Origin of the sequence: Moraxella cuniculi (assembly GCF_900637105.1) — a bacterium.
In the GTDB taxonomy this organism is placed as follows: Bacteria; Pseudomonadota; Gammaproteobacteria; order Pseudomonadales; family Moraxellaceae; genus Moraxella; species Moraxella cuniculi.
On record NZ_LR134343.1, the window covers coordinates 115344 to 230686 of the forward strand.

114 protein-coding genes and 3 tRNA genes are annotated in these 115343 nt (G+C 44.2%); 32 read left to right on the forward strand and 85 right to left on the reverse strand.

The features are described 5' to 3' along the window. Window positions 1–86: 86 nt before the first annotated feature. The gene (gene ruvC, locus EL162_RS00550) at window positions 87–674 is read left to right on the forward strand and encodes a crossover junction endodeoxyribonuclease RuvC (protein WP_076555523.1); all 588 of its coding nucleotides are present in this window, start codon (window positions 87–89) and stop codon (window positions 672–674) included. 122 nt (window positions 675–796) lie between these two features. Here ruvC and EL162_RS00555 read toward each other — a convergent pair whose 3' ends face one another. From EL162_RS00555 to EL162_RS00595, 9 genes are all read right to left on the reverse strand, one after another. Next, window positions 797–1009 carry a cold-shock protein gene (locus EL162_RS00555; protein WP_076555524.1) on the reverse strand — a complete coding sequence of 71 codons (213 nt, stop codon included), beginning with the start codon at window positions 1007–1009 and terminating at the stop codon, window positions 797–799. Window positions 1010–1312: 303 nt separating this feature from the next. Beyond that, window positions 1313–1732 carry a hypothetical protein gene (locus EL162_RS00560; protein ID WP_227543412.1) on the reverse strand — a complete coding sequence of 140 codons (420 nt, stop codon included), beginning with the start codon at window positions 1730–1732 and terminating at the stop codon, window positions 1313–1315. Between the two features lie 132 nt (window positions 1733–1864). Further along, on the reverse strand, window positions 1865–2134 hold the full coding sequence (locus EL162_RS00565; RefSeq protein ID WP_126329377.1) for a hypothetical protein: 270 nt from the start codon (window positions 2132–2134) through the stop codon (window positions 1865–1867). Between the two features lie 105 nt (window positions 2135–2239). Continuing rightward, window positions 2240–3220: an IS3 family transposase gene (locus tag EL162_RS00570; RefSeq protein ID WP_126329379.1), complete on the reverse strand. Its 981-nt coding sequence runs from the start codon at window positions 3218–3220 to the stop codon at window positions 2240–2242. After that, window positions 3139–3678 carry a helix-turn-helix domain-containing protein gene (locus tag EL162_RS00575; protein ID WP_126329381.1) on the reverse strand — a complete coding sequence of 180 codons (540 nt, stop codon included), beginning with the start codon at window positions 3676–3678 and terminating at the stop codon, window positions 3139–3141. Before EL162_RS00575 ends, EL162_RS00570 begins: the two co-directional genes overlap by 82 nt. 78 nt (window positions 3679–3756) lie before the next feature. Beyond that, window positions 3757–4779 (reverse strand): ketol-acid reductoisomerase, encoded by a 1023-nt coding sequence (ilvC, locus tag EL162_RS00580; protein WP_126329383.1) that lies wholly within the window; start codon window positions 4777–4779, stop codon window positions 3757–3759. 88 nt (window positions 4780–4867) lie between these two features. Then, window positions 4868–5749, reverse strand: coding sequence for a DMT family transporter (locus EL162_RS00585; protein ID WP_197718980.1), 882 nt, complete (start codon window positions 5747–5749; stop codon window positions 4868–4870). 97 nt (window positions 5750–5846) lie between these two features. After that, window positions 5847–6362 carry an acetolactate synthase small subunit gene (gene ilvN / locus EL162_RS00590; RefSeq protein WP_076555667.1) on the reverse strand — a complete coding sequence of 172 codons (516 nt, stop codon included), beginning with the start codon at window positions 6360–6362 and terminating at the stop codon, window positions 5847–5849. Next, entirely contained in the window at window positions 6362–8086 is a 1725-nt protein-coding gene (locus EL162_RS00595; protein ID WP_197719002.1) for an acetolactate synthase 3 large subunit, read from the reverse strand. Before EL162_RS00595 ends, ilvN begins: the two co-directional genes overlap by 1 nt. Before the next feature lie 612 nt (window positions 8087–8698). On the opposite strand from EL162_RS00595, the gene EL162_RS00600 reads away from it, so the two are divergent. Continuing rightward, window positions 8699–9079 (forward strand): hypothetical protein, encoded by a 381-nt coding sequence (locus EL162_RS00600; protein ID WP_126329387.1) that lies wholly within the window; start codon window positions 8699–8701, stop codon window positions 9077–9079. Further along, complete coding sequence (gene queG / locus EL162_RS00605) at window positions 9072–10226, forward strand: tRNA epoxyqueuosine(34) reductase QueG (RefSeq protein WP_076555663.1); 1155 nt, start codon at window positions 9072–9074, stop codon at window positions 10224–10226. Before EL162_RS00600 ends, queG begins: the two co-directional genes overlap by 8 nt. A 160-nt stretch (window positions 10227–10386) precedes the next feature. On the opposite strand, the gene lysM is transcribed toward queG, so the two are convergent. From lysM to EL162_RS00635, 6 genes are all read right to left on the reverse strand, one after another. Continuing rightward, entirely contained in the window at window positions 10387–10869 is a 483-nt protein-coding gene (gene lysM, locus EL162_RS00610) for a peptidoglycan-binding protein LysM (protein WP_126329389.1), read from the reverse strand. A 172-nt stretch (window positions 10870–11041) separates the two neighbouring features. Continuing rightward, entirely contained in the window at window positions 11042–11278 is a 237-nt protein-coding gene (gene acpP / locus EL162_RS00615; protein WP_049236863.1) for an acyl carrier protein, read from the reverse strand. Window positions 11279–11459: 181 nt separating this feature from the next. Continuing rightward, on the reverse strand, window positions 11460–12188 hold the full coding sequence (gene fabG, locus EL162_RS00620; RefSeq protein WP_076555661.1) for a 3-oxoacyl-ACP reductase FabG: 729 nt from the start codon (window positions 12186–12188) through the stop codon (window positions 11460–11462). Beyond that, complete coding sequence (gene fabD / locus EL162_RS00625; protein ID WP_126329391.1) at window positions 12185–13144, reverse strand: ACP S-malonyltransferase; 960 nt, start codon at window positions 13142–13144, stop codon at window positions 12185–12187. Before fabD ends, fabG begins: the two co-directional genes overlap by 4 nt. Before the next feature lie 209 nt (window positions 13145–13353). Continuing rightward, window positions 13354–13536, reverse strand: coding sequence for a 50S ribosomal protein L32 (gene rpmF, locus EL162_RS00630; protein ID WP_003656952.1), 183 nt, complete (start codon window positions 13534–13536; stop codon window positions 13354–13356). 232 nt (window positions 13537–13768) lie between these two features. After that, on the reverse strand, window positions 13769–14293 hold the full coding sequence (locus EL162_RS00635) for a YceD family protein (RefSeq protein WP_126329393.1): 525 nt from the start codon (window positions 14291–14293) through the stop codon (window positions 13769–13771). Between the two features lie 204 nt (window positions 14294–14497). Between EL162_RS00635 and EL162_RS00640 the strand changes: the two genes are divergently transcribed. Further along, entirely contained in the window at window positions 14498–15208 is a 711-nt protein-coding gene (locus EL162_RS00640) for an elongation factor P hydroxylase (protein WP_126329395.1), read from the forward strand. Window positions 15209–15470: 262 nt separating this feature from the next. Here the strand turns inward: EL162_RS00640 and EL162_RS10135 are convergent, their stop codons facing one another. The 20 genes from EL162_RS10135 to EL162_RS00745 form a co-directional block, all read right to left on the reverse strand. Further along, window positions 15471–15707 (reverse strand): hypothetical protein, encoded by a 237-nt coding sequence (locus EL162_RS10135; RefSeq protein ID WP_227543380.1) that lies wholly within the window; start codon window positions 15705–15707, stop codon window positions 15471–15473. A gap of 252 nt (window positions 15708–15959) precedes the next feature. Continuing rightward, complete coding sequence (locus EL162_RS00650; protein WP_126329397.1) at window positions 15960–16616, reverse strand: hypothetical protein; 657 nt, start codon at window positions 16614–16616, stop codon at window positions 15960–15962. A gap of 5 nt (window positions 16617–16621) precedes the next feature. Beyond that, window positions 16622–16918, reverse strand: coding sequence for a CRISPR-associated protein Csx16 (csx16, locus tag EL162_RS00655; protein ID WP_126329399.1), 297 nt, complete (start codon window positions 16916–16918; stop codon window positions 16622–16624). An 8-nt stretch (window positions 16919–16926) separates the two neighbouring features. Next, window positions 16927–17682, reverse strand: a complete 756-nt coding sequence (locus tag EL162_RS00660) for an alpha-ketoglutarate-dependent dioxygenase AlkB family protein (RefSeq protein ID WP_126329401.1) — start codon at window positions 17680–17682, stop codon at window positions 16927–16929. An 11-nt stretch (window positions 17683–17693) separates the two neighbouring features. Further along, entirely contained in the window at window positions 17694–18518 is an 825-nt protein-coding gene (locus tag EL162_RS00665) for a hypothetical protein (RefSeq protein WP_126329403.1), read from the reverse strand. 158 nt (window positions 18519–18676) lie between these two features. Next, window positions 18677–19771, reverse strand: a complete 1095-nt coding sequence (locus EL162_RS00670; RefSeq protein ID WP_126329405.1) for a Card1-like endonuclease domain-containing protein — start codon at window positions 19769–19771, stop codon at window positions 18677–18679. A gap of 9 nt (window positions 19772–19780) precedes the next feature. Continuing rightward, a complete protein-coding gene (gene cmr6, locus EL162_RS00675; protein ID WP_126329407.1) occupies window positions 19781–20923 on the reverse strand; it encodes a type III-B CRISPR module RAMP protein Cmr6 in 1143 nt (380 codons plus the stop codon). A 1-nt stretch (window position 20924) separates the two neighbouring features. Next, entirely contained in the window at window positions 20925–21320 is a 396-nt protein-coding gene (gene cmr5, locus EL162_RS00680; protein WP_126329409.1) for a type III-B CRISPR module-associated protein Cmr5, read from the reverse strand. Window positions 21321–21331: 11 nt separating this feature from the next. After that, a complete protein-coding gene (gene cmr4 / locus EL162_RS00685) occupies window positions 21332–22204 on the reverse strand; it encodes a type III-B CRISPR module RAMP protein Cmr4 (RefSeq protein ID WP_126329411.1) in 873 nt (290 codons plus the stop codon). 25 nt (window positions 22205–22229) lie between these two features. Beyond that, on the reverse strand, window positions 22230–23420 hold the full coding sequence (locus tag EL162_RS00690; RefSeq protein WP_170161386.1) for a type III-B CRISPR module-associated Cmr3 family protein: 1191 nt from the start codon (window positions 23418–23420) through the stop codon (window positions 22230–22232). Window positions 23421–23445: 25 nt separating this feature from the next. Then, window positions 23446–25293, reverse strand: a complete 1848-nt coding sequence (gene cas10 / locus EL162_RS00695) for a type III-B CRISPR-associated protein Cas10/Cmr2 (protein ID WP_197718981.1) — start codon at window positions 25291–25293, stop codon at window positions 23446–23448. Window positions 25294–25300: 7 nt separating this feature from the next. Continuing rightward, on the reverse strand, window positions 25301–26659 hold the full coding sequence (gene cmr1 / locus EL162_RS00700; protein ID WP_170161387.1) for a type III-B CRISPR module RAMP protein Cmr1: 1359 nt from the start codon (window positions 26657–26659) through the stop codon (window positions 25301–25303). An 11-nt stretch (window positions 26660–26670) separates the two neighbouring features. Continuing rightward, window positions 26671–27819 (reverse strand): CRISPR-associated ring nuclease Csm6, encoded by a 1149-nt coding sequence (gene csm6 / locus EL162_RS00705; RefSeq protein WP_126329417.1) that lies wholly within the window; start codon window positions 27817–27819, stop codon window positions 26671–26673. Window positions 27820–28298: 479 nt separating this feature from the next. Beyond that, entirely contained in the window at window positions 28299–28673 is a 375-nt protein-coding gene (locus EL162_RS00710) for a DUF596 domain-containing protein (RefSeq protein WP_126329420.1), read from the reverse strand. Between the two features lie 2 nt (window positions 28674–28675). After that, window positions 28676–30295, reverse strand: coding sequence for a DUF637 domain-containing protein (locus EL162_RS00715; protein WP_126329422.1), 1620 nt, complete (start codon window positions 30293–30295; stop codon window positions 28676–28678). 318 nt (window positions 30296–30613) lie between these two features. Further along, window positions 30614–31297: a hypothetical protein gene (locus EL162_RS00725; protein ID WP_126329424.1), complete on the reverse strand. Its 684-nt coding sequence runs from the start codon at window positions 31295–31297 to the stop codon at window positions 30614–30616. Then, complete coding sequence (locus EL162_RS00730; protein ID WP_197718982.1) at window positions 31297–31581, reverse strand: hypothetical protein; 285 nt, start codon at window positions 31579–31581, stop codon at window positions 31297–31299. The genes EL162_RS00725 and EL162_RS00730 overlap by 1 nt, the downstream gene beginning before the upstream one ends. Window positions 31582–31682: 101 nt before the next feature. Beyond that, window positions 31683–32072 (reverse strand): hypothetical protein, encoded by a 390-nt coding sequence (locus EL162_RS00735; RefSeq protein ID WP_126329426.1) that lies wholly within the window; start codon window positions 32070–32072, stop codon window positions 31683–31685. An 83-nt stretch (window positions 32073–32155) separates the two neighbouring features. Next, complete coding sequence (locus tag EL162_RS00740; protein ID WP_227543413.1) at window positions 32156–32473, reverse strand: hypothetical protein; 318 nt, start codon at window positions 32471–32473, stop codon at window positions 32156–32158. A gap of 186 nt (window positions 32474–32659) precedes the next feature. After that, window positions 32660–32845: a hypothetical protein gene (locus tag EL162_RS00745; protein ID WP_126329428.1), complete on the reverse strand. Its 186-nt coding sequence runs from the start codon at window positions 32843–32845 to the stop codon at window positions 32660–32662. Between the two features lie 82 nt (window positions 32846–32927). Here EL162_RS00745 and EL162_RS00750 point away from each other — a divergent pair, with 82 nt between their 5' ends. Further along, window positions 32928–33383: a hypothetical protein gene (locus EL162_RS00750; RefSeq protein WP_126329430.1), complete on the forward strand. Its 456-nt coding sequence runs from the start codon at window positions 32928–32930 to the stop codon at window positions 33381–33383. 272 nt (window positions 33384–33655) lie between these two features. Here the strand turns inward: EL162_RS00750 and rplQ are convergent, their stop codons facing one another. The 30 genes from rplQ to EL162_RS00900 form a co-directional block, all read right to left on the reverse strand. Next, entirely contained in the window at window positions 33656–34015 is a 360-nt protein-coding gene (gene rplQ, locus EL162_RS00755; RefSeq protein ID WP_076555656.1) for a 50S ribosomal protein L17, read from the reverse strand. Between the two features lie 17 nt (window positions 34016–34032). Beyond that, a complete protein-coding gene (locus EL162_RS00760) occupies window positions 34033–35037 on the reverse strand; it encodes a DNA-directed RNA polymerase subunit alpha (protein WP_076555655.1) in 1005 nt (334 codons plus the stop codon). Between the two features lie 24 nt (window positions 35038–35061). After that, window positions 35062–35703, reverse strand: a complete 642-nt coding sequence (rpsD, locus tag EL162_RS00765; protein ID WP_076555654.1) for a 30S ribosomal protein S4 — start codon at window positions 35701–35703, stop codon at window positions 35062–35064. Between the two features lie 12 nt (window positions 35704–35715). After that, a complete protein-coding gene (gene rpsK / locus EL162_RS00770; RefSeq protein ID WP_076555653.1) occupies window positions 35716–36108 on the reverse strand; it encodes a 30S ribosomal protein S11 in 393 nt (130 codons plus the stop codon). A 20-nt stretch (window positions 36109–36128) separates the two neighbouring features. Further along, on the reverse strand, window positions 36129–36485 hold the full coding sequence (gene rpsM, locus EL162_RS00775; RefSeq protein ID WP_076555652.1) for a 30S ribosomal protein S13: 357 nt from the start codon (window positions 36483–36485) through the stop codon (window positions 36129–36131). Window positions 36486–36615: 130 nt separating this feature from the next. Next, on the reverse strand, window positions 36616–36732 hold the full coding sequence (gene rpmJ / locus EL162_RS00780; protein WP_036364264.1) for a 50S ribosomal protein L36: 117 nt from the start codon (window positions 36730–36732) through the stop codon (window positions 36616–36618). Between the two features lie 15 nt (window positions 36733–36747). After that, window positions 36748–38076, reverse strand: a complete 1329-nt coding sequence (gene secY / locus EL162_RS00785) for a preprotein translocase subunit SecY (RefSeq protein WP_076555651.1) — start codon at window positions 38074–38076, stop codon at window positions 36748–36750. 3 nt (window positions 38077–38079) lie between these two features. After that, window positions 38080–38520, reverse strand: coding sequence for a 50S ribosomal protein L15 (rplO, locus tag EL162_RS00790; protein WP_076555650.1), 441 nt, complete (start codon window positions 38518–38520; stop codon window positions 38080–38082). Continuing rightward, a complete protein-coding gene (gene rpmD, locus EL162_RS00795; protein WP_076555649.1) occupies window positions 38520–38699 on the reverse strand; it encodes a 50S ribosomal protein L30 in 180 nt (59 codons plus the stop codon). Before rpmD ends, rplO begins: the two co-directional genes overlap by 1 nt. Before the next feature lie 17 nt (window positions 38700–38716). Continuing rightward, window positions 38717–39214, reverse strand: a complete 498-nt coding sequence (gene rpsE, locus EL162_RS00800) for a 30S ribosomal protein S5 (RefSeq protein ID WP_076555648.1) — start codon at window positions 39212–39214, stop codon at window positions 38717–38719. A gap of 2 nt (window positions 39215–39216) precedes the next feature. Then, window positions 39217–39567 carry a 50S ribosomal protein L18 gene (gene rplR / locus EL162_RS00805; RefSeq protein ID WP_076555647.1) on the reverse strand — a complete coding sequence of 117 codons (351 nt, stop codon included), beginning with the start codon at window positions 39565–39567 and terminating at the stop codon, window positions 39217–39219. An 11-nt stretch (window positions 39568–39578) separates the two neighbouring features. After that, window positions 39579–40112 carry a 50S ribosomal protein L6 gene (rplF, locus tag EL162_RS00810; protein ID WP_076555671.1) on the reverse strand — a complete coding sequence of 178 codons (534 nt, stop codon included), beginning with the start codon at window positions 40110–40112 and terminating at the stop codon, window positions 39579–39581. A 147-nt stretch (window positions 40113–40259) separates the two neighbouring features. Then, a complete protein-coding gene (gene rpsH, locus EL162_RS00815; RefSeq protein ID WP_126329432.1) occupies window positions 40260–40658 on the reverse strand; it encodes a 30S ribosomal protein S8 in 399 nt (132 codons plus the stop codon). Between the two features lie 11 nt (window positions 40659–40669). Continuing rightward, a complete protein-coding gene (gene rpsN / locus EL162_RS00820) occupies window positions 40670–40975 on the reverse strand; it encodes a 30S ribosomal protein S14 (RefSeq protein WP_076555645.1) in 306 nt (101 codons plus the stop codon). Window positions 40976–40986: 11 nt separating this feature from the next. Beyond that, window positions 40987–41523 carry a 50S ribosomal protein L5 gene (rplE, locus tag EL162_RS00825; protein WP_076555644.1) on the reverse strand — a complete coding sequence of 179 codons (537 nt, stop codon included), beginning with the start codon at window positions 41521–41523 and terminating at the stop codon, window positions 40987–40989. A 20-nt stretch (window positions 41524–41543) separates the two neighbouring features. Beyond that, the gene (gene rplX / locus EL162_RS00830) at window positions 41544–41861 is read right to left on the reverse strand and encodes a 50S ribosomal protein L24 (RefSeq protein WP_076555643.1); all 318 of its coding nucleotides are present in this window, start codon (window positions 41859–41861) and stop codon (window positions 41544–41546) included. Between the two features lie 17 nt (window positions 41862–41878). Further along, window positions 41879–42247 carry a 50S ribosomal protein L14 gene (gene rplN, locus EL162_RS00835; RefSeq protein WP_049236821.1) on the reverse strand — a complete coding sequence of 123 codons (369 nt, stop codon included), beginning with the start codon at window positions 42245–42247 and terminating at the stop codon, window positions 41879–41881. Window positions 42248–42358: 111 nt separating this feature from the next. Then, window positions 42359–42631: a 30S ribosomal protein S17 gene (gene rpsQ / locus EL162_RS00840; RefSeq protein WP_076555642.1), complete on the reverse strand. Its 273-nt coding sequence runs from the start codon at window positions 42629–42631 to the stop codon at window positions 42359–42361. Continuing rightward, window positions 42628–42825 (reverse strand): 50S ribosomal protein L29, encoded by a 198-nt coding sequence (rpmC, locus tag EL162_RS00845; RefSeq protein ID WP_076555641.1) that lies wholly within the window; start codon window positions 42823–42825, stop codon window positions 42628–42630. The genes rpsQ and rpmC overlap by 4 nt, the downstream gene beginning before the upstream one ends. Beyond that, complete coding sequence (gene rplP, locus EL162_RS00850; protein ID WP_064603324.1) at window positions 42825–43238, reverse strand: 50S ribosomal protein L16; 414 nt, start codon at window positions 43236–43238, stop codon at window positions 42825–42827. The genes rpmC and rplP overlap by 1 nt, the downstream gene beginning before the upstream one ends. Window positions 43239–43241: 3 nt before the next feature. Beyond that, window positions 43242–43964: a 30S ribosomal protein S3 gene (rpsC, locus tag EL162_RS00855; protein WP_076555640.1), complete on the reverse strand. Its 723-nt coding sequence runs from the start codon at window positions 43962–43964 to the stop codon at window positions 43242–43244. 2 nt (window positions 43965–43966) lie between these two features. Then, window positions 43967–44296: a 50S ribosomal protein L22 gene (rplV, locus tag EL162_RS00860; protein ID WP_003656983.1), complete on the reverse strand. Its 330-nt coding sequence runs from the start codon at window positions 44294–44296 to the stop codon at window positions 43967–43969. A 9-nt stretch (window positions 44297–44305) separates the two neighbouring features. Further along, window positions 44306–44581: a 30S ribosomal protein S19 gene (gene rpsS / locus EL162_RS00865; protein ID WP_003656984.1), complete on the reverse strand. Its 276-nt coding sequence runs from the start codon at window positions 44579–44581 to the stop codon at window positions 44306–44308. Between the two features lie 12 nt (window positions 44582–44593). Next, window positions 44594–45421, reverse strand: a complete 828-nt coding sequence (rplB, locus tag EL162_RS00870; RefSeq protein WP_076555639.1) for a 50S ribosomal protein L2 — start codon at window positions 45419–45421, stop codon at window positions 44594–44596. Window positions 45422–45432: 11 nt separating this feature from the next. Then, complete coding sequence (rplW, locus tag EL162_RS00875) at window positions 45433–45762, reverse strand: 50S ribosomal protein L23 (protein ID WP_076555638.1); 330 nt, start codon at window positions 45760–45762, stop codon at window positions 45433–45435. Continuing rightward, a complete protein-coding gene (gene rplD, locus EL162_RS00880) occupies window positions 45759–46361 on the reverse strand; it encodes a 50S ribosomal protein L4 (protein WP_076555637.1) in 603 nt (200 codons plus the stop codon). Before rplD ends, rplW begins: the two co-directional genes overlap by 4 nt. 14 nt (window positions 46362–46375) lie before the next feature. Next, window positions 46376–47014: a 50S ribosomal protein L3 gene (rplC, locus tag EL162_RS00885; protein WP_076555636.1), complete on the reverse strand. Its 639-nt coding sequence runs from the start codon at window positions 47012–47014 to the stop codon at window positions 46376–46378. A 53-nt stretch (window positions 47015–47067) separates the two neighbouring features. Then, on the reverse strand, window positions 47068–47379 hold the full coding sequence (gene rpsJ, locus EL162_RS00890) for a 30S ribosomal protein S10 (RefSeq protein WP_003656991.1): 312 nt from the start codon (window positions 47377–47379) through the stop codon (window positions 47068–47070). 417 nt (window positions 47380–47796) lie between these two features. Next, a complete protein-coding gene (locus EL162_RS00895; protein ID WP_126329434.1) occupies window positions 47797–49407 on the reverse strand; it encodes an Rne/Rng family ribonuclease in 1611 nt (536 codons plus the stop codon). A gap of 187 nt (window positions 49408–49594) precedes the next feature. Continuing rightward, the gene (locus EL162_RS00900; RefSeq protein WP_126329436.1) at window positions 49595–50191 is read right to left on the reverse strand and encodes a Maf family protein; all 597 of its coding nucleotides are present in this window, start codon (window positions 50189–50191) and stop codon (window positions 49595–49597) included. 211 nt (window positions 50192–50402) lie between these two features. Here EL162_RS00900 and gatC point away from each other — a divergent pair, with 211 nt between their 5' ends. The 5 genes from gatC to EL162_RS00925 all read left to right on the forward strand — a co-directional run bounded on the left by gatC (window position 50403) and on the right by EL162_RS00925 (window position 54781). After that, window positions 50403–50696: an Asp-tRNA(Asn)/Glu-tRNA(Gln) amidotransferase subunit GatC gene (gatC, locus tag EL162_RS00905; protein WP_126329438.1), complete on the forward strand. Its 294-nt coding sequence runs from the start codon at window positions 50403–50405 to the stop codon at window positions 50694–50696. A 100-nt stretch (window positions 50697–50796) separates the two neighbouring features. Further along, window positions 50797–52275: an Asp-tRNA(Asn)/Glu-tRNA(Gln) amidotransferase subunit GatA gene (gene gatA, locus EL162_RS00910; protein WP_126329440.1), complete on the forward strand. Its 1479-nt coding sequence runs from the start codon at window positions 50797–50799 to the stop codon at window positions 52273–52275. A 21-nt stretch (window positions 52276–52296) separates the two neighbouring features. Beyond that, window positions 52297–52833, forward strand: a complete 537-nt coding sequence (locus EL162_RS00915) for a GNAT family N-acetyltransferase (protein WP_076555631.1) — start codon at window positions 52297–52299, stop codon at window positions 52831–52833. Window positions 52834–52846: 13 nt separating this feature from the next. Beyond that, a complete protein-coding gene (gene gatB, locus EL162_RS00920) occupies window positions 52847–54316 on the forward strand; it encodes an Asp-tRNA(Asn)/Glu-tRNA(Gln) amidotransferase subunit GatB (protein WP_076555630.1) in 1470 nt (489 codons plus the stop codon). A 388-nt stretch (window positions 54317–54704) separates the two neighbouring features. Next, window positions 54705–54781: transfer RNA gene (locus tag EL162_RS00925), tRNA-Pro, on the forward strand. A gap of 218 nt (window positions 54782–54999) precedes the next feature. Here EL162_RS00925 and EL162_RS00930 read toward each other — a convergent pair. Beyond that, entirely contained in the window at window positions 55000–55503 is a 504-nt protein-coding gene (locus tag EL162_RS00930) for a c-type cytochrome (RefSeq protein WP_076555629.1), read from the reverse strand. A gap of 364 nt (window positions 55504–55867) precedes the next feature. On the opposite strand from EL162_RS00930, the gene EL162_RS00935 reads away from it, so the two are divergent. Beyond that, window positions 55868–56164, forward strand: coding sequence for a hypothetical protein (locus EL162_RS00935; protein ID WP_076555628.1), 297 nt, complete (start codon window positions 55868–55870; stop codon window positions 56162–56164). A gap of 66 nt (window positions 56165–56230) precedes the next feature. Here the strand turns inward: EL162_RS00935 and EL162_RS09900 are convergent, their stop codons facing one another. From EL162_RS09900 to EL162_RS00955, 5 genes are all read right to left on the reverse strand, one after another. Then, window positions 56231–56404: a hypothetical protein gene (locus tag EL162_RS09900; RefSeq protein ID WP_170161388.1), complete on the reverse strand. Its 174-nt coding sequence runs from the start codon at window positions 56402–56404 to the stop codon at window positions 56231–56233. A 34-nt stretch (window positions 56405–56438) separates the two neighbouring features. Continuing rightward, window positions 56439–56654 (reverse strand): 30S ribosomal protein S21, encoded by a 216-nt coding sequence (rpsU, locus tag EL162_RS00940; RefSeq protein ID WP_076555627.1) that lies wholly within the window; start codon window positions 56652–56654, stop codon window positions 56439–56441. Between the two features lie 217 nt (window positions 56655–56871). Further along, window positions 56872–57807, reverse strand: a complete 936-nt coding sequence (locus tag EL162_RS00945) for an OmpA family protein (protein WP_126329441.1) — start codon at window positions 57805–57807, stop codon at window positions 56872–56874. Between the two features lie 100 nt (window positions 57808–57907). After that, window positions 57908–70048, reverse strand: a complete 12141-nt coding sequence (locus EL162_RS00950) for a YadA-like family protein (RefSeq protein ID WP_126329442.1) — start codon at window positions 70046–70048, stop codon at window positions 57908–57910. A 1659-nt stretch (window positions 70049–71707) separates the two neighbouring features. Beyond that, the gene (locus tag EL162_RS00955) at window positions 71708–72379 is read right to left on the reverse strand and encodes a YiaD family glycine zipper/OmpA-like lipoprotein (RefSeq protein ID WP_076554948.1); all 672 of its coding nucleotides are present in this window, start codon (window positions 72377–72379) and stop codon (window positions 71708–71710) included. Window positions 72380–72870: 491 nt separating this feature from the next. Between EL162_RS00955 and yihG the strand changes: the two genes are divergently transcribed. The 5 genes from yihG to minE all read left to right on the forward strand — a co-directional run bounded on the left by yihG (window position 72871) and on the right by minE (window position 77393). Further along, entirely contained in the window at window positions 72871–73842 is a 972-nt protein-coding gene (yihG, locus tag EL162_RS00960; protein ID WP_126329444.1) for a 1-acylglycerol-3-phosphate O-acyltransferase, YihG family, read from the forward strand. 33 nt (window positions 73843–73875) lie between these two features. After that, entirely contained in the window at window positions 73876–74979 is a 1104-nt protein-coding gene (locus EL162_RS00965; protein ID WP_126329446.1) for a hypothetical protein, read from the forward strand. A gap of 161 nt (window positions 74980–75140) precedes the next feature. Beyond that, a complete protein-coding gene (minC, locus tag EL162_RS00970) occupies window positions 75141–75905 on the forward strand; it encodes a septum site-determining protein MinC (protein WP_076554950.1) in 765 nt (254 codons plus the stop codon). A gap of 394 nt (window positions 75906–76299) precedes the next feature. Then, window positions 76300–77115, forward strand: coding sequence for a septum site-determining protein MinD (gene minD / locus EL162_RS00975; protein WP_076554952.1), 816 nt, complete (start codon window positions 76300–76302; stop codon window positions 77113–77115). After that, on the forward strand, window positions 77112–77393 hold the full coding sequence (gene minE / locus EL162_RS00980; protein ID WP_197719003.1) for a cell division topological specificity factor MinE: 282 nt from the start codon (window positions 77112–77114) through the stop codon (window positions 77391–77393). Before minD ends, minE begins: the two co-directional genes overlap by 4 nt. A 219-nt stretch (window positions 77394–77612) precedes the next feature. On the opposite strand, the gene putP is transcribed toward minE, so the two are convergent. Then, window positions 77613–79106 carry a sodium/proline symporter PutP gene (gene putP, locus EL162_RS00985; protein ID WP_076554954.1) on the reverse strand — a complete coding sequence of 498 codons (1494 nt, stop codon included), beginning with the start codon at window positions 79104–79106 and terminating at the stop codon, window positions 77613–77615. Between the two features lie 150 nt (window positions 79107–79256). Here putP and EL162_RS09905 point away from each other — a divergent pair, with 150 nt between their 5' ends. The 5 genes from EL162_RS09905 (at window position 79257) to hemN (ending at window position 83854) form a co-directional block, all read left to right on the forward strand. After that, complete coding sequence (locus tag EL162_RS09905; protein ID WP_227543414.1) at window positions 79257–79553, forward strand: hypothetical protein; 297 nt, start codon at window positions 79257–79259, stop codon at window positions 79551–79553. 91 nt (window positions 79554–79644) lie between these two features. After that, window positions 79645–80283, forward strand: coding sequence for a 50S ribosomal protein L25/general stress protein Ctc (locus tag EL162_RS00995; protein WP_076554955.1), 639 nt, complete (start codon window positions 79645–79647; stop codon window positions 80281–80283). Between the two features lie 74 nt (window positions 80284–80357). Further along, window positions 80358–80939 (forward strand): aminoacyl-tRNA hydrolase, encoded by a 582-nt coding sequence (gene pth, locus EL162_RS01000; RefSeq protein WP_126329450.1) that lies wholly within the window; start codon window positions 80358–80360, stop codon window positions 80937–80939. Window positions 80940–80962: 23 nt separating this feature from the next. Continuing rightward, the gene (locus tag EL162_RS01005; RefSeq protein ID WP_126329452.1) at window positions 80963–81970 is read left to right on the forward strand and encodes a calcium/sodium antiporter; all 1008 of its coding nucleotides are present in this window, start codon (window positions 80963–80965) and stop codon (window positions 81968–81970) included. Window positions 81971–82444: 474 nt separating this feature from the next. Next, complete coding sequence (gene hemN, locus EL162_RS01010) at window positions 82445–83854, forward strand: oxygen-independent coproporphyrinogen III oxidase (RefSeq protein ID WP_197719004.1); 1410 nt, start codon at window positions 82445–82447, stop codon at window positions 83852–83854. A gap of 5 nt (window positions 83855–83859) precedes the next feature. Here the strand turns inward: hemN and EL162_RS01015 are convergent, their stop codons facing one another. The 3 genes from EL162_RS01015 to EL162_RS01025 form a co-directional block, all read right to left on the reverse strand. Next, the gene (locus tag EL162_RS01015; RefSeq protein ID WP_197718983.1) at window positions 83860–84471 is read right to left on the reverse strand and encodes an RDD family protein; all 612 of its coding nucleotides are present in this window, start codon (window positions 84469–84471) and stop codon (window positions 83860–83862) included. 117 nt (window positions 84472–84588) lie between these two features. Next, window positions 84589–84665 (reverse strand) — tRNA-Arg (locus EL162_RS01020). 118 nt (window positions 84666–84783) lie between these two features. Beyond that, window positions 84784–84875: transfer RNA gene (locus tag EL162_RS01025), tRNA-Ser, on the reverse strand. A 224-nt stretch (window positions 84876–85099) separates the two neighbouring features. On the opposite strand from EL162_RS01025, the gene EL162_RS01030 reads away from it, so the two are divergent. Continuing rightward, entirely contained in the window at window positions 85100–85921 is an 822-nt protein-coding gene (locus EL162_RS01030; RefSeq protein WP_126329456.1) for a hydroxymethylpyrimidine/phosphomethylpyrimidine kinase, read from the forward strand. Between the two features lie 367 nt (window positions 85922–86288). On the opposite strand, the gene EL162_RS01035 is transcribed toward EL162_RS01030, so the two are convergent. The 5 genes from EL162_RS01035 to ppx form a co-directional block, all read right to left on the reverse strand. Continuing rightward, complete coding sequence (locus EL162_RS01035; RefSeq protein WP_076554961.1) at window positions 86289–86852, reverse strand: YggT family protein; 564 nt, start codon at window positions 86850–86852, stop codon at window positions 86289–86291. Window positions 86853–86960: 108 nt separating this feature from the next. Beyond that, window positions 86961–87803, reverse strand: a complete 843-nt coding sequence (gene proC / locus EL162_RS01040) for a pyrroline-5-carboxylate reductase (RefSeq protein WP_126329458.1) — start codon at window positions 87801–87803, stop codon at window positions 86961–86963. Window positions 87804–87899: 96 nt separating this feature from the next. Further along, complete coding sequence (gene tilS / locus EL162_RS01045; RefSeq protein WP_126329460.1) at window positions 87900–89276, reverse strand: tRNA lysidine(34) synthetase TilS; 1377 nt, start codon at window positions 89274–89276, stop codon at window positions 87900–87902. Between the two features lie 58 nt (window positions 89277–89334). Then, a complete protein-coding gene (locus EL162_RS01050; protein ID WP_076554964.1) occupies window positions 89335–90132 on the reverse strand; it encodes an acetyl-CoA carboxylase carboxyltransferase subunit alpha in 798 nt (265 codons plus the stop codon). 122 nt (window positions 90133–90254) lie between these two features. Beyond that, complete coding sequence (ppx, locus tag EL162_RS01055) at window positions 90255–91814, reverse strand: exopolyphosphatase (protein ID WP_126329462.1); 1560 nt, start codon at window positions 91812–91814, stop codon at window positions 90255–90257. Window positions 91815–92089: 275 nt separating this feature from the next. Between ppx and EL162_RS01060 the strand changes: the two genes are divergently transcribed. Both EL162_RS01060 and EL162_RS01065 read left to right on the forward strand, forming a co-directional pair. Next, on the forward strand, window positions 92090–92308 hold the full coding sequence (locus EL162_RS01060; protein ID WP_126329464.1) for a hypothetical protein: 219 nt from the start codon (window positions 92090–92092) through the stop codon (window positions 92306–92308). Continuing rightward, window positions 92305–92790, forward strand: coding sequence for a hypothetical protein (locus EL162_RS01065; protein WP_126329466.1), 486 nt, complete (start codon window positions 92305–92307; stop codon window positions 92788–92790). The genes EL162_RS01060 and EL162_RS01065 overlap by 4 nt, the downstream gene beginning before the upstream one ends. 47 nt (window positions 92791–92837) lie before the next feature. Here the strand turns inward: EL162_RS01065 and EL162_RS01070 are convergent, their stop codons facing one another. Then, window positions 92838–93971 carry an RluA family pseudouridine synthase gene (locus EL162_RS01070; RefSeq protein WP_126329468.1) on the reverse strand — a complete coding sequence of 378 codons (1134 nt, stop codon included), beginning with the start codon at window positions 93969–93971 and terminating at the stop codon, window positions 92838–92840. Window positions 93972–94520: 549 nt separating this feature from the next. Here EL162_RS01070 and EL162_RS01075 point away from each other — a divergent pair. Further along, window positions 94521–98129 (forward strand): Rne/Rng family ribonuclease, encoded by a 3609-nt coding sequence (locus tag EL162_RS01075; RefSeq protein WP_126329470.1) that lies wholly within the window; start codon window positions 94521–94523, stop codon window positions 98127–98129. Window positions 98130–98333: 204 nt separating this feature from the next. Here EL162_RS01075 and EL162_RS01080 read toward each other — a convergent pair whose 3' ends face one another. The 3 genes from EL162_RS01080 to EL162_RS01090 form a co-directional block, all read right to left on the reverse strand. Next, entirely contained in the window at window positions 98334–99779 is a 1446-nt protein-coding gene (locus EL162_RS01080; protein ID WP_126329472.1) for an NAD-dependent succinate-semialdehyde dehydrogenase, read from the reverse strand. Between the two features lie 295 nt (window positions 99780–100074). Beyond that, on the reverse strand, window positions 100075–102240 hold the full coding sequence (locus EL162_RS01085) for a malate synthase G (protein ID WP_126329474.1): 2166 nt from the start codon (window positions 102238–102240) through the stop codon (window positions 100075–100077). A 201-nt stretch (window positions 102241–102441) separates the two neighbouring features. Continuing rightward, window positions 102442–104040, reverse strand: a complete 1599-nt coding sequence (locus EL162_RS01090) for an isocitrate lyase (protein ID WP_126329476.1) — start codon at window positions 104038–104040, stop codon at window positions 102442–102444. A gap of 328 nt (window positions 104041–104368) precedes the next feature. Here EL162_RS01090 and EL162_RS01095 point away from each other — a divergent pair, with 328 nt between their 5' ends. From EL162_RS01095 to aat, 3 genes are all read left to right on the forward strand, one after another. Further along, entirely contained in the window at window positions 104369–104923 is a 555-nt protein-coding gene (locus tag EL162_RS01095; protein ID WP_126329478.1) for a chorismate--pyruvate lyase family protein, read from the forward strand. Window positions 104924–105060: 137 nt separating this feature from the next. Then, the gene (glyA, locus tag EL162_RS01100) at window positions 105061–106320 is read left to right on the forward strand and encodes a serine hydroxymethyltransferase (protein WP_126329480.1); all 1260 of its coding nucleotides are present in this window, start codon (window positions 105061–105063) and stop codon (window positions 106318–106320) included. A 63-nt stretch (window positions 106321–106383) separates the two neighbouring features. Beyond that, complete coding sequence (aat, locus tag EL162_RS01105; protein ID WP_126331627.1) at window positions 106384–107124, forward strand: leucyl/phenylalanyl-tRNA--protein transferase; 741 nt, start codon at window positions 106384–106386, stop codon at window positions 107122–107124. A gap of 236 nt (window positions 107125–107360) precedes the next feature. Here the strand turns inward: aat and EL162_RS01110 are convergent, their stop codons facing one another. Further along, window positions 107361–107720 carry a helix-turn-helix domain-containing protein gene (locus EL162_RS01110; protein ID WP_076555670.1) on the reverse strand — a complete coding sequence of 120 codons (360 nt, stop codon included), beginning with the start codon at window positions 107718–107720 and terminating at the stop codon, window positions 107361–107363. Between the two features lie 266 nt (window positions 107721–107986). Between EL162_RS01110 and EL162_RS01115 the strand changes: the two genes are divergently transcribed. From EL162_RS01115 to EL162_RS01130, 4 genes are read left to right on the forward strand one after another with little or no spacing between them, the layout of a single operon-like run. Beyond that, a complete protein-coding gene (locus EL162_RS01115; RefSeq protein ID WP_126329482.1) occupies window positions 107987–108697 on the forward strand; it encodes a hypothetical protein in 711 nt (236 codons plus the stop codon). 13 nt (window positions 108698–108710) lie between these two features. Continuing rightward, entirely contained in the window at window positions 108711–110408 is a 1698-nt protein-coding gene (locus EL162_RS01120; protein ID WP_126329484.1) for a dynamin family protein, read from the forward strand. After that, window positions 110405–113146 (forward strand): dynamin family protein, encoded by a 2742-nt coding sequence (locus EL162_RS01125; protein ID WP_126329486.1) that lies wholly within the window; start codon window positions 110405–110407, stop codon window positions 113144–113146. The genes EL162_RS01120 and EL162_RS01125 overlap by 4 nt, the downstream gene beginning before the upstream one ends. A gap of 22 nt (window positions 113147–113168) precedes the next feature. After that, window positions 113169–115283, forward strand: coding sequence for a dynamin family protein (locus EL162_RS01130; protein ID WP_126329488.1), 2115 nt, complete (start codon window positions 113169–113171; stop codon window positions 115281–115283). Window positions 115284–115343 lie beyond the last annotated feature (60 nt).

Sequence of the window (115343 nt, forward strand, 5' to 3'; positions counted from 1 at the left end):
AGAAAATCAGGGCGATTGGCAAATTTTCAAGCCAATAATCGTCATTTTGTCCAAAAAACATTCACCCTAACGCACAATAGGCAGTTATGACCCTTATCATCGGCATTGACCCCGGCTCACGACTGACAGGCTATGGCATTGTCAGCAGCGAAAATGACAAATTAACCTTCCTAGATGCAGGTACAATCCGCACAAACAGCAGCGACATCACCGAACGCATTGCCCAAATTTTTGCAGGCGTTTCACGCATTGTGAAGCATTATCAAAAATACAGCAATCAGCCCATGCAAGCTGCCATTGAACAGGTGTTTATGGCATCAAACCCAGATTCTGCCCTAAAACTTGGTCAGGCACGAGGGGCCGCCATCGCTGCCCTAACAGCACTAGAGTTGCCTGTGAGCGAATACACCGCCAGACAAATCAAGCAAGCAGTCTGTGGCTATGGTGCAGCGGACAAAGATCAGGTCTCCGCGATGGTTTGTCGTATTCTATCCCTGCAGGTTATTCCACAAGTCGATGCTGCCGATGGGTTGGCTTGTGCCATCTGCCATGCTCACTCATCGCATTCGGTCAATAAACTGCTTGGCATCAGTGCCACAAGCAACAAAGGCAGTAAGAAAAAGGGACGCTGGCGACTAAGCGAGCAAGATTTGCTACAACTAAGACAACATTAGCCCAAAATGCCAACACAAATCAAATCTCATACAAGACCCACTTGCAGCAAACAACCACTTTAACAAAAAACACCCCAAGTGAAATACTGTGGGGTGTGTTTATCATTCTGGCAAGTTGTCGGTTATAGCTTTTCGATTTGCTCAGCTTGCGGGCCTTTTTGACCTTCTGTTAAGATAAACGATACTTTTTGACCTTCGTTTAGGGTTTTAAATCCTGAACCTGTGATGGCACTGTAGTGTGCAAACACATCTTGACCACCATTGTCTTGGGCAATAAAGCCAAAGCCCTTTGATTCATTGAACCATTTTACCGTACCAAAAACTTTCTCTGACATAGTCATTTTCCTTATTTGAATGAATAAAAAGCGTAATTTGAATGAATAAAAAGCGTAAAACGCCACTATGCTATTTATGTAAAAACATACAACAACAATCGGGATAACAGGCAGGTTTCCCCATCTTTATGAACCATTCAAAGAAAATTACTGGTTTAGTAAAGAATGCTTGATACCAACGAATTTTTGTGGTTGCAACCGCTGATAATCAGCCTACTGCTCGGCACACAAATACCATGATTGGCATTATAGCAAATATTTGTCCAAAAAAGTGATTTTTTTATTTTTAATTGAACAAATATTTTACCACAATTGTAGCATACCCATACGCTCTGCCAAGGCACACAGACATAGCAACATATACACCAAGCCAAACGATCTACAAAAATGCAAATATTTCACAGGCAATACCAAATCCTCTGGTCGCAATACCTTGGCATCACGAATCAGCACTGTCGAATAAATAAATCCCAATAGCGAATACAGCGGATAAACAATCACAACCACCAAACCAAGCCCTGTGAACGAAAGCAACCACCAAGCCAGCAAACTGGCAACCGACCAAGCAGAACTCATTAGGCTGGCAATCATAAAAGGCTGATTATCAAGCGGTAATTTGCCGCCATTTTTTTCGAGCAAAAAAGACTCAAGCATCACCAACCAAGAAATAAAAAAACTTAAAATAACAAAAATATTTTCTAAAGTAAAATCCATCATTGTCATACATCGCCAATCATCATAATCACAAAAAGATTCGTATTAATTTTCCAAAGCTTCATTGTAGCAGGTTGATTGGTGATTGTACACATTAGGGCTTGGTATAAAGAACATTTCTAAAGGTCAGATTGACACGGCTCATCGTGCAGTTTGCCTGTTTTGGGATACTGTGCTGCCAATAATACTGCAACTGCCCTCACACGCCAGCAGATGATGCAAATAATCATCACTGACAACCTGATCAAAATACTGCGGTGCATAGTACAGCTTCCCTTGTGGCAGGACAATCACCACGCCCAGCCCATCGTCATGATAATAGGCATCAAAATCAGTGTTGATAAATTTACCCCCAACAACCAAACTGGGCAACAGCTCACCTGCTTTGGTCAATAAATCAGGCGTTTGCATTACTTGTCCTTAATATAATCTCACCGCCTATCAGTCAATAAATAACCGCCCAAATGAACCGACCCCCAAATCTTAGACACAAGATTAAAGGTTAGGTTGATAAAGCTAAGTGGTTTGACCAAGGACTAAGCTTCTGTATCTGACAGGACTTAGTCCTTTTAGTTTGGTCTTTATTCTATCATAATTGTAATAATGAACGTACTCATCAATCGTTGTTTTAAGCTCATTGATGGATGTGAAAGTGGTTTGTTCATAAAAGATTTCCTGTTTGAGTGTCCCAAAGAAACTTTCAATGACTGCATTATCAAGACAATTACCCTTTCTTGACATACTTTGGATTAAGCCTTGTTCCTTTAAAGTTTGTTGATAATGATACTGTTGGTAGTGTATGCCTCTGTCTGAATGAATGATGGGTGTTTCATTAGGTCTTAGTTTAGATAAAGCATTACTTAACATCTCATTAACCAAGTCATAAGTAGGTCGTTCATTGAGAGCATAACTGACAATCTCGCCATTAAACAAGTCTATGATGGGCGATAGATACAGTTTTTTCTCTGTGATTATGCCATTTTGTGCCTCATCTTGCACCTTAAACTCTGTTACATCAGTTGACCATTTTTGATTGGGTCTTGTGGCTTTAAAGTCTCTTTGTAGGACATTGTCTTTAATCTTGTCTTGGTGTTCCCCTTGATAAGAGGAGTAGGCTTTGTATTTTCGTTGTCTGATTTTGGATTTCAAGCCCATTGCTTGCATTAAGCGTTGCACTCTTTTGTGGTTGATGACAAGACCTTGATTGTTAAGCTGATGGTTGAGTTCTAAGGTAATTCTACGATACCCATATCTGCCTTTGTGCTTATGGTAGATGTGGTTAATGCGTTCTTTTAGGAATTGGTCTTTGTCAGGCTTTGTACTTTGACGAATGTGGTAATAAAACACACTTCTTGGCAGGTTTGAGATTACCAACAAATCTTTTAGAGGGTGTTTATGCCTTAATTCTTGAACAATCAGGACTTGTTCTTTGATTGTTCCTTTTGACGAATTAAGGCATCGAGCTTTTTTAGGTAGTCGTTTTCTGCTTCTAAGTATGCTAGGCGTTTTAGAAGTTTGGCATAGTCATCATCTTGTGGCTTGGTTTTGCTTGTTGATTTGTTTTTGGTTGTTTTGTCTTTATTGGTGTTGTGTTTGTTTGACATTGCTTTTCTGCCTTTGGGTTTGGGAGTAAGTCCCATTATACCAAAGCTTTGATAGGACTTTAACCAGTTTGACAGTAAAGCAGGTTGTGGTAGATTAAGCTCTATGGCAAGCTGTGTCAAAGATTTGCCAAGAAGAACTTGTTGTACAGCGTTAAGTTTAAAGGTGGTGTCATAGATGGCTTTGGTTCTTCGTCTTTTAATACCATCAATACCGTGTGTTTGGTAGAGTTTGACCCAAAGCTCTACTGTTTTGTGGTCTAAACCAAAATGTTTTGCTGTACGTTTGTAGCTGTGATTGTTTTGATAATAGGCCATCACAGACAGCTTGAAATCAAGTGTGTATTTTGCCATAGAAAGCACCCCAAGAGTTAGTAGTGGAATGTCTAACTTTTGGGGTGCGGTTCAAATGGGCGGTTATTATAAGAGCGATTAGTTTTTCTCTTTGTCAATAATCTTATTGCCACCAATCCAAGGCATCATCGCACGCAGCTTGACACCTGTGGTTTCAATTGGGTGAGCAGCATTATTGCGGCGGCGAGCGGTCATTGATGGGTAGTTAAGCTGACCTTCAGCAATAAACATCTTGGCATATTCGCCAGACTGGATACGCTTCAACGCGTTACGCATCGCTTCACGAGATTGGTCGTTGATAACCTCAACACCTGTTACATATTCGCCAAATTCTGCATTGTTAGAAATTGAGTAGTTCATGTCAGCGATACCGCCTTCGTACATCAAATCAACAATCAATTTCAACTCATGCAAGCACTCAAAATACGCCATCTCTGGAGCATAACCTGCCTCAACCAAAGTCTCAAAGCCCATCTTGACAAGCTCAACCGCACCACCACACAATACGGCTTGCTCACCAAATAGGTCGGTTTCGGTTTCGTCCTTGAAGGTGGTTTCGATGATGCCCGAGCGGCCACCGCCCACGCCTGAGGCATAAGATAGAGCAACTTGCTTGGCTGTGCCTGACACATCACGCCATACAGCGATAAGATCAGGGATACCGCCACCTTTGACAAATTCAGAACGCACGGTATGACCCGGGGCTTTTGGGGCAACCATAATCACATCAAGGTCGGCTCGTGGCTCAACTTGGTTATAATGAATGGCAAAACCGTGAGCAAAGGCAAGCGTTGCACCCTGCTTGATATTTGGCTCGATGGTTTCTTTATAAAGCTGACGCTGAAACTCATCAGGGGTTAAAATCATCACCACATCAGCACCAGCGACCGCCTCGGCAGTTTCGGCAACTTTTAGCCCAGCATTTTCAGCCTTTTTCCAAGACGCTGAACCTTGACGCAAGCCCACAGTTACATCAACGCCTGAATCTTTTAGGTTCAAAGCGTGAGCATGGCCTTGCGAACCATAGCCGATGATGGCAACTTTTTTGCCTTGAATGATAGACAAATCACAATCTTTGTCATAATAGATATTTAAGCTCATACGAGTTTCCTTAATGGTTTGCCCTGTTGGGCGGGTTTAATAAAAGCAGTCTCATTAACCAATGAGCATTGCCATGCTTAATAATATGTCATTTTTTAACGGATAGTAACAAACCAAACAAAATAAAACCAGTTCCAAGATACCCAAACCACCCTAATGTATCACCAAAAACAACGAATGCAAATAAGGTTGCAAACATCGGGTCTGATGTCTCAATGATTTGTACTTTGCTAGCCTGTCCGTATTGCACCGCCTTGGTTGTAAAATAAAACCCACCAATAGTTGGTAACAGTACAAGGCAAGCGATCATCAGCCAAGCCATGCCGCTTGGCAGTTGCATTCCTTGAGCATACCAAGGCAAAAACAAATAAACACTACCAAAGGCAAATAACCAAAAAAGCTGTGCCAAACCACTGCCAATGCTTAAGACCTTTGATAAAAAAATAAATAGCGAGTAGCCAAGGCCACCCAACAAAGCCAATACCATACCCCAAATAGAACCACTAACGCCTTGCTCAAATAAAAAAAGAAGGCACACACCAGAAATAATACTGGCAAACGCAATCATTTTATGGCTGGTTATTTTTTCATTTAAAAATAGCATCGCCAATAATAAAGTTACCACACCTGATGCATAGGTCAAAAACGAAACCAAGGGAATGGACGCTTTGCTAAAAGCCCAAGTTTCAAAAAAATACAAACAAAAAATACCCAAAAAGCTCAGCAAGGCAAATTTATACCACTGTTTTGCCAGCAAAGCTACTTTGTTAATACGCTTTGGCTGAATAACACAGACTACAGCGACCAACAAAAAGGCAAAAAAACATTTAAAAAAAGCCAAGGCACTTGGTGATAATTCATTATCAAACTCAAACGCTAGCCTAGTGAATACCCCAATTAGCCCATTTAAGATGGCGGCAATCAAAGCATACATTTCGGCTTTTTTAATAAAGCTTGTATCAAACATCATGGGTTAATCCGATATCAAAACTTTTTATGCCATTTGAAGAATTGGCTTTTGCTCTTTGGTTAAATTTGGTTTTAAGAATTTTGTCATTACTATACGCTCACAAACTCAAAGTTCGCTCGCCTCGTGCAATGCCAATCACCCCAGAGCGTACCACTTCTAGGATTTTATCGCGACCAATCACATCAATAAAGCCGTCCAACTTGTCTGCATCACCTGTGATTAAGATGGTGTACAAATTGGGGCTGACATCAACAATTTGGGCACGGAAAATATCAGCACTGCGTTTGACCTCTTCTCGGTGCGACCCCATCGCACGCACTTTAATCAGCATTAGCTCACGCTCAATGTGATTGCCACCGCTTAAATCGGATAGGTTTTGTACTTTTACCACCTCAATCAATTTGTGCAACTGCTTGGTGATTTGCTCAATCTTGTCATGCGTAGTGATTGTTGTTAGCGTCAAGCGAGAAATGGTTGGATCATCGGTTGCGGCAACATTGAGCGTATCAATGTTATAGCCACGCTGACTGAACAGCCCCACCACACGAGACAGCGACCCTGCTTCGTTTTCCATCAATACAGAAATAAGATGCTTTTGTAATTGACCTGACATTAGGTACGCTCCCCTTTTGATAACCACATATCACGCATAGACTGACCAGCAACCTGCATTGGATACACATGCTCGCCTCTGTCCACATAAACATCAATAAATACCAATCCGTCCATCTCAAGAGCGGCTTTTAGCTCGCTTTCCATTGTTGCAGGATTGGTGATTTTGACGCCCTTATGCCCATAACTTTCGGCAAGTTTGACAAAATCTGGCAGAGATTTCATGTAACTTTGGGCATGGCGACCCTCGTACAGCATATCTTGCCACTGCTTAACCATGCCCAATTGGGCATTGTTAAGATTCAAAATCTTCACAGGCAAGTTATACTGCAGGCAAGTGGATAGCTCTTGGATATTCATCTGAATTGAGCCTTCGCCTGTGATACAGACCACTGTCTTTTCAGGACAAGCCAATTTTGCCGCCATTGCATAAGGCAGGCCTACGCCCATCGTACCAAGACCACCTGAATTTAGCCATTGGCGAGGTTCATCATATTTATAATATAAAGCGGCAAACATCTGGTGCTGACCGACATCACTGGTGATAATCGCCTTGCCATCGGTGAGCTTGTACAAAGTCTCAACCACATGCTGCGGTTTGATGCCATGTAGCTCAGCTGCAGCGTCATCATCGCCATAACGCAGACCGTGCCGCTTACGCCATTCATGAATTTGCTGCCACCAGTCGTTTAGTGCGTGTTCATCAAGTCGCTGATCGCTTTGTTGCAGCAAAGCAAGCATCTCAGTCAGCACTGGTTTCACATCACCAACAATCGGAATATGTGCTGTGATGGTCTTTGAGATGCTGGCAGGATCAACATCAATATGAATGATGGTTGCATTTGGGCAGAATTTTTTGACATTATTTGTTACACGGTCATCAAATCTTGCCCCCACTGCCAAAATCACATCGGCATGGTGCATAGTCATATTCGCCTCATAAGTGCCATGCATACCAAGCATACCAAGAAACTGCTCGCCAGAACCAGGATATGCCCCCAGCCCCATCAATGTATTTGTTACTGGCAGTCGCAATAAATCAGCAAGCTGGCGTAATTCTTCACTGGCATTGCCAAGCACCACACCGCCTCCTGAGTACAATACAGGACGCTTGGCAGCAAGCAAAGTATCAATGGCTTTTTTGATTTGACCACCATGCCCTTTGTGCGTTGGTTGGTATGAGCGAATATTGACCGCATCTGGCATATGATAGACGAACTTATCGCTTGGATTGGTCATGTCTTTTGGAATATCAACCACCACAGGACCGGGTCGTCCAGAAGCTGCGATGAAGAAGGCTTTTTTGATAACTGCTGGAATCTCTTCGGCATGGCGAATTTGGAAGCTATGCTTAACAATTGGGCGAGAGATACCAACCATATCACACTCTTGGAACGCATCATCACCAATCAAGCTGCTTGGCACCTGCCCTGACAACACCACCATCGGAATAGAGTCCATAAAAGCTGTGGCAATTGCTGTTACTGTGTTGGTTGCACCCGGCCCTGATGTGGCAAGCACCACGCCTGTTTTGCCCGTTGTGCGGCTATAAGCATCTGCCATGTGTCCAGCTGCCTGCTCATGGCGTACCAAAATATGCTCAATCTTATCCTGCTTAAATAAGGCATCATAAATATGCAAAACCGCCCCACCAGGGTAGCCAAAAATATATTCAACCCCTTCATCAATCAATGCCTGAACCAACATTTCGGCACCAGACATCATCACTGTCTTGCCATCTGCCAGTGCTTGTTGCAATGCACGAAAATGTGCAGCAGCGTCTTTGGTTTGGGTATGCCCTGTCATATTTGGGGCTTGGGTGGTTTGACTCATAAGTTATTATCCTTTTGCTAACAAGCTGTAACAAAATGAATGCAGCATCAATGCCGCTCTACTGGTGCAATAACTTATGGCAAGGCAAGAGAATTGGAGCTAATCCAAACAAGAAAGCATGGAGAAATTTCTTGTGTCTTGCAGACCGATAAGTCTTATTGCAATGTATGATTTTGCGTCATCAAACGGTAATTTGATAGCACCAATCACACAAACGCAGCCTTTGATAAATGCTACGCCGACCAACGATGTTGTTATACATCCAAAATATGTCCCTATCTTACCTGAAAAGCAATCGATTGCCAAGCCATTTTTTCTTGCTTTTTTGTTTGGCTATAGCAAAATATTTGTTATGGTTTATAAAATTATCATAACTAATATTTATATCTTGGCATTGATTCATCATCGCACACTGCCCATCTGGCGATAAAGTATCAAACAACGATGATTTTCGCCCAAGACGATGGTACAATATTGACAGATTGACTCGGTAGGTATGTTGGCATGGTTATTTGGCAGGCAAGCACCAAAAACAATAGGCACACTCAAGCATCAATTATCATGCTTGCCGTGCTTTTTTTGGCTGGTGTTTGTCATGCAGGCAACGCCTACAAAAGCACAGGGCAGTTCGGCGAGGTGCGTTATAGCCAGTTGCCACCAATTAATGCGGCGTTTGAGCAAGTTCGCGTGCATCATCTTAATCCTGCCCAGCCAGATCGCCGCAGCGTTTGCCAATATTTGACAAGCAATTTACAAACGCTACAAACAGGTGGCGAAGTCTACGAAGTGAGTGCCACAGGCGATAGGGTTCTCCTGAGCAGCGAGCAAATTCATAATAAAATCATACAGATACGCCAAGCCATCACCGAGCATTGTTATGACTGATTTGATTGCCATGCAACCAAGTGATGACATCGCCGAAGTAAGAGCATGGATTCGCCAAAAAGCACAAGAGCTTGGTTTTGCTGATTGTGGATTTTTGAGTGTGCATCACCCACTGTTTGCCCAACAAACCCAAGCTCTCAAACAATGGCTAAATCAAGGGCTAAACGGCACTTTGGATTTTTTGCACGAAAATCATGAACTGCGTGCCAATCCACACAAACTGGTTGAGCACGCCAAAACCATCATCAGCGTCCGCATGGACTATCTGCACACAACGCCCACACCTCGCTGCGTTGAGGATAATCACCGTCCCAACCATGCCATCATCGCTCGTTATGCCAGAGGGCGTGATTATCACAAAACCGTGCGTCAGCAGCTAAAAAAACTTGCCATCGCCATAGAGAATGAACTGCCCAACTGGCAACATTTACACATTGGGGCTGACAAGCCTTTTGTTTTTCGCCCGTTTAGTGATTCGGCACCGATTTTTGAACGCCCCATTGCTGATGCCGCTGGCCTTGGCTGGACAGGCAAGCATACTTTGCTCATCAATCGCCAAGCAGGCTCATTTTTTAATCTCGGCGAGTTGTTTATTAGCTTGGATTTGGCAGAAAAAAATCAACCGCACGCAACCAAATCGCACTGTGGCAGTTGCAGTGCCTGTATTGACATCTGCCCAACAGGGGCGATTATTGCACCGCATACGCTTGATGCTGCCGCGTGCATTTCATACCTGACCATCGAGCACAAAGGCAGTATTGATCATAAATATCGCAAAGCCATTGGCAATCGTATTTTTGGCTGTGATGATTGCCAGCTGATTTGCCCATGGAATCGCTACGCCAAAATCAGCACAGTGGCTGATTATGCTCCACGGCATGGGCTTGATGATATTTGGCTGCTTGATGTTTGGCAATGGAGCGAGGCGGAATTTTTGACAAAAACTGAAGGGTCGCCACTAAGACGCACGGGATATTTGCACTTGTTGCGTAACACCGCCATCGCTTTGGGCAATTGTCAGCCAACCGATCGGCACGCATTAAACACGGTGCTAAATGCCCTCACCCAGCGACTTGGCGACAATGAGATGCTTGATGAGCATATTCTATGGGCAATTGAGCAGCTACACGCCCTATCGGTTGTATAAAGCCTGTTTATCTGACAATCTTTTGGCTTTGTGTGCTGATAAGCCTTATTTGACAACGCATACCTTGGCATTGGGTAGCTTGGTGATGATAAATTTCTTGTCAAGTAAACAAAAATCCCAAGCCATCGCCTAGGATTTTTATCATGAGCAAGCCAATCAATCACTCAGGAATACGCAATACCTGTCCGACATAGATTTTGTCAGGGTGAGATAGCATAGGCTTGTTGGCATCAAAGATTTTCATATAATCATTGGCATTGCCGTACATTTCTTTGGCGATTTTTGACAAAGTATCGCCAGATTTTACGGTATAAAAACGAGATTCTACTGCTGGTTCTTTGACCTCAATTTCATCAACCACCGTTGCCACATGTTGTACATTGCCCACGGCCAGACGCGCACGCTCACGATCTGCCTGCGTTTCGGCAACGCCAGACAGTGTTGCTGTGTCTGTATCGCTGTTATAATTGACAACCAAGCCGCTGATATTTACATTTTGTGCCTGAATGCGTGCCAAAAGCAAATTGGCAATCTCCTGTGCGGTTGGCTCAGCCGCAGGTGCTGCCTGCTCGGTTTGTGCCGCTGGCTTGTTGCGATTGAACAATTTATCGCCAATTTCTTTTGCAAAACTAAATACGCTCATAATAACTCCCAATAGTTTTTACTTAATAGATACTCAATGGATTTAGTATAAGCCAATTTTGCGTAACTTGTATGTGAGTTTGATGATAAATGCGTTACAAGATGTATCCTAACTGTGCTAAGCGTACAACAAAAAACCACTCTCAAGGAGTGGCTTTGTGCAAAATTGATTATTATGCAACTTTTGCAGAAACATAATCAATGGCTTTTTGTACAGTGGTCAGCTCGGCTGAATCTTCATCAGGAATGGTGATGCCAAAGCTGCTTTCAAAAGCCATAACCAGCTCAACCAAATCCAATGAATCAGCACCCAAATCGTCCATGAAAGAGGCTTCGTTTTTGATCTCTTCAACGCTCAGACCAAGTTGCTCAGCTACTGCGTCTTTTACTTTAGCTTCGATATCGCTCATAATAGTTTCCTTCATAAATATAAGCCGACAGCACCGTGCTGCATTTGGCTTGTTTAAAACTTGTGGCTATCATAAAGCATTTGCACAAAAAGTGCAAGCATTTATGGCTACATTTGTTCACTTTTTATAATAACGACAATCTGAAAATTTGTCAATCATTTTTCGCCGTGTCGGCTGATGGTTACATATACATGCCGCCATTGACCGCCAAGACGGCTCCTGTGATATAGCTGGCATCATCACTGGCAAGAAATGATACCGCTGCTGCAATCTCTTCTGGTTGAGCCATGCGTCCAAGTGGAACAGCGTCAAGCATGGAGCTGATGAGTCGCTCGTCCAACTCTTCGGTCATGTCTGTTTCTACAAAGCCCGGTGCGACACAGTTTACCGTTACCCCACGAGAACCAATCTCGCGTGCCAAAGCACGGCTAAAGCCTTCGGCACCTGCCTTGGTTGCTGCATAATTACTCTGACCTGCATTGCCCATCTGTCCAACCACAGAGGTAATGTTGATAATGCGACCTTGTCTGGCCTTCATCATGCCACGCACGGCACGGCGGCTCATGCGATAAATTGAGCTAAGATTGGTATCAATCACACTTGCCCAATCCTCGTCTTTCATACGCATCAGCAGTCCATCTTTGGTAATGCCTGCATTATTCACCAACACATTAATGCCGCCATAGACACTGTCAATCTCTTCAAATAATTTATCAATCGCCTCATCGCTGCATACATCAAGCACACGCCCAATGCCGCCCGACTCACTCAGATATTCGGCAATGGCTTCTGCACCCTTTTCACTGGTTGCGGTGCCGATGACAAAATGCCCTTCGGCAGCAAAACGCTGAGCAATCGCCTTGCCAATACCACGGCTTGCACCCGTTACCAATACAATCTTTCTACTCATGCCAAATTCTCCAGCTTTTCTAATCGTGCCAATTTATCCGTCGGCAAGGCGGTAATGGGGGTTTGCTGACGCTTTGCCAAATTTGACAAAACATTGCCCGGCCCACATTCAATAATCAATTCAACCTGCCCATCGGCAAGTTTTTGCATGGTTTTTGCCCATTGTACAGGCATCGATAGCTGCTCGGTCAATGCCAGTTTAATGTCCGCAATTTCGGTATGCACTTTGGCATGGCGGTTTTGAATCACGGGAATGTTTGCAGGATAAAACTTGGTGCCATCAAGCAATTTTGCCAATGCTTCATTTGCAGGGTTCATCAAAGCACAATGCGATGGCACGGATACTTTTAGCGGCACTGCCTTTTTGCCCAGCCCTTCAACTGCTGACAACACTGCCTCAACGCCAATTTGTGTGCCTGCAATCACCACCTGACCTACGCTATTAAAATTGGCAGCATTTACCACGCCTACACTGCTGCTAATCTCTTCGCACAAACTTAGCACCTGCTCATCATCTAGCCCCAGCACCGCCGCCATTTGAGTATCTATCCCTGATACCGCTGCCGTCATCAGCTTACCTCGCTCATGCACAAGTCTGACCGCATCTGCCAAGCTAAGTACGCCAGAGGCAACCAATGCACTGTATTCACCCAATGAATGCCCCGCCAAATACACAGGCTTCAACGACTGCTTGGCAAGCATCGGTTCAATAATCCGCCAGATGGCAATGCTGGCAGTAAGCAGAGCAGGCTGGGTGAATTCTGTTTGATTGAGGCGAGTTTCGTCTTGGGTAATTTCCCACAAATCGAAACCCAAAGCTACACTTGCTTCAGCAAAGGTTGTCCGCACCACCTCATGTACTTCGCCCAGTTCATTCATCATGCCAACGGTTTGCGAGCCTTGACCCGGAAAAACCACCGCCAAGCGTTTTGTCAAACTGGTGTTATCTTGTGTCATGTTATATCCTTTGGCTTGGCTATTTACACCAAGCAACCGATTATCTTATTTGTTCAAATTTTCACCAAATTTGACGCAGTAGTTCCTGTGCCTTTTGGTCATTTGCCAATTTTACCACAAAAATAAACGATTGTTTACCCAAATTAGCAAACAACTGGTAATAAAAAAACCAAGCCTTCTTGTGGCTTGGTTTTATCAGCAAAGCAAAATTAGCTGTCTTGGCTAACTTTGAACAATTGGCGACCACGATAAAAACCATCTTTGGTTGCGTGGTGGCGAAGATGTTTTTCGCCAGTTGTAGAATCAATGCTTAGCTCAGCAATGGCGATATGGTCGTGAGAACGACGCATATCACGGCGTGAGCGGCTCTTGCGGTTTTGTTGAACTGCCATGATAGCTCCTAATCTAAATTCATCAGTCAGGCAAAATGCCTAAACAAACAAGGTTCGTGCGTCTTTGTCAATTTGTACCAATGCGATTTGGCATCAATTAATCGCCGTGCATCATAGACCATTGCACAATAAACGCTGTATTATACGCAAAAATCTTGCAAATTTCAAAGCCTAATCGCAAAAAATTACAAATCTTTTCATAAAAAAGCCGTCTGTGCCAAATTTGCTTGATTTAGGATAGTTTTTCTTTTAAGCCAGCAAGTATCGCAAAGGGGTTATCCTCAGGCTCTTGCTCTTGAGTATCATCATCATTGATTAGCATCTGACAATCGTCATGTCGTGGCGACAGCGGCAAGCCGAGCAACAATTCATCTTCCATTAACTGCTTGATGGGCAATTTGTGTACATTGCCAGCACCCAGCTCATCAAGCAACAAATAATCAGCATCATCAATCAAGGCAGTTTGTGCCTCATCTGCCAGCACAGCCAAGCGATATTGCTCCTGTGTCTGTAATGACAGCGGCTCAAGGCAACGCTGGCACTGTAATAACAAATTACCACTTAATTGATAATTTAGCCAAATTATACCATCAGTTTTTGCTAATGCCACCGATGCAGCAAGCACGCCATCAATCTCTGCCTGCTCTGCCAGTCGTGGCAACTCGGCAATGGTCAATGCCCCTTGCCAAAAAAAACCAATGTCCGCCCATTTCTCCAGCATGATATTGGCAGGTAATTGCTTGTCTGTTGTTGTCATAAGTTCATCAATCTTGTTGGTGATGATGCTATTATTTCACAAAATCAGTAAGAATTCACGCAAAATTTCGTAATTATGGAATTTGTCATCGGCTGACAATCAGTCTGCTTGACTTGGCAACGCTTGGCTTATAATATATTGTTTTTATGCTTTGCAAATCCACCTTAGCAATCTCCAACCACCTTCTGTAACCAATAGCAACCGATGTACATTGATTTTAACCACCTATCGCCAAATCTGCTACGCAACAATGCTGACAATCGTGATGAAATTGTCGCTTTGTGGCACAATTTTTATCACGATGATGGCATTATCTCAGACATACGGTCTGCAACTTGTCATTTTCAGCAAAAAAACTGGGCATGGCTAAACAACTGGCAAACACTTGATAAGACAGATGACAAGGCATTGACCGACTGGTTGATTGAGCTATTTAATAGCATTTATGCCCACAGCCCCATGCCGACACAGCTTGTGCGTGGCGTGAATGAACCTGAATATTTTGCACCCAAGCACGGTAGCCCTGCCCGCATTGAGTTTGCTCATGGGTTTTTTCAAAGTGCCTTGCACGAAATCAGTCATTGGTGCATTGCAGGTGCCAAGCGGCGGCAGCTTGATGATTTTGGCTATTGGTATTGTCCTGATGGGCGAGATGAGGGCAGCCAGCGACTCTTTGAGCAAGTTGAAATCAAGCCACAAGCCATTGAATGCCTGCTAAGCCTTGCCATCAATCGCACATTTTTTGTTTCTCAAGACAATCTGAATGCTGATTTTGATGCCAGTGGCAGCACTTTTGCCAGTGATGTCTTTGCCCAAGCCTATCAATATCTACAAACCCCAAACCGTCTACCCGCCGATGCCAGACGGCTAATTTGGCTGTTTTTATTTGCAAGTTCAAGGCATATGCAATCATAACAACAACCTCAAGCCTACTGACTATTCTTCAGACCCAACCGCCCATGGACTAAAGTCAAATTTACTGCACTCTTCACCCACTTGAGAAAAGATATGCAGAAAATATTCATCAAGCATGGCTTTGGGGTTGGTGATTTCATAAAGACCATTAATAAAATCTCCTCCTTTTGCCCAAAATACTCGATGATCATAATAAAGGCAGGAGTATTTAATTTATCTTTTATAGTTTTGTCAAAATACCATACCAGCATTAATTGATATCTTAATTCTTTGCTTGATAAATAAGCATAAGTTTTTGGAAAGTAGTTTTTAATGATCGTATGGTTTCATTAAAACACAAGTCTAATTTTCCCATATGAAAATCATTGATATTTGTAAATTCTTTACTAGATATAAAGTCACGCTCTTTTGCCTTGATGTCCAAATAAGTATCTGCAATATATGCAATTTTTTCATTATCAAGATCAGAATTTAATTTTCCTACTGTGTAAATAGCCATATATCAACCAATCCCTTTTATTTAATCTTATATTGCATATAAAGCTTTTTAGCCTTTCATCAATATCACTCTGAGTTTTTCTCAAATAACCTTATAACCAGCATCCACCTTTTTACCCTCCAAGTCTCCCAACCTGTACTGTTTAATTCAATTTTTGAGCCTTTGGAAGAGTTGGCAGATTGTAGCATGAGCTGTAGGTTTTCGGGACTGTTTATGATGATATTTTACCTTTCTTAGTTAAGAGTGAATTGGCTAAAAATCCACCATATATGGTTTGAAATCAAATTCACCATCTTGACCTGAAAAAATATGTGCTGCATAACTGTCAATGGCATCTTGTGGATTGTCCAATCTTTTTATGCTAAATACATCAGCATCTTGGATAATATAAATATTTTCTCCATGATTAATTGACGAGCAAAACAATTGAAAACCTGTATTGCTATAGTCGTCTGTATTACGAGTGTCCAATAGATTTCTTAGCTCAAAGTAATTGGCGGCATGCTCACCAAAATATCCATCATCTTCATAATCACAAACGATTTGATGATTAAACTTGGCATCCAAAAAATCACAAAATGCATTTGTGTTTTTCTTGCTCTTAAAATTAGCCACAAGGGAATGAATGGGGCTTTGTAAAGTTGATGGCAAACGGCTTTTGAAGGGATCGGTAACGGCAGACTCTGCAATGTGCCAAGCATCCGTATGTAACAACCAAGTATTTAGGATGAATTGCGACATATCTTTATATGTAATAAATTCTTTAATGCCTTTATTGGCTGCTGGTTCGCAAAATCTATACAATTTACCATCGGCAGAGTCCATTCTATGCTCAACGAGTAAAATCTTCAATACTGATAAAAATACTAAAAATAAAGAATGCTGCAAATCAAAAATGGTAGTTTTCAACCAGTTCACTTGATTTTACTGACTTCAAATTCCTCCAGAGTTGCTTTGTATGCATTAAGCTCATCAGCATCAAGCTCAACCCCTCTTAGCGATGGTGGAATCTGCAAAGCCAAATGCACATAACGCACGCCCAGTTGATTAATTTGATAAACAATATTAATCGGCAATGTGCCAATCACCACATCGCCCTGCTGCAAAAAGCTTAAGTCATCCAAATGCGAAAGATGTGCATCAAATGCCACCTGATTGGCATTCGCCCATTGCAACGAACCTGCATGTCTGGTAACAAAATAAGTTGCCATAATTGACCTCAATTAAAAATTGTGCGAAAAGTTAGATTGATACGACTCTTGTCCACTTTTTTTTGTTTGGGTACGCTGTGTTGCCAGTGGTGTTGCAATGCACCAGCCATGATTAGCACGCTCCCATGATGCAGCGGTATTTCAAGTTTGGTGGCGTGATTGTCCTTGAGTCGCAACAAAAACCTGCGTGATTCGCCAAAATTTACCGATGCAATCATTGGGTTAATACCCAATTCTGGCTCATCATCGGCATGCCAGCTGATATAATCACCACCTGTACGATACCAGTTAAGCAGGACACTATTAAACCGTCGCTTACAAACAAGCTCCAGCTCATCACGCAACAGATTTAACCTATCGGTCCAAGCTGATGGCTGCAAAGTGATGCCTGAATAAGTATAAGGCTTATCATCATCACCATACCAAGCGGAAATTCGGGGCAGTTTATGCATTTTACCAAACATCCAAATGGTGTCTTGATGCCATTTAATATGATGAAATTTTAGTTGATTAATATCACTTTCATTTTGCCAATCATGATTGTTATGGTCAATGCCATCACACGCCAAAAAATAATCAAACAATTCATCACTATTTGCCTTATCAAAAAACTTTGGGGCATAATACAATTTACCATAAGGTACAACAATGACAACGCCCCTACCATCTGTATGGCGATAACATTCAAAATCCGTACCTTTGAACCTATTCTCCTCAATCAAATAGCTCAATTCATCTTGGGTGTCAAAATCAAACAAATCCATAGGCACCTCTTTTAAGCCGCACGGCTTGTTGCATTAGTATTATCCAAAGAAATCACCATACCGATTGCTTTTGATACGGCATTGTCATAATGACCTTGAATAACACGATAAGAATAATGATTGATGTAATAATAGTCAAATTTTTCTTTGCGACCCAGCAATAGATGCGACAGCTCATCAAAGCCTTGATAGCCATTAGGGTGAGAGATGCTGCTGGCAATCACATGATGGACGCCTGATGATTGCTTAATTTGGCGAGTGATATTTGGCAATTGCTCTTGCACCGTCTCTATATCCAAGATATAAGACATTAAATGCAGCGTGTCTGCTTGATTGTTAAAATCAGGCACTACCGCTTCTTTTAATGGACGGTTTTGGGTGGTGATATTGGCACCAAATCCCAATGCCTGCACAAAAGATAAAACTTTGTAACTGGCATTACCCAAAGATACGGCAGATGGCTCAATCAAATGAATATTGACATGGATATTTTTTGGGTTTTGCTGGCTAGCGATATACATAAGCATAGCCAAAGTCGCAATGCCCTGTCCACAGCCATAATCAATAATATTAATCACCGTACCTGCATCATCAATCATTAGATTGTTGTGCAAAACTTGCAAAAAAGTATTGTAATGACTCAATCCATAAGCCACACTATAAAACAACGCCTCATCTTGACTTTGCAAAGGCAAAGTTGCACGCTGAGTACGATTGGCAAATTGCGTATAGCTCATTGGTACATTATGAATAAATCGCTCAACCAAGCAATGATACAAGCCCTCAAAACCATGCGTGTTTATCATTTGGCAAGCGGTTTCGATGGCGGTATTCATAATAAACTCTCCAAGTAATTTTGTTGAGTTTATTATGAGTGATTTTTGGTTAAAGGCGGTGAATTGTAAGCTTACATCACCTACCTATGATTGGTTTAGCCAAGCCATAAAATCCGAATTGCAAATACTGTAAAACAATATTAACAAAAGATTTATGCCTATGGTCTTAGCTTGTGTGCCAAAGCTTTAAAATCCGCCTGACCGGAGATAATCCTAATACCCTGTTCGGCGGCACGAGTTTTTGCACCTGATGGTAATTCTCGTAATGATACAAATACAGGCAAGGTATTCAATCCACCAATATCACTAAGTGCTTTTAATTTATAAATCGCCTCTGAAGCCTGCGCTGTCGTTTCCCATTTTTTAGCTTTACACTCTACAATAAGCAGTTTATCTTGATACATTGCCATGACATCAAGTTCCTGCTTAGTGCTACTGTTTTTGCGTTGCGTGCTTTTTTCAAAAAATACACCTAAGTGAATATCACGATACTGATCTCCACGCAAGGCATCAGCAATAATTATTTCAAGCCAGCCACCGCTCATCATCTTTTTAGTATCATCATCGCAGATTATTTTACCCCCTTTAAACTCAAATAGCTCAGTTGTTTTTTCTAAATGTTGTAAAAATACATCTTCTTCAGAGGTAAAATTAATATTGTTTAATGGGTTTTGCTGAGTTAATGCGTGAATTTTACCAATAAATGTACAGGTGTTGTCATACCTGCCTGGTTTGCATAATTCTTCATAAAGAACCTTGGCGTATTCTTTATGCTTTTTTGAGGTTTGAGCCAGTGTTGTTTTTTGAGTGATATGATATTGATAGGTGCGTAAATAACGCTCCAAACCCACCTTTGAACCAATGCCAGAAACTGTACTTTCATCATCTAACCAGATCAGCTGACTTGAATCTTTATCGCAATAAAAACAACGAAAACCCCATTCACTAAAGACTTGATAAGCTACCAAGCTCATAGGCTTCGTTCCGCCAGTAATATTGACAATAATTTCATCATCGATATGATGTTCTAGCCAAGTTGAAAATTGTTTCTGCAGTGCTTTTAAGCTGTTTTCGTGGCCAATAGACAGACTTTCTACAGACTTGCCTAAATTTTTTAATTCATCAACGAGCGTCTGTCCATTTTTTTGCATACCTTCTGTAATGGCAACAACCACTTTATCAGGGTTGATTTCTGATAAAGGATTGATATTCACCGCATTTTGCCCTGTGGCCATACAAAATAAGATTTTCATTCCATCTCCTTAACGATATTTTTCTATAAATTTATATGCTTTTTGAGCATTTTTACCTGTTTCATTTGATAATTTATCAATAAAATCAGATCGTTCTTCCACCAATACCTGAACAACTTTACGACAATCGGACTCATCTTCTTTATTGAATTGCAAATCATTAAAGAATTTGTTAATACCTTTGCTTAGTTTTTCTACCAATTGCTCATCATCTAAAATACTTATTTCTTTTTTGATTAATGCTAATGGGTTGGTTGGGTCAATAGGTTTGCTATTTTGATAACGCTTTTCAATATCACCATCTAATTTTTTATCAGATATAAAATACCCATACCCATTACTGCCCTTTGCACCAAGCCCCTGCTCTTTAAGCATTCTATCAAGCAAGTCTTTGGCAAATTCAGCCCAATCATTATCACCTTCAATACAAAAATAAAAATCTCCCTGAACAGCAATTTGCTGATTTGGCACAGGGCTTTCTATATCCCATGCCTCCACCCATTCACCTTGATAATCTTTTTGATGATGAACTGTAACCACCTCGCCAACAAAAGGTTGATTATCAGCAGATAGTTCCATCTTTGAGCTTACTTTGGGTATCCACCACGCATCATGCCAAATTAAATAACCCGCACTGGCATTGTCATCATCACTATCTGCACCAAATAAAATATCCAAAATCGGCTTTTTATCATCTTGAACAATGACCTGTCCATCTTTGTCATATTTGATTTGATTATTTTCATTACGCTTGGCAAATAAATGCTCGACATAACTTCTCACCGCCCCTTTGACACTAGAGCCTGCAATCATCGGCATACCATAAGCATGATGGGTCATCACACCCGTTTCTAATGTACCGCCCAAAGCCAAACCTGTAAACAGACGCCCATCAATGCTCGCCGAAGCAGTTGCAAATGTTGGCTTATTAAAAGTTGCACCAAGCCAACGATTAAACGCCAACAAATAAAGCTCATTCGGCTTAACACTGGCAATGGTATCAATCAAGGCTTTTTTGGTTGGTTTCTCGCCTTCTTCCCATTTACGCAACCCACGCTGCATTAAAAGCCCTGCATGAGCAGAATCTATTTTTTGTATTATTTCGCATAAATTATCTCGCATTAATACAGTGTCTTTCTCCCCTGCAGTCATGTCATTTCTCCTTATCGTCTTTTAACAAGGCTTGTGCATAACGCTTTAACCAACCACTTGCCTCAATCGCTTTGCGAGTGAGCAATTGATACTCGGCAATGTCCGATTTGTAAATCTTTTTATAAAGATCCTTTGGCGTTATTTGATGGTCCAGCAATTTGGTCAAGTGATCAAGTATTTTTTTATGATGATCTTCATTTTTCGCCATCAAAAAGCCAATTGCCTGAACCAATCCTGATTGCATAATCATGGTAGGAAAAGCCAAAGCCAATGTGCGATATTTCGCTTCCATTTTTGCATCATTCTTAACATCCTCTACCAAAGGATAAGCGATTTCGGCATATTTTTGCGTACGGATTTGTGCGGTTGGTTTTTTTACAACGGTTGCTTGCGTCATATCTGCCTTCCTTATTGATTGTTGTTTTTATTGATTAATAAACGACAAAAACCACGCCCAACGGTATGCTTACCTCCTATTTGAATGTTAATTTCATCTTTTGGCAACAGATTGGCTAATTCTTCTTCGCTACGCTCGCTTTTGTCTCGTGCCTTGCTGATACCCAGCACGCCCCAAAGCACGGCATCTGCTGGCAGATTCTCTTCTGTCCACAATGCACCTTGTTGTGCCATGCGAGTTTCTCGGACGATACGAATACGGGTACGAATCTCTGTTGCCGTGTCCGCCAAAAATGAAAAAATATCATCTGGCAAAATCACAAATCGCTGAGCAAATTCTTTACGCCATTCATTGGCATTGGGCGTGCTATCTGGATAAAGTGCTTGGGCAATTTTATCGGCAATGTCTTTGGCTTCTTGGGTGGATTTGGCATTAATATCCAAATCTTCTAGGGCAATTTTATTACCCAGCAATAAAACACTATCTTCAACAACATAAGCACAAGCCTCATTCTTTGTGGTTGAAAGTGTTAAATTTTCGTTAATATCACGCCCATATTGACGCAAAATATATGAACAAGTTGCATAGGCTACCGTTCCTGCAAATGAACGAATGGGTAAAATTAAAAGATTGGCATCGCCAAAAGCAATTGCACCTGCATGGTCGGCATCTTTATCTTTGCCAAATAATACATTAACATCATCTGTGGTAATGCCTTGCGATTTTAATTCATCACGCAACACACCCTTAATCGCCGAGCCTGGCACAATGGGTAAATTGGTCGCTTTTGAGCGAGCAATTGGCAAATCCACCACGCCCACACCTTGACCTGTGCCGACATGTAATGCTGTTAAATTTTGTAGATGAAAAATACGAGTTTGCATAAAAGTTCCTTATTATCAAATCAAGTTAAATTGCAGTCCAAGGTGATAAAATTGCCGAACCAAAACCATCGTTTTTATCTTGCTGATGGTCTGACCAAATATGATTGCTTAATTGCTGTAAGGTTTGCACATCAAATTGCCCTTCAACCATTTCAAACCAATATACTGAGCCTGCCGCAATTGCACGGCGAGTGGCTTTGGGCTTCCAAAGCAAACTATCCCACCCTGAAACCGCCTGCCAGCGATCAATTGCCATCGCTTTTAGGGCAACTGTGATTTTGGTGTTGGGTAATTTGCCCATTAAAGTGGTTTTGTCAAGCCAATCAGGCAATGCCCCTTTGGCAAAAATGCACGGTGTAATAAAGCTTAAACTAAAACCTTTGTCGCTGTTAATCTTATCAGCATCGTCTTGCGTCAGCTCAACGGGCAAACTGCTGTTTTTTTCAAGATTTATGGGTTTAAAGTAAGATAAACGCCTTTCGCCACCCAAAGTTGCCAAATCCTGTTTTAGGCTCTCTTGAGTTTGTACCAAAAAACCCAAACGCTTGTTATCCCAACCGTTTTGTGTTTTTTGATGAGCCAAATCATAACTTGCCGTCTGAAAAAGCATGCCATCTACCGATGATCGGCTGTCAGTCTCAATGGCTACATGGGTACGCAGTTCAATCGGGATAGAGGTCAGTCCATTATTATTGACACTATCAAAGCTCAACCCTTCGCCCTTTTGCCAAGCCACAAAATCTTGCAATGCCCAAAAAGACACTCCTTTTGCAGGTTTGCCTTTTAAATCTTCGGTCATTTGTACATGTAACAATCTTTGCGGCAAATCGCTGCCACACAGCTCGCCTTCTTGCTCAAAAGTTCTAGGCTCTAGACGCACCACTGATTTTTCGCCCGTTTGTTTGTTTTCAAAATACAACGCATTGGCAGGTTTTGGCACCAAGATTTCGATATCAGTTTCATCACTATAACGCACCAAAAAAGGTCCGCGACTTTGCATATTTAAAATTGCTTGGTAGGCAGAATGTTCAAAGTCCTCTTTGGGCAAATTGAGCACTTGCTCATTATTGCTTTGGCTTAAGCTTAAATAACGTACCAAACCCGCTCCAGCACTCGGCAAAGGAAAACTGACATCTTGAGCAGAGGCCTGTGAAGTAAATGGCTTACCTGAGCGAAAGACCAGCGGTGCCAATGATTCAATTAAATAGCTTTTCATCTGTTTTTTACCATCAATCATATTATTACTTCCCCAGATCTTTTTGGGTTTTTGCAGCCAACCAACGAGCCACAATCAATTCATCTGCCAATTGATTTAAGTCTACTTGCTCACTACGCTCAACCAATTTTTCAACAATATCTAAGCAAATTTTATGCCCTTTGGGCGTACGAGCCTGCTTCAACATTCTTCTTAGTTCAGCACTGCGGATTTTTTTCCGCAATTCTTTATCATCTGGTGCAAAATGTACTGTTCGTAAATAAATTTCCCGAATGTCATAGGCAACACGACTTGGAATGTCGTTGTTGAGATAAAAATTAATAAACATTCCAAAGGTATCCAGCCCAATCTGATCACTCCAATTGAATCGCAGATAAATATCCGAACCGCCACGCACCGACAGCAAAATCCCCAAAGCATTTCGGCGTTTATTGGTCAAATTTTTCTCATCACCTTTGGAAATATGGTCGCCCTTGGCATATTTTTCAGCTCGCCCCGCCAATTCACGAATAATCCCCAGCGGTGTCATCAAATGACAAATTGCAATGCCCACAGACAGTGTAGGCTGGCTGTCTTGCATGCCCAAGTCTTCAGAAATATCACGCAAACGGTCTGCAAACGAACTTCGCAACTCATCGGCACATTGATAGGCTGTGTTTAACGGCACAAAGCCCAGCACATCATCGCCACCAGCATAAATACAATGCCCTTGATGGTTTCTCATGGTCTCGGCAACCGATTCAGCAAAACCAGACAATGCAGCTGTGATCGCTTGGTGCTGTTCTTGATTTTTTGCCTTATCCAGCAACTCTCCCATGCGATCGCCATCGGCTAATAATAATGCACCATAAGCACAAGGTTCGCCATATTGCTTCCACAGTGGTACAAGTTGTTTTTTAAGTAACTTAAGCCAATCCACGACTGCATCATCATGCCCCTGCCATTGCCCAATCTCTGCATCTATTCTTGATGGATACAAAAGCTGTGCATCATAAGCAAAATCTTTATAAATATTCTCATTGCCCGTTACGCGGGTGATAACGCCCAATTGCACCAACTGCTCACAAGTATCTTTAACCCCTGTCAAATCCACCTGCTCTGCAATCAGATTCTCAATCCAAGCATTTGCCATCAATCGACTAATGGGGGTAAATTGCCTGACTTTTTCACCAAATCCCAAGCGTTTAATTACGCCCACGGCATCCAGTTGCTCTGATTTTGCCAGCGATAATTGTCTGCGAGTTTGTTTTGAGATTTTTTGGCCATTTTTTACCTCATCTTCTTTTAGCACTGTTTCACGCAGCCCATCAAGCGATGATTTAGGGATCATCAGTTCTGTTTGATACGGATCGGTGGCTAAGGGGTTAAATTCTCGGGTTGCTTTACGAGCAGCCAATACTTTACTTGCCAATGCGATAGCGTTTGTATATTCACCATCTACGATTTTCGCCCAAGCACTTTGAACCTCCACAAAGTCTTCAATCTGTGAATACCAAATGTCTTTGCGAATATCATTCTGATTTTTTAGGCGATTAAAAACACTTTGTGCCTCTTGTCTAAAACGGTTTAATACAGCATTTTTGACTTTTTGGATAATCTCTTCCACTTCAGATTTGTTATTTGCCTCAATGACTGCTTGTAATTTATTGCCCACTGAAAAATCAGAATTCACCTTCAAATCATCTTGGCTTTCATCTTTAATGTACGGAAAAATTAATTCAACTCCCGAAGTCTCATATAATTCTTTAGCCCCTGCCTTTGCCAATTCCGAGAGCAACCAAGACCCGCTCCACAAATCGCGATTGCGGCGAGCTGATGCAATCATACTTTGCACAGGGCCGATTGATAAAATCACAACATATTGATTCATCATATATCCTTTATTTTGCAAAATAAGTTAAAAATGCTTGTAGTGGTTTTAGAATTTCCTCACCCTCGCCTTGCTTTAATGGTTTAATATCAGTTGCTTGTGCATCATTCCAAAATACCACATCTCGATAGTTATTTTTACCCACTTCCAAAACTGGCTGAAACAACTCAGATTGATACAAAGGCTCATTTAAAACTAATACTAGTGAATGCCATTGATTTTGTTCATCAAGATAGGGGCGTAAAATTAAAGGGCTAGATAATCTTTCATAAACCTCCCAATCAGCATTAGCATCTTTTCTATATTTTAGCTTTAAAGTAGTTGTTATTGGATCTACATATTTGCTCGTGTCATCACCTTTGGGATTATTATCTTTAAATTTAGTAATAATAGGCAGACCAAACCCTGCTCGTGGAAAAATATCACCTTTTGTTTTTCTTTGTGAATGTTTAGCAATAGACTGTCCAGTGATAGCACGAATTGCATCAGGTTCCGACCAATGACTACGAGAGCTGTGGTCATTTCGTCCGACACCAATTTGACGAAATTTTTCAAGGGCTTTGACGGCATATTCCCACGACTGATATACACTATTGCTACTTACAACTTTCATTTGCACACAAAAACCAAGTCTTTCCACTTCATCTTTTGAAATTATTTTAGTAAAAAACTGGTTTTGTTGTATTTGTACTGCACCCAATCCTCTACGAGTTCTTGCACCAACACCTCCAAAATTAGACCACCAACGAATACTTTCCCATACTTGTGTCTCAAAGCTTGGTTGTTCGCTTTTTAAGAGTTCATTTTTTACTTGCTCAATGCTTGGCAAAAAAGCAACTTGCAATTCCCATGTAAAGCCCTCTCGTAATAATTCATGTGGATTTTCTTCAATTTCTGTGCCTTTATTTCTGAGTTTGCCTTGAGCAGGAAATAAAGCATAAGGTACATTTGCCCATTTTTCTGGTGTAAGTATGAGTTTTTGTTTATGATTTGGTAAATATCTCGCCCATGCTTCAATGTTCGGCTTTGAGCAATTCTTTACTCTTAATAACACTTGTCCTGCCTGCCCATCAGCATCGCCAATACCCATACCGCCCCAAAGTTTTTGTTCAGCTTTAGCAATATCTTCCAAATTCCATTGATGCTTGGCAAGCAGACGCCACCAAAAACGCAGCTGTCCACGAATAGCACTGGCTCTGATGGGCATTTTTTCATCAACCTTTGTTGAGATAACGCCACCACCATACATAGGCGTGATAAGCTCACAGTGTAGCGTGTGCCACTGCAAGACAGATGATTGTGCCTGAAGAGTCTCTTTTGCTTCACTCAACAAGGCATCATGCTCTGCTTTTGGTATTCTTACTGTCATTTTCATGTCCTTTAAAATTTATTAGCAAAATTATCTACGATAGCAATACAGTCAGGGCTTAGATTCAAATAAAACGGCTGCCCACGCTTATTTTGCGTAATTGCGATTTTTGCAGATAATTCAAGCCCTAACTGATGGTCGAGCATTTCTTTGAGTCGTGCTTTTACCGTTTCAAAAAAGGCCTTATCCACACGCAAATCATCGCTGATATTTTTTACATCTGCATAATACCGACCAAATTCATCTGTTAATTGATCAATTTTATTTCTTAAATCAACATCAGCATCAGCCCATTTTTTGGTGGGGGCAATCACGCCTTCTTTGCCCTGTTTGCACATGTCTGCAAACCAGTGAAACATGGCAAACTCTCGTGGTGGCAAATCCAAGGTGATTTTGTCATTAACTGTAATGTATTGAGCTGCTAAATTGATTTCAATACTGACATCTTGATAAGATTGATTGATTTTTTCCACTACCTGACTAAAGTTGTCTTGGCTTCTTAGCTGATGTCTTTGAACAATTGCGTCTTTCATACGCACAAAAGGAATGTCCGCCAGCCAAATCTGTGCATCTTTTGCCTTAAGCTCAATGCCATCACGATTGGTAACAAATACAGTTTCGTCCATACTGGGGTAGAAAAAATCTCGTGCCGATTCATAACGCTCTTCAACCAACACATGCGACATGCGATCTTGGGCACGGCCATACAAAGACAAGGCATAGCCCGCATAAAAACCCATGGTTTTGCGACCACCTGCAATAGATACATGAAGTGCAACATCATCTTGCTGGGTAAACTTACGAATCTGCCTACAAATCTCATCTGCTGCAATTTCGTTATCTTCGGGTGTTTTTAAGTCTTGTAAATTAATCCCATCATTTTGTATGCTGTGCAAATACTTGTCTGTGTTGTCAAATGCAACATGATTTAGTTGTGGATATTCTTGTTTAAATTTTGCGAATTTATAACCTTCTTTTTCACCAAACAAACGCGAACGAATCTGATTTAACCCATCCTCGGTGCTTAGCACATGAATCTCATCAGGCACCCATGGGCTGTCATTGTTTGGGTCGCATGCCAATGCCCACACGGTTTCTGTGATAATTTGTGGCGTCATGCCCGTTACCAAAAATAAAATGTTTTTGGTCTTTTTTGTCATTACAATCCATCATCACACCCTCTTACTCCCTACAAACCTAAGCAAAATCACTAAAAAATGGCACACTAAAAAGCCAAGATCACAAACACCAAGTCCGTGATAAATGCACCACATCAACAATCATCGACTTTATCGTAGGCAACTGGTTATTTAATGACCAATACATACATTGTATCAAAACATCATCACAAATTTTAAGACTGCAAGCTTACAAAACAGCATAAATTAAATATCAAAGACAAACAGCTGCGGTGAACCCGCCCTTATCTTAAAAAATAATTGTCATCCAATCGCCAACCATCTCACCCATCATAGTACCCAAAGCACCTGCCTTACAAGCCTCGCCTTTGGCTTTGGCTGCCACACAGCCTGTTAAACCAGCAGAGATTTTATGTATGCTGTTATTGATGATACCAGTATCATTGACAGTTACCGCGATTCATTGTAGAGCCTCTGTCAAAGTCTTCTTGGGTGGGTTTTCAGCTTCCATAATAGCTACCATCATCATGGAGCCATAATATGGCTGGGGCATTAATAAGGAAGTATAAATTTACATTGGCATCAAGCTCATCAGTAGCTTCTTTCGGAAAACTATCCTTAAGATACTGTATGATTTCTTCTGTTGGTGCTTCCCAAACCCTTCTCTCAAATGGAACACCCTCAATATAAGGTACATCAAACTTAATTAAGCCGTTGTTTAGCCATTCTTCCGACAGTGCAAAAAATACCTCTTTATGTTCTTCAAAACTGATGTTTGGAAGATAACCAGAAATGGCACTAAAAAAACCTGATATCCATGATCCTTTGGAGATTTCAAAGATTTCTTGTTTGAGCTCTTCGGATATATCAACCATCATTATCTCCTTAAGAATTTAATTTCTGGATTTTTTCTGCTTTTAGTTAGCTTTTTAGGAATATCAATCGTCCAAACAGGGCCCGATCTATCAGAGCTTGAAGCAAAAACTCTGAGATTAAAATTACCATACGGTGTTTTAGCAACATAAACAATTCCTTTATTTGGGATGTTTCTTGGTGGAGGTAATGGCTGACCAGTAAGATCCATAAAATATCGTTTTACTTCTTCGTCGCTCGCTCCTTTGAATATGCGAGTTAACCCTGAACTATTTGCTTCTTGATGTAGTGTTTTATTGCCAATTTTGATACTTTTGCTTGCGTTGTTTTCATCAAATAGTTTACGAAGCTCATTTACTTTCTCTGTCTGAATGCCTTTAGCAGTAATCTTTTCATGCCGATCACGGCGATAATTTGCATTATTTTTGCCAATATTGTTTGCAGGTTTGTTTACAACCGCTTCAGAAACCACTCTACCACTTTTTTTAACAACCGCTTTTGCAGATGTACCGCCAGGGATTGGGATAATATCAAGTATGAAGTTTCTATAACCTTCACTGATTTCATTTTGTGTTGCGTATCTTTGACCTTGTTTTGGTAGGCAAGATTGTGTTGTAGTCCGTATACAAATAATAAAATCATTATTGCTGTTTTTTAAATAGGTGATGTTTTCTGATAATTCAGCAAGATTGTCTGGAATATCTTTAATCGCCTGTAGCTGCTCCTTAGCATAAGTACCATCTATATCACTGGTAATTTGATTCCACTCATGCCCCAGTGCAATTTCAGCGGTAGAATTCCACCTAACCGCCTCAGAAGCCATATTTGCTGCGGTGTTGATGTCTTTATCAAAGATAAAGGCAGCAAAGCTTGCAGCTAGGCGAGATTCGTTGATGATTTGTTGTCTTTGTTTGTCGGTTAATGTGTTTGGATTATCTATTTTTCTATCCGCCCACATCTCACCTATCATAGCACCTAGGGCAGCTGATTCACAGTCATTTTTGGCAATTTCAGCAGAAATACAGCCTGTAAGAGCAGCAGCAAGTTTGTGTTTGGTGTTATTAATAAATCCTATGTCGTTTTCGTCTAAGGGTTTTACAAGTCTACCAAAGATCTCTTGGTTAAAAATACCTGCTAAGCCTGATCTTAGATTTTTTGTTAGGTTTTTATCAAGGTCAGTGTTATAAATGGCAGTTTCTAATAAACTGTTACTTGTGCTTTGGACAAGCATTTTTAGCATTTGATCGCTAAATTTTAGCTTGTCTTGACCTGCTTGTACAGCAAAGTTTTTCTCAATCTTTTGGGTGATGCCAGCACTGATGACATCAAAGGCAAACCGTTTGACATTGTCTTTACTGCCTAAATCTTTAAAGGTTTTGGCAATATCGCCTTTGTTGTTGATTAGGCTGATATGAGAGATTTGAACCAATGAAGTAAAAGCAGCCCCTGCCATTGCACCGATGGTCTGACTGCCAGCTTGGGCAGCTACCGCCATAGAGATATTTGTGGCAGTGCCGCTGGTGGCGATAGTAAATTGCCAAGTGGACAAAAGGCTATGAAGCATTGGCAACTTGGATTGCAGACGATTTATTAAAACCTGAACGAGCAGAATTTTATCAGCCATTGCTTAAGAAAGTGGGGTGGGGTGGGTGAAAGAGAAATTATTAGCCATCAACCCAAATAAAAAACGCCCATAAAGGCGTTTTTAGCTCGTATTTGGGTGCTTAACTACTTCGGTGACCCTGGCCTATTCGACACTAAACGCTCTTATATCGCACACAGAAGCCCCAAACCAAGGTAATGATTTTAATTCATTGATGGCGTTGAACAAATTAGCCATGTTTTAAATATATATTTTTGACAGCGTAAGCCTATCCTGCACTTAACACTTAAGGAATTGAATATAAATCATCTTTTTGCCATATTAAACCATTTTTGCAAGTTAATTATCATAAAGTTGACAAAAAAAGATAAAATCAAATAATTCCGGATTGTTCTCTTTAAATATCTTATAGCTTTGGGTGCGATCTTTACTGTATTTTAGATAACAGATTGCAATTATTTTTTTTTGCGTTAAAGAGGTTGTTTGAATATTAAGATTTTTTATTTTGTTTTTTAAAGTATTAAAATCATCATGAAAATAAGACAGATCAATGCTGTTAGACAAAGAGGTTAGTTGCTGAATTTGGTGTGTCGATAAGAAAATTAACTGCTCTATGGACTTATTCTGTACATCTGCATCATTAGATTTGATAAATAAGTCTAAGTAATTTTGATAGTCTATATTTCTCTCAAGAACTGTTTGAAATACTTCACTAAAATAAAAATTTGCCCTTTGGTAGTTTTTTGATGCTGCTTTTGTGATAATATCGGCAATTTGGTTTTTGTTGGATTGTACAAAGTCCAAATTTGCATGTTCAAGAACAAAAGACAACGCAAAAATAATGGAGTAATCGTTCGAATCTGCCATTTTATTTAATATGATTAAAGCATCATCTAATAAATCGACAAAAATTGCTTCATTGATTAATTTAGCATATTCATCACTATTAAATTCATATTTGGACGACAATATGTCAGCAAATTTGCTTTTTAATAAAGTCTGCTGATTGGTTTTATTTATCATTAGGGTATTTCTCTTAGCATATTATTGATTCTATTAAGTATCCGTTGTTCCATTTGAACTCTTTCCTGATGACCTTTATCTAGCCTTTTATTAGGTTGTTTAGATTTTTCTGCTTTTCTGATTTTTATACTATGTTCAACAATAGCTTTAGCTTGTTGTAATGCGTCTTTATTGTAGCCAATATCAATAACTAATTTTCTTAAACCAGCTTCATCAATATTATGTAATTTGCCCCTACCTCTTAAACCTTTTTCAACATGAGATTGGAGAGTTAATAATGCCAACCCGCAATCATTATGCACCCACACCCCAAATGACTGATATTTGCCATTTGGTATGCCTGAAACAAAGTAGGTATTATCTTGATTGACGGTAAGATTTACACCTACTCTATGAGACTAAAACAATATCTCTGTTTGTCTATTTTATCTTCATCCAATCTAACCGTTTGAACTTTGGTTGGTGATATTTTATAGAATTTATCGAAATTATCACATGGGATAAAAAAAGAAATATTAAACTCAGTAGATAGATAAGAGAGTCTTTTTAATAACAATGATTGATTTATCGATTCAATTCTATATAATTGTAGCATCATTTGTGCATCACCGCTAGTATCAAAAACAAGACACCAGCATTGGATATCATCTGGAAAATCAACTTCGTCATTCTCCCTAGATATTGCAATATATTCCTTGTCTATATTAAAAAGTTGAGATAATAAGTGTTGTAAAATTGAAAAATCAATTCTTTTATCTACCAATACATCCATCATTTTTTAATCTCTTTATATAACTTTAATATTTTTACTCTTGTTGCCTGATCGACTTTCATGTTATCCAAGATTTGTTTTGATTTTTAAGTATTACCAAACTGGCTAAATACGCCAAAAGTTTTAAATTCGATTCTACTTAGTGTATAAAAACCATTGCCAGAAATTGGATATAAAACCCCATCATGATGACCATAAATCCTGCCATTAATGTGATATTGATTATTGATAAATACAGCCTTACCGTTTCTAATGGCATCTACATCGGATTGAACATCAACTTTAGATCTGTCAATGATGGTATTCTGTTCTTTTGCTAAACTTTTTTGGGTAATTTTGTCCGCATAATGTCTATTATTAGGCATTTTTAGACTGGCAGTTAATTGGGCTGGTTTTTCTGCCAAGTTCTGTTTCGGTGCATTGGGGTTTTTCTTATATCCCTTAACCCGCTCAACAACCCTACCGCCAACACCTTTAACAATCTTATAGCCATATTTGCCTATGTTGCCAGCAATAGCTTGGGCGATGTAATCTTCGCCTTTTTTGGTCGCTGACTAAATTTTTAGCTGTTGCGAAGCGATTTTAAAAATTTACCTCAATATAACCATCTGCTTTTCACCATCTGACATGAATAAAAGTGCCTTCTCCAGATTTTTTACCGGCAGATGCATGGCCAAAAATTCACTCTCAAAAATAAGCTCAAATTGGTTATAATAACAAAAATCTCCATAACCGCCTCTGCTTTTTACGATTTTAAAAAACATCGCTTCGGTCATGATTGTAAATTTCGCTCAAATTGACTTTTTGACTGTTATTTAAATTTGGGGTAATTATAGCTTTTGGCAATTACACTGGTTTTTGATACATTTCTTTTGCAAAGCTTGGGAACTTGATAAATTACAAGCATTAAAGTGGCATAAGCCATATTATCCAAGCCAGAAAATCAACAAACCGAGCGGCTGTTCAGCAGTCAATGTGCCAATATTCATGCGCGGGTTATCAGCTTATCTTACAACCCCTCCTTTTTCAAAACTCATCACATATCAAAGGCTTTGCTTTGATGATATTGCTAAATTTAAATTATTCATTTCATGCTCCCTCATTTCTTTATCAGCATTATCTGGTTTGCAATTTTTGATTATCCGCCATATTAGCCTTCTGGGTTGCTGGGTATTTTACCTTACAAGAATTGATTACTTATCACTTCCCAAAAGCACTTCAGACTTGCCAGCATCACAATTTTCCGATAATTTACAATCACTTATTTTGATACAGAATCAAGGCGACCTCTCAAGCAAGCCCTCTAATTTTTAATTATCATGAATTTGTTGATAAAAATTTCTTTCGTCACTTCACCGCCACAATCCATTTTTTCTTGTAATTTATTCAGTAAAACATGACAAGCCAGGCACAAATGCTTTTTAGCAATTTTTATTATAATTAAATTATATACTTATGTAAAGTTATCAATATCTATTGCCCAATCACTAACTAAGCAACCAAACCTTAAATCACATTGTATTCAAAAATAGCCTAAAATAATAAAACCCCAGCATATGCCAGGGTTTTAATCTTTGGTTAGTTGATTATGGACGATCCACAAGCTCAACATAAGCCATTGGTGCATTGTCACCATCGCGGAAGCCGCACTTGATGATACGCAAATAACCACCTGGACGAGTTTGATAGCGTGGTCCAAGTTCGCCAAACAGCTTACCAACCATAGCTTTATTACGCATACGGCTGAATGCCAAACGGCGATTAGCTACGCTGTCTTCTTTCGCCAAAGTAATCAGAGGCTCTGCCACACGGCGAAGCTCTTTTGCTTTTGGCAATGTGGTTTTGATTAGCTCATGTTCAAACAATGAATTAGTCATGTTTTGGAACATGGCCTTACGATGACTGCTGGTGCGACCCAGCTTGACTCCGCTTTTACGATGTCGCATGGTCAATATCCTTTAAATTAGCGGCTGCGGTAAGAAAAACGATCATCAACTCGCAAATCGCTTGGTGGCCAATTGTCTAGACGCATACCAAGCTCAAGATTTTTTGATGCAAGTACATCTTTAATCTCGGTCAATGATTTTTTACCCAAATTTGGTGTTTTTAGCAATTCAGTTTCTGAACGCTGCACCAAGTCGCCGATGTAATAAATGTTTTCAGCTTTTAAGCAGTTTGCCGAACGAACCGTTAGCTCAAGATCATCCACTGGGCGTAATAGCACAGGGTCAATCTCTTCTTTTTCTTTGATAGGTTCAGGGGTTTCTTCTGCTTCCAAATCCACAAAAATAGCAATCTGCTGCTGCAAAATGGTTGCAGCCTTACGAATTGCCTCTTCAGGATCGATCGTACCGTTGGTTTCTAGCTCGATAATCAGTTTATCAAGGTCGGTACGCTGTTCAACACGAGCATTTTCAACATCGTATGCCACACGAATAATTGGGCTAAAACTTGCATCAAGTTTTAGGCGACCAATGATTTTTGAATTGGCATCTTCACGACGCTGATTGGCAGGATCATAACCACGACCAGTTACCACACGCAGACGCATTTTTAGATGACCGCGTTCGCTTAATGTACCCAATACCAATTCTGGATTAGCAATTTCAACATTATGTGGTAATTGTAGATCAGCTGCAGTTACAACACCTGCACCCTGTTTATCCAAAGTTAAATATGCTTCGTTTTGATCGTGCAAAATGATGGCAAGTGATTTTAGATTTAATAATAAATCCAACACATCTTCTTGCAAGCCTTCAAGCGTTGAATACTCATGATCAACGCCTTCAATTTCGGCTTCTACAACAGCAGCACCTGATAACGAAGACAATAGAATGCGACGCAGAGCATTACCCAATGTATGCCCAAAACCGCGTTCTAACGGCTCGAGCGTGACCTTTGCAGTCGTTTCATTAACCGTATCCACATTAATTGTACTCGGTGTTAGAAACTCAGTTGCATTTGTCATAGTGTCACCTCGATTTAGTTCGGATTATTTAGAATATAGCTCAACAATCAAGTTTTCATTGATTTCAGCTGGCAATTCGCTGCGATCTGGTGCAGTTTTGAATGTGCCTTGTAATTTGCTGTGATCAACTTCTAACCATGCTGGAATGCCACGTTGTGTCGCAAGCTCAACTGCGTTTTTAATACGCAATTGCTCTTTTGACTTTTCATGCACAGCAATCACATCGCCATCTTGTACTTGGATAGATGGAATATTGACACGCACAAATTCATCACGACCAGCTTTTTTAAGCAAGATTGCACGATGGCTTACCAACTGGCGCGCTTCTGCACGAGTTGCACCAAAGCCCATGCGGTATACAACATTGTCAAGACGACGCTCAAGCATGCTTAGCAAGTTTTCGCCTGTTGCACCACGCTGACGAGCAGCTTCTTTATAGTAGTTAGAGAATTGACGCTCCAACACACCGTACATGCGTTTTACTTTTTGCTTTTCACGAAGCTGTGATGCGTATTCAGAAGTTTTGCTTTGGCTATTGCCATGCTGACCAGGTACGCGACCTGCTTTTTTTGTTTTCACATCAAAAGGCTTAACACCTGACTTCAATTGCAAGTCAGTGCCTTCACGACGCGATAGTTTTAATTTTGGACCAATATAACGGGCCATGTGTCTCTCTCCTTAAACGCGGCGCTTCTTAGGTGGGCGGCAGCCGTTGTGTGGAATTGGTGTTACATCACTGATGCTGTTAATTTTATAACCCAATGCACCTAATGCACGAACCGCAGACTCACGACCAGGTCCTGGACCTTTTACCAAGACATCGATATTCTTGACACCATAAGTTTCCTGTGCAGTTTTGCCTGCAACTTCAGCTGCTACCTGAGCAGCAAATGGTGTAGATTTGCGTGAACCACGGAAGCCTTGTCCACCAGAGGTGGCCCAAGCCAATGCATTACCTTGACGATCAGTGATCGTTACAATGGTGTTATTAAAAGACGCATGAATGTGGGCGATACCTTCAGATACCGAACGACGAGCCACTTTTTTGCGGCTACGAGTGTCTTTTGCCATCTTTTAGCTTCCTAAGTTAGTTACTTTTTAATTGCTTTGCGTGGACCTTTGCGGGTACGCGCGTTAGTTTTTGTGCGTTGTCCATTTACTGGCAAACCACGACGGTGGCGAAGACCACGGTAGCAGCCAAGATCAACCAAACGCTTAATATTCATTGAAACTTCACGACGAAGATCGCCTTCTACTGTGTAGTTTGCAACTTCTGCACGGACAGCATCCAGTTGTGAATCGTCTAACGAACCAATTTTGGTAGTTTCGTTGATACCAACCTTAGCAAGAATTTGCTTGGCAGTGGTACGACCGATACCAAAAATGTAAGTTAGTGAAATCACAGCATGTTTGTTATCCGGAATGTTTACACCGGCAATACGAGCCATTGATTCTCTCCATTAGCACAAATACAATGTATTTGCTAAGTTTAACCACTATCAAATAAACAAATGATAGCATGGCAAGAAGCGGATAATACATTATCCGCTGCAAAATATCAAGTATTAATTTGTAAAATTAACCTTGACGCTGTTTATGGCGTGGTTCTGAACTGCAAATCACAAGAACTTTGCCCTTGCGACGAACAATTTTGCAGCTGCCACAGATTTTTTTTACAGATGCTTGAACTTTCATTTCATGCTCCTAACTTCACCGATTTGGTGATTTAACTAATGTTTGATTATGATATTGATGCGTCATCAAATGTGCTTGTATCTGTGCAATAAAGTCCATCAACACAACCACCATAATCAATAAAGATGCACCGCCTAAAGGAATTGGCACATTAAACACTGACTGAATAATCATTGGCATCAAGCAAATGATCGTCATATACATCGCACCAATAAATGTTAAGCGATTTAAAACAAAATCCAAATATCGCTTGGTTTGTTGTCCCGGTCTAATGCCTGGAATATACGCACCGCTGCGTTTTAAATTTTCAGCAACTTCTTTTGGGTTAAACATCAACGCTGTATAAAAATAGCAGAAGAAGATAATCATCACGCCAAAGAGTAGCAAATACAGCGGCTGCCCCGGTTGCAAAACCAAAGAAATATTTTGTAAGATTTCTTGGCTAAGTGTCGGATTTTCACTGACCGTTACCCATTGCCCAAGGCTTGCTGGAAGCAACAACAATGAGCTGGCAAAAATCGCTGGAATCACCCCTGCCATATTAATCTTCAGAGGCAAATGCGACTGTTGCTGTGCATAGACCTTGCGACCTTGTTGCTGCTTTTGGGCATAATTAACAGGCACTCGTCGCTGAGCTCGTTCAATATAAACAATACCAGCTGTAACGGCCACGCCCAATACAACAAATAACATCATCACAATCAGATTCATGTCTTGACTAAATGCTTGGGAAATCATACCCGGTGCACTTGCAATAATACTTGCAAGGATTAGCATGGAAATACCATTACCAACGCCACGCTCAGTAATCTGTTCACCAAGCCACATCAAAAACATCGAACCTGCAACCAATGATGTTACTGCAGGAATGTAAAAACTAAGCCCTGTTGTCAGAGTCAGTCCACCAGCAATCAAGCCTGTAGACATACCCACAGCTTGCACAAATGCCAAAGCCAGTGTACCCTGTCTGGTGTACTTGTTTAATGTTCTACGACCAGACTCACCTTCTTTTTTTAAGGCCTCAAGCGAAGGGATAATCGCCGACATCATCTGCACCACAATCGATGCAGAGATATACGGCATAATTCCCAATGCCATAATTGACATACGCTCCAAAGCACCCCCAGAGAACATATTAAACATACCCAAAAAGGTATTATCATTTCTCTGGAAAAAATCAGCAAGGCTGACAGGATTCATACCGGGAACTGGAATATGCGAACCAAGTCGATAAACAATCAACGCCCCCAACAAAAACAACATACGAGTCCATAGCTCATCATACTTACGAATGAAAGCCAGTGGATTCAAGGGTATGCCTGAACGAGACGCAGACTGTTTCATAGATTACTCCTCGATGCTGCCGCCAGCAGCTTCGATTGCTTGTTTTGCACCTTTGGTAACTTTTACGCCTTTAAAGGTTAATGCACGAGTTACTTCACCAGATAAGATGATGCGGGCACGCTTCATATCACCACGGATAATATTGGCTGCTTTTAGCGTTTCTACGCTTACCACATCGCCTTCAATTTTATTCAACTCTGACAGGCGTACTTCTGCGGTTGTCATCGCCAATTTTGAAGTAAAGCCAAATTTTGGCAAACGACGATAAATCGGCATTTGACCGCCTTCAAAGCCCGCTGGAATGCTTGAGCCAGAGCGAGAAGTTTGACCTTTAATACCACGACCACCAGTTTTGCCCAAGCCTGAGCCGATACCACGACCGCGACGAAGTGCTTTTTTCTTGGCACCTAATGCTGGTGATAGTTCATTGAGCTTAAGACCCATTACACTTCCTCCACTTTAACCATGTAAATCACACGGTTTACCATACCACGAGTTGATGGAGTGTCTTCAACTTCAACAGTATGACCGATGCGACGCAGTCCCAAACCTTTTAGGCAAGCCTTATGGCTCGCTAGGCGATGGGCACTCGATTTTACTTGAGTAACTTTCATTTTTTTCATCGTAACTCACCTATTTCTTAGCCCAAAATTTCTTCAACAGTTTTGCCACGCTTGGCTGCAACTTGCTCTGGAGATACCATATCACGCAAGCCTTTGAAAGTAGCTTGTACAACATTGGCTGCATTGGTTGAGCCGTAGCATTTTGCCAATACATTCTGAACGCCAGCAACTTCAAGCACAGCACGCATCGCACCACCAGCAATAACGCCAGTACCTTCTGAGGCAGGCTGCATATATACTTTAGAAGCACCATGACGAGCGTTAATTGGGTGTTGCAAAGTATGACCTGCCAAATCCACAGTAATCATATTGCGTTTGGCTGCCTCTAGTGCTTTTTGGATAGCGGCTGGTACTTCGCGTGCTTTACCACGACCAAAGCCAACACGACCATTGCCATCACCAACAACCGTTAGGGCGGTGAAAGAGAAAATACGACCACCTTTGACCACTTTTGCAACGCGATCAACGGCAACCAAGCGTTCTACCAAACCGTCTGTTTGTTCTACTTTTGCCATGATTAAAACTCCAATCCGTTTTCGCGAGCTGCGTCAGCCAAAGCTTTAACGCGGCCATGATATTTAAAACCACTACGGTCAAATGCAACTTTTGTAACGCCAGCGGCTTTTGCACGCTCTGCAATCAAAGCACCAACGGCTTTAGCTGCTTCAACATTACCAGTAGTGCCAGAACGCAAACTTGCATCAAGTGTTGATGCTTGAGCCACAACCACGCCACCAGTTGGTGAGATGATTTGGGCATAAATATGACGCGGAGTGCGAGTAACGGTCAAACGATTAACACCCAAATGACGGATGTGTGCACGAGTTTTTTTCGCTCGACGAAGACGAGCTGCTTTTTTATCGAACATTATGGCTCACCTTATTTTTTCTTAGCTTCTTTACGAAGAACAACTTCATCGCTATAACGAACACCCTTGCCTTTGTATGGCTCTGGTGGACGGAAGCTGCGAATTTTGGCAGCCGCTTGACCAAGTTTTTGTTTGTCGCTAGATTTTAGGACAATTTCAGTTTGGCTAGGGCTTTCTGCTGATACGCCTTCTGGCAGCGTATATTCAATTGGGTGTGAAAAACCTAGGCTTAGGTTTACTTTGTTACCTGCAACTTGTGCACGATAACCAACACCAATCAACTGCAAGCGACGCTCAAAGCCTTCGCTTACGCCCTTGACCATATTATTTAACAATGCACGCACTGTACCTGTGTGCATCCACGCTTCTTTGGTATCTGCAACAGGAGATAAAGTGATAACACCATCTTCTTGTTTTAGCTCGACCAATTCATGCAGGCTCAAAGACAAAGTACCATTTTTGCCTTTGACTTCAACCTGCCGATCGTTCAAAGTAACACTAGTGCCAGCAGGCAGTGTTACTGGGGCTTTAGCCACACGAGACATAGGATTTTCCTTTAAATAAATCAAACTACCAAAGTTGGTAGCAACAAAAAAACTAACAGGCATATAAGCCTGCTAGTCTATCATAATCAAATCTATATGTAAAGATAAAAGATTTGAATTTTTCAGTAAATTGCAAATAGCCGCTAACTATGCAACCAAAGCAATAACTTCACCGCCAATACCTGCTTCACGAGCAGCACGATCGCTCATGATACCCTTGCTGGTAGAGATGATAGCAACACCAAGACCTTTTTTAACACTTGGCAATTCATCTTTACCACGGTATTGACGCAGACCAGGACGACTATAGCGTTTTAGTTGCTCAATAACGCCTTTGCCTTGATAGTATTTTAGCTCAATGGTCAATAGTTTTTTGCCATTTTCAGCATCACTAACTTCGGCAGAAGCCAAATAACCTTCAGCAACCAACAAATCAGCGATTGATTTGCGTAGTTTTGAAGCTGGCATCTGTACAGATGGCTTATTTCTTGATTGTGCGTTGCGAATGCGAGTTAGCATGTCAGCAACTGGATCTTGCATACTCATAGCTTAACTCCTTACCAGCTAGCTTTACGAACGCCAGGCACATCGCCTTGCATTACATGGACACGCAACATATTGCGTGATAGGCCAAATTTACGGAAATAACCGTGTGGACGACCAGTCAAGCCACAGCGATTACGCAAACGCACTGGAGAGGCGTTGCGTGGCAAAGCCTGCAATGCAAGCATTGCGTCCAAACGCTCTTCTTCGCTTGCATTAATGTCGCTAATGATAGCTTTTAGGTTGGCACGCTTTTGTGCATATTTGGCAACTGTTTTTTCGCGTTTTAGTTCGCGATTAATCATGCTTTTTTTAGCCATAACATTTTACCTTATCTAAATGGGAAACCAAATGCTTTTAGCAATGCACGACCCTGATCATCGTTTGCTGCGGTTGTAGTGATGGTAACATCCAAACCACGGATACGATCGATTTTATCAAAATCAACTTCAGGGAAAACGATCTGCTCTTTGATACCCAGTGAGTAATTGCCACGACCATCAAATGCTTTTGAAGAAAAACCACGGAAATCACGGATACGAGGAATTGCGATGGCAATCAAACGATCCAAGAATTCGTACATTTGCTCACCACGCAGAGTAACTTTACAACCAATTGGCCACTCTTCACGGATTTTAAAGCCTGCGACTGATTTGCGTGCCTTAGTTACAACAGGTTTTTGACCAGCGATGGCGGTCATGTCTGCCAAAGCACCTTCTAGTAATTTTTTGTCTTGTGCTGCACCACCAACACCCATATTTAGAGTGATTTTGGTAATTTTTGGCACTTGCATGACATTTTCTAAGCCCAGCTCTTCTTTGATTTGCTGTTTTAGCTTGTCATTATATAATGATTTTAATCTTGCCATTACTATATACCCTTAGTTTCTTATGCAGTCGCCACTACTTCACCAGTTGAACGGTAGATGCGTTCTTTTTTGCCCTCTGCGTTCACTTGGTAAGCAATACGATCTGCTTTTTGGGTTTTTGCGTTATAAATCGCAACATTTGAAATATGTAAAAATGCTTCTTGCTTAACAATACCACCTTCTTTGCCCAACATTTGGTTAGGTTTTTGGTGCTTGGTAACAATGTTAATGCCTTCAACTTTTACACGATCTGCTTTCACCGCCAAAATTGTGCCTTGCTTGCCTTTGTCTTTGCCAGCAATCACAACCACGGTGTCGCCTTTACGTAACTTTGCCATAATAAGCCTCTAAACAATTACAGTACTTCTGGTGCAAGTGAAACAATTTTCATGAATTGCTCACCGCGTAGTTCACGAGTAACAGGTCCAAAAATACGCGTAGCAATCGGTGCTTTGTTATTGTTCAACAATACAGCCGCATTGTCGTCAAAACGCAACACAGAACCATCAGGACGGCGAACGCCTTTTTTGGTACGCACAACAACTGCATTCATCACGTCGCCCTTTTTAACACGGCCGCGAGGAATTGCTTCTTTTACTGTTACTTTGATGATGTCGCCAACAGATGCATAACGACGATGTGAACCGCCCAGTACTTTGATGCACTGAACGCGTCTTGCACCACTGTTGTCTGCAACTTCCAGCATTGTTTCAGTCTGAATCATCGCATTACTCCAATAATAAATAAAAGCATAAAAGCCATTTACCACTAAATTTGGCAAATGTAGCTCAAAAGAACTACATTATACTAGCAAATGGCTTTTAATGCAAATAGCTTAAATTTTTACAGCGGTCTCAACCACATCCACCAAAGCCCAAGTTTTGGTCTTTGAGAATGGACGGGTTTCTTTGATACGCACGATATCACCTTCTTGGCAAACATTGTGTTCATCATGAGCTTTTAGCTTAGTAGAACGGCGAACTTGCTTGCCATACATTGGGTGACGAATTTGGCGTTCGACCAGCACAACAATAGATTTATCCATTTTGTTGCTGATGACTTTACCAGTTACAACGCCAACTTCTTGAGTTTGAGTATTCTCGCTCATGCGTCACCTCTTTGTTTTTCGTTGATCAAAGTCAAAATCTTAGCAATTGTGCGACGATTGGCTTTGATTTCGTGAGTGTTGCTTAGCTGACCCGTTGCTTTTGCCATACGCAGACGAAATGCGTCAAGTTGCTTTTCGTCAAGCAATTGAGCCAACTCCTCTACTGATTTTTCGCGTAATTCGTTGGTTTTCATTACATAATCGTCCGTTTAACAATGGTGGTCTTGAATGGAAGTTTTGCTGCAGCAAGGGTCAAAGCCTCGCGTGCAAGCTCTTCGCTAACACCTTGGATTTCATAAAGCATTTTGCCCGGCTTGATTTCTGCTACCCAGTATTCAACAGGACCTTTACCTTTACCCATACGAACTTCTAATGGTTTTTCGGTAATTGGCTTGTCTGGGAATACACGGATCCAGATTTTACCGCCACGCTTAATGCGGCGAGTGATGGTACGACGAGCTGCTTCAATTTGACGAGCAGTCATGCGACCACGACCGATAGATTTTAGACCAATTTCACCAAAAGCAACGGTGTTACCACGCTGGGCAAGTCCAGTGTTACGCCCTTTGTGCATTTTGCGAAACTTGGTACGTTTTGGTTGTAACATAGCTTAACCTCTGTCTGTGTTGCGGCGGTTAGTACGGCCACGGCGTTTTGGTGCACGTGCTTTGTCTTCAACAACTGGGTTGTAAGCACTGTTCATACCATCTAGGATTTCACCACGGAAAATCCAAACTTTAACACCGATAGTACCGTAAGTAGTTTCGGCACGAACTGATGCATAGTCAATATCAGCACGCAATGTATGCAAAGGCACACGACCTTCACGATACCATTCGGTACGAGCAATCTCTGCACCGCCTAGACGGCCTGACAACTCAACCTTAATACCTTGAGCACCAGCACGCATACTGTTTTGAACAGCACGCTTCATGGCACGGCGGAACATCACACGACGCTCCAATTGACTCGAAATACCTTCAGCAACCAAACGAGCATCCAAATCAGGAGAGGTAATCTCTTGGATATTCACTTGAGCAGGAACGCCCATCAATTTGGTCAGTTCTTTTTGTAGGCTTTCGATATCTTCGCCTTTTTTGCCAATGATCGTACCTGGGCGTGCACTATGAATGGTGATTTTTGCAGCACCTGTAGGACGCTCGATATTGATATGGCTAACCATTGCACCTTCTAGTTTTTTGCGTAAAAAAGCACGCACTTGAAAGTCATTTAGCAAATATTCTGAATATTGCTTTGGACTTGCATACCAATTTGCATTGTGCTTTTTGATAACGCCTAGACGGATACCAATTGGATGTACTTTTTGACCCATGATTATTCCCCTACTTTAACAGTGATATGACAAGTGCGTTTGCTGATACGGTCAGCACGACCCTTGGCACGGGGCATAATACGCTTCAAGGTAATGCCTTCATCAACATAAATGGTGGTAACACGCAATTTGTCGATGTCAAGACCATTGTTGTGTTCAGCGTTTGCAATTGCTGAATCTAGGCATTTCTTAACCAATTTAGCACCTTTTTTGTTGCTAAAAGTCAAGATATCCAAAGCGCGTTCAATTGGCTTACCACGAACTTCGTCCGCAACCAATCTTACTTTTTGTGCCGAAATGGCGGCACCACGTAATTTTGCAGTTACTTCCATGGTAGCACCTTATCTCTTAGACTTCTTATCAACGCCATGACCACGATATGAACGGGTCGGAGCGAATTCACCTAGTTTATGACCAACCATTTGCTCGCTAACGATAACAGGCACATGAGTGCGACCATTATGTACAGAAATGGTTAGACCTACCATTTGTGGTAGAATCATCGAGCGGCGTGACCAAGTTTTGATCGGTTTGCGGCTGTTGCTTTCTAGGGCATTTTCAACCTTGGCAAACAAATGCGCATCGATAAATGGACCTTTTTTCAATGAACGAGGCATGAAACTTTTCCTTTACTTCTTGGCACGACGGCGACGGATAATCATACTGTCAGTACGCTTATTAGAACGAGTCTTAAGACCCTTAGCTTTCTGACCCCATGGGCTTGTTGGGTGCTTACCGAAGTTACGGCCTTCACCACCACCGTGTGGGTGGTCAATCGGGTTCATCGCAGTACCACGAACGGTAGGACGAACACCACGCCAGCGTGCTGCACCTGCTTTACCCAATGATTTTAGGTTGTTTTCAGTGTTTGATACTTCACCGATAACTGCACGGCAGTTTGCATGAATGCGGCGAGTCTCGCCAGAACGCAAACGCACGATAACATAAGCACCATCACGACCCAACAACTGAACAGCAGCACCAGCAGAACGAGCAATTTGAGCACCTTTGCCGATTTTTAGTTCAATGTTGTGAATGGTAGTACCAACAGGGATATTTTTTAGTGGCAAGCAGTTACCAGGACGGATTGGCGCTGCCTCACCTGATAGCACTTGATCGCCAACGCTTAATTTCTTAGGAGCGATAATATAACGACGCTCACCATCAGCATACTTAAGTAGTGCAATGTGTGCAGTGCGGTTTGGATCGTATTCGATACGCTCTACCACAGCTGGGATACCATCTTTGGTACGCTTAAAGTCGATCAAACGATAATGTTGCTTATGACCACCACCGATATGACGAGTGGTAATGCGGCCATTATTGTTACGACCACCAGTTTTGGCTTTTGATTCGACAAGCGGTGCATATGGACGACCCTTATAAAGGTGTGGATGCACTACTTTCTCAACAAAGCGGCGACCTGGTGATGTAGGTTTTGCTTTTACGATAGGCATTTTTTGAATCCTTATTCGTTAGTCGCTGTTTCGCCAGTGGCTTCTTCACCAGCACCGATTTGTACGTCTGAACCAGCTTTTAAGGTTACATACGCTTTTTTTACGTCAGAACGCTTGCCAACAACACGGCCAAAACGCTTGGTTTTACCTTTGGTGTTTAGCGTGTTTACTTTTACAACTTCAACACCTTCAAACATCAGCTCAACAGCTTGTTTGATTTCACGCTTGGTAGCCTTGCTATCAACTTTAAAAACCTGCACGCCCAAAGAATCACCCAGACGCTGAGATTTTTCTGAAAATACAGGTGCTTTTAGTACCTGATATAGTCTTGCGTTGCTCATGCCAGTGTCTCCTCAAATTGCTTCGCTGCTTCTACCGACATGATTACTTTGTCATAAGAAACCAAACTTACTGGATCAACTTCACGAGTACCCAATACATTAACATACGGGATATTGCGTGCAGCCAAGTACAAGTTTTCATCAACTTCGTGAGTTACAATCAAGGCACGAGGAGCGTTAAGTTCAGCCAATTTGGCAATAAGCTCTTTTGTTTTTGGTGCTGAAACTGAAATTTCATCAACCAAAATCAGACGCTCTTGACGCACCAATTCGGCCAAGATGCACTGCATTGCACCACGATACATTTTGCGGTTCACTTTTTGTGACCAGTCTTGTGGTTTGGCAGCAAATGCACGGCCACCACCAACCCAAATTGGGCTACGGATTGAGCCTGCACGAGCACGGCCAGTACCTTTTTGACGCCATGGCTTTTTGCCACCGCCAGAAACTTCACCACGCGTTTTTTGTGCACGAGTACCTTGACGAGCACCAGCTAGGTAAGCAGTTACTACTTGGTGTACCAAGGCTTCATTAAACTCACGGCCAAAAGTTGTTTCCGAAAGTTCAACCGCTGCACCTGTAACAGTTTTTAAATTCACGTTAATCCCCTTTACTAGGCTTTGACTGACGGACGTACGATAACATCGCCACCATTAGCACCTGGAACAGCACCTTTGATGACTAGTACACCTTTTTCGGCATCAACAGAAACAATTTCTAGGCCTTGAACGGTAACGCGTTTATTACCCATTTGACCTGGCATTTTTTTGCCTTTGAATACACGACCCGGGGTTTGGTTTTGACCTGTAGAACCCAATACACGGTGAGAAACAGAGTTACCGTGTGTTGCGTCTTGGGTGCGGAAGTTATGACGCTTCACACCACCTTGGAAACCTTTACCTTTACTTTGACCAGTAACATCAACCAATTGACCTACTTCAAAGATATCAGCTAGGATATTACCGCCAACTTCACGACCTTCAAGATCGCTTTCTTCTGCACGGAATTCCCAAACACCACGACCAGCAGCTACGCCAGCTTTTGCGAAGTGTCCTTTTTGAGCAGCAGTTACGCGGCTGTCACGACGCTCACCTGTTGTGATTTGGATTGCGTTATAGCCATCGGTGTCTACTGTTTTGATTTGCGAGATGCGGTTGGCATCAACCTCGACTACTGTTACAGGGATAGAAACACCTGCTTCAGTAAAGACTCGGGTCATGCCGCATTTTTTACCGACTAAACCAATCGCCATTTTAGACCTCTTTATATTAAATAGTTTAATAGTTTAAACCAGACTTATGTTCATCAGCCCAAAGCGATCTGAACATCTACACCAGCTGCTAGATCTAGCTTCATCAGTGCATCAACAGTTTTGTCTGTTGGTTGTACGATGTCGATCATGCGTTTGTGGGTGCGAATTTCGTACTGGTCACGAGCGTCTTTGTTGACGTGTGGTGATGTCAATACATTAAACCGCTCAATACGAGTCGGCAATGGTACAGGACCGCAAACTTGTGCACCTGTACGCTTTGCAGTATCGACAATCTCTTGTGCCGACTGATCAATCAGACGATGGTCGAACGATTTTAGTCGGATACGGATTCTCTGGTTAGCCATGCCAACAAGCTCCTAATTTAAGTGCTTACAAACTGCCATCTAAAAGATTTCAGTTAAACCGTTAAAATTCGCTTTCAAAAAGTCAGTGAAAGCAAAATAATCCTATCCCTGCCAACCATATACAACTGTGCAAGGTAGCAGGGTGTTTGTTCAATAGTGCCAAAAACGATGCTTCGGCTGTGGCGTTGCTTAGTACTTCCTAATATTTTGAACAAGGTTCATTGTTGAAGTAAACTTTTTGTCAGTTAATTTAATCACAAAAAGCACAACGCAAAATAATGATGGTGCATATTATACACGAAAAATTAGCCAGTGCAAGGGTTTTGTTGGGTTTTTTGTTAAATTTTTGGTAGGTTTGCAACACACTCGAGAGCCAACAAGACAACCAATGGCAAATTGGCAGCTTTGGTTAAATATTTATTCAAAGGTGATGCTGTACTCTTCTTGCTGATAACAACCTTCCACCAAAAAACGAATCGGCTTGGCAATCAGCTGCTCCAAATCTGCCACTGTGGACGCTTCGGTAGACAGCATCAAATCAATCACCGATTCATGTCCAATGACGGTAAACTGGCGAGCGGTGTGATAAGTGCGAGCATAACGCATGATTTCACGAAATATCTCAAAACAAACGGTTTCGGCAGTCTTGATATAACCCTTACCTTGGCACACAGGACATGGCTCACACAGCTGCTGTGGCAGTGATTCACGCACTCGCTTGCGTGTCATCTCAACCAAGCCAAGCTCACTGACTTGGGTAATGTTGGTCTTGGCAGGGTCTGTCGCCAGCTGCTGCTGTAGCGTGGTCAGTACATCGCTACGATGCAGTGGCTCTGCCATGTCAATAAAATCCAAAATAATAATACCGCCAAGATTTCTTAAGCGAATTTGACGGGCGATGACATGAGCTGCCTCCAAGTTGGTCTTATAAACCGTCTCCTCCAGCGAACGCGTACCAACATAGGAGCCTGTATTCACATCAATGGTGGTCATCGCTTCGGTCTGATCAATCATCAAATAACCGCCAGATTTCAGATCCACACGCCGCTTTAGGGCATTTTGCAAATCCTCTTCGACACGATACAAATCAAACAGTGGTACTTCGCCTGTATAATGAGCAACCAGCGGTGCAATGGACGGCACAAATTCTTGGGCAAAATAAGCAACTTCATGATAAATTTGGCGATGATCCACCAATACCTTACTGGTTTTTTCATTTACCAAATCACGAATGCAACGCAAAGGCAATGGCAACTCTTGATAAATCAACTCGGCACGCTTGGCAGGCTGCATTTTGGCAGCGGCGGTGCGTGCGATGATGGTCTGCCACAACTGCACAAGGTAATGAATATCCTCTTTGAGCTTGGCATCGCTTATCTTTTCGGCGGCAGTGCGTGCAATCAGACCACCTTGCAAATTGGCCTCTGCCATCAGCCTAGTTAAGCTGTCTTTGAGTCGCACACGCTCTTCACGCTCTTCGATGCGTGTAGAGACTCCCACATAAGGCTCATTGTCTGGCAAATACACCAAATAGCGTGAAGGCAATGAAATATTGGTTGTCAGCCTCGCCCCTTTTGTGCCAAGTTCATCTTTAATGACTCGCACCAATACCCTATCACCCTCTCGCAATCGATGCTCAATCAAGGGCTGGGCGGGCATTTCGGCCAATTTAACTGCGACATTTGCCACATCGACACTGGCACTATGCCCTTGCTTGTCATTTGTCTTGGCAGGGGTCGCCATCGGCAGATGCGTAATCACAGGGCGAGGCGGCTCATCAAGACCATCACTGCTGCGTTTTGGCTTTTGCATATCATTGGCGTGCAAAAAAGCAGTACGCATCTGCCCAATATCAACAAATGCCGCCTGCATTCCCGGCAAAACACGCACCACAGTACCCAAATAAATATTGCCAACCAGCCCTAATTTTTGATGGCGTTCGATGACAATCTCACTGGTTGCACCGTCAGTTAAGACTGCCACGCGAGATTCCATTGGCGTATAATTAATTAACAATTCTTCTGACATTGTTGCTCTTTTTATAATTGTAATTCAACCAATTATGGTAAGCGATATTTGCCAAATGTGCAAGCACCGACAACGCAAAGCAAATAACAACAATTGCCAGTCTGTCTGACAAAAACGGTCATTGATTGGACTTTAACAAAGCTAAGCACTTGGCTTATCAAGTTGAGGGCTGGTAGCTCAATGATTTTTATGAATAAATCCCAAACTCATCAAGCAAGGCCAGCGTCTGAGACAACGGCAGTCCCACCACGTTGCTATAACTGCCACGGATACTACGCACCCAAGCAGCTGCACCTGCCTGAATGGCATAAGCACCTGCCTTGTCCATAGGCTCGCCACTGTCCCAATAACGCTGCTTCATCGCCTCGGTCAATGGTACAAAATCCACTTCGGTATGCTCACAAATCTGTCGCTGTCTGACAATCTGCTGTTTGTTAATTTGGCTAACACAAACCGCCGTATAGATACTATGCGTGGTATCTGACAACATTGCCCACATACGATACGCATCTGCCTTATCAACAGGCTTGGTCAGTACCATGCCATCTTTTACCCCAATGGTGTCTGCTGTGATGACAAGACAAGACGATGGCAAATCAGCCAGTGATGCCGCCTGTGCTGCCTTTTGTTGCACCATGCGGTTGATATAATCATCAGCAGTCTCACCAGCCTGCCAAGATTCGTCAATCTGCACCGCAACTGTATCAAATTGCACGCCTGCCATTGTCAGCAACTCATGACGGCGAGGCGAGGTTGATGCCAGAATCAATGGTAAGGTATTCATAATAATCCCTTGATTGTCTCAAAGCAAATTGGCAATATTGCCCTTTTTTAAAGCATAAGTCAATGGCATTGATAACAACCATAATAGCACGACAAACATCACCGCTTGGTTTTTTGATTGCAGTGCTTTTTATATAAACTTGGTTTTAGACCGTGCCAAGCTATGCTATAATGAAAAGTTTATATGATTCATTGTCCATTAAGGAAATTATATGAGCGAACAACTAAGCACCGAAGATATTTTGGCAGCTGCCAAATTATCGCGACTTGCCATCGATGATGCCACCGCTGCCGCCTATGCTGGCAGTCTACAAAAAATCCTGGCAATGATGAATGTGCTTGACTCGGTCAATACCGACAACATCAAGCCACTTGCCAACATTCACGAAAACCAACAATCTCTACGCACCGACACCGCCACAACTGACATTGATCGCGATGCCAACCAATCGGTCGCACCCAGTGTTGCTGATGGCTTGTATCTGGTGCCACAAGTGATTGAATAAGCAGCATAAGTGGTTGATTTGATGACAACAACAAGATAAATCAGCCCAGCATTCACCCCAATCACAAACAAATATAATATTTTTAGTTGAAAGGCAAACCATGACACAATTTCACCATTTATCCGTTCATGAGCTGGTAACGGGTTTACAAAATAAACAATTTAGCAGCAGCGATTTGGTGGCACACTTTGCCAGTCGCATTGAGAGCTTGGATACACAGACCAACAGCTTTATCACACAAACGCTCGATATCGCCAAACAACACGCCAAAACCGCTGATGCTCTGCGTGCTGATGGCGATACTCGCCCACTGCTTGGTGTACCGATGGCACACAAGGACAATCTTTGCACCCAAGGCGTGCTTAGCACCTGCGGCTCAAAAATGCTGCATAATTTTGTCTCGCCTTATGATGCCACTGTGGTAAAAAATGTTGCTGATGCTGGCTTTATCAGCCTTGGCAAGCTAAACATGGACGAATTTGCCATGGGGTCGGACAACGAAAAATCCCACTATGGTGCGGTGCATAACCCATGGGATTTATCACGCGTGCCTGGTGGTTCATCAGGCGGTAGTGCGGCGGCTGTGGCAGCAGGATTTGTGCCTGTGGCGACAGGTTCGGACACGGGTGGCTCGATTCGTCAGCCAGCAAGTTTTTGTGGCGTAACAGGCATCAAGCCTACCTATGGTCGTGTTTCTCGCTATGGTATGATTGCCTATGCCTCAAGCCTCGATCAGGCAGGTGCATTTGGCAAATCCGCTCTAGACTGTGCTTATTTGTTGCAGCCCATGTCAGGTCATGACAATAAGGACTCTACCAGTATTGCCAAAGATGTGCCAAACTGGGTAGATGAAATCTTGACCGCTCGCACCAATGACAAACCACTGCAAGGCTTAAGAATCGGCGTGCCAAGCGAATATTTTGGTGCAGGGCTAAATGATGAAGTTGCCACGGCTGTCAAGTCTGCCTTAAAGCACTATGAAGAACTTGGTGCAACTTTGGTTGATATCCACCTAACCCACCCCGAAATCACCCTTGCCACCTACTATCTGCTCGCCCCTGCCGAAGCCAGCTCCAACCTGTCTCGCTTTGATGGTGTGCGGTTTGGCTATCGCTGCGAAAATCCAAAAGATCTGCACGATTTATACACACGCAGCCGCTCTGAAGGCTTCGGAGCAGAAGTACAACGCCGTATCATCATGGGAACTTATGCCCTTTCGGCAGGCTATTTTGATGCGTATTATGTCAAGGCTCAAAAAGTACGCCGCTTGATTGCCCAAGACTTCGCCAAAGCCTTTGAAAGCTGTGATGTCATCGCCACACCGACCGCACCAACCACCGCCTACAAAATCGGTGCCAGCCTGACCCCTGCCGAGATTTATATGGGCGATGTTTATACCATTGGGGTAAACTTGGCAGGACTACCAGCCATCAGCCACCCAATTGGCTTTGATGGGCAGGGTTTGCCTGTGGGCTTGCAGCTGATTGGCAACCATTGGCAAGAGGGTAAACTGCTAAGCGTCACCGATGCATATCAGCAAGTGACTGACTTTCATAAAGCAGCACCAAGCATCGGCTAATCGATAAGCAAGGATAAGGACATGGGCAAAGCAATCAGCACAAACATCGTGGTTCGACCAACCGAACCCTACGACCATCAAGGACTGTATGACTTATACAGACAACCTGAAGTCTATCGTCAGACGCTTGCTTTGCCTAGTCAGTCCTTACATAGTTGGGAGAAGCGGCTATCTGACATCCCAAGCCATGTGCATTCATTCGTGGCACTGTTTGATAATGATGACGAATATCGCATCATGGGTAATGCTGCCTTGACCATCGAGACCGCCGTGCGTCGCCGTCATGCAGGCTCCATCGTCATCGCCGTAAGCACAGACAGTCACGGACAAGGCATCGGCACGATGCTGATGCAGACCATCGTTGATTTGGCGGATAATTGGCTTGGCTTATCCCGACTGGAATTACAAGTTTATACCGATAACACGCCTGCGATTACTTTGTATGAAAAATTTGGCTTTATCAACGAAGGCACACTACGAAACTACGCCTATCGTGATGGCAAGCTGTGCGATTTATATATGATGGCAAGAACCAAAAATCCATCAGACACCAATTGAAAAGAGAATCACTATGACCAATCAAGCTCCACTTATCGACGGCTATGAAGTCGTCATCGGTATTGAAATTCACTGCCAATTAAACACCGAAAGTAAAATTTTCTCAAACGCACCGACAGCTTTTGGTAGCGATGCCAATACCCAAGCAACCATCGTTGATTTGGGTTTTCCGGGTGCATTGCCTGTGCTAAACGAAGGCGTGATTGAGCGAGCCTTAAAATTTGGCTTGGGTGTTAATGCCGAGCTTGGACTTTATAACACCTTTGATCGCAAGAACTATTTTTATCCTGATTTGCCAAAAGGCTACCAAACCACACAGATGGCAAATCCAATCGTTGGTAAAGGATATATTGACATTCTTGTTAATGCTGGTGAAAAAAACGAATACAGCAAACGCATCGGCATCACCCGTGCCCACCTAGAAGAAGATGCAGGCAAATCAGTGCATGACGCTGTGCCACAGATGACAGGGGTGGATCTGAACCGTGCTGGCACACCATTGATTGAAATCGTCTCCGAGCCTGATATGCGTTCGGTTGCTGAAGCGGTCGCCTATGTCAAAACCATTCACGAATTGGTAACTTGGCTTGGTATCAGTGATGCCATCATGGCAGAGGGCTCATTCCGTGCCGATATCAATGTCTCGGTGCATAAGCCAAACACGCCATTTGGCACACGCTGTGAACTAAAAAATCTCAACTCATTCCGCTTTATTGAGCGTGCAATCAAGGCAGAAATCGAACGCCAAATTGACATCATCGAAGATGGCGGTAAGGTTGAACAAGCCACACGCCTGTATGACCCTGAGCGTGATGAAACTCGTGCCATGCGAACCAAAGAAGAAGCGAACGATTACCGCTATTTCCCCTGCCCTGACTTGCTGCCTGTTATCATCAGCGATGAAACTTTGGCAAAAATCAAAGCCGAAATGCCAGAGCTGCCTAGTGTACGCAAAGAGCGTTTTGTCAATGAGTTTGGTCTGACCAGTTATGATGCCGCCGTGCTAAATGGCAGCCGTGCATTGTCGGATTATTTTGAAAAACTGGTGGCCATTGTTGGCAAAACGCATGCCAAAATCTGTGCCAACTGGGTGATGGGTGAGCTGCTTGGTTCATTAAACAAAAACGAGCTAAGCATTGACAAATCACCCATCAACGCCGAACGCCTTGCAGGGCTAATCGCACGCATTTTGGACAATACCATCAGCGGTAAAATTGCCAAAGAAGTGTTTGGCTACCTATGGGAATCTGACAAAACCGCCGATGAAATCATCAACGAAAAAGGGCTAAAACAAGAAACCGACACAGGTGCCATCGAAGCAATCATCAAACAGGTGCTTGCCGATAACGAAAAAATGGTCGAAGAGTACAAGTCTGGCAAAGAAAAAGCCTTTAACGGCTTGGTCGGTCAAGTCATGAAAGCCAGTCGTGGCAAGGCAAATCCTGCCCAAGTCAATGAACTGCTAAAACAGCTGATTGGTTGATGATGACAAACAAGCCCTGAATGAAAATTTGGGGCTTGTTGCTAAATATCAGAATAATAAATGCACAAAACCAAACCGTTTATTTTTAAATTCATTTGGTTGATTTTCATCAATGTATTGATTATCATTCAAAATAGCTTTGCTTGTTAAATCATAAAATCCCCATGTGCCTTTTATGATTTTAGCAAATTCAACAAACTGCTATTTTTGGGTAAATTTACCATCTCCAACAAATCCACCCAAAAATCAGCCCATTTGTTATGACAAATACATTGCCTGACCAATCACGCTAATCTATCAATGGATTAAACCCATACACCCACAGCTGCAACAAATTTTCTACAAAACACTTGTAAAATCCCAAAAATCCGCTACAATATAAGCCTATCGGAATGTAGCGCAGCTTGGTAGCGCACTTGCATGGGGTGCAAGGGGTCGTAGGTTCAAATCCTATCATTCCGACCAGTTCATTTAATCAAGGGTGTTGTATAAACAACGCCCTTTTTGTTGGTTTGTGCTTTATTGTGTAGTCTGCCAGCTGTGTACAAAGCCAATTAACGATACACAATCTGCCCGCCTCTACCCATCTTGGCAATGGGTTTTTTCGCCAGTCGTTCAGATTTTGTTTGATATGAGTATTTGTCAGCTTGTCAATCGTGCAGATGGCGACCGACATCGGCTGGCTATTTATTCTGCTCAAGAATATAATTAACCGCCGCATAGACCTGTGCTTCGCTGACATCGCCTGTGGCTTGTGCAGGCATTTTATTAAATCCCTGTGCCGAATGCTGCTGCAAAGTCTCTAGGCCTTTTTCTGACAGGCGTTTTTGCCAGTCGGCTTTGGCAGATAACTTGGGTGCATCAAGCAGTCCTGCATCATGACAGACTTTGCAGGTTTTGTCATACAACGCTCGCCCCTCTTCCAGCGATGCCGCCACTACCGCTGCTTTTGGCTCTGACGGCTCGGGTGCCTGCACCGCTTCTTGTTGTGTATCTTTATCGGTGGCTTCCTGCTGTGCCGACTGTGTATCGCTACTTTGTTCATTGTTGTTTTGTTCGCCAGCCGCCTCGCGGCTTACAGGCTGGCTGCTTTGATTGTTGCTGGCAGTTTTGGCTGGTGGCTCATCACCACAAGCAACAACCATCATTGGTAGACATAATAACAAAACCCATCGCATGATTGACATTGCATTTCTCCAAAATCGTGTGGCGACAGCTACACGCTCCATGATTGGCTAATTTTCACCCACTTAATCTGACATTCCAAGTGGCTATATGGTTATTGTAGCACACTGTATGTCAAAGTACAGTATTTTATTCATTTTAAATGAATGTTTTATAACTTGGCAATAAATAGGAGTTTACCTCCACCAATCTTATGAATATGGCACAAATTACCACATCAGCAGCCCGATGGTCTTGGTAGCATGATTATTTTGCTCAAATTACAAAAAACCAATAAAAAAGCCATGATTATGAAGTAAAATATGAACATCTTAATAACCATATCGGTTATTGCAATTTATCTTATCATTGAATTTAGGAGTTATTATGAAAGCCATCGCATTTGCCATTGTTGCCGCTGTTGCTCTAACTGGCTGTAACGCCATGACCGCTACCGCTGACAAAATCATGGACAAAAAAAGCAATTTTTCATTGGTTGAAAGCACCAGCTATCCTATCGGCGAAGGCCCAAACTACAACGCCGACACCAAACGCGAGGCTGCATTGGTTGATATGAAAGCCACCCAAGCTGTCAATGGTCAGTACCCAACTGCCGCCAGCACCGCCCCTGTACTTGATGAACAAACTCAGCAAGTTATCCAAAAATACACAAATGGCAACTGATTATTAATGTTTACCAGCAGGCAATTTTGCCTGCTTTTTATTGAGCAAATCTCTGATTATGCACATTTAACCGCCCTTGATGGGTTTGGCATCATGCCCTTTTGCTGTTAAAGACAGCGGCTCTTTTTCTCCGTAAGCCGCCCTACCCAGTCCCAAATAAAGCTTATAACAATCGATGAATTTATAATGCCAGCTTCGCTTACTGTGATTGGCAGTGCCTATTGAATGCCAAACCGCCAAAAAAATCCCCTACCGATGGCAGAGGATTTTCAAATTAGTATTTGCGAGTATGACGCACTTGCTCACGATATACTTTTTTCTTGTAGCGTTTTACAGCGGCGGCTTTTTTGCGTTTACGCTCTTGGGTTGGCTTTTCAAAAAATTCTTTTTTGCGAACATCAGCCAATACGCCTGCTTTTTCGCACGCACGCTTAAAACGGCGGATTGCGATATCAACTGGTTCGTTTTCTTTAACCTTAACTAAAGGCATAGGAGACTCCATAATAAGACAGGTTGCATCGATCTGACTGTATTATCTCTTATAAGCTCTGCTGTCTTGGGGCAGGCATCAGCTCAGATCGGAAATACGCCAATGGCAAGCCATCAGCAACGAATTCCAAACGGAAAAATAAAGCCAAATTATATATCAAAAATCCAAAAAAAACAAGACCTGATACGCAATCAGGCCTTGTTTTTTGGCAATGGGATTATTTGCCTTCATTGAAGTTCTGATAATCCTTGCCTTGCTGAATCTCTTGCAGACCTTCGGCGGTGCGTGCATACACCTGAACCAAAACCTCCACACGGCGGTTCGGTTGTAGACACTTGATTTGTGTATCGCGAGGTGCGTTAATATCACAAACCACATCTGGCAGAGGTTGCAATTCGCCTGCACCAGCAGCGGTGATGGTTGCGGCATTAATACCCTTACTTACCAAGTAACCACGCACCGTTTGGGCACGGCGTTCTGACAATAGCTGGTTGTACTCTTCGGTGCCATAACGGTCAGTATGACCAACCAACTGGATACGGCTATCGCCACGATTTTGCCATTCGAGCAATTTCACCGCCAATTCATCAAGTTTGGCACGCCCTGCTGGCAACATATCTTCTAGCTTGTATTTGTCAAACTTGAACAAAGCGTCAGCCTCTAGCGTGATGCGTTCATTAACCAGCATAACAGGGGCTGGGGCTGGAGCTGGTGGCTGATTAATAATGACTGTGCTGCCTGCTTGTGGTGGACGGGCATATTCTGCACAATCAGCTGGCAACCAATAAAACTCTTGGCCACGGAATTTTTCGTCAAAAATAACCTTATATTGGCATACTTTGACGCTGTCATCTGCTTGGTAGAACTTTAGGATATAGTCCCATTCACGAGCACGATTTGACTCGTTAAAATGTGGGCGACCAATCAGCTGGTACAGCTCATCTTTGGCAACACCTGGACGAATTTTTGATAAATTTTCACGATTTGGGAATTGACCATCTTTTTGCCATGCTTTGTTTAGCTCTGGAAAATAAATGTCCTCAGCGGCAATCGTACCTTGATTTGAGATATTTTGGCTGACTTGCTTGGTTCCCATACAACCTGTGATGGCAAGCACTGACAGTGCCAAAACACCCATGCTAAATTTTTTCATAATATTTACCTATTGGTTTATGCCAAGTTTGGCAATAATTTCATCAATAATTTGGGAAATTCCGCACCCTTTGGCACGGAATTTCGTTTTGGACATTGGCTTAGAAGTGGAAGCCTGCACCAACTGCACCACCAGCATTGCCTTGTGTATCGGCAGAGCCTTGTACTTTCAGTACCCAGCGACCGTTATCAGACAGTTTCGAGAAACCGACTGCAACTGCACCTTGACCGTTGTAGCTGGCGATACCACCTGTCAGCATTGACTTGCCCGGTAGGTATGCTTGTGGCAGAGCTGCCATCGCCATCGCTGACGACACACCTGCGTTAGCATCATTTGCCACATCGCCGATGCGGTTGTTGATGGCTTGAGCAGCACCTTGCAACTGGCTCATATTCACCGCATCAGTTGCATTCACACCTGAAGCAACATTGGTGATACGAGTCGGCGTCTGGACTGTGCCAACGCTTAGCTCAGTAGTGCCATCTTGGGCAACACTGCTTGTTAATGCCACTTGGTTTGCACCAGTACCGACATTAACTGTGTTTGCAGTTACGCTATCAACCTTCACATCTTTGTTCAACTGAACAGTCAGCTTGTTTGAACCATCAGCAACCACATTGATGTTACCCGCAGCCGATTCAAAGGTCTTAGCCGCTTCTTTATCTACGCCTTCACCTTCGATGGTAACTAGGCTGTTTAGCTTATGACGGTTTAGGGTGTCAGAGTTGTTGCCTGTGAAGATTAAGCCATCGTTTAGGTTGGCTACTTCTTGAGTAACTGTCTTCGTTGGGTCTTGTGGATCTTTGGTCTCATAGACTAGGCGGGTTGTACCGTCTTTGCCTGGTAGACCATTTGCACCATTGGTACCATCAACACCTTGAGCACCGTCAGCACCTTTTAGGGTTAGACCGTTTTCACCGTCTTTACCGTTTAGACCGATAGAGCCGTCTTTGCCGTTGATAACAACTGCAGAACCGTCTTTACCATTAACACCGATGGTGCCGTCTTTACCGTCTTTGCCTGGCTCGCCTTTTTCACCAACTTGGATGTTGTCGGCAGTTAGCTCATCTTTGGTTGCAAAGGTAATCTTACCGTTAGCTTCTTGAGTAACAGTTAGGTTCTTACCTGCAATCATTTCAACGGTATCACCTGGGTTAATGACTTCGTCATCGCCAGATACTTTGGTACCACCATTGACTGATGATTTTAAGGTAAAGCCAGAGTTGTTGATGGCATTTACCACATCGCCAGCGGTGGCTAGGTTGTCCGCACCGTTAGTTTTGGCTTTGTTGCCTTCGGTGCTAATAGGTGCAGTCACCGCTGCAATGTTGCCGTTGCCATCAACTTTCACGGTTGTGCCATCAGTTTTGGCAGCAACAGTGTAAGTGGTTGAGCCATCTTTGTTAGTTTCTGGGGTAACAGTAACACCTTTATCACCTTCAACTTTGGTGGTTGCAGCAGCTTGAGCAGCTTTTAGCTGTGATACATTAACCGCATCGTTGTCTGCTTCACCAGCTTTTAGGTTGGTGATTTTCACAGGTTCGCCAGTTGGGCTACCAACTTTGATATTACCATTGCCATCGTTGCTGATGGTTGGGTTGTTGGTTGCGTCTTTTGGACCAAAGCTTACTGTATCAAAGTTCACATCGCGTTTGGTTTCAACCTTATAAGTGGTTGAGCCATCAGCGTTGTTGGTTGGAGTAACAGTAATGTTATCACCTTCAACAACTTTGGTGGTTGCAGCAGCGGCAGCTTGTTTTAGCTGATCTTCGGTGGCTGCTTGACCTGTGGTGATATTGGCAGGATCCCACGAAGTGTTGGTTAAACCGCCCACCGTGCCTTTGTTGCCATCGATGGTAACAGGGTTATTACCGCCAACTTTTAGGCTGTTGCCATCTAGCTTGGTATCGCCGATGGTTAGTGAGCCTTCTTTGGTCAAATCAACATCTTTGTTTAGACCGTAAGTGATGTTTGCACCATCACGGCTAACATTGAGGTTGTCTACCGCTTTAAAGGTTACGGTGTCGCTTGGGTTGATGAGCTCAGTACCTGCTGTGCCGTCAGCTGCTAGTTTCCAACCAGAGTTGTTGATCGCTTTTGCTACATCACCAGCCGTTACTAGGCTAGATGGTGTGGTTGCTGTTGAGCTACCATCAGTATTTGTGGTGATATCGCTGGTAACCGCTGCAATGTTGCCCTTGTCATCAACTTTCACGGTTGTGCCATCAGTTTTGGCAGCAACAGTGTAAGTGGTTGAGCCATCTTTGTTAGTTTCTGGGGTAACGGTAACACCTTTATCACCTTCAACTTTGGTGGTTGCAGCAGCTTGAGCGGCTTTTAGCTGTGATACATTGACTGCATCGTTGTCTGCTTCACCAGCTTTTAGGTTGGTGATTTTCACAGGTTCGCCAGTGTTGATGTCGCCCAGCTTGAAGTTACCTTGGTTGTCGTGTGTGATGGCAGGACCACCGTTAATCACGATACCATCTGGGGTCATCGCTGTGTTGCCAGTAGAGATACCGTTAGTATTTACAACTGTATCACCGATAGTCAATGAACCAGTATCAGTTAGGTTGATATCTTTGGTCAATTGAACTTTCAACTTGCCATTGTCGTAATTTACGCCAATATTGTTGTCAGTTAGGCTGGCTTTGTCAGCACCACCGATAATGTCAAGTTGTTCGTTCAGTTTTTTCTTGATTACTTGACCGTCATCGCCAACGAAGTTCAAGCCATCGTTCAAAGTAGCAACTTCTTCTTTTTCACCATTTGGTTTTTCGTAAACGATACGAGTTTGACCGTCTTCACCATCTTGACCGTCTTTACCGTCAAGGGCTGGGCTGGCTTTTTCAACAGTCAATGAAACTTGACCGTCTTTGCCATCTTTGCCATCAACGCCGTTAAATACGATTGCATCTGGTGTTAGGGTCAGACCATCTTTGCCGTCTTTGCCTTTGACACCGATTTGACCGTCTTTGCCATCTTTACCGCCAACGCTGATTTGGTCGCTTAGACCGAAACGGATTTCGTTGTCAGCAACGGTGGTAACAATGTTCTTGTCTGGGTCAGTGAATTTCACTGTTTGACCAAGATTAACATTGTCTGTAGTCGCATTGTTGTCCAGTGCAGAATTATCCGCAGTGATGTTAAAGCCTTTTTCGGTTAGGTCTTTGTTTAGGTTATCAGAAGCTGATTTCAGATCACCTACATTCACCACATTGTTAAGCACATCACCTGTTGCTTTGGCAAGTTCAACTTTATCACCTGTTACTGGGTCTTTTAGACCACTGTCCACATTTTGAATTTGGATAGGTGATACCGTGTCGCCATCCACAGAGCCAACTTTTAAGTTGTTGCCATTGCTAACCAGCATCGGACCGTTGTTGATGATCAAACCGTCTTTGGTTAGAGCGGTATCGCCAATTCTCAATGAACCATCTTTGGTTAGGTCAATGTCTTTGTTTAGCTTCACGGTCAGTTTATCTGTACCGTTTGCTTCAACATTGATATTACCCGCAGCTGACTTAAAGGTCTTAGCCGCTTCTTTATCTACGCCTTCACCTTCGATGGTAACTAGGCTGTTTAGCTTATGACGGTTTAGGGTGTCAGAGTTGTTGCCTGTGAAGATTAGACCATCGTTCAAAGTAGCAACTTCTTCTTTTTCACCATTTGGTTTTTCGTAAACGATACGAGTTTGACCGTCTTCACCATCTTGACCGTCTTTACCGTCAAGGGCTGGGCTGGCTTTTTCAACAGTCAATGAAACTTGACCGTCTTTGCCATCTTTGCCATCAACGCCGTTAAATACGATTGCATCTGGTGTTAGGGTCAGACCATCTTTGCCGTCTTTGCCTTTGACACCGATTTGACCGTCTTTGCCATCTTTACCGCCAACGCTGATTTGGTCGCTTAGACCGAAACGGATTTCGTTGTCAGCAACGGTGGTAACAATGTTCTTGTCTGGGTCAGTGAATTTCACTGTTTGACCAAGATTAACATTGTCTGTAGTCGCATTGTTGTCCAGTGCAGAATTATCCGCAGTGATGTTAAAGCCTTTTTCGGTTAGGTCTTTGTTTAGGTTATCAGAAGCTGATTTCAGATCACCTACATTCACCACATTGTTAAGCACATCACCTGTTGCTTTGGCAAGTTCAACTTTATCACCTGTTACTGGGTCTTTTAGACCACTGTCCACATTTTGAATTTGGATAGGTGATACCGTGTCGCCATCCACAGAGCCAACTTTTAAGTTGTTGCCATTGCTAACCAGCATCGGACCGTTGTTGATGATCAAACCGTCTTTGGTTAGAGCGGTATCGCCAATTCTCAATGAACCATCTTTGGTTAGGTCAACATCTTTGTTTAGACCGTAAGTGATGTTTGCACCATCACGGCTAACATTTAGGTTGTCTTTAGCTTTAAAGGTAACAGTGTCGGCAGGGTTGATAAGCTCTTTGCCGTCAGTACCTTCAGCTGCCAAGTTCCAACCAGAGTTGTTGATCGCTTTTGCTACATCACCAGCCGTTACTAGGCTAGATGGTGTGGTTGCTGTTGAGCTACCATCAGTATTTGTGGTGATATCGCTGGTAACCGCTGCAATGTTGCCCTTGTCATCAACTTTCACGGTTGTGCCATCAGTTTTGGCAGCAACAGTGTAAGTGGTTGAGCCATCTTTGTTAGTTTCTGGGGTAACGGTAACACCTTTATCACCTTCAACTTTGGTGGTTGCAGCAGCTTGAGCGGCTTTTAGCTGTGATACATTGACTGCATCGTTGTCTGCTTCACCAGCTTTTAGGTTGGTGATTTTCACAGGTTCGCCAGTGTTGATGTCGCCCAGCTTGAAGTTACCTTGGTTGTCGTGTGTGATGGCAGGACCACCGTTAATCACGATACCATCTGGGGTCATTGCTGTGTTACCAGTAGAGATACCGTTGGTATTTACAACTGTATCGCCAATGGTTAATGAACCAGTATCAGTTAGGTTGATATCTTTGGTCAATTGAACTTTCAACTTGCCATTGTCGTAATTTACGCCAATGTTGTTGTCAGTTAGGCTGGCTTTGTCAGCACCACCGATGATGTCAAGCTGTTCGTTCAGTTTTTTCTTGATTACTTGACCGTCATCGCCAACGAAGTTCAAGCCATCGTTCAAAGTAGCAACTTCTTCTTTTTCACCGTTTGGTTTTTCGTAGACGATACGAGTTTGACCGTCTTCACCATCTTGACCGTCTTTACCGTCAAGGGCTGGGCTGGCTTTTTCAACAGTCAATGAAACTTGACCGTCTTTGCCGTCTTTGCCATCTTTACCGCCAACGCTGATTTGGTCGCTTAGACCGAAACGGATTTCGTTGTCAGCAACGGTGGTAACAATGTTCTTGTCTGGGTCAGTGAATTTCACTGTTTGACCAAGATTAACATTGTCTGTAGTCGCATTGTTGTCCAGTGCAGAATTATCCGCAGTGATGTTAAAGCCTTTTTCGGTTAGGTCTTTGTTTAGGTTATCAGAAGCTGATTTCAGATCACCTACATTCACTACATTGTTAAGCACATCACCTGTAGCATCCGCCAATGTAACAACATTGCCCTTGTCGTCTTTTAGACCACTATCCACATTTTGGATTTGGATAGGTGCAGCGGTGTTGCCATCCACAGAGCCAACTTTTAAGTTGTTGCCATTGCTAACCAGCATTGGACCGTTGTTGATGATCAGACCGTCTTTGGTTAGAGCGGTTTCACCAATGGTTAGTGAGCCGTCTTTAGTCAAATCAACATCTTTGTTTAGACCGTAAGTGATGTTTGCACCATCACGGCTAACATTTAGGTTGTCTTTAGCTTTAAAGGTAACAGTGTCGGCAGGGTTGATTAGCTCAGTGCCTGCTGTGCCGTCAGCTGCTAGTTTCCAACCAGAGTTGTTGATCGCTTTTGCTACATCACCAGCCGTTACTAGGCTAGATGGTGTGGTTGCGGTTGAGCTACCCTCTTCACTTGTCGTGATATCGCTGGTAACCGCTGCAATGTTGCCCTTGTCATCAACTTTCACGGTTGTGCCATCAGTTTTGGCAGCAACAGTGTAAGTGGTTGAACCATCTTTGTTAGTTTCTGGGGTAACAGTAACACCTTTATCACCCACAACTTTGGTGGTTGCAGCAGCTTGAGCAGCTTTTAGCTGTGATACATTGACTGCATCGTTGTCTGCTTCACCCGCTTTTAGGTTGGTGATTTTCACAGGTTCGCCACTGTTGATGTCGCCTAGCTTGAAGTTACCTTGGTTGTCGTGTGTGATGGCAGGACCACCGTTAATCACGATACCATCTGGGGTCATCGCTGTGTTGCCAGTAGAGATACCGTTAGTATTTACAACTGTATCACCGATAGTCAATGAACCAGTATCAGTTAGGTTGATATCTTTATTCAAGCTAACATTAAAGTTTTTACCCTTAGTGCTATTTAGCTTGTCTTGGGTAACTGTAATGTTGCTATCGCCATCAACGCTTTCTTCTTTGGCAAGTTGTGCTTTGGTTTCGTCAGACAAATCAATGGTGTATTCACGAGTTTTGGCATCTTCGTTGTCGTTTGGTGTAACGCTCAAGGCAGAGCCAGCCGCCACTTTGGTATCCCACGCATCTACTTGATAGATGGTTTGATCTTTATCACCTGTCGTGCTACGAACGGTAGTATTTTTACCGTCTTTCACTTCGGTCTTGGCAGCAGCAGCGGCTTTGTTTAGCTGTGATACATTGACTGCATCGGTGTCTGCTGTACCTGCTTTTAGGTTGGTGATTTTTACAGGGCTACCATCTGGTTTACCTACTACCAAATCGCCAGCGTCATTACTGCTAATTGATGGAGCATTCTTATCACCAACTGGACCAAAGTTTACTTTAGGCGTAGTCAGACCATCAGTGGTTAGCTCGCTGTTGCCGATAGACAATGAACCATCATCACCCAAATCAACATCTTTGGCTAAACTATAAGTAATCTTACCGCTTGCAGCTTGCTCAACGGTCAAGTTCTTACCTGCTGCCATATCAACAACATCGCCTGGGTTGATGACTTCGTCATCGCCAGATACTTTCTCACCACCATTGGCTGATGATTTCAAGGTAAAGCCAGAGTTGTTGATGGCTTTTGCTACATCACCAGCGGTTACAAGAGCATTGGTATTAGCAGGCGTAGTTACCTTACCATCTGTGCCGACAGTTACAGGCGTGGTGTTAGCCGCAATCTTATTGCCATCCACCTTGATGGTTGTGCCATCGGTGTTGATATCAAAGGTGATATCGCTACCACTTGCACGAGCACTGGTCGCATTGCCATTGACAAAGTTCACATCGTTGTTGGTTTGGTTGATGGTTTCAACTTGCGAACCATTTACCGAGGTGGTGAATGATTGCAACGCTGTGTCTGCTTTGGCTAGGCTGTCTTTGGCACCTTGAGACAAATCAACTTGATAATCAGTAACCTCTACTGTGCCTTCTTTGGCAGTGGCACCTTTGGTTACAACGACTTTATCCGAGCCTGTTACTTTGGCTGAAGTGTCTTTGGCATTGACGGTGTAAATGGTTTGCTTGTCATCACCTTCTACCGAAGTAACGGTTACATTTTCACCTGCTTTCACTTCAGTCTTCGCCGCAGCTGCAGCGGTTTTTAGCTGATCTTCGGTGGCTGCTTGACCTGTGGTGATATTGGCAGGATCCCACGAAGTGTTGGTTAAACCGCCCACCGTGCCTTTGTTGCCATCGATGGTAACAGGGTTATTACCGCCAACTGTTAGGTTATTGCCATCTAGCTTGGTATCGCCAATGGTTAGTGAACCATCATTACCCAAGTTTACATCTTTGTTTAGGGTAACTTTGTACTCTTTACCGCCTGTTGAGTTGGTGCCGTTTTCGGCAACGGTGATATTGCCTTCACCAATTACGCTTTCTTCTTTGGCAAGCTGATCTTTGGTTGCTTGAGAAAGATCGATCACATAATCACGCGTTTTGTTAGTGTCATTGCTTGCATCAGCGGTTGAGGTAACCGTAAGAGCAGTTGAACCAGCGGTTGCTTTGGTATCCCACGCATTCACGGTGTAGACATCTTCTTGGTTTGCACCTGTGGTTTTGTCTACCGTGGTGTTTTTACCTGCTTCAACCTTAGTGCGAGCAGCAGCAGCGGCTTTGTTTAGCTGTGATACATTCACTGCGTCTTTGTCATCAGTACCTTCAGCAAGGTTGGTGATTTTGACAGGGCTACCATCTGGGCTGCCGACTTTGATATTATCGCCATCATTGCTAAGCACTGGACCAGTTTTAGCATCGCCCAACTGCACAGAATTAACATTAATATCATCAGAGAGCTTGTAAAGGATCGTTGAACCACTACGCTCAACTTCTAAGTTGTTACCAGCTGAGAAAGTAACAGTATCGCTTGGGTTGATTAGCTCTGTACCTTGTGTGCCAGTTGCTGCCAAGTTCCAACCAGAGTTGTTGATGGCATTTGCCACATCACCAGCGGTTACAAGAGCATTAGTATTAGCAGGGGTATTTACCTTGCCGTCTGCACGAACAGTTACAGGCGTGGTGTTAGCCACAATCTTATTGCCTTCAACTTTGATGGTTGTGCCATCGGTCTTAACATCAAAAGTGATATTTTGACCGTCTGCACGAGCGGTGGTCGCATTGCCATTGACAAAGTTCACATCGTTGTTGGCTTGGTCGATGGTTTCAACTTGCGTGCCATTTACCGAAGTGGTGAATGATTGCAACGCCGTGTCTGCTTTGGCTAGGCTTTCTTTGCTGCCTTGAGACAAATCAACTTTATAATCAGTAACTTCAACACCGTTCACGGTGCTGGCTGTGCCTTTTTCTACCGTTACCGCTGTAGAACCAGCCGTTACAGATGCAGAAGTGTCTTTGCTGGTGGCGGTTAATTTACCGTCTTTGATTTGTACGGTGGTGCCGTCCACTGCCACATCAAATTTCACCTTTGAAGTGGTGCCGTCAGTGGTGATTTCTACGGTGGTGCCGTTGCCTTTGGTGAAGTTTACAATATCTGCTGGGACAACTTGGTCTTTGTGTTCACCATCTTGTTGCAATCCCCAACCTGCACTGACTTTTTCTGCCACGGCAAATAGCTGTGAGCCGTTGATGGCATCGGTCGAGGTTCTAGAGATTTCACCTGCCGCGACATTTTGCAGACGGCGTTCGTAGCCAGAGGCACCGATGGTAACGATACCCACAGGGGCAGAACCTGCAAAGCCTTCACCGCCATAGGTCAGTGTACCGACTTTATTACCTGCCGCATTGTAGTAATCAACGGTGGCGTTTTTATAGTCATAACTGCCTGCGGTGGTGGTCTCACCTGTATCAAATGAGTTTGGCACAATTTGGAATTCGGTACCACTGCCATCAGCGTTTAGGAGTGGGGCTGCTTGACCCTTACCCTCTTTACTAAACACACCATAAGACTCCGCTCCCAGATAGACAGAGTTGGCAATGGTGCCATTTTGATAGCTAGTCGGTCTGCCATTAATATCACCCATCGTGTTGATACCGCTACCTAGGATAAAGGTATTTTCGCTGGTAACACGGTTATTATTACCAATCACAAAACTGCCCACAGTAGAGTCATCTGGTTGCGAGGTCGCTGATGATAGCCTCATATCATTCGTGCTTGCGTTATAGCTTTTTTGACCGCCAAGCTGGTTATGGTTACCGATGATGGCTGAACTGGCTGAAGTGCTGTTGATAAAGTTGTTATTACCATAGGCAGAGGCATTGGCACCTGCGACAAGGTTGTTTGCACCAACCGTGTTTGCTCTCTTGGCAGTGGATTGGTTGGCTGAACCAATCGCAACCGCTTCTGTTTCGCTTGCAGTCGCTCCTGAACCGATGGCGATGGTGTTGTTGGCACTTACGGCAGCGGCTTGACCGATAGCAATGGCTTGTTCTACGGCTTTTTCACCATTAAAGGTTGGGGTGTATTTGTCGTATTGAACAACGGTGCCGTTTGGTGCGGTAACATTTTCTTGTTCAACTTTTACGGTGGCAGAAGTTGCACCGACTTTGATATTGTTACCAAAGACGAAGTTATTTTTTGAGCTAGAGCCGACCAAGTTGGCATTACCAATGGCGGTGTTGTTGGTACCACCGATAATGCTAAAGGTGGTATCGGTCATCTTGCCATCTTTTAGGGCGTCTTCCATACGGTTTTCGCTACCACCCCCTGTGGCACCGATGGCGGTAGAGTTTTTACCAAAGCTCATTACGCCCGAGCCGACGGCAGTGGCAGATTTTGCCCCTGTAATCGCTCCTGAACCAACCGCTACTTGGTTACTGTAGTTCGTGCCATCGCCATTGGTGGCACTGCGAGAACCAAACGCCATCGCATCATAACCACCACGCACTTGGGTCGCCGAACCATAGGCAGAAGTGGTATCGCCGTGCGTCTTCGCACCACCACCCACTGCCGAGTTGCGGTTACCGCCTGTAACGACCGCTTGTGAGCCGACAGCCATCGAACGGCTACCACCACCAAGCACTTTGGCTTGCTCACCGATTGCCATGTTGTTTTCACGGGCAGTGTTGGCGATTAAGGCATTAGTACCCATCGCAATGTTACCGCCTAAGCCGTTTGCCTGATCTGCAACACTGCTTGCCTCAACTTTGGCACCTTTACCGATGGCGACAGATTGTAAACGGCTAGCAGTCGCCTCATTACCCACGGCGATTGCTTCTTGGCCTTGAGCTTTTGCAGCTGCACCCACTGCCATTGCACGGTCGGCATTGGTGTATTGCGAGCCAACTTTAAGACTGCTTACCGTCGCTCCATCACCGATGGCAATCGAATGATCCGCCCACGTTCTAGCATCACGACCCACCGCCACCGCATAGCGACCACGCACCAATTTATCCGTGCCAATCACCGTGCCGTCTGCTGCGGTTTGGTTTGAATAGTTGTTGGCGTTGGTACCGATAGAGACAGAATCATCACCAAAATATTGATCGCCTGCATTATTACCGATGATGACTTGGTTTCTGCCTGTGGCGTTGGTACCAGCGTTATCACCGATAACCACATTGGTGTTGGTGGCGATGGTGCTTGAAGCGGCTTGAATTTGACCATTAACAATATGCTGACGAGTGCCTTGCGGATCGACAAAGCCCACCCCTGCATCTTTACCGATGGCGATGGTGTTGTTTGATAGGGCTTGTGCATTTACCCCAGCCGCCAAGCTATATGCCGCCTTGGCACCACCGATACCGTCCACCGCAGCTAGGTTGGTGGCGTTAGCGGTTGGGTCAGATGATTTGTCTTGATTAGTGGCATTTACATGGAAGTAGTTTTGTTTTGCTGCTCCGCCTGCATTATTCGCCACATCTTCGATGGCTTTAAATGCTTGATAAAGCTGTGAGCCGTTCACGCCGTCCGTAGAATCCTCCGCCACACGACCTGCTGCGACATATTGGATTTGACGGTATTTAAATTCGTCCGTGCTGGCGGTTTTGTCGTTAAACATACCATTGTTAGTCGCCACTCTGATGCCATCTGTACCATCTGGCACGGCTTGTACTTCCTTGCCTGAACCGATGGCAAGCACGCTGGTTTTGTCTGTTGGCTGACCTGCGTAATTATAAGTTTTGTCACCAATCTTGATAGATTTGGTTTCTGCACCTGTGTTGGTATCACCTGCCGCCGAGAATGCACCCAATGCGACATTACCTCTGTTTGAGCCACTTGAATTTGCTACTGTATAAGATGGTGGATTTGTTACAGTACCCCAAGTTTGGGTGATTGTGGTTTGGGTGGATTTTGAGCTGGCAACCGTTGCACCATAACCCAAAGCCGAACCATACCAAGTATTGCTGGCGTCACTATTACCACCGATTGCAAGCGAGTTGTGCGAGCTGGTCGTAAACTGCTTATTGCCTTCCGAAACGGTGTCGTCATAAGCATATGCAGGAGCGTTTGCATCCGCCTGACCGCCAATCACGACAGTAGAATAACTGCCTTTGTCATACTGACTACCGACAAGTCCAGCCGCGTGAGCATTAGACGCAAAACCAAAACCCAACGCCGCCAACACAGCCGCTGCAAGCGGTGTGATTTTGCCAAATTTCACCACACCTGCCGACACGCTGGTATCCGCAGATGAATTATTCACAGTGCTGTTCTTGCCCTGCGATCTTGCAAACTCCGCAACCGCCGTAAAAGCACCCGTTGCTTTGTTAAAAACCACTTTATAAATGTGATTCATAGGATCTCCGATTTAGTTATAGACGACCATCAGCAATCTATACAATGTGGACTGTGGCGGTGATTGCCATACAACCAACAACTCACCAACAACAATACCCCCAATCTCACCCCCCCCCGCAAATCTGGGTGGTAGGTTGTTTGTAAGACTGTCCGATAGCGGTATTTGGACACAAAAATACACTGTGTATTATAATAAAAAACATATGCCCAAAACCAGTTTATCCGCCCAAAAAATTGTATTTTTTGTGTAAATCGTGATAACAAAAAACCGCCGTCATCATCGGTGAGAGCTAACTTGTGGCGTGGTGCTTATGGCGTGGTGATGGGCTTGATTGTTGGCGTGAGAGCTTGGCTTGGGTGGGTGGATTATTAATAATAATTATTAATAACAGATAAAATGATTCATGTATAATGGCACACCAAAATTGGGGGATTTTTGGCAAGCAAAAACTTGCCAAGCGGTGGCATTGTTTGACACCTACAAAAAGATTTTTTATTATAAATAAATCAAGGCAAGTGGGGGAACACTTGCCTTGTAGGTTACCGCCACCGACCTGTGTGAGTGGTGGCAACTGTAAGGAGAGGTACAATGAGATTACTCACACTAATCTTGTTTATCATTCTGCTGTTATTAAGCAATAACGCTTATTAATGCAGACAGCCTGAGAAGTGATGCGAACACTTCGGAGGCTTGAGTTAGGGGCTAACCCTAACCGCTCCTTATTTATCTTTATTATGCCATCAAATCAAGATTTTGCAAGTGTTGTTTGAGAAAAATATTATAATTAATTATAAAATCCGCCAAGTTAAGTGATGTTGGCGGATTTTTGTTTTGTGCGGTTTTAATTTGTGTGATGGTGGTTTTGCAATATTTGACACCATCATTTGACACCGTCAAAAAGATTTTTTATTATAAATAAATCAAGGCAAGTGCTGGAACACTTGCCTTGTAGGTTACCGCCACCGACCTATGGAAGTGGTGGCAACTGTAAGGAGGTGGATATGATTAAGCTACTTTTAATCATCATCTTGCTTTTGATTAGCTTACCAGCTTATTAAAAGCAAAGCCTGAGAAGCAGTAAGGCTACTTCGGAGGCTTGAGTTAGGGGCTAACCCTAACCGCTCCTTATTTATCTTTATTATGCCATCAAATCAAGATTTTGCAAGTGTTGTTTGAGAAAAATATTATAATTTAGGTTAAAAAATAAAATCCGCCAAGTTAAGTGATGTTGGCGGATTTTTGTTTTGTAAAATTTGCAATATTTGAATCATTTGACACCGTCAAAAAGATTTTTTATTATAAATAAATCAAGGCAACAGTTGCAGCTGCTGCCTTGTAGGTTACCGCCACCGACCTGTGTGAGTGGTGGCAACTGTAAGGAGGTGGATATGATTAAGCTCATTTTAATCATCATCTTGCTTTTGATTAGCTTACCAGCTTATTAAAAGCAAAGCCTGAGAAGTGGCAGAAACACTTCGGAGGCTTGAGTTAGGGGCTAACCCTAACCGCTCCTTATTTATCTTTATTATGCCATCAAATCAAGATTTTGCAAGTGTTGTTTGAGAAAAATATTATAATTTTGGTTAAGAAAATAAAATCCGCCAAGCTAAGTGATGCTGGCGGATTTTTGATATTACAATAACAAAGAGTTTGGCATTAGCCATTTAGGCTTTGGGGTGCCAAAATGGTAATTTCTACACGGCGGTTTTTGGCTCTGCCTGCCTCGGTTGTATTATCCGCCACTGGCTGACGCATACCATAACCAACGGTTTGGATACGGCTTGTCGCCACACCTTGACCAGCCAAATAGTTGCGTACAGCAGCTGCTCGCTGCTCAGACAGGCGTTGATTGTAGTCAGCTCGACCTGTAGAATCGGTATGACCTGCAACCACGATACTTGTTTGGCCGTATTCTTTCATGGTGGCAGCCAGCTGATTTAGACTGCTCAAAAATGCTGGGTTAAGCGATGCATCATCATGGGCAAAAGTAATATTGCTTGGCATAACTAGGTTGATATTGCCTGTTTTTGTGTCATGCTCAACGGTTACGCCTGTGCCTTTCATTTGTTCTTGAATTTGCTTGGCTTGGCGTTCCATATACCAGCCCACCCCTGCACCAACGGCAGCACCAATCGCTGCATCACGGCCTGTCTTTTCACCACCTGTTGCCTTAGAAATAGCAGCACCGCCCAACGCACCAGCAACCGCACCAATAACACGCTTATCGATATTGCCAATGCCAGTACCAGTGCCAGTACCTGTATTGGCACAGCCTGCCAAAGTTACGCTGGCAGCCAACATGGTTACGCCAAATGCTTTTAGTTTCATAACAAACTCCTTTGGTTTGTAAATTTTACTGATGATATCTATCGGCTGTCAAACTGATCACTTGGCTCAATCTGCCACACCTTGCACGCCTGCACTCTTAGGCGATGGCAACATTATGCACCAAATATTTGGCTACTTTGTACAATAACTGTAGCATTTGGTATGAGTTTATGCACGCTGTGTAATTTATCTGTGCGATTGTGCATATTCTAGCAACTTTGGTAACAATTATCACACCAGCGAATACACCAAACCGCCCCACTGCCACGCCTATGCTATCCACACTTGGTCAGTTTAAGTCTAAGCTGGCTTAATCTTACAAACCTTATGGCAAATATGTCAAGCACTGACAGCAGTCATCATAAGTCAAGGCTTGGCTTATATTTAGACAACTGAATAAATTTTGTAAATCTTAGCCAATGAGAGAAATTTTTGGTAAACTATGTACAATCGTAAACATTAGCACTTGAGCTGAATTGATGAGGTTAATCATGTCAAATGGACGCAAAACTTTGCCATTTTTTGCAAAACTGCACCAAAAACAACCCAAACTTGCCCAAAAACTGTCGCTGATAACCAGCACCAGCACCATCGCCGCCAACAGTCTTTTGGTTGGTGTGCCTGTTATCGGTGCAGGCGTTACCAAGATGCTCACAGGCTCAAAGCGTGCTGACGACACCGTTATCGGCATTACCAACCACTGGCTGCAGACCAACAACCTGCTGATTGATAAAGTACTGCCCAGCAAAGACTGGCGTATCAACCTGCCTGACAACCTAGACCCAAACGGTCGTTATTTGCTCATCTGCAACCATCAATCTTGGGTGGATACCAGCATTATTCAGTACATCAGTGAAGGCGTGCTGCCGATTACTCGCTTTTTTACCAAGCATGAACTGATTTATATTCCCATTGTCGGTCAGACCTTTTATTTCTTGGATTTTCCAATGATGAAACGCCACAGCAAAGAGCAAATTGCCAAAAATCCTGCCCTTGCCAATCGAGATCTGCAAGAAGCTCGCCGAGCGTGCAATCTATTAAGCGGCAAGCCCTTTGTGCTGCTCAACTACCTTGAAGGCACTCGCTTTACCGCCGAAAAACACGCCAAACAAAACTCCCCCTATCGCCACCTGCTCAAGCCAAAAGCAGGCGGATTGGCGTTGGCGTTGGCAAGCCTTGGGCAACAGATTGACGGCATCTTGGACATGACCTTGGTCTATCCTGATGGCGTGCCAACCTATGCCGATCTGTGGTCTGGCAAACTTCGCAGATTGGCGGTTGATATTGAATTTATCCGCCCAAATGATGCACTGCTTGAAGCACTAAAAAATGGCAAATATGAGAGCGATGATACCGTCAAGGCACAAATGTATGCGTGGCTTGATGAGCTTTGGCAAGCCAAAGATGCCAAAATAGATGCCCTGCTTAATGATTTTGACCCAGAGAATAATCCATCAAAATAACTTGACACCGCAACACAACTGTAGCCATAGAAAATGAACACCGAACAACGCAGCACGCCCACACTTGACACCCTTACCATGCCACAGCAGACAGATCTGCCTGATGGCGTCATACCATTTTATGGCACAGCCAAGGCACCAGAGCGTCGCCCCAGTCGCACCAAGCTGGGTTATGACATTCTCATGCTGTTGCTATTGCTTGTTGATTTGGCACTCATACTGACCGATACGATATTAACCAGTGGTATCGCTCACAGTCTGGCACAGTGGCTGAACCTGTCGGCAGTGCTGGTCAATTATCAGCAGAATTATCATGACAGCATTGCTACCATTGGTGGGTTTTTTACCCTATTTTGGCTTGGTGAATTGCTGGTGCGTTGGGGGCTGGCGATTTATGCTCGTACTTATTATCGCTGGTTTTTCTTTCCTTTTGTGCATTGGTATGAAGTGCTTGGGGTGATTCCTGCCTTGCGTATTTTGCGACTGCTGCGAGTGGTGGTGATTGTACGCCGACTGCACCGACTGGGCATACAGATTGTGCCACAACGCTGGATACAATCGGCACAATTTTATTATCATGTGCTGCTAGAAGAGCTGTCTGACCGTGTTATCTTGACAGCGATTGATAATTTTCGCACACAGCTTCATCAGCCCACGGGCAAGCATGGGCAATTATTACAACAGACCATCGCCGCCAACCGCAGCCAAATTGAGACAGCGATTCTTGAACTGCTTCGCCGTGAACTAACACCGCGACTACAGGCGGCATTGCTGGCAGAGCAAGGCGAGCGACTGTCTGCCAGTGTCGGTGCGGCAGTTGAGCAAGCACTTGATGACACGCCAGAATTACGCAAATACCTAAAGCTCATTCCCATCGCAGGTGGCATGATAGAATCACAGATTCACAGCGTTGGACGCAGTATCGGCAAGCAAGTTACCACAGCAATCAATCAGCACCTGTTTGCTGATGAGACACTTGATGGGCTAATGCGTGCCATCGCTCACGGCATCTCCCAAATTGACACCACGCATCCGCAGGTGCAGACGCTGGTTGCTGAAGTGGTTGAGCTGTCCTTATCCGCCTTTGAAGAACAGATTAAGATTCAACAATGGAAACACCGTCAGCAATTGCCATAATAAACAGCCATGATGGCTTATCACAGCCATCAGACAGTCTGGCGACTGGGGTGGTAGTGGATTGCTTGGCGGTGGGTGCTTTTTTCATACGGCAAAAAATGCTACAATCAGCACAATATTTGGATAATTTGTTAATAACCATTTAAAAAAGGCAAAAACGCATGACTCAAGCCGTTACCCTCTTTGGCAAAATGCTCACCTTTAGCCGCCTAAAAATTCATACCGATGATTTGCAAGCAATCCGTAGCGAACTGGAGGTTTTGCTCGCCAGCAATCCCATCGCCAGCAGTCTGCCCATCATCATTGACAGCGATATTGCTCTAGAGCTTGATGCCTTGCTGGATTTGTTATGGCTTATGGATATACAGCCCATTGGTGTGGTGAGCGGTCTGCTTGATATACAGGCAAAAGATTTGCGATTGGCAATTTTCCCTGCCGATGGCAAACGCATTGAGCGACTGCCCAGCACCCACGACAAGCCTGTCGCCACGCAACACGACACCACAAACACAGACACTACCGCTACAGTTGGCGTGCCAGCTGCCGCAACCCAACAAGCAGCAACACTTAGCACCGCCCAAGACAGCCAGCAGCGTGTCAGCAGTATCCACACACAGATGTTGCGTTCGGGTCAGAGCTTGCAGCACTTGGGTGGTGATTTGACCATCATTGGCGATGTGAACAAGGGTGCAGAAGCAATCACCGACAACAGCCTACATATCTATGGGCGAGGGCTGGGACGATTGGTTGCAGGGGCAACAGGCGACAAAAATGCACGAATTTTTTGCCAAAAATTTGACCCATCGCTGGTGTCTGTCGCTGGCACTTACTGCTTGCGTGATGCCATTCCCAGCGAGATGATTGGGCAGGCGGTGCAGGTTACTTATGACGAAAATCAAGGGCTGATTTTTACTTTATTAGCCTAAGATTGTCTTAACACGCTGTCATCATGATTGATAACAAAACAGGTTGGAAAAACTGACAAGCCCAGCCTGTCGCACTGATGACAGCCATCTGGTCTGCTGTATGTAGCAAGCACAGCTTAATATCTCAAAGCATAATCTCTAGACAAACAGCATCACGCCATTGTCCGCCACCGCTGTGCTTGACCGAACTGTTAGATTGCTGCCAAAGCATTATCATGGACAATTTTACCATTTGTCTATTTTGACAATTGTCATTTTTTATAATAAATAAAGAATCAGCCAGCAAAAATCAACCAAGCAATTGATGAAATTGTACAAATATGCTATTCTAGCAAGGTATTAGCTTTGGCAACTGGTGGTTATGCCGTGTTGCTGTTTTATAAGGAGTGCCGTTGTGGCAAAAATCGTAGTAGTTACCTCAGGTAAAGGCGGTGTGGGCAAAACCACCACCAGTGCATCATTTGGTGCAGGCTTGGCAAAACGCGGCTTTAAGACCGTGATTATTGATTTTGATGTGGGTTTGCGTAACCTTGATTTGATCATGGGCTGCGAAAATCGCATTGTGTATGATTTTGTTGATGTTATCAGTGGTAATGCCAAGTTGGCACAAGCACTGGTAAAAGATAAGCACTATGACAATTTGTACATTTTGCCAGCCTCACAAACTCGCGACAAAGACGCATTGACCGATGATGGCGTGGCACAAGTGATGAAAGAGCTGTCAGAGGACATGGGCTTTGATTACATCGTCTGCGACAGCCCTGCAGGGATTGAGCGAGGAGCTCAGCTTGCCATGTATCATGCTGACGAAGCCCTAATCGTTACCAATCCAGAAGTATCATCGGTGCGTGATTCGGATCGCATCATCGGCATCTTACAAAGCCGCACCAAAAAAGTCGAGGAAGGCGGCAGCGTCCGTGAGCATCTGGTCATCACTCGCTACAACCCAACTCGTGCATCAGAAGGCGAAATGATGGACTACAAGACCATCGCTGATGAGATTTTGCGTGTGCCATTGATCGGTATCATTCCAGAGAGCAATGCTGTGCTTGAGGCCTCCAACCAAGGTCAGCCTGTGATTCATTTCACCGACTCGGCAGCTGGACAATGCTATGATGATATCGTTGATCGTTTCTTGGGCAAAGAAGTGCCGCTGCGTCATCTGGAAGTGAAGAAAAAAGGCTTCTTTGAACGGTTGTTTGGGGGCTGATGATGAAAAAAGGATTTTGGAACACGCTTTTTGGTGGCGGTAATAGCTCAAACAGTGCCGATATCGCCAAAGATCGACTAAAAGTCATCGTTGCCAGCCACGATCGCCTTAATACTCGCCTAACCACTGATCGCATTGAGCAGATGAAGCGTGAAATCTTGGCAGTGGTCAATAAATATGTCAATGGTGTCAGCCTTGACAACCTTAACATCAATCACCGTCATGAAGACAATCTTGATGTGCTGGAGATGAATATCAGCCTGCCTGATCGCAAATGACCCCTTACCAACGCAGATAAGCCATTTATCTGCGTTATTTTTTTGGCTTAAATCTATAATGAGTGCAGATATTAATTTGATAAACCTATCAACCAAGCCTGCAATCACAGCTCCATTCCCAATCAGTCAGCATTAAAGCTGTGCTTATCAGTCATCAACAGCACAATCATACACAAAAAAAACCACCGCACAAATGTACGGTGGTCGCTCTGGATACGGTTATTTTAGTCCGCGTTCCATTTCGTTGAATTTTTCTACAATATAAGCAGGTGGCGGTGCAGTTAGCAGACTGACCACAATGGTGGTAATAAAGCTCAACGCAAAGCCCGGTAGGATTGAGTAAATCGCATCATTTGCTGGCTGACCGCCAATCTCAAAACCTCCATACACCCACACAATCACCGTCAATGCACCGACAATCATACCTGCCAATGCACCATTTCTGTTCATACGCTTCCATGTCAGGCTCAAGATAACCAGTGGGCCAAATGCCGCCCCAAAGCCTGCCCATGCGTGCGAAACGAGCTTTAATACCGAACTGTTGCTATCACCCGCCAAAACAATGGCAACCAGTGCAACCGCTATCACTGAGATACGACCCACCAGCACTTGACGAGACTCACTTGCCTCACGGTCAAGAAATAGCTTATAAACATCACGAGTCAGCGAGCTTGATACCACCAGCAGCTGACTTGAGATGGTACTCATGATTGCCGCCAAAATCGCCGCAAGCAAAAAGCCTGCAATCAATGGGTGGAACAGCACTTGCGAGAAAAACAAGAAAATCGTCTCAGGATCGCTCAAGCTCTGCCCTGTTTTGGCGATATAAGCAATACCTGCAAGCCCCACCATTAAAGCACCAATTAGGCTCAAAATCATCCAGCCCATACCAATGGCAGTTGCCACAGGCACATCTTTGACCGAGCGAATCGCCATAAAGCGGACGATGATATGCGGCTGACCAAAATAACCAAAACCCCACGCCATCAGCGAGATGATACCCATCGTGGTTACGCCATTTTTTAGGTTAAACACTTCAGGATTGGCTTGCTGGGCGATTGCCATACCCTCTGAGATACTGCCAATTTCGCCAAATGCCACAATCGGTACCAGCAACATGGCAATCAGCATAATAACCCCTTGGACAAAGTCGGTCAATGACACTGCCAAAAACCCACCAAACAGCGTATAAGTAACCACCACGCCAGCAGTTACCCACAGCCCCAAGCTATACGATAGCCCCAGTGAGCTTTCGAACAATTTGCCACCTGCTACAAGGCTGGCTGCCGTATAAACGGTAAAAAAGACAATCACCACCACAGCCGACATAATACGCAGCAGGTGCGACTTGTCATGAAAACGGTTGGCAAAATAATCAGGCAGCGTGATGGCATTGTCTGCCACCTCGGTATACACACGCAATCGTGGTGCCACCAGTAGATAGTTGGCAAATGCCCCAATGGTCAGCCCCAGAGCAATCCAGATACTCACCACGCCAGAGGCATACATATAACCCGGCAAACCAAGCAGTAGCCAGCCTGACATATCTGATGCACCAGCTGACAATGCCGTTACCGCAGGGCCCAAATCTCGACCACCAAGCATATAGCCTTCAACATTATTTTGTTGTTTAAAATAAGCATAGAAACCGATGGCAATCATCAACAAAAAATAAATCGCCAACGAAATCCAAACGCCCGCCGCAACTTGCATAAGGCACACTCCTTTATCCAAACAGCAAAGCTGTTAATAATACAATCTAAATAATCACTATTGTTTGTCTTAATAAATAAAACAAAATGCTATTCATTATAACATAAAAAGCACAATTCTGTTATTATTGAGAATTATTTTCAAAAAAAATTGGAAAAATTGGAAAAATTGGAAAAATTGGAAAAATTGGAAAAATTGGAAAAATTGGAAAAATTGGAAAAATTGGAAAAATTGGAAAAATTGGAAAAATTGGAAAAATTGGAAAAATTGGAAAAATTGGAAAAATTGGGGAAATTGGGGAAATTGGGGAAATTGGGGAAATTGGGGAAATTGGGGAAATTGGGGAAATTGGGGAAATTGACACAAAACCATTGCCACAAACACAGTCCATTAAAGTTGGTAAAAAATTTGGCAAATGCACAAAAATACGCTATAATAGCCAGCTAATTTGTCATTGGTGGATAACCACCAAAACGCCCTTGGGGCATCATTGGCAAACTGGTCGCAAGTTTGCCTTCAATCACCAAAAGGATCTATTATGAGCCAATTTACTCTAAACGGTGTTGCTCGTTCGCAAGACCAGCAGGGCAAAGGTGCGAGCCGCCGCCTGCGTAAAGAAAACCTAATTCCAGCCATCATCTATGGCGGCAACGAAGAGCCAGTAAGCATCGGCGTTAAAACCAATGAGCTGGTAAAAGCGTTGAGCAACGATGCCTTTTTTTCAAGCGTCATCGCCATCTCAATTGACGGTACCGAGCAAGAAGTTATCATCAAGGCACTACAACGCCACCCAGCCAAAGGCTTCCCTTTGCATGTAGATTTTCAGCGTATCGTTCGTGGTCAAACCATGAATTTTAATGTACCTGTGCAAATCATCAACGAAGAAACTTCTGTTGGCAAAAAAGCAGGTGGCGTATTGACCACTTTGGTAACTGACATTGAAATCAACTGCCTACCACGCAATCTGCCTGAGAGCATCGAAGTTGATGTGGCAAATCTTGCCATCGGCGACTCTATCAACCTTGGCGACATCAAACTGCCAAAAGAAGTTACTCTAGTAACTGCTGATAGCGAAGACCTAAACCGCACCATCGCCACCATGCAAGCACCTACTGTTGAAACCGAAACAGAAGCAAGCGAAGAGGCGAGCGAAACCGCTGAAGCAAGCGAAGAGTAATTTTTACTCATCACAAAAACCAGTAAGTTGCTTACTGGTTTTTTATTAAGCAAAAAATATTTGGACATCAAGTTATGACCATCAAATTGATTGTAGGCTTGGGCAATCCAGGCAGTCAATATCAGCACACACGCCACAATGCAGGCTTTTGGTTTGTCGAGTCGCTGTGTGATAAATTCGGCATTTTACTCAGTTTTGACAAAAAATTCCGTGCAAAAGTCGGCTATGGTATGATACATAATGCACCTGTGCGTCTGCTACTGCCCGAGACTTTTATGAATTTATCAGGTCAGGCGGTCGCCCCTTTTGCCAAGTTTTATAATTTTGGCAGTGATGAAATCTTGGTGGCTCATGATGAGCTGGACATTGCTGCTGGCAACATTAAGCTCAAAACAGGTGGTGGTCATGGCGGTCATAATGGGCTAAAGGATATTGTGCCACATCTTGGTGCAAACTTTCATCGTCTGCGTATCGGTATTGGTCGCCCTGCACACAGCTCACAGGTCAGCAATTTTGTGTTAAATAAGCCCATGACCGATGAACGCATCAGTATTGATGCCGCCATTGATTGTGCCATTGATGCCATGCCTATGCTGATGACAGGCGACATGGATAAGGCACGCAATCAAATCAATGGTTTTAAACTACCTCAATAACTCTCGACAAATTGGTAACTTTTATGCTAATTGCAATCATTGCCATGCTGATAGGCTTAGCCCTGCTGATTTTTAGTGCAGATGGTTTCATTGACCACGCTGTTGCCCTTGCTAATAAATATCATATGCCAAAAATGCTCATCGGAGCGTTGATTATCGGCGTTGGCACTTCGATGCCAGAGATTGTCGTCTCATCACTGTCAGCACTGGCAGGCAGTCCTGGTTTGGCACTGGGCAATGCCTTTGGTTCAAACATTGTTAATATCACCTTAGTACTGGGTGTAACTGCACTAATTGCTCCGATTGCAATCCAAAAACAAGTGCTAAAAACCGATTTTTCATGGCTAATAGTTGCAACCATCGTTGCCGTTGGGCTAATGCTTGATGGCAATATCAGCCGTATTGATGCAATTATCTTGCTTGTGCTATTAATTGCCAATATCTGCGTGCAAATCATTCATGCCAAACGTCATGCCCAAGCCACCAAAACCGCTATACTTGCCAGTACCGAGGCGGCACATGAGCTGGCAGCAGACGAGCTTCCTGCTCCTGATGATGTCAATACGGCCAAGTCGGTCATTTTGTTGCTCGTAGCATTATTCGTGCTGGTGAGCAGCTCGCGATTGATAGTCTGGGGAGCTGTTGAGCTTGCAACATTACTGGGATTGTCAGATTTGATTATCGGCTTGACGATTGTTGCCATTGGTACAAGTTTGCCCGAGCTGGTTTCGTCAGTTATTGCTGCACGGCGAGGTGAGTTTGAGATGGCATTGGGCAATGTGCTTGGCTCAAACTTATTTAACACCTTGGGCGTGGTTGGTGTAGCAGCCCTGATTATGCCAATGTCAGTTGATTCAGAGATTTTAAACCGCGATACCTTAGTGATGTGTGCCATCACCGCTTTGTTGTTTGTGCTATGTGCCATCGCCATCAAACGAGATGGGCAATTGGGTCGCCTTGTTGGTGTACTGCTCATTAGTTGCTTTGTCGCCTATAGTGCATGGCTGATTGTTTCGGTTTTGCCGATATAAGCCCTTGCTGCTTTGGCCAAGCACCAGCCACCGCCAAAGCAGCTTTGATTTGTTAAACTACCCAATCCATCATGCCATTGCCAATTACCCAATGCTTGCATGGCTGTCTTGACGGCATTGCAGCATAATTTGATTTATCAATAACGGCTTGGTATGTACGCCGCTTGTCTGCTTTTGGGCAAATCTTAGCCTCAAGGGCTTAGCAGATTAACTCCCCAATCAAATCAAACGATATTTATTCATAAAATCCAAAGACCCAAATGCCAAGCGTGAGTTTAAAGATTTGACAGTTTTAATAAGATTGCCACCTTTCTTAACCAGCAATAAATCTTAAAAACCCCACAAAAACCTTGATATTGCTTGGGATTGTTAATCTACCAGATGAAAGCTAGCATTTGACCAGCAAGACGACAAAATTTGTCAATTTTTTCACAAAGTACGCTATAATAACTCAAGCATTTAACAAGCCAAGCCATCATGACAAACAATCCTTATGCCAACCGTCAGCCCACGCATTTTCAGGGCGTCTACTTTAACGAAACTCTTATCAATAAATACAACCAGCAAGGGCCTCGCTACACCTCCTACCCAACTGCTTTAGAATTTAGCCCCATTGATGATGGTCGCGAAGCTGACATTCTCACGCACCAAGACCCAAGCACACCACTGTCGCTGTATCTGCACATTCCGTTTTGTCGTCATTTGTGCTATTACTGCGGCTGCAATAAAATCATCACCAAGAAAAACAGCGATGCAGGCGACTATTTGGATTATTTATTCGCCGAAATTCGCCACAAAAAATCACTGCTAACAGGCTCGCCCATCGTCAAGCAGTTGCACCTTGGTGGTGGCACGCCGACCTTTTTAAGTGATGACGAACTGGCAAGGTTGTGGGATTTTTTGCACGCAGAGTTTCATTTTGCTCAAGAGGGTGATTTTTCTATCGAAATTGACCCCAGAGAGCTGCGACCAACCACCCTGCGGGTGCTAAGAAATCTTGGCTTTAATCGCCTAAGTTTTGGTGTGCAGGATTTAAATCATCAAGTGCAGATTGCTGTCAATAGAGTGCAGTCGCTTGATTTGATTACACAAGTCATGCAAACAGCACAGGAGCTTGGCTTTGCCTCAACCAATATTGACTTGATTTATGGTCTGCCGCATCAAAGCGTTGAGAGCATGACAGCCACCCTGCAAGCAATCATCAAGCTATCACCTGCTCGCTTATCGGTATTTAATTATGCCCATCTGCCTGCTCGCTTTGCTGCACAAAAACGGATTTGTGAATCCACCCTGCCCACCGCCGCCGAAAAATTGGCAATGTTTAATACCATCATCACACTGCTAAGCCAAGCAGGTTATCAGTACATTGGCATTGATCATTTTGCCAAACCTGATGATACGCTTGCCATCGCCCAAAGAGACGGCAAACTGCACCGTAATTTTCAGGGCTATACCATCTTGGGTGAGTGCGATTTGCTTGGCTTTGGTGTCAGTGCCATCAGCCAAATTGGCAATCATATGCTACAAAACCCCACCTCGCTTGATGAGTATTGCAGCATGATTAATCAGGGTAAATTGCCAGCCGTCAAGCACATTGCAAGCAGCCCAACTGACGATATGCACAGATATGTGATTATGAATCTATTGTGTCATGATTATGTGGATTTTGCACAGCTGCGTGTGCGATTTGGTATTGAGCCAATGGTCTATTTTGCCAAGCAGCTTGAAACTTTGCACGACATGGCGGCTGATGGTTTATTAACCATTGATGAACAAGGCATTCACATCTTGCCAGCGGGTCGTATCTTGGGGCGTAATATCGCCATGGTTTTTGATGCCTATCTTGACAAAAAGCACGCAGGGCGATTCTCAAAAGTTATCTAAATGCGTTATTTTTTGCGGCGTTTTAGACTCTGCCATAGCGTTTGATGGGCAATTTTTGGCACTTTAAGCGTCAGGGTATCTGACAGCATATCATGCACAGCCAGCCCACGACGGTTGAATAAGCAAAACAAAAAGTTAAACAAAAACCCCAAAAACGCCGCCACCAGTACCGCCAATTTTGAGCCGTGAATCAACAAGCCAACCACGCTGCATAAGGCAGGCAACAAACAAGCAGCAAGAATACGCACGCAGGATTGTCGCCAGCTAAGCAGCTCACCATGTGCATTCACTGTCTTTAGTCGCCAAGTTTGCATACCCAGCGTCTGCCCAGATTTTCGCCAAAAAATACCATAAAAACCAATCAAAGTCAGCACAAATGATGGTGTCATGATCATGTTTTGGTACCACAATGGCAGTTTTTGGGCTTGTTGCGAGGTTGTGCCGACATCCAAAAACAACAGCGTGCCAATCACTGCCAACACCGCTCCCACCAAAAACAACATCGCCAAAATCAACATACCATCATAGACGATGGCAAGCAGTCTAACCAAAGGCTTGGCGACAGTGGCGGTTTGGGTGGGTGAAGCTGTATTTGTTGTGTGATGAGATGAGGACATTGTCTGTTTTGCTATTAAAAATATGCCATATTGTACCACAATCAAGGCATAGGGTGCCAAAAGTGATGAAATAATAAAAAAATCACCAAAATAACATCTTGGTGATTTTTGATAATATGGCGCACCCGGAGAGATTCGAACTCCCGACCCCTTAGTTCGTAGCCAAGTGCTCTATCCAACTGAGCTACGGGTGCGGACAACTTACTCTGTAAACATCGTTCGTTGTGGCGGCTATTATACAGGATAAATTCTGTAAGTCAAGCACTTTTTTATTTATTTTCTTGATTTGGAGCAAATACATAAGAAAACAAATGGCGGTGAAGGAGGGATTCGAACCCTCGATACCCGTAATTAGGTATGGTTCCTTAGCAGGGAACTGGTTTCAGCCACTCACCCACTTCACCGAACTTAGGCTGGGCAAACTGCTACGCTTGCTTATGCATCAACTGATGATTTCGCCTGTCGTTGTGGACGGTAATTATAGCAAAAATATTGGCAATTGCAAGTATTTTTTTCAAAAAATATGAATTTTTTTACTCTTGGTGGATTTTTGCCCTTTTTTTTGATATTTTTGTATAATAATCTCTGGCAACAAAATCACTGAAATGCCATCACAAAGGAATGACGAATGCGACCCACAGTATTGTGTTTTTCGGGGCTTGACCCTTCAGGTGGTGCTGGGCTACAAGCTGACATCGAGTCTGTCGGAGCTGCCAAGGCTCACGCCGCCATCGCCTGCACCGCCCTGACGGTGCAAAACTCGCAAACGGTGTTTGACTTCACGCCTGTCAGTGATGATTTGCTGATAAGACAGGCGATGACTGTTATCAATGATCTGCCTGTGCGTGCTATCAAATCAGGCATGCTTGGCACGGTTGGCAACATTTATGCCATTGCAGCGTTATTTGCCGACAAAATCATCACAGCTGACACGCCTTATGTGCTTGACCCTGTATTGGTTGCCAACTCTGGCGGCAGTCTGGGCGACCCAGCGACTTTGGTGCAGGCATTTGGCAAACTGCTGCCCCATGCCACACTCATCACACCCAACACTCACGAAATCCGTGCATTGAGCGGTCGGCAAAATCTACACGATGCCGCCAAGTCTCTGAATGCTCAAGGCGTGCAAGCGGTTCTGTTAAAAACCTCGCACGAATATCACACAGGGGATATTGAGCAATTTTTGTACATTAATGAGCAAATTGCCCATACCAGCGTTGTGCCTCGTCTGGCAGGAGAGTTTCATGGGTCAGGCTGCTCACTTGCCAGCTATATCGCAGGTCGGCTGGCAATGGGTGATGAGCTCATTACCGCCATCAATGCTGCGGACACATGGATACATCGTACCCTATGCCATGCCGACAAACCACATCAATCGCCCACCGCCCAGCAGATACCCAATCGATTTTTTCAGTCGCCAACTGACTGTGAGAAATGCGGTAAGCTCTAGCGGTTATTGATTGTTTTATTTAACCGCCTGCCATATACGCCCATCAAAAGGCAGCTTGCAATCGCATGGCTTGAGCATGGGGTATTTACAAAGCTGTCATGATACTTTTGGCAATCTACCCACACTCCAAGTGCTTTTTATTGGTAAAGATAAATATGTTAAAAGCGTGATTTATCCACATCACAGAGCCAAAATGGGGCAAAACAGCTTTGGTACATTATGCAATCATCTTTATCACCACAACCATGCCAATAATCCATGCCGACAATAGCCTGTCCAATTAGCAATCAGCACCGTCGCTTATATTTATGATTTGGGTGAAAGCCCAACCAAACCAGCAATATCATTGTTAAATGACCTAAGCTGGTTATAAATTCCAAATATATCGCCCAATAATGCCGACAACATTTTCAAGCAAAAGCAAGCTAAATAATGCCACCAAAAATGACAAATCAATCATGCCGATATTTGGCACAAAACGGCGAAATGGTGCAACGATCGGCTCAGCCAGTTGCATCAGCACGCCCATCAAGCTGTTATTGACATTCATAAACATCATCAACAAACTGCTAATCGCCGATACAATCATGGTATAACGCAACAACTGCAAAAATTTCATGATACCGCCCAGCGAGCCAACAAAAAACAGCTCAGCGGCGGTGATGGATTTGCCCAATGACGCATTCTCTACCGCCACACCAATCAAGCAAAGCAACAACATCAGCACCACCGCCGCCATGCTGATACGCCCCGAACCAACATTGGGAAAAATACGAGCAAACAAATCAACCACAGAAGTCAAGCGATAAGTTGCCCGTGCCACAGGCTCACGCCTGTCAATCTCTGCCAGCTGAATCATAAAACGCACAAAAAGCAGCATTAGGGCAAAATTGATAAACATCATAATCAAAACAAAAGCAGTGGCATTCATAAATTTCTCTTTGTGATCGTTGGGCGATCAAGCACCCAGTAGGATAATCCGAATATTTGTCCAACCGACAGCGGTTCAATGCAGATTCTTATCAATAATCTACACAAGCTAGCTTTGGCTTAACATATGACCAAGCTCAACACTGCGGTCGCTACACGCCTGCATCGCCTCAGCAAACGCCTCGCCCACTTTATGCTCATAAAGACTTGCCAATGCCGCTGCCGTGGTGCCGCCCTTGGAAGTTACCTGCTCACGCAATACGGCAGGGTCATTATCTTGTGCCAGCACGGCCGCCCCTTGCATACTCTGCACCACCAAAGCCTGTGCGTCTGCACGCTCAAGCCCCATCTGTACTGCCTTGTCTATCATATGCTCAAGCACATAGAAAAAATATGCAGGTGCAGAGCCTGCCACAGCAGTAACAGCGTGCAACAATGCCTCATCTGCCACCCAGCTCACCATGCCAGAGGCTTGCATCACAGCCTGTGCCATCGCACGGTCTTTTTCACTAGCATTATCTGCAAACAACCCTGATGCCCCAAAGCCCTTGCTGGCTGGTAAATTTGGCATACAGCGTACAATCTGCTGATAATCGCCCAGCATCTGCGATAAGGTTGCCACCGACAACCCAGCTGCTACCGATAACACCAGCTGATTTGTCAAATAAGGAGCGACAGTCGTTGCCACTTGCCGCATCACCTGTGGCTTGACCGCCAGCACCACAACATCTGCCTTGCTAATAATACTGGGTGATTTGTCTGGAGTAACCGCCTCCACGCCCTTGCTGGCAAAAGCGTGGCGTTTGTCCTCATTATTATCTGAGACGCACAAGCACAAATCCAGCTTGTTGTCTTGCTTGGCTTTTAACAAGCCATCAATAATTGCTCGTGCCATATTACCACCGCCAATAAAGCTGATGGTCTTGCCATTTAACACTTCAAAATTCGCCATAATTTATCCCCATTTTTTGCCATTTATCAACCGATAGAAAATTAGCAATTTTTACAATCTTATTTGCACCCAACACAGCAATGTACCAAAAAAAAATCACAGGGTGCGATTTGGTTTGTCATTGTACACCATTCGCCCAATTGGTGCAAAATTATCAAGCCCATCACCGCTGGGCAGTCGCCACGCCATCATAGGGGCAATCAGATACTGATTATCATCAATGGACAGTTGCCACAAATGCCTGCGTAACCAAGTCGGTATGCGAAGTTTTTGTGCCAGTTTTTTGCCACGATACTGGTACTGTCCAATGGTTATTTTTTGTTGTTGGACGGTTGTTATTTGACTTGGCGGACAGTGAAGCTGTAATTGACAATTACCATCATCGAGCAGCACCCAGCCATCTTGATTGCGTTGGGGCTGTATCATCGAATGCTGCAATAGTTGCCACGCATCTTGCCGATAGCGATACAGGCAATTATCATAACGACAAACCACATACGCCGCCTGCCTGCCCTGCCACCATATTTGGCTGTTGTGGTCGTTGTCATGGCGATATGCCAAACGATGCGCCTGCACACTGATTGCCTGCGGTGGTGCCACAGGCTCATCTGCTTGCAGCCAGTGATGAATGAGCAGCTGCTGTGCCGCCTCATCAAACTGGCGCAATTTGGGCAAAAACAGCACCTGCTGATACGGCAGATTATCCACATCAGCACAAAGGGGTATTTTTTCTGCCAGCCAATCATCAATCACTGCCAAGTATCCACCAAGCAAAGCTGCCGAACGGCTGATGTTGGTGATGGCTTTGGGATTCATGATGGCAAGCTGTGGTAAGATATGCTGACGCAAATGACCCCGCATATAGCGATCGTCTAGGTTGGTTGCGTCATCAACATAAGGCAGTTCGTGTTGGTGGGCAAAACGGCTAATACACTCGCGAGTTGCCGTCAGCCAAGGTCGCCAAAGCATGATGGTCTTGGCTGAATTTTCAATCATCAGGCTTTTTTTTTGCCAAGTTTTTATGCCAGATAAGCCCTGCAAGCCTGCACCATCAGCCAGTCGCATCAGCACAGTCTCCGCCTGATCATTGGCATGATGAGCAAGCATCAGCACATCATCACACGCCATCATTGACATCATCGCCTGATAACGAGCATCGCGTGCGTGCGTTTCGCTATTTTTTGATAATTTGACAGGCAGGATATGGCACTCAAAGCCATATTGCACCGCCCAGCTGCTAAGCATTTTTGCCCAGTCATCATTTGCCGTCTGCCAACCATGATGCACATGCAGCAGTATGGGCAGCTTATCAATCCTGCCTTGTTGATACAGCAACCAGCAAGCATATGCCAATGACAAAGAATCCCTGCCACCACTGCACGCCAAATACAGCCGACCATTACCGCCCTGCTTGCGAGCATAATAATCCTGATAAGCCTCAAGCAGTGTCGTACTTAGCACATCTGTATTCACACCTTGCCCCAAAATATAAGGGGCGAAAATTGATTTCGCCCACAGGATTGTTGTTTGATTATAACGACACAGTCGAATCAAATTTCATCAATCTGTCATAACGCTGCTGCAATAATACATCGGTTGGCAGCCCTGATAATTCTCCAAGCTGACTGGCAAGCAGCTGCTTTAATGCTGTCATGACCATCTCTGGTGCTTCGTGGGCAGGGCTAGGCTCTGGCACAACTTCATCTATCAAGCCAAGCTGGTGCAAATTGGTGGCGTTGAGCTTTAGTGCCTCTGAGGCATCGGCGGCTTTTTCGGCGGTTTTCCACAAAATAGACGCACAGCCTTCAGGTGAAATCACCGAATAAATGCTGTTTTGTAGCATATTTACCTTATCTGCCACACCGATTGCCAATGCTCCACCTGAACCGCCCTCGCCGATGACTGTGGCGATGATGGGGGTTTTTAGGCTACTAAATACCGCAATACTTTTGGCAATCGCTTCTGCCTGACCTCTTTCTTCTGCACCAACGCCAGGATATGCTCCCTGCGTATCAATAAAGGTCAATACAGGCAAACCAAAACGCTCCGCCATCTGCACCAAGCGAATCACCTTGCGATAGCCTTCAGGGTTTGCCATGCCAAAATTGTGAGCAATGCGTTCTCTGGTACTGCGTCCACGATGCTGACCGATGACCATCACCGCTTCGCCATCAAAGCGTGCCAAACCGCCGATAATCGCACGATCGTCAGCAAAAGCACGATCGCCGTGCAGCTCATCAAACTCTGTAAACAATGCCTCAACATAATCCAAAAACAACGGACGCTTTGCATGGCGTGCCAGTTGCACACTTTCCCAAACTTGACTCATATCACACTCTTAGTATTGTACAAATGTAAACTGACATTTAGTTTAGCACTTTTTTTAAATTCCGTCATCATTTTTACAAAAATTTTGGCACTTTCTTTATCGGTCGGTAGATGATGGCCATCTCATTTGGTACAAACCACGCTCAACGCCACACCCCATTTGGCAAACTGTGGTATGTCAAGTTCCAGCTGATTGGCAATCAGTTCCTCATGTAAACCTGCCCCAACCACAACCTGCCAAGCATCTGGGCTGCTGACGGTTAAATCAATCGCCGCCGCCTTGGTGGTGCGACTGTGGCTTGACTGTGCCGCCAAACGCAAAATCAAGCACAAATATGCCAATTTGCGACCGCCCAATGCCTCCACCGCTTGCAATGTGTCAGGTTTTAATTTGCGGCGATGGTGCAAAACCAGTTGTGCCATCATCGCCTGCCCCATTTGTGAAAAACCTGCAATGTCTGAATGCTCAAGCAGATAAGCACTGTGGCGTTGATAATTACTATGTCCAACCGCCAGTCCTATCTCATACAGATTGGCAGCACGGCGTAACAAATCAGCATCTTCGTCATCAAAGCCCAAATTGTCTTTTGCGGCATCAAACAACCGTGCCGCTCTGGTCATCACACGAGCTGCTTGCTTGGCATCAACCGAATAGCGTTCAGCCAACGCCGCCACACTGCGATCTCGCACATCTTCGCAGTTTAGCCGACCAAGCATATCGTACATCACCCCTTCACGCAATGCACCATCAGAATAACCCAACTCATCAATGCCCAATGTCTGCATGATGGCAATAAGCTCTGCCACGCCAGCAGGAAATACCGCCTGACGATGTGCTTTTACCCCTTCAAAATCAATTTTTTCAATTGAGCCGAGCTTGATTAGGTGTTTTTTGAGTTTTTGTAATCCAGCAAGCGTAACGGTCTCAGTGGACAAACCAAGCTCGGCAAGCACAGACCGTGCCGCCTTGATTGTGCCTGACGAGCCGATGGCATTATCCCAGCCGACTTTTTTGTAGCGTTTGGTGATGCCAAGCAGCTCGGTTTGTGTGTATTTTGCCGCTGCCTCAAACGCCGCCTCGGTGATTTTGCCATCATCAAAAAATTTTTTGGTATAAGTAACACAGCCCATTTGTAGGCTTTCCATCTCGATCGGCTCAAAACCCTGACCGATAATAAACTCTGTCGAGCCACCGCCAATATCAATCACCAGCCGTCTATCTGTACTGGCATTAGAATGCGACACGCCCAAATAAATCAACCGTGCCTCTTCACGCCCTGCGATGATTTCAATAGGCTTGGGCAAAATTTCGTTGGCTCGCTGGAGAAATTCTTGGGCATTGACCGCCTTACGCAACGCATTGGTCGCCACAATACGCAAACGGCTTGGGTGAACTTCGGTAATATGCTGAGAGAAGCGATTTAAGCACTCAAGTCCACGCACGATTGCCTCTTCGGACAAGACATTCTGCTCGTCCAAACCTGCCGCCAATTGCACCTTTTCAGAAATTGAGGCAACTTTTCGCACCTCGCCATGATCCAAGCGTGCAATCGCCAAATGAAAACTGTTCGAGCCCAAATCAATCGCTCCGAGTAGCTCATCACGACCGATGGCAGCGGCATTGGTGATGGCATTGGCGATTTTTTCGTGGCGATCGGTAGTGTCTATTGTTACGGTTTTCATGGCGGTTTCCAAAAATAAAATTATCAATACTGTAAAATAAAATCACCAAATTGTCTAGGAAAAATTGCCAAGCAGCACCGCCAATCCCGCTTTTTGGCATGGATTGAGTGCATTGATTTTGCCTTTTGTTGATGATAAATCGCAATCTGTATTTTGTACAAAAAACACCCAAACTCAACCAAACAATACACGCCAGCAATTATCTTGCATTGCTTTGCTTTTATAGTATCTGAAGCGTATAAGCATCATGTGTACATGTGGCAAAAGGAGATTGAATGAAATTCACCAATGGATGCAAATTGGCACTGTCTGCCCTTGTCTTAGCAACAAGCCATGCTTATGCCGAGCAATCATATCTTGAAAGCACCTATGGCATCAGTGCCGAAGAGGTACAGCTTCGCCTAGATTTGCAAGAGCAAGTCATTACCTTGTCAGAAAAACTCAATACAATATTTAGACTGCATAATATTATGCAGTCTTGGAGATTTTTATGAAAAAACAAATTACGGTTGCAATTGTTTCAATGCTGACTTTAACTGCGTGTTCAAATCCAGCCATCAACGAACCAAGTACTAAAGCCCGGCCAATCAAAAGTAGCGAAATGCAACAAGATCAAAATAAAAATCAAGACACTCAATCCATATTTTATTTAAATAGTGCCGATGTTTTACTAACAGATAATTTGCTGGCAGAACATAAACCACCAGCAAGTTTGATTGTGTACAACCAATGCCTATCCGTTCGATCTTTTCTTAGTGGCAAAACATATACTTTAGCCACGCCCAATGCCAATGAAATTTTATTTGATGACAATCAAAATGTTATCGGTTTATTAAACAAAAAATCAAAAAGAAGAATCTTAATCGGTGATGAAATTGTGCTTGATAGCACAAATACCGTTAATGCCAATGCTTCCACCAAACCTGTGCCAAAAGATTGCTCACAGGAGCTGCTGATTACCGCTGCGGTTGAATAAGATACCTACCGATATCAAAATACCACCCATCAGCTCAAAACTGGTCATCAAAACCGCTCGCCAACCAGCTGCTGCAAATCCTCAGGCAAATCTGCAGTAAACTGCTTGGTTTGTGTATCCATCGGCACAGCGATTTGCCATGCGTGCAAGCACAGTCTTCTTACGCCTTTTTGGGCAGCTGTCTGTGCTTGAGCTTGCTGTTGGTATTTGTCATCGCCCAGCAAGGCGTGTCCGATACTTGCCATGTGTACACGAATCTGGTGCGTGCGTCCTGTCAGAGGGCTTGCTTTGACAAGGCTTACCGCCATATCATCAAGCCAAAAAGTCGCCAAAACCTCTATCTTGGTCTGGGACGGCTTGCCCTGCTTATCCACCTTGACACGCCGCTCGCCATTTGCCAGCGTGTATTTTAGCAGCGGCTTGTCAATCATCTGTCCCTGCTCAACCACACCATGCACCAAGCACAGATATTGTTTTTGAATGGTTTTTTGGCGAAAATGCTCTTGTAGCATCTTGAGCATACTGCGTTTTTTGGCGATGAGCAATAGCCCTGAAGTATCTTTGTCAATGCGATGCACCAGCTCCAGATATTTTTTGCCCGTGGCGATACGCATCGCCTCAATCACGCCAAAGCTCTCGCCAGAACCGCCATGCACCGCCATGCCGTGCGGCTTATTTAGTACAATCAGTCCATCATCTTCGTAGACAATCCGTGCCAACAAGCCCTGTGCCAGCGTCTGACTGATGACAGGCTCTTTACTAACGCCCAACCTAAGCGGTGCTATGCGTACCACATCACCTGCACACAGTTTGTCATGAGCCTTGCAACGCTTGCCATTAATGCGAATCTCATCAGCACGAATCAATTTGTACAAATGCGAGCGTGGCAAGCCTTTAAGCCGTGCAAGCAAAAAATTATCAATCCGCTGACCATGCTGGTTATCCGTTACGCTCAAAAAATTCACCTGCGTAAAATCCCTGATGGCGGCATCGGCAGATTGTACCTGTGCTTGCTTGGTAGATTTTTTGTGATGAAACTTCCCTTGCTGACCACTCATTTGGGACGATTTTTGTGCAAAATGGGGGTGCGATGGTGCTTTTTGGCGTTTTTTTTGTAAATTTTTCATGGTTTTGACATTTTTTTGTAGGCGTTTGGCAAAAGTTTTGGTATAGTTTAGCATGTTGCGAGGTAATGTATCGGTGAATTTTGTATCAAGAGCAAAATTTTCACCAAAAAATGACAAATCCCTGACCGCAGTTTTATCAATTTTTGATCATAGATGACTTGATAATATTTAGAAAAGTTTATTATCTGGTTTAAAAATACCAAATAAACCAGACTTATTGGCAAACTTTCTAAATCCACTCGGCACATTTGTTCGCAACCACAACGAACGATTATTTGACACACCGAATATTTTGGTTGATGCAACTTCGGTATGAACCGTACAAGATTTGCCAGTCTGCCCAAAGGCAATTGGCACAAAAAATTTGGCAACGCTGGCTCAAAAGCACAAGACAGACTCTGCTTTTGCCAAGCAATCCCCAGCAATTGTCAAAATTTTGAGTTGTTAAACTGGTGCAAGCAGTTTGGCAGGTAATCCGCTTGGGCGGAAAATATTACAACTTGGCAAGATAATCTCTTGCCTCTGGCGTAATTTGACCGCCTGATAAATCTTTTGAAATACCGATGTTGCTCATTTGGGGCGATTTGCCCATTAAGGAACATCATGAAACGCATTTTAATCAACGCTACGCATAACGAAGAAATTCGTGTTGCTTTATGCAAAGACAATCATCTGTACGATTTTGACCTCGAAAATCGCACCCGTGAACAAAAAAAGGCCAATATTTATAAGGGTCATATCACCCGTGTTGAACCATCGCTTGAGGCGGCATTTGTTGAATACGGCTCGGCTCGCCAAGGCTTTTTGCCCCTGCGTGAGATTGCTGGAGAATATCTGCATGGCAATGTGCGTGAAGACAACATCAAACAACTCATCAAAGAAGGCGATGAGGTCATCGTCCAAGTAGAAAAAGAAGAGCGAGGCAACAAAGGGGCGGCTCTGTCTACTTATATCTCGCTGGCGGGTCGCTATCTGGTGCTGATGCCCAATAATGCCAAGGCGGGCGGTATCAGCCGTCAAATCTCTGGCAAAGTCCGTGAAGAGATGAAACAAATCATCGCAGGGCTAAACTTGCCCAAAGGCATGAGCGTCATCGTACGCACCGCAGGGCTGGGCAAAGGTGCCGAAGATCTGCAAAATGATCTGGATCATCTGCTTGACATCTGGAAATCAATTCAAGAACAAAACAAAACTCGCCCAAGCCCTTGCTTGGTTCATCAGGAAGCTGGCGTGGTTACTCGTGCCGTGCGTGATTATTTGCGTGATGATATTGGCGAGGTATGGATTGATAGCGAAAATGCCTACAACGAAGCGGCAAATTTCATCAGTGCAGTCATGCCAGCACAAATGAGCAAGTTACGCAAATACACAGATTACGAGCCAATGTTTGCTCGCTTTGGCATCGAACGCCAAATTGAGACCGCCTATCAGCGTGAAGTGCGTCTGCCTTCGGGTGGGTCTATCGTGATTGACCAAACCGAAGCATTGGTATCTATTGACATCAACTCCTCAAAATCCACCAAAGGCTCTGATGTTGCCGAAACCGCCTACCACACCAACCTAGAAGCCGCTGACGAAATCGCTCGCCAATTACGCTTAAGAGACATGGGTGGACTGATTGTCATTGACTTCATTGACATGAATGACCCACGCCACCAAAAGGAAGTCGAAAAACGCCTTGTAGACGCCACACGCCACGACCGTGCCAGAGTGCAGTTCGCCGAAATCAGCAAATTTGGTCTCATGCAGATGAGTCGCCAACGCCTACGCCCCAGCCTTGAGGAAGCGACAGGCTACATTTGCCCACGCTGCCATGGCAACGGCATGATTCGTGATTTGCGTTCATTGTCATTGTCCATCATGCGACAAATTGAACAAATCGCCCTAAAAGAACGCATGGGTGAAATTCAGGCAGAAGTGCCGACTGACATCGCCGCGTTCCTGCTGAACGAAAAGCGAGAAAGTTTGGTTTATCTTGAGCAAGACAGTGGCACACGCATTACCATCTTGCCACATGCTCATCTTGAAAGCCCAAACTTCAGCCTGCACTTTAATCCAGATGGCTTTGCACCATCAAGCTATGAACGCATTGCCGATACCGAAGAAAAAGAAAATATCGATCGTGGCTATGAGGTCAATTGGCAAACTGACAACGAAAAACAAGACAACAATCGTTGGCACAAACCTGCCAAAACTGCCAGCAAAACCACCGAACAGGTGCAACAGCCACAACAAACCCAAGCCGAACCACAAGCTGTGGCTTGGCTATCAAACCTATTCGCCCCAAAACCACAGGCACGCCTAGCAGGCAGTCTGGGCACAACCGATGCTGCCTTGGCAATCGAATCGCTGGTAAATGGTGGCAATGTCAGTCTGGGTGCCTCTGGGAACATCAATGCCCTTATCAGCAATGCTGTGGCACAGCCTGAGCAGCACAGCGAAGAAAAACGCCACAAAAAATCTCGCACTGCCAAAAAAAGCAGCGATGACGATGTGGTAGCAACCCCAGAAAAATCAGAAAAAAGAACCAAAAAAGACGCAACAAAGGACAAGGAATATCCTAAGCGAGAAGCAGGTGTACGCCGCGAATCTCGTGGCGAGATTGTCCGTGGCGAGGCTATTAAGCCATTTGACAAGGCAGAGCAGGCAGAAAAAAGCGAAAAAACCGCTCGCACCGACAAGCCAAAAGCCGATAAAACGCTACGCCAAAAGTCCACGAACCCCGATGATGTCATCATGCACATCAGCGGTAACGAAGCTGCCAAACCAGCCAGCCAAGTGGTTCATTTATCCCTTGATGGCAGCAAGGCAAAAACAACCAACAAGGCAACCAAGCCTCAAGCGGTGGCTGATGACAATGCTGTCAGCACAGCCAGCCAGTCGCAACCTGCATCTGTTGTCCAATCCGACACTGCCAGCGTGATTGCAGACGACAGCGACAAAAATTCAGTGGCAAGTCATGATAACCCACCAAGCAAGGCGACAGATGCACCTCTTCCTAATGTGGCTGCCATCAGCTCGGCATTGCTTGAGAAAATCACTGCTCTTGCCAAACAACAAAACAAAGCCCCCAATGATCCACGCGTGGTGGCACAAGCCATGCAGGCAACCGAACAGTCTATCACAGGCACTGCAGGTGAGTTCATCGCACGCACCCTAGGTCAGACTGCCAGCGGTGAGTTTATTGCAGACTTTGTTGCTGCTGTTGGCAAAGTACGCCGCTTAGATACGGCATTTGACTTTAGCAATTTTGGCTACCTACCACTGACAGCGGCAGCAAAAGCTCAATTCGATGAGCAAATCAACGCCACAGGGCATCTATCGGCAGCACAAGGCAAAACCACAGTTGAGCCACGACCTGTTGCACGCCGAGCCAGCAACGATCCACGAGGTCAGCACCCTGATTTTGTTGCCAAGAATGATCACTTGAGCGATGACGCTCCTGATATCGACAGTGCATTAGCCCCCATGGAGGCAGTGGCCAGCGTCAGCGAAACTGCCGAAGCACGCCTTGAGGCACTTGATGATACCGCCACTGGCGATTATCAAAATCAAGAAGAAACCAAGCCATCAGAGCTAATACACACAGCTGATGACAAGACAGCAGACGATGCCACGACTCTAGAAGCTACAAAAGGCGTGTCGATTGAGGCGGATAATAACGCCCCAACCACCCTGCTTGATGATGCGTTGGCTACTGCAACCAGCATTACCGAACAGCTTAGCGAAACGGTTGGCAAGGTCATCAGTGATACCATTGACGAAATTGGCAATATCGTATCAATGAGCGAGGACTTGTTTAGCCATCTTGATGAGCAAACCGACACGCAAGCTGCCGAGCATCAGCCCGATGAGCAAGCACCGCTTGACATCACCAACACAGCTGATAAAACAGCCAAAGATAGTACAACTGGCGAGTCCAAGACCACCAGCAAAAGCAAAAAAGGCAGTCAGGTTAAGCAGATTACCGCTGAGCAAAAATCGGAGAAAAAATCCAAAGCCGCCAGCTACAAAGACATGATCGAAAATGTCGCTGGTCAATTGCAACCACAGCTTGGTATCTTAAACCTGATGACAACCAAAACGCCAAAAACCCCAAAAGCACCCAAAGCTCGCACGCCCAGAAAGCCGAGCAAAAAGCCTAAGGTTGAGGTACGCAAAATCAGCAAAGCCAGCGAAACTGCTGACACAGCAGAAAGTGGCAATGAATAACGCTGGCTAGGACAATAAAGCACCACAAGCAGTTGTTTGTGGTGCTTTTATTATCATGGTTAAAGACCGGATTTATTTGCTGGTATAAACCCAACCTTAGCCAAATTACAGTCGTCCAGCAGCAAGTTCTGCTAAGCACGATTTTATTATTTATTAATATTAAAAATAATATTATCAAATCACTCAAGTCATACCGATGAAATGTTAAGCGGTTACGCCACCGATGGCAAGGTATTTGATTTGCAAATATTCATCAATGCCGTATTTTGAGCCCTCTCGCCCAAGCCCTGATTGCTTTACACCGCCAAAGGGGGCAGCTTCATTAGAAATCAGTCCAGTGTTAATGCCGACCATGCCGTATTCCAACTGTTCGCAGACACGAATAACACGGCTTAAATCCTTGCTATAAAAATACGCCGCCAAGCCAAAATCAGTATCATTGGCACGCTCAATCACTTCGCTCTCGTCAGCAAAACAAAACACAGGAGCGATTGGGGCAAAAATCTCTTCATGTGCCACACGCATCTTATGGGTTGCGTCCCGAATCACAGTTGGGGCAAAAAACAGCCCCTCATGGCCGCCACCACAGCAAATTTTACCGCCCTTGCTGGTTGCGTCTTGGAGCAATGATACGGCATTATCAAGTGCCTTGTTGTCTATCAATGGTCCAACATCCACACCTGCCGTCATGCCAGATCCCAGCACCAACTCGGCGACCGCTTGGGTGAATTTGGCAACAAATTGCTCATAAACGCCCGATTGTACATAAATGCGGTTGGCACACACGCAAGTCTGCCCAGCGTTGCGGTATTTGGCAGTCACTGCCCCTGCCACCGCTGCATCTATATCAGCATCATCAAACACAATAAAAGGTGCGTTACCACCAAGCTCCAGCGAGACTTTTTTGATGGTGCTGGCACATTTTTTCATCAATAATCGCCCAACCTCTGTTGAACCTGTAAAGCTAAACTTACGCACATCAATATCTTGGGTGAAGACATCACCGATGGACTCGGCATCGCCCGTGATGACATTAAACACGCCAGCAGGTATGCCAGCCTGCTCGGCAAGCACCGCCAATGCCAATGCCGAAAAAGGGGTCAGTGATGCAGGACGAATGACAAAAGTACAACCCGCTGCCAATGCTGGTGCGGCTTTGCGAGTTATCATGGCATTGGGAAAGTTCCATGGCGTGATGGCAGCACAAACACCAATCGGCTGCTTGATGGCAAGGACTCGCTTGTCCGTACTGGGTGCTGGTATGACATCGCCATAGACTCGCTTTGCCTCTTCGGCAAACCATTCAATATAGGACGCACCATAAGCAATCTCTGCACGAGATTCTGCCAAAGGCTTGCCCTGCTCAATGGTCAGGATAACTGCCAAATCTTCTTGGTGCTGCATAATCAGCTCAAACCATCGCCGCAATAGCTCGCCACGCTGCTTGGCTGCATAACCCTGCCAAGTCGCCAAGGCACGCTTGGCTGCCAAAATCGCACGCTGTGCCTCCGCCTTGCCCATATTTGGCACAGTGCCAATCAGCTCATCGGTAGCAGGATTATAAACAGCAATCTCGGCACGATTATCCGCTGCTTGCCACTTGCCATCAATATAGGCTTGGGTCTTTAACAAAAGCTGATTTATCTGCATAAATTTCTCCGCATTATTATTTATATTATCATCATTGTTATTTTAAATTTAAACTGCACCGAGTAAGTGGATAATTTTTGGCAGTTGCTACATGATGATATTTATCAAACAAGCCAAATATCCATCAGCTTGGTGATTTTTGGCACATTTATCAAGCCATTAACACCCACAGGCTTTAACATTGTAACAACCCTTGGCAAAATTGCAAAGCACAATCCGCCAAATCTTAAAGCAAAAAAACCGCCCTTGTTGTCTGTAACAAAAGCGGTTTTGTCTTTATGCACAAAAACAACAATCAATCGCCTTGATAGCCTTTTAATTTCAATCGTGCCTTGTGCAAAATCGGTTCGGTATAGCCTGCTGGCTGCACCGCCCCCTGAAAAATCAAATCCGCCGCTGCATTAAAAGCAATGTTATTGTCAAAATCTGCCGACATTGGGCGATAGGCAGGGTCGTGGGCATTTTGACTATCCACGACTTTTGCCATGCGTTTTAGCACCGTCCACACTTCATCTTCGCTAACGATGCCGTGTGCCAGCCAGTTGGCAATGTGCTGTGATGAAATGCGAAGCGTTGCACGGTCTTCCATCAAGCCAATGTTGTTAATATCAGGCACTTTGGAACAACCAACGCCCAAATCCACCCAACGCACCACATAGCCTAGGATACCTTGGCAGTTATTCTCAAGCTCTTTTTGCTTCTCTGCATCGCTCCAGTTGGTATCGGTTGCCAGCGGTATGGTGAGCAAATCATCAATGGACGGCACTTGGGCAGATTGCAAGGCCGCCTGACGCTCGGCAACACTGCACTTGTGATAATGAATGGCGTGAATGGTTGCACCAGACGGGCTTGGCACCCATGCACAGCTTGCTCCTGCTTGTGGGTGTTCAATCTTGGTGCGGTACATATCAGCAAGCTCATCAGGCTTTGGCCACATGCCTTTGCCGATTTGTGCCTTACCCCTTAGCCCTGCTTTTAGACCAATCATGACATTGCGGTTTTCATAAGCGGTGAACCATTTTTCAGACTTAATTTCACCCTTTGGCACAAACGCCCCTGCTTTCATGGCGGTATGAATCTCATCACCTGTGCGATCCATGAAGCCTGTATTGATAAAGATGGTGCGATTTTTGGCTTTTTCGATGCAGTTTTTTAGATTGGCAGAGGTGCGTTTTTCTTCGTCCATGATGCCTATTTTTATGCTGTTTTTCGGCAGTCTAAGCAGCTGTTCGCTACGGTCAAACAGCTCCACAGCGAACGCCACTTCTTCTGAGCCGTGCATTTTTGGCTTGACGATATACATCGAGCCTGTGCGAGAGTTACGCAGGGTATTTTTTCCCATAATGTCAATGGTTGAGAGCATGGGGCTAATCACACCGTCCATAATTCCCTCAAAAATCTCTTCGCCGTCTACCAAAATCGCAGGGTTCGTCATCAGATGGCCAACATTACGCAGCAGCAGCACCGAGCGGCCATGCAGGGTTTTGGTATCGCCATTTAAATCGGTAAAAGTACGGTCAGCATTTAGCGTGCGAGTGATGATTTTGCCATTTTTTTCCAAAGTCTCGCTAAGATCGCCCTTCATCAGCCCAAGCCAGTTGCGATAGCCTTCTACCTTTTCTTCGGCATCGACAGCAGCCACCGAATCTTCCAGGTCTTCAATGGTGGTAACTGCCGCTTCTAAAATCACATCTTTTACGCCAGCCTTATCATCTTTGCCAATCAAATGCTCACGGTCAATTTGGATAATGGTATGCAAGCCATTGTTTTTTAGGATAATTTCTGATGGATTATCAGGGCTGCCGTTGTAGCCTTGTAACTGCTTGGTGTTTTTTAGCGTGGTGGTTGTATTGCCAATTTGCACCGACAATTGACCGTTTGTGATGGCATAGCCAGTGGCATCAGCGTGCGAGCCTGTCATCAGCGGATAAGTCTCATCAAGGAAGTTTTTGGCAAATGCAATCACCTTTGCCCCACGCACAGGGTTATAGTCTTTGCCTTTTTCCGCCCCATTTTCTTCGTCAATCACATCAAAGCCATACAGTGCATCATAAAGCGAACCCCAACGAGCGTTGCCTGCATTTAGTGCATAGCGAGCATTACGCACAGGCACGACAAGCTGCGGCCCTGCGATGGTGGCAATCTCATCGTCCACATTGTCGGTGGTGATTGCAAAATCCGCCACTTCTGGCTCAAGATAGCCGATTTCGGTTAGGAAGGCTTTATACGCCCCAAGCTCATAGCTGTTGTTCTCATGCCAGTTGTCAATCTTCGCTTGTAGCTCATCACGGTAAGCAAGCAGGGCTTGGTTTTTTGGGGTCAAATCTTTGACAATCTGCTCAAACCCTGCCCAAAACTCATCGCTTGAGACATTTGCCAGTGGCAAGGCTTCATTTTCAATAAAATCATACAAAATCTTATCAATGGCAAAACTGCCCTTTTGAATGCGTTGTGTCGCCATGGTTTTATCCTTAAAAATCATTATCTAAAATCTAATCCAAAGCAAAACGGTGCTTTAACCCAAAAGTCAAAACACCGTTTGCAATTGCTGTTATCAGATTAACCAAGTGAATTGGTGCCAATGCTAGACAGGTGATAGGCACTGCAAGCAGTACAACAATCAAGCCTAACAACACAGCAGCCCAATTCACAAAGTGTTTAATCAGCCGCCAAATTGGTTCATGGTGTTCTTACTGGCATCTCCTGCTTTTAGGGCATTTTCACCAGAGAAAATCTCTTTATGGTCATCGCCGATATCGCTGCCTGCCATTGCTTGGTGCTTGACGCAAGCGATTCCACTACGGATTTCTTTTCGTTGTACACCAGCCACATAGGCAAGCATACCCTCATCACCAAAGTAACCTTTGACAAGTTCATGCGTGGACAAAGAGGCAGTGTGATAAGTCGGCAAGGTGATTAGATGATGAAATACGCCTGCCTCGCGAGCCGCGTCCGCTTGGAAAGTGCGGATTTTTTCGTCCGCATCACGAGCAAGCTCAGAGTCGTCATATTTAGCGTCCATCAGTTTATCACGCTCATAGCCTGATACATCTTTGCCCTCGGCAAGCCAGCGGTCGTATGCTTGCTGACGGAAGTTGATCGTCCAGTTGAATGATGGCGAATTGTTATACACCAGCTTGGCATCTGGCACTTGTTTTTTGATGTCATTCACAAAACTTGCAATCGCTGCCACATCAGGCGTTGGCGTCTCAATCCAAATCATGTCCGCACCGTTTTGGAGCGAAGTTACACAGTCTAGCACCACACGGTCATGCTGCGTGCCTGCACGGAATTGGTACAGCCCTGATGGCAGGCGTGTTGGGCGATGCAGTTTGCCATTACGCTTGATGAGAATTTCATCTTCTTTGGCTTCGGCGATGTCAATTTCGGTAGTGTCCAAATAACTGATGTATTTGCTCGCTAAGTCTCCAGCTTCACGGCTGACTGGGATTTTTTGGGTCAAATCCGCACCTTCTGAATCCGTGCGAGCAACAATCACGCCCTCATCTACGCCAAGCTCAAGGAAAGCATAACGCACGGCATTAATTTTTGCCAAAAAATCCTCGTGCGGCACAGTAACTTTGCCCGCTTGGTGTCCGCATTGCTTGGCATCTGATACTTGGTTTTCGATTTGGATTGCACACGCCCCTGCCTCAATCATTTGCTTGGTGAGCAGATAGGTCGCCTCTTCGTTGCCAAAACCTGCGTCAATATCAGCAATGATTGGCACAACATGGGTCTCAAAGTTATCAATCTGCGTCTCGATTTCTTTGACTTTGGCGGTATCGCCAGCAGCTTCGGCCTTTTGCATGGCACGGAACAAATCATTTAATTCTTTGGCATCTGCTTGGCGAAGGAATGTGTAGATTTCTTCAATCAATTTTGGCACGGCGGTTTTTTCGTGCATGGATTGGTCAGGCAACGGGCCAAATTCAGAGCGAAGAGCCGCCACCATCCAGCCTGATAAATAGATGTAGCGTTTGTTCGTTGTGCCGAAGTATTTTTTGTTGGCAATCATTTTTTGTTGGGCGATAAAGCCATGCCAACAGCCCAAAGACTGTGTGTATTTGCTGTTATCGGCATCGTACTGTGCCATATCACGCCGCATAATGGCAGCGGTATATCTGGCAATATCCAAACCTGTCTGAAAGCGATTTTGTACAATCATGCGTGCCGCATCTTCTGGACGAATGGCATTCCAAGTGCCGCCCAGCTTCTCCTTTACCTTGCGTACATGATCCAGTGCTGATTGATAGCTCATAACATACTCCTGTAATGATCACGGATAAACTTGCAAATACATCATCGCCAACCGACAATGATGTCGGGCAAAGACCTCGCACCGTTTTGCTGGGCTTTGCCGTTAAACACAGCATAACCAAATATGGGCGATTTATCCAATAGCTTGTACCAATATTCATTATTTTTTAAATAAATGGCTTTATATTTGCCATTAATTCATAAAATATATTATATAAATATTATTCAAGTTATTGATTTTATTAATATTATTTATTATTTTTTATAATATCAATAATTATATTTATTGACCAATTGCCGCTTGTGCATTGCCAAGGACGGTGTTAATTGTGGCTTTTTATGCTAAAATTGTACAACTGTATTTTTATGATTATGCCATCATGAGTGCCAATGTAGATTTTGATGATGCTGTTTTGCACGATTGTCCAGAGCTTGCCAAATTTTTATTCGCCACAGGCTCACTGACAAGTCTGCTTGAAAAACAAGCTGGCAGACGGCTTGTGGTGCAGGTGCTGTCCGAGGGCTTTGTGCCGCTTACTCATCATCAAAAAATCGCTCTCAACCTACCCATCAACAAAGCCCAGCTGGCATGGCAACGAAGCGTATTATTATACGGCTGTGATAAAGAGGCTTGGGTATGTGCCAGCAGTATTTTTCCGCTCAATGTCCTAAAAGGCAAGCTAAAACGGCTCAAACACTTAGGCAAAACACCCATTGGTCGTGTTTTATTTGCCAAACGCCAGCCGATGATTGAGCATCGCACATTTTATCATCACAAAAACCCTGCTCGCGATACCTGCTATCAGACCGAAGCGGGCAGATTGTTAATCTCGGAGCAGTTTTTGCCTGCTTTTATCAACCACCTAAAGCATACAGCCCAATAAAGCACTAACTTGAATTTTATTACCGCCAAGCTGAAATTCTATCAACAAACAAATTCGCACAATCGTAGTGTATCACCGCCAAAAATATGCTACACTAACGGCATAATTTTTGTAAACAACCCAAGCTAGGAATCATCATGTTTAAAGAACTCTCTATCCATCAATACGATCCAGAAATCGCCAGTCAAATCGATGCCGAAAGCCAGCGTCAAGAAGACCACATTGAGCTTATTGCTTCAGAAAACTACTGCTCGCCTGCTGTCATGGAAGCCCAAGGCTCATCGCTGACCAACAAATATGCCGAAGGCTACCCCGGCAAACGCTACTATGGCGGCTGTGAGCATGTTGATGTGATTGAGCAAATCGCCATTGACCGTGCCAAAGCATTGTTCGGTGCTGACTATGCCAATGTCCAGCCACATTCTGGCTCAAATGCTAACAGTGCGGTATTTTTGGCATTATTACAACCAAATGACACCGTGCTGGGCATGAGCTTGGCTCATGGCGGACATCTGACCCATGGTGCTACCGTGAACTTCTCAGGTCGCAACTATAATGCGGTGCAATACGGTCTGGATACCGAAACTGGCTTGATTGACTATGAAGAAGTGGCTCGCCTTGCCCGTGAACACAAGCCAAAAATGATTATTGCAGGTTTTTCGGCATACAGCCAAGTGGTTGATTGGCAAAAATTCCGTGAAATCGCCGATGAAGTCGGTGCATATCTGATGGTTGATATGGCACACATTGCAGGTTTGGTGGCTGCTGGCGTTTATCCAAGCCCTGTGCAAATTGCCGATGTTACCACAACCACCACGCACAAAACCCTACGAGGCCCTCGCTCGGGTCTAATCTTGGCAAAAGCCAACGAAGAAATCGAGAAAAAACTTGCCTCTGCTGTATTCCCTGGCAACCAAGGTGGCCCGCTCATGCACGCCATTGCCGCCAAGGCAGTCTGCTTCAAAGAAGCGATGAGCGATGAGTACAAAACCTATCAACAACAAGTGGTAAAAAATGCCAAAGCCATGGCAGAGGTGATCCAAAGTCGTGGCTATGAGATTGTCTCTGGCGGTACCGAGAACCATTTGATGCTCATCAGCCTAATCAAGCAAGGCATCACAGGCAAAGAAGCTGACAAATGGCTGGGCGATGCTCACATCACTGTCAATAAAAACGCTGTGCCAAACGACCCAAAATCACCATTTGTTACCTCAGGGATTCGTATTGGTACGCCAGCCATTACCACGCGTGGCTTTAGCGAAAGCGACTCTCGTGATTTGGCAGGTTGGATCTGCGATGTGCTGGACGCACGAGGCGATGAAGCGGTACTTGCTACCATTCGCCAAAAAGTTGCCGAAATCTGCAAAAAACTGCCCGTCTATGAACGCAACGCCTAATCAAGCCTGCACAAGTTATCCGAAAGCCTGTCTTTCGGATAACTTTTTTTGGGAGTACTGTTGATGGATTATCATCATTTGCACGCTTTGCACACACTTGCCGATGATTGCCCTTATGATTTTGGTGCAGACAGTCTGCCTGATAGCGATGGTTTTTTGGGCATTGGTGGCGATTTATCCACTGCCACCTTATTGCACGCCTATCGCTGCGGAGCATTTCCATGGTATTCGCCCAATGAGCCGATTTGCTGGTGGTCGCCTGATGTTCGCTGTGTCATCAGACCAAGCGACTTTCACCCAAGCAAATCATTACAACGCACCGCCAAGACCCAAACATGGTCCATCAGCAGCAATTTGGCCTTTTTGGCAGTTGTTGAAGCGTGTAGTCAGCCACGCCGAGATTCCGCCGAAAGCTGGATTGGCGATGACATAAAAGCCGCTTATAACCAGCTCAATCAGCTAGGGGCGGCAAGCAGCATAGAGGTATGGGCAGGCGTGCCACAGCACAGCGAGCTGATTGGCGGTCTGTATGGCGTGCATTTTGGGTCAATATTTTGTGGCGAGAGTATGTTTCATCGCAAGTCCGATGCCTCAAAAATCGCCTTTTGGGCGTTGATGCAACTGTCCAAGCAAGCAGGCATTGAGCTGATAGACTGCCAAGTTGTCAATAACCACCTGCTAAGCCTCGGTGCCAGCAAACTTGCCAAGGCAGATTTTCTCAAGGCATTGACAACGCTGGTGCATAGACCCAGTGGCAATCTACAAACAACCAAGGGCTTTGGCAGCCACAACCTGATGCCTTAATCAATAAGTCTTGAGATTGGTAAGGTTGTCAGCAGGCTTAGAGGCTTGGCAAAGATAGTGTTGTATTTTGCCAAAATCAGCACACAAAATTGGCAACAAAACCTTTAAGGCTGGACTGCATGGCAGTAAAACAAAATCCGACAGGCTGCCAAGGTGTTATTTTATTTAAAAAATTAGCAATAATAAATATACAGTCAAGTTTTTTATCAATTTATAAAACAAAGCTACAATTTAACTTAACAGCCATCTTGACCGCTTTTTTTCCATGCTACCAACTGCTCAATCAAATCAATCAGTGCTGCTCGCTCGCTAGGCTCAAGCTCGGCAATGGCATTCATAACACGCCTTGCCTCATCGTTAATTGTTGGATTGGCATTTGTCAAAAAATCTGTCGTCTCACAGTTGAATAATAATGCAAACTCTGACAGTCGCTTGATTGTCGGCATAATCCCTCCACGCTCCATTCTAGAAATCGCATCATTACTAATACCGATATGCTCTGCCACTTGTGCTTGAGTATATCCTGCCAGCTGGCGTTTGCTTGCTATTGCCTTGCCGATCGACTTACTTAAGTTCTTATCTGTTCTTTGTGTCATATCGCCCTCACTTTTCATGTCTAGTGTAGGCATTTAATGCTTGAAGTACAGATTGTTTAAGTTATATAATATAACTTTAAGTTCTTATAGGTCGGTATTTGCGTGCCAAATCTAAATTTTAGACTTAGTCTAGCATAATTTTGAACCAACACCCATATCGCCAAAAATTGCTGCGTCATGATAAGACGCACCCTGCAAGCAAGCTACTATCTTTCTGGATAAAATTTTGTTACCTTATACAAAACGGTTTATTTGAATGATTTTTTATGAGTGCATCACAACAAAGTATTATCGTTCGCCAATGGCACATTATCCAATTCTTGCTAAGAAGTAGCGGTTATGTCTCAACCAATGACATCAAATCCTATCTGGACACCAAGCAGATTCCTGCCGAGATACGCACCATTCAGCGTGATATGGCTACGCTTGCAACTGCCCTACCTCTAGAATGCCGCAAAGATGACAAGCCATACAGCTGGCGTTGGCAGCGGCTTGAGAATGTTGAGCGTGTCGATCTTAGCCTGTCTGAGATGCTGGTTTTTCATCAGGTTGATACCCAATTAAGGGGCGTGTTGCCTGCTGATTTAATGGAGCGTCTAGAGCCGTTATTGTCTCGCTCACGGCTGACTTTGGCAATGATAGGACAGGACTTGGATATGCACCTAAACACAGACAGCACGGACACTCCGAGCGGTCAATCAATCAAGAAAAAAGGCACACAAGGATTCATCGACCCCTACACCTCTCCAGCGGGCATACTGTACAAATGGTTGCGTCAGATGAAGTCGCACCTTCGCCGTACCCAAACGGACAAAATCACGCCGCGTATCTTGTTCGAACAACTGCCACACTGGCGAACATTGGTTAGCACCGAAGATTTGCAGAATCTCGAAACCGAACTGCTCAATATCGGACTGCACCCACTTTCTCAGGAAATCCATCAGACACTCAAAAAATCCAACAACCCAACAAACTAACTAGGAATGTATCATGAAATTTTACAAACAACAAATTCTTAGCGATCACTGGTCGCAGATAATGGACATCGCCGAGCGTTATGAGGCAAACCAAGCCCTACAGCGTTATAAACCACAGGTGGATAACTTCATCATGCGTGTGCCGCTGGTAGGGGTGTTCAGTGCTGGCAAATCAACTCTGCTAAACCGCTTACTTGGCGACAAACTGCTGGCTACCGACATCGACCCCAGAACCTCCATCGCCACCGAACTACATTATGGCACCGAAGAGCGGTTCATTGGGCATTTGGCAGATGGCACGACCATCTCACTGTCTCGTGATGATGTATCAAATGAGAACATCGACCGCATCACGCCACACAATACAGCCGATAAACAAGGCTGGCTATCTGCATATCTGCCATCGCCAGTGCTGGAGCAGTTTCCTCATGTTTGCTTGGTGGATTTGCCAGGGCTGGACTCAAACCTTGTCAGCCACAATCAGATGATTGACCACTATGTTCAACGCAGCCTAGCTTATTGTATCGTTGTCTCTATCGAAGATGGTGAGCTAAAAGCCTCGACACAGGATTTCTTACAGGCTCTCAGAATCAACGCCATGCCAGTGATTCTGATTATCACCAAAAGCGACAGAAAACCTGATGACGAAGTCGCCGCCATCAGTGCCAAAATCACCCAATCCATCACCAATCTTTTGGGGCGTGAGCCGCTAAAAGTCGCGGCAGTGTCAGCTCGCAAAGGCATCAATCTTGACGAAATCATCGAGGCATTGGCTCTGGTAGAAAGCCAAGCCGAGCTGCGGTTTGATGAAGTGGTGGCAAATCCGATTGTCTCAGAGCTACAGTTTTTGGTACAGAATCTGGACAAGCGGATTAATACAGAGAATTTGACCGTCGCTCAACTGCTCCATGACAAGGCAGAACTGCAAGAAAGCCTTAGCCAGTTTCGTGCAAATCTAAACAAAGAAATTCGAGAGCTAGAATCACAATCAGCCAAGATCGCCAACCGAATCAGCGAAAATGTCAAAAGCAGCCTAAGCTCCCAACTGGACACCCTAGCCCACCATCTTGTCAATGGACAAGACATCAGTCGCATGGTTGAGAATAATGTGCGTCTTACCATCAGCCAAGGTATCCAGAGCCAGCTTTTGCCCATCATCAATGCCCATGTAGGACACATTCAGGACTCCATACCCAATGCCCTAAATGTACAAAACCCTGATATCAGCCTGAATAACCAAAGCCAAGATAATTTTAGCTTTGGTGATTTGCTCAGTACGCTAAGCCCTATTTTGGCATTAATAAAAATCCACCCTGTGGCACGCATTGTGTCATTGTTACCAACCATTGTAGGCTTGCTGGACGGCTTGCTCTCTATAGGCAAAAAAGAACAGCTCAAAGAACAACAGCTGCAATTGGCACGCGAAAAGATACTGTACGAAGTCATTCCTAATGTGCAGACGCAGGCACAAAGCAGCTTAAACGAAATCATCGGTGAGAATATCCGAGCAGTAAAAGCACAGATTGAGCTACAGATACAAGAACGCAACGACCAGATTGACGCTCAGCTGTCTCGCATTCAGGCGGATATTCAGCTAAGCCAAGCCGAGCAAGAAGCACGCAGACAGGGCTACCAAGCAGACCAGACTGTCTTACAAAATTTATTAGCAAATCTAACATCAACACCCAACCTTAAGGAACAAGCTCAATGAACGACCAAAATTTTGATGTTGCAGCTCGTTATGACTTTCTTTGTCGAGCTCTGACCAAAGATAGCGACGCAGACACGCTTGCTTATCACGCCGATGAACAGCTCAACAAGCTAAATCACCACATCAATCACGACCTTGTGGCACTTGCTCGCCAAGACTCGCCTGATGGCTTTACGGACATTCTAAAAAATCTCAACAGCGAGTTGATACGCTTGCGTGAGTTTTGTGAATTTCCTGATTTGGCAACCAAGGCAGTGGTTGCTGTCGGTGGCAGGTTCAGTGCGGGCAAATCAAGCTTTTTAAACACACTACTTGGCAAAAAACAACTGGTCGTGGAGATTGACCCAACAACTTCCCTGCCCACCTATCTCCTAAAAGGCGATAGCGACAACATCATCGCAATCAACCTGTTTCATAACAAAATCTCGCTGAGCCATGATGAGTTTTTGAGCCTGACGCATGACGAAAAGGACAAATACGGCAGCCAAGTCGGCAGCGTGCTGTCAGCCATCTTTATCAGTGATGGTCAATTCCCATGGCAAAACCTTGCCCTGCTGGACACACCGGGCTACACCAAGCCTGATGAAGCACTCAACAATCAGCGTACAGATGAGGACATCGCTCGCCTACAGCTTAACGCCGCCAACTTTATCATTTGGTTGGTATCGGCAGAAGATGGCGTGATAAAAGAGGACGATCTGGCATTCTTGTCAGGGCTAAATGCCACTATCCCAAAACTTGTGCTGATAAACAAGGCGGACAAAAAGACCCCTGAAGAAGTCGAGCAAATCACCACACTCACCAAACAAACCCTAAAAGGACATGGCATCAATGTGATCGATGTACTGCCTGTCTCACGCAAAAAACAAGACTACCCACTAGATGCCGTCATGGGATATTTTGACCAGTGGAATCAGACAGCCACCGAGCCGAGATTTGCCAAGAATTTTGCCAAGCAATTCGATAGTTATCAGCAGCACCTTGAGTCAGCCATCGAGAAGCACAGCAAACAACTCTCCCTAGCCAATCAGATGATAGCCATCAGTGATGATGGCGAGATGGACACGATAGCAACAACCATCAAAAACGACATCGCAAGACAAATCACCGACTGGCAAACCACCCTAGCACAGCTTGAGCAACTAAAACAAGAATTTTTTGCCACTTTTAACCAGCTTGCTATGGATTTTGGAATGCAAACCAACAACCCATCTATAGAGCAAAAAAGCAATTCAGCAAACCTCCTCACCGCCACTGAAGCTATTCAAAATATGGATATCCAGTCCAGAAAACAAATCGCCAGCAGTGAGTCGCTGTCTGACGAGCAACAAATCGCCCTTGCCAAAGACTACTCCATCGTGGTACATCGAGCATTGGCAAGCAATCCAAAGCTATGCGAGGAGGCACAGATGTTGTTGCTAGAACAAAAAAAGCCAGACCCAATAATCTTGAAGGCACTTTGCAACAACCCCTCTTTGGCAAAAACAGCCTTTTCAGTGCTTGAAAGCAAGTTGAAAAAGGCAGGCAGAAATAGTTTGATTTCCATGCTTTATGCCAGCTATCCTTTTGATGAAGCAGAGCAAGCTAAGATTATTGCCAATGCCAGCAACCAATCACAACTCCGAGCTCTTGCCAAAAACCCCAAGCTAACCAATAAAAATCAAGCCTTATTTAACGAGAAATCAGAATCTAAAATCCCTTCTATGTCTCTGTTTGGTGGCTACAACACCTCAACTAAATATACATATAATGAAGAAGTTCGTACATGCTTGGCAGAGAATCCTTCATTAGCCAAAGAACTACAGCGAGAGCTTAGCAAAGATAAATTAGAAGTATTATACGCTCTAGCAAAAAATCCAAATCTTGACAAGCAGTTGCAATCTAATCTGGCAAAAAATAGCGGTTGGCGGGTTGCACAGAACCTTGCCTGCAACAAAAATATTTCTGAAGATACTCAAAATATGTTGCTGAATAAGCAAGATCCTAATTTTTACTCAATGGATATCGTGGAGAGTGTGAGCAGGCGGCAGGAACACGAAGCAATAAAAACCAATACCTTTAAATCTTTGGCTGTAAATCAAGCAATCGCCCCAATGGTGCAAATGAAACTTGCCAAAATGGACAGCACTGAAATTAAGCAGGCTCTAGCCTCTTTAACAACACTGCATAGACGAGCACAGCTTATCCTGATAGACGATAGCGAAATCGATGTCCGTGCCACGATGGCTGAGAATGTTATGATCTGTAGCGAGATTGAAGATAGGTTACTGGCAGATGAGGTGGAAGTTAAAAAAAGCTTGGCAAAAAATAAACACCTTAACCTAAAGCTACAGACCGCACTGGCTAATGAGAGTGATAATATCCCACGGATACTGGCAGCCAATGAGTATCTACTGGAAGAAGTGCAACTGCTGCTGTGCCAGTCAGAAGACCAGAAGGTCAGAGATCAACTTGCCAAAAATCTCACCATCACCCCAAGCAGTCAGCTGGTGCTTGTCAATGATGAATACAAAAACAGCAAAGAACTATTGGCAGAAAATATCAATATCATCGAAGAGGTGCAACTGATACTTGCCAATGACGAAGACAGCGACATCAGAGCCAAATTGGCAAGTAATATCGGCATCGCCCTATCAGCCCAAAAGATACTGGCAAATGGTCTTGATACCGATGTCATCGACAATCTGCTTGCCAACCCAAGCCTTGCCGATGAAGCCAGAGCAATCATACTGGACTAATATGCACAGTTAAGGAACTCCGATGGACACACAAACACATCAACACAGGCTACAGACACTGGTAACAAGCCTTGCCCCATGGCAGGACAGTCTCTGTGATGAGATAAGCCAGCTAAAACAGCTACAAAAGGCGTTCGCAGACAAGCTAGACCGCTTATCCCAAGACGAGCAAACCCTCAACATCGCCATCATGGGGCAGGTCAAAGCAGGTAAGAGCAGTTTTTTGAATGCCTTATTGTTTGACGGCAAGCCGATATTGCCCGAAGCCGCCACCCCAAAAACCGCCAATCTGACACGGATTGGCTATGCTGACACGCCCACTCTGGAGGTGGAGTTTTTTGGCGAAAAAGAGTGGCAAAGTGTCGTAGCACTGGCAAAAACTGACGGCACGCACAGCGAGATAAAAGTCGCCAAAGAACAGCTGGCGATGGTACAGGCAGCAGGGATAGACCCTATCGCCGTACTACAACAGGGTAGCTACCGCAAGCAAAGCGACAATATCGATGAAATCATGCTGGTGCTAAACGACTATGCAGGCAATGATGGCAAATACACCGCCCTTGTCAAGATGATACGCCTATACCTACCGATTGCCGAGCTGGCTGGCTATAATATCATCGACACCCCCGGCATGAATGACCCTGTCATCAGTCGCACCCAACGCACCAAAGAGGAGATGGCAAATAGCGACGTGGTGTTTTTTCTCTCTCGTGCCAGTAATTTTTTGGACGCGTCAGATGCCGAGCTATTGACCAGTCAATTGCCAGAAGCAGGTGTCAAGCGTCTGGTACTGGTGGCAGGACAATATGATTCGGCAATCGACCAAGACGGCTACGACAGAGAAAGCCTCGCCGACACTGAGGCGAACCTCACCAAGCGAATCATCAATCGTGCCAAAACAGACATCGGCAGAATCGCCGAACAAAAACACCGTGCAGGACAGCATACCGTTGCCGAGCTGCTACAGGCAATGGGCGAACCGATTCTCTCCAGCACCTATGCACATGGCTTTGCCAACTGGTCGCCTGACAACTGGGGCAAGGGCATGGCTCACGCCCATCAGTCTCTGACAGAGCTGGCAAGAGACGAATGGCAATACGAGTTCAGCCAAGCCGATTGGGTGCGTATCAGCGGCTTTGAGGCACTAAAAAACGCCTACGAACAAGCACGCCAAGACAAAATAGCCATCATCGAAAGCCAAAAGGCAGGATTATTGCCTGAGGCACAGCAAAACTTAAGCGAATGGCTAAAACGCCTAACAGAGCAGCTAAGCACTCGGATTGCAACGCTCCAAAACAGCGACATCACTTCGCTGAACCAAAAGCAGTCCGAATACGAGGGCAAAGTACAAAGCATCGCCTCCAAGCTTGAGGCGGTAATATCTGCGACAATCGATCAGGCTCGCACCCAGCAACAAGAGATTGTCCAGTCGTTAAAACAAGACATGGCAAGCCACAGCCAAATCAGCACGCATACAGGCACAAGAATCAGAGAGGAATCTTATGAGGTCAGTGTTGCAAAATGGTACAACCCATTTTCATGGGGTAAAAAGGAGACTCGTTATCGCACTTATACCCAGAGCTACGAATACATCTCCGCCAGCGATGCAGTGGAGAATCTTACCAATTATGCCCATGGCTGTATCAGCGATCTTGAGTTGGCATTTGGTCAATTGGTCAATGAACGCACCATCAAGCTGCAATTACGCAAAGCCTTGTTTGAGGTCGTAAGCAGTACTGATGGCGATTTTGACGCCAGACAATTTCGCAATCTCATTGATCAAAGCATCGATCGTCTGAACCTGCCAAGTCTACGCCTATCACTGGGCGATGTCGGCAGCGAAATCAGCAGTCAATTCCAAGGTGAGGTAACGAGCTACAGCGAGCAAGCAGCACTAAAAAGACAGCTTGAACAATCGCTAACGGAAGTGTACCGAGCGGTCTGCCGAGAGTTTGACAGTGCGACAAATCAGGTCATCAAACAGCTAAACCACACAAAGGACAACCTTGCCAATCAGCTGACAGATGACATCACCCGAGAGATAGAGCAGCTCAAGACCGACCTGCAGGACAAGCAGGAGGTATTGGCAGGCTACGAAAAATTGCTTTGGCAGTTGCAAGAGTATCAAGCCAGCTAAATCAAACCATCCACATCTGCCACCGATTGCACGGCTTTCGGTGGCAATTTACACCCTTTC

What these genes read in the sequence shown, in the direction of transcription:
- EL162_RS00735 (WP_126329426.1), bottom strand. Translation starts at nt 32,072, where the DNA reads ATGATGGATGTATTGGTAGATAAAAGAATTGATTTTTCAATTTTACAA.
- EL162_RS00715 (WP_126329422.1), bottom strand. Translation starts at nt 30,295, where the DNA reads ATGGCTGATAAAATTCTGCTCGTTCAGGTTTTAATAAATCGTCTGCAA.
- EL162_RS01115 (WP_126329482.1), top strand. Translation starts at nt 107,987, where the DNA reads ATGAGTGCATCACAACAAAGTATTATCGTTCGCCAATGGCACATTATC.
- gatC (WP_126329438.1), top strand. Translation starts at nt 50,403, where the DNA reads ATGAGCGAACAACTAAGCACCGAAGATATTTTGGCAGCTGCCAAATTA.
- EL162_RS00560 (WP_227543412.1), bottom strand. Translation starts at nt 1,732, where the DNA reads ATGACAATGATGGATTTTACTTTAGAAAATATTTTTGTTATTTTAAGT.
- minC (WP_076554950.1), top strand. Translation starts at nt 75,141, where the DNA reads ATGACTCAAGCCGTTACCCTCTTTGGCAAAATGCTCACCTTTAGCCGC.
- EL162_RS01030 (WP_126329456.1), top strand. Translation starts at nt 85,100, where the DNA reads ATGCGACCCACAGTATTGTGTTTTTCGGGGCTTGACCCTTCAGGTGGT.
- pth (WP_126329450.1), top strand. Translation starts at nt 80,358, where the DNA reads ATGACCATCAAATTGATTGTAGGCTTGGGCAATCCAGGCAGTCAATAT.
- fabG (WP_076555661.1), bottom strand. Translation starts at nt 12,188, where the DNA reads ATGAGTAGAAAGATTGTATTGGTAACGGGTGCAAGCCGTGGTATTGGC.
- EL162_RS00760 (WP_076555655.1), bottom strand. Translation starts at nt 35,037, where the DNA reads ATGACAAATGCAACTGAGTTTCTAACACCGAGTACAATTAATGTGGAT.
- aat (WP_126331627.1), top strand. Translation starts at nt 106,384, where the DNA reads ATGGATTATCATCATTTGCACGCTTTGCACACACTTGCCGATGATTGC.
- EL162_RS00585 (WP_197718980.1), bottom strand. Translation starts at nt 5,749, where the DNA reads ATGATGTTTGATACAAGCTTTATTAAAAAAGCCGAAATGTATGCTTTG.
- EL162_RS00595 (WP_197719002.1), bottom strand. Translation starts at nt 8,086, where the DNA reads ATGATGTCTGGTGCCGAAATGTTGGTTCAGGCATTGATTGATGAAGGG.
- EL162_RS01130 (WP_126329488.1), top strand. Translation starts at nt 113,169, where the DNA reads ATGGACACACAAACACATCAACACAGGCTACAGACACTGGTAACAAGC.
- rplP (WP_064603324.1), bottom strand. Translation starts at nt 43,238, where the DNA reads ATGTTACAACCAAAACGTACCAAGTTTCGCAAAATGCACAAAGGGCGT.
- rpmF (WP_003656952.1), bottom strand. Translation starts at nt 13,536, where the DNA reads ATGGCAGTTCAACAAAACCGCAAGAGCCGCTCACGCCGTGATATGCGT.
- rpsQ (WP_076555642.1), bottom strand. Translation starts at nt 42,631, where the DNA reads ATGAGCGAGAATACTCAAACTCAAGAAGTTGGCGTTGTAACTGGTAAA.
- EL162_RS01060 (WP_126329464.1), top strand. Translation starts at nt 92,090, where the DNA reads ATGAAATTCACCAATGGATGCAAATTGGCACTGTCTGCCCTTGTCTTA.
- EL162_RS00930 (WP_076555629.1), bottom strand. Translation starts at nt 55,503, where the DNA reads ATGTCAATCATGCGATGGGTTTTGTTATTATGTCTACCAATGATGGTT.
- csx16 (WP_126329399.1), bottom strand. Translation starts at nt 16,918, where the DNA reads ATGGCAACTTATTTTGTTACCAGACATGCAGGTTCGTTGCAATGGGCG.
- yihG (WP_126329444.1), top strand. Translation starts at nt 72,871, where the DNA reads ATGTCAAATGGACGCAAAACTTTGCCATTTTTTGCAAAACTGCACCAA.
- queG (WP_076555663.1), top strand. Translation starts at nt 9,072, where the DNA reads ATGACTGATTTGATTGCCATGCAACCAAGTGATGACATCGCCGAAGTA.
- rplR (WP_076555647.1), bottom strand. Translation starts at nt 39,567, where the DNA reads ATGTTCGATAAAAAAGCAGCTCGTCTTCGTCGAGCGAAAAAAACTCGT.
- fabD (WP_126329391.1), bottom strand. Translation starts at nt 13,144, where the DNA reads ATGACACAAGATAACACCAGTTTGACAAAACGCTTGGCGGTGGTTTTT.
- ilvC (WP_126329383.1), bottom strand. Translation starts at nt 4,779, where the DNA reads ATGAGCTTAAATATCTATTATGACAAAGATTGTGATTTGTCTATCATT.
- EL162_RS01065 (WP_126329466.1), top strand. Translation starts at nt 92,305, where the DNA reads ATGAAAAAACAAATTACGGTTGCAATTGTTTCAATGCTGACTTTAACT.
- EL162_RS00640 (WP_126329395.1), top strand. Translation starts at nt 14,498, where the DNA reads ATGTACATTGATTTTAACCACCTATCGCCAAATCTGCTACGCAACAAT.
- EL162_RS00995 (WP_076554955.1), top strand. Translation starts at nt 79,645, where the DNA reads ATGAGCCAATTTACTCTAAACGGTGTTGCTCGTTCGCAAGACCAGCAG.
- ruvC (WP_076555523.1), top strand. Translation starts at nt 87, where the DNA reads ATGACCCTTATCATCGGCATTGACCCCGGCTCACGACTGACAGGCTAT.
- rplE (WP_076555644.1), bottom strand. Translation starts at nt 41,523, where the DNA reads ATGGCAAGATTAAAATCATTATATAATGACAAGCTAAAACAGCAAATC.
- rpmD (WP_076555649.1), bottom strand. Translation starts at nt 38,699, where the DNA reads ATGAAAAAAATGAAAGTTACTCAAGTAAAATCGAGTGCCCATCGCCTA.
- EL162_RS00670 (WP_126329405.1), bottom strand. Translation starts at nt 19,771, where the DNA reads ATGAAAATCTTATTTTGTATGGCCACAGGGCAAAATGCGGTGAATATC.
- rpmC (WP_076555641.1), bottom strand. Translation starts at nt 42,825, where the DNA reads ATGAAAACCAACGAATTACGCGAAAAATCAGTAGAGGAGTTGGCTCAA.
- rpsU (WP_076555627.1), bottom strand. Translation starts at nt 56,654, where the DNA reads ATGCCTTTAGTTAAGGTTAAAGAAAACGAACCAGTTGATATCGCAATC.
- EL162_RS01090 (WP_126329476.1), bottom strand. Translation starts at nt 104,040, where the DNA reads ATGAGCTATCAATCAGCACTGGATCATGTACGCAAGGTAAAGGAGAAG.
- EL162_RS01005 (WP_126329452.1), top strand. Translation starts at nt 80,963, where the DNA reads ATGCTAATTGCAATCATTGCCATGCTGATAGGCTTAGCCCTGCTGATT.
- EL162_RS00915 (WP_076555631.1), top strand. Translation starts at nt 52,297, where the DNA reads ATGGGCAAAGCAATCAGCACAAACATCGTGGTTCGACCAACCGAACCC.
- proC (WP_126329458.1), bottom strand. Translation starts at nt 87,803, where the DNA reads ATGGCGAATTTTGAAGTGTTAAATGGCAAGACCATCAGCTTTATTGGC.
- EL162_RS00660 (WP_126329401.1), bottom strand. Translation starts at nt 17,682, where the DNA reads ATGGATTTGTTTGATTTTGACACCCAAGATGAATTGAGCTATTTGATT.
- EL162_RS10135 (WP_227543380.1), bottom strand. Translation starts at nt 15,707, where the DNA reads ATGGCTATTTACACAGTAGGAAAATTAAATTCTGATCTTGATAATGAA.
- EL162_RS01125 (WP_126329486.1), top strand. Translation starts at nt 110,405, where the DNA reads ATGAACGACCAAAATTTTGATGTTGCAGCTCGTTATGACTTTCTTTGT.
- EL162_RS01035 (WP_076554961.1), bottom strand. Translation starts at nt 86,852, where the DNA reads ATGAATGCCACTGCTTTTGTTTTGATTATGATGTTTATCAATTTTGCC.
- secY (WP_076555651.1), bottom strand. Translation starts at nt 38,076, where the DNA reads ATGAAACAGTCTGCGTCTCGTTCAGGCATACCCTTGAATCCACTGGCT.
- rplB (WP_076555639.1), bottom strand. Translation starts at nt 45,421, where the DNA reads ATGCCTATCGTAAAAGCAAAACCTACATCACCAGGTCGCCGCTTTGTT.
- EL162_RS00565 (WP_126329377.1), bottom strand. Translation starts at nt 2,134, where the DNA reads ATGCAAACGCCTGATTTATTGACCAAAGCAGGTGAGCTGTTGCCCAGT.
- EL162_RS00710 (WP_126329420.1), bottom strand. Translation starts at nt 28,673, where the DNA reads ATGGTTGATATATCCGAAGAGCTCAAACAAGAAATCTTTGAAATCTCC.
- cmr5 (WP_126329409.1), bottom strand. Translation starts at nt 21,320, where the DNA reads ATGACGCAAGCAACCGTTGTAAAAAAACCAACCGCACAAATCCGTACG.
- rpsJ (WP_003656991.1), bottom strand. Translation starts at nt 47,379, where the DNA reads ATGGCTAACCAGAGAATCCGTATCCGACTAAAATCGTTCGACCATCGT.
- EL162_RS01085 (WP_126329474.1), bottom strand. Translation starts at nt 102,240, where the DNA reads ATGGCGACACAACGCATTCAAAAGGGCAGTTTTGCCATTGATAAGATT.
- EL162_RS00575 (WP_126329381.1), bottom strand. Translation starts at nt 3,678, where the DNA reads ATGGCAAAATACACACTTGATTTCAAGCTGTCTGTGATGGCCTATTAT.
- ppx (WP_126329462.1), bottom strand. Translation starts at nt 91,814, where the DNA reads ATGAAAACCGTAACAATAGACACTACCGATCGCCACGAAAAAATCGCC.
- rpmJ (WP_036364264.1), bottom strand. Translation starts at nt 36,732, where the DNA reads ATGAAAGTTCAAGCATCTGTAAAAAAAATCTGTGGCAGCTGCAAAATT.
- EL162_RS00665 (WP_126329403.1), bottom strand. Translation starts at nt 18,518, where the DNA reads ATGAATACCGCCATCGAAACCGCTTGCCAAATGATAAACACGCATGGT.
- EL162_RS01120 (WP_126329484.1), top strand. Translation starts at nt 108,711, where the DNA reads ATGAAATTTTACAAACAACAAATTCTTAGCGATCACTGGTCGCAGATA.
- rpsK (WP_076555653.1), bottom strand. Translation starts at nt 36,108, where the DNA reads ATGGCAAAAGACACTCGTAGCCGCAAAAAAGTGGCTCGTCGTTCGGTA.
- EL162_RS01075 (WP_126329470.1), top strand. Translation starts at nt 94,521, where the DNA reads ATGAAACGCATTTTAATCAACGCTACGCATAACGAAGAAATTCGTGTT.
- EL162_RS01050 (WP_076554964.1), bottom strand. Translation starts at nt 90,132, where the DNA reads ATGAGTCAAGTTTGGGAAAGTGTGCAACTGGCACGCCATGCAAAGCGT.
- EL162_RS00950 (WP_126329442.1), bottom strand. Translation starts at nt 70,048, where the DNA reads ATGAATCACATTTATAAAGTGGTTTTTAACAAAGCAACGGGTGCTTTT.
- rpsC (WP_076555640.1), bottom strand. Translation starts at nt 43,964, where the DNA reads ATGGGTCAAAAAGTACATCCAATTGGTATCCGTCTAGGCGTTATCAAA.
- rpsS (WP_003656984.1), bottom strand. Translation starts at nt 44,581, where the DNA reads ATGCCTCGTTCATTGAAAAAAGGTCCATTTATCGATGCGCATTTGTTT.
- EL162_RS00745 (WP_126329428.1), bottom strand. Translation starts at nt 32,845, where the DNA reads ATGACCGAAGCGATGTTTTTTAAAATCGTAAAAAGCAGAGGCGGTTAT.
- lysM (WP_126329389.1), bottom strand. Translation starts at nt 10,869, where the DNA reads ATGAGCGTATTTAGTTTTGCAAAAGAAATTGGCGATAAATTGTTCAAT.
- acpP (WP_049236863.1), bottom strand. Translation starts at nt 11,278, where the DNA reads ATGAGCGATATCGAAGCTAAAGTAAAAGACGCAGTAGCTGAGCAACTT.
- EL162_RS01080 (WP_126329472.1), bottom strand. Translation starts at nt 99,779, where the DNA reads ATGCAGATAAATCAGCTTTTGTTAAAGACCCAAGCCTATATTGATGGC.
- rpsM (WP_076555652.1), bottom strand. Translation starts at nt 36,485, where the DNA reads ATGGCTCGTATTGCCGGTGTAAACATTCCGGATAACAAACATGCTGTG.
- rplQ (WP_076555656.1), bottom strand. Translation starts at nt 34,015, where the DNA reads ATGCGACATCGTAAAAGCGGAGTCAAGCTGGGTCGCACCAGCAGTCAT.
- EL162_RS00965 (WP_126329446.1), top strand. Translation starts at nt 73,876, where the DNA reads ATGAACACCGAACAACGCAGCACGCCCACACTTGACACCCTTACCATG.
- rplF (WP_076555671.1), bottom strand. Translation starts at nt 40,112, where the DNA reads ATGTCTCGTGTGGCTAAAGCCCCAGTAACACTGCCTGCTGGCACTAGT.
- EL162_RS01015 (WP_197718983.1), bottom strand. Translation starts at nt 84,471, where the DNA reads ATGTCCTCATCTCATCACACAACAAATACAGCTTCACCCACCCAAACC.
- csm6 (WP_126329417.1), bottom strand. Translation starts at nt 27,819, where the DNA reads ATGACAAAAAAGACCAAAAACATTTTATTTTTGGTAACGGGCATGACG.
- EL162_RS01110 (WP_076555670.1), bottom strand. Translation starts at nt 107,720, where the DNA reads ATGACACAAAGAACAGATAAGAACTTAAGTAAGTCGATCGGCAAGGCA.
- putP (WP_076554954.1), bottom strand. Translation starts at nt 79,106, where the DNA reads ATGCAAGTTGCGGCGGGCGTTTGGATTTCGTTGGCGATTTATTTTTTG.
- cmr1 (WP_170161387.1), bottom strand. Translation starts at nt 26,659, where the DNA reads ATGACAGTAAGAATACCAAAAGCAGAGCATGATGCCTTGTTGAGTGAA.
- EL162_RS01070 (WP_126329468.1), bottom strand. Translation starts at nt 93,971, where the DNA reads ATGCTAAACTATACCAAAACTTTTGCCAAACGCCTACAAAAAAATGTC.
- rpsE (WP_076555648.1), bottom strand. Translation starts at nt 39,214, where the DNA reads ATGGCAAAAGTAGAACAAACAGACGGTTTGGTAGAACGCTTGGTTGCC.
- EL162_RS00900 (WP_126329436.1), bottom strand. Translation starts at nt 50,191, where the DNA reads ATGAATACCTTACCATTGATTCTGGCATCAACCTCGCCTCGCCGTCAT.
- glyA (WP_126329480.1), top strand. Translation starts at nt 105,061, where the DNA reads ATGTTTAAAGAACTCTCTATCCATCAATACGATCCAGAAATCGCCAGT.
- rpsN (WP_076555645.1), bottom strand. Translation starts at nt 40,975, where the DNA reads ATGGCTAAAAAAAGCATGATTAATCGCGAACTAAAACGCGAAAAAACA.
- EL162_RS00895 (WP_126329434.1), bottom strand. Translation starts at nt 49,407, where the DNA reads ATGTCAGAAGAATTGTTAATTAATTATACGCCAATGGAATCTCGCGTG.
- EL162_RS00635 (WP_126329393.1), bottom strand. Translation starts at nt 14,293, where the DNA reads ATGACAACAACAGACAAGCAATTACCTGCCAATATCATGCTGGAGAAA.
- ilvN (WP_076555667.1), bottom strand. Translation starts at nt 6,362, where the DNA reads ATGTCAGGTCAATTACAAAAGCATCTTATTTCTGTATTGATGGAAAAC.
- rpsD (WP_076555654.1), bottom strand. Translation starts at nt 35,703, where the DNA reads ATGGCCCGTTATATTGGTCCAAAATTAAAACTATCGCGTCGTGAAGGC.
- rplX (WP_076555643.1), bottom strand. Translation starts at nt 41,861, where the DNA reads ATGGCAAAGTTACGTAAAGGCGACACCGTGGTTGTGATTGCTGGCAAA.
- cas10 (WP_197718981.1), bottom strand. Translation starts at nt 25,293, where the DNA reads ATGATGAATCAATATGTTGTGATTTTATCAATCGGCCCTGTGCAAAGT.
- rplW (WP_076555638.1), bottom strand. Translation starts at nt 45,762, where the DNA reads ATGAGCAACGCAAGACTATATCAGGTACTAAAAGCACCTGTATTTTCA.
- rplN (WP_049236821.1), bottom strand. Translation starts at nt 42,247, where the DNA reads ATGATTCAGACTGAAACAATGCTGGAAGTTGCAGACAACAGTGGTGCA.
- rplO (WP_076555650.1), bottom strand. Translation starts at nt 38,520, where the DNA reads ATGGGTCTTAAGCTCAATGAACTATCACCAGCATTAGGTGCCAAGAAA.
- cmr6 (WP_126329407.1), bottom strand. Translation starts at nt 20,923, where the DNA reads ATGACTGCAGGGGAGAAAGACACTGTATTAATGCGAGATAATTTATGC.
- EL162_RS00690 (WP_170161386.1), bottom strand. Translation starts at nt 23,420, where the DNA reads ATGAAAAGCTATTTAATTGAATCATTGGCACCGCTGGTCTTTCGCTCA.
- rplV (WP_003656983.1), bottom strand. Translation starts at nt 44,296, where the DNA reads ATGGAAGTAACTGCAAAATTACGTGGTGCCGCCATTTCGGCACAAAAA.
- EL162_RS00935 (WP_076555628.1), top strand. Translation starts at nt 55,868, where the DNA reads ATGAAAGCCATCGCATTTGCCATTGTTGCCGCTGTTGCTCTAACTGGC.
- EL162_RS00945 (WP_126329441.1), bottom strand. Translation starts at nt 57,807, where the DNA reads ATGAAAAAATTTAGCATGGGTGTTTTGGCACTGTCAGTGCTTGCCATC.
- gatB (WP_076555630.1), top strand. Translation starts at nt 52,847, where the DNA reads ATGACCAATCAAGCTCCACTTATCGACGGCTATGAAGTCGTCATCGGT.
- EL162_RS00600 (WP_126329387.1), top strand. Translation starts at nt 8,699, where the DNA reads ATGGTTATTTGGCAGGCAAGCACCAAAAACAATAGGCACACTCAAGCA.
- rpsH (WP_126329432.1), bottom strand. Translation starts at nt 40,658, where the DNA reads ATGAGTATGCAAGATCCAGTTGCTGACATGCTAACTCGCATTCGCAAC.
- EL162_RS00555 (WP_076555524.1), bottom strand. Translation starts at nt 1,009, where the DNA reads ATGTCAGAGAAAGTTTTTGGTACGGTAAAATGGTTCAATGAATCAAAG.
- EL162_RS00725 (WP_126329424.1), bottom strand. Translation starts at nt 31,297, where the DNA reads ATGATAAATAAAACCAATCAGCAGACTTTATTAAAAAGCAAATTTGCT.
- gatA (WP_126329440.1), top strand. Translation starts at nt 50,797, where the DNA reads ATGACACAATTTCACCATTTATCCGTTCATGAGCTGGTAACGGGTTTA.
- cmr4 (WP_126329411.1), bottom strand. Translation starts at nt 22,204, where the DNA reads ATGCAAACTCGTATTTTTCATCTACAAAATTTAACAGCATTACATGTC.
- EL162_RS00955 (WP_076554948.1), bottom strand. Translation starts at nt 72,379, where the DNA reads ATGAAACTAAAAGCATTTGGCGTAACCATGTTGGCTGCCAGCGTAACT.
- rplC (WP_076555636.1), bottom strand. Translation starts at nt 47,014, where the DNA reads ATGGCGATTGGTTTAGTCGGTAAAAAATGCGGCATGACCCGAGTCTTT.